At 27.7% G+C, this 115,343-nt stretch carries 110 protein-coding genes and 2 tRNA genes (1 of these 112 running past the window's edge); 99 read left to right on the forward strand and 13 right to left on the reverse strand.

Translation table 11 applies throughout. The annotated features are described in order from the left end of the window. Positions 1-2 precede the first annotated feature (2 nt). The 21 genes from VJI94_RS05585 to VJI94_RS05685 all read left to right on the forward strand — a co-directional run bounded on the left by VJI94_RS05585 (position 3) and on the right by VJI94_RS05685 (position 22,669). A tRNA-Gly gene (locus VJI94_RS05585) sits at positions 3-77 on the forward strand. Positions 78-86: 9 nt separating this feature from the next. Beyond that, a tRNA-Cys gene (locus VJI94_RS05590) sits at positions 87-160 on the forward strand. Between the two features lie 112 nt (positions 161-272). Then, positions 273-1,808: a UDP-N-acetylmuramyl-tripeptide synthetase gene (locus tag VJI94_RS05595; protein ID WP_324008655.1), complete on the forward strand. Its 1,536-nt coding sequence runs from the start codon at positions 273-275 to the stop codon at positions 1,806-1,808. Positions 1,809-1,895: 87 nt separating this feature from the next. Continuing rightward, positions 1,896-3,719, forward strand: a complete 1,824-nt coding sequence (gene asnB / locus VJI94_RS05600) for an asparagine synthase (glutamine-hydrolyzing) (protein WP_324008656.1) — start codon at positions 1,896-1,898, stop codon at positions 3,717-3,719. Positions 3,720-3,730: 11 nt separating this feature from the next. Then, on the forward strand, positions 3,731-4,921 hold the full coding sequence (locus VJI94_RS05605; RefSeq protein WP_324008657.1) for a D-alanine--D-alanine ligase: 1,191 nt from the start codon (positions 3,731-3,733) through the stop codon (positions 4,919-4,921). Beyond that, on the forward strand, positions 4,921-5,616 hold the full coding sequence (locus VJI94_RS05610; RefSeq protein ID WP_118058521.1) for an aspartate/glutamate racemase family protein: 696 nt from the start codon (positions 4,921-4,923) through the stop codon (positions 5,614-5,616). Before VJI94_RS05605 ends, VJI94_RS05610 begins: the two co-directional genes overlap by 1 nt. A gap of 216 nt (positions 5,617-5,832) precedes the next feature. Further along, the gene (locus VJI94_RS05615) at positions 5,833-6,276 is read left to right on the forward strand and encodes a DNA starvation/stationary phase protection protein (protein ID WP_324008658.1); all 444 of its coding nucleotides are present in this window, start codon (positions 5,833-5,835) and stop codon (positions 6,274-6,276) included. A 446-nt stretch (positions 6,277-6,722) separates the two neighbouring features. Next, entirely contained in the window at positions 6,723-8,426 is a 1,704-nt protein-coding gene (locus VJI94_RS05620) for a proline--tRNA ligase (protein ID WP_324008659.1), read from the forward strand. A 118-nt stretch (positions 8,427-8,544) separates the two neighbouring features. Beyond that, on the forward strand, positions 8,545-10,335 hold the full coding sequence (locus tag VJI94_RS05625) for an ABC transporter ATP-binding protein/permease (RefSeq protein ID WP_324008660.1): 1,791 nt from the start codon (positions 8,545-8,547) through the stop codon (positions 10,333-10,335). Further along, positions 10,325-11,980 carry an ABC transporter ATP-binding protein gene (locus VJI94_RS05630; protein ID WP_324008661.1) on the forward strand — a complete coding sequence of 552 codons (1,656 nt, stop codon included), beginning with the start codon at positions 10,325-10,327 and terminating at the stop codon, positions 11,978-11,980. The genes VJI94_RS05625 and VJI94_RS05630 overlap by 11 nt, the downstream gene beginning before the upstream one ends. A gap of 60 nt (positions 11,981-12,040) precedes the next feature. After that, the gene (locus VJI94_RS05635; protein WP_324008662.1) at positions 12,041-12,460 is read left to right on the forward strand and encodes a YbaN family protein; all 420 of its coding nucleotides are present in this window, start codon (positions 12,041-12,043) and stop codon (positions 12,458-12,460) included. A 297-nt stretch (positions 12,461-12,757) separates the two neighbouring features. Beyond that, positions 12,758-14,881, forward strand: coding sequence for an anaerobic ribonucleoside-triphosphate reductase (nrdD, locus tag VJI94_RS05640; protein ID WP_324008728.1), 2,124 nt, complete (start codon positions 12,758-12,760; stop codon positions 14,879-14,881). Between the two features lie 12 nt (positions 14,882-14,893). Further along, a complete protein-coding gene (gene nrdG, locus VJI94_RS05645; protein WP_009354965.1) occupies positions 14,894-15,388 on the forward strand; it encodes an anaerobic ribonucleoside-triphosphate reductase activating protein in 495 nt (164 codons plus the stop codon). 2 nt (positions 15,389-15,390) lie between these two features. Then, positions 15,391-16,563 carry a cation diffusion facilitator family transporter gene (locus tag VJI94_RS05650; RefSeq protein WP_324008663.1) on the forward strand — a complete coding sequence of 391 codons (1,173 nt, stop codon included), beginning with the start codon at positions 15,391-15,393 and terminating at the stop codon, positions 16,561-16,563. A 123-nt stretch (positions 16,564-16,686) separates the two neighbouring features. Next, complete coding sequence (locus tag VJI94_RS05655; RefSeq protein ID WP_324008664.1) at positions 16,687-17,337, forward strand: peroxide stress protein YaaA; 651 nt, start codon at positions 16,687-16,689, stop codon at positions 17,335-17,337. A gap of 786 nt (positions 17,338-18,123) precedes the next feature. Continuing rightward, on the forward strand, positions 18,124-18,831 hold the full coding sequence (locus tag VJI94_RS05660; RefSeq protein WP_324008665.1) for a CPBP family intramembrane glutamic endopeptidase: 708 nt from the start codon (positions 18,124-18,126) through the stop codon (positions 18,829-18,831). Between the two features lie 79 nt (positions 18,832-18,910). Continuing rightward, positions 18,911-19,624: a type II CAAX endopeptidase family protein gene (locus VJI94_RS05665; RefSeq protein ID WP_324008666.1), complete on the forward strand. Its 714-nt coding sequence runs from the start codon at positions 18,911-18,913 to the stop codon at positions 19,622-19,624. 30 nt (positions 19,625-19,654) lie between these two features. Next, a complete protein-coding gene (locus VJI94_RS05670) occupies positions 19,655-20,332 on the forward strand; it encodes a type II CAAX endopeptidase family protein (RefSeq protein WP_324008667.1) in 678 nt (225 codons plus the stop codon). A 72-nt stretch (positions 20,333-20,404) separates the two neighbouring features. After that, the gene (locus VJI94_RS05675; protein WP_324008729.1) at positions 20,405-21,127 is read left to right on the forward strand and encodes a CPBP family intramembrane glutamic endopeptidase; all 723 of its coding nucleotides are present in this window, start codon (positions 20,405-20,407) and stop codon (positions 21,125-21,127) included. Positions 21,128-21,194: 67 nt separating this feature from the next. Continuing rightward, entirely contained in the window at positions 21,195-21,911 is a 717-nt protein-coding gene (locus VJI94_RS05680; RefSeq protein WP_324008668.1) for a CPBP family intramembrane glutamic endopeptidase, read from the forward strand. A 50-nt stretch (positions 21,912-21,961) separates the two neighbouring features. Then, positions 21,962-22,669: a CPBP family intramembrane glutamic endopeptidase gene (locus tag VJI94_RS05685; RefSeq protein ID WP_324008669.1), complete on the forward strand. Its 708-nt coding sequence runs from the start codon at positions 21,962-21,964 to the stop codon at positions 22,667-22,669. 59 nt (positions 22,670-22,728) lie between these two features. On the opposite strand, the gene VJI94_RS05690 is transcribed toward VJI94_RS05685, so the two are convergent. The 4 genes from VJI94_RS05690 to VJI94_RS05705 all read right to left on the reverse strand — a co-directional run bounded on the left by VJI94_RS05690 (position 22,729) and on the right by VJI94_RS05705 (position 26,991). After that, positions 22,729-23,907: a M20 family metallopeptidase gene (locus tag VJI94_RS05690; RefSeq protein WP_324008670.1), complete on the reverse strand. Its 1,179-nt coding sequence runs from the start codon at positions 23,905-23,907 to the stop codon at positions 22,729-22,731. 33 nt (positions 23,908-23,940) lie between these two features. Next, on the reverse strand, positions 23,941-24,597 hold the full coding sequence (locus VJI94_RS05695; protein ID WP_269720971.1) for a hypothetical protein: 657 nt from the start codon (positions 24,595-24,597) through the stop codon (positions 23,941-23,943). 1 nt (position 24,598) lies between these two features. Next, positions 24,599-25,321, reverse strand: a complete 723-nt coding sequence (locus VJI94_RS05700; RefSeq protein ID WP_324008671.1) for a DUF5058 family protein — start codon at positions 25,319-25,321, stop codon at positions 24,599-24,601. Between the two features lie 125 nt (positions 25,322-25,446). Continuing rightward, on the reverse strand, positions 25,447-26,991 hold the full coding sequence (locus VJI94_RS05705; protein ID WP_041953615.1) for a PucR family transcriptional regulator: 1,545 nt from the start codon (positions 26,989-26,991) through the stop codon (positions 25,447-25,449). A 540-nt stretch (positions 26,992-27,531) separates the two neighbouring features. Here VJI94_RS05705 and lpdA point away from each other — a divergent pair. The 10 genes from lpdA to VJI94_RS05755 all read left to right on the forward strand — a co-directional run bounded on the left by lpdA (position 27,532) and on the right by VJI94_RS05755 (position 37,252). Further along, on the forward strand, positions 27,532-28,932 hold the full coding sequence (lpdA, locus tag VJI94_RS05710) for a dihydrolipoyl dehydrogenase (protein WP_041953617.1): 1,401 nt from the start codon (positions 27,532-27,534) through the stop codon (positions 28,930-28,932). 56 nt (positions 28,933-28,988) lie between these two features. After that, the gene (locus VJI94_RS05715) at positions 28,989-31,082 is read left to right on the forward strand and encodes a Tex family protein (RefSeq protein ID WP_324008672.1); all 2,094 of its coding nucleotides are present in this window, start codon (positions 28,989-28,991) and stop codon (positions 31,080-31,082) included. Positions 31,083-31,396: 314 nt separating this feature from the next. Further along, positions 31,397-32,197, forward strand: coding sequence for a DUF169 domain-containing protein (locus tag VJI94_RS05720; RefSeq protein WP_029949518.1), 801 nt, complete (start codon positions 31,397-31,399; stop codon positions 32,195-32,197). A gap of 66 nt (positions 32,198-32,263) precedes the next feature. After that, positions 32,264-33,181 (forward strand): TDT family transporter, encoded by a 918-nt coding sequence (locus VJI94_RS05725; RefSeq protein WP_324008673.1) that lies wholly within the window; start codon positions 32,264-32,266, stop codon positions 33,179-33,181. A 235-nt stretch (positions 33,182-33,416) separates the two neighbouring features. Next, positions 33,417-33,875, forward strand: a complete 459-nt coding sequence (gene infC, locus VJI94_RS05730; protein ID WP_407073062.1) for a translation initiation factor IF-3 — start codon at positions 33,417-33,419, stop codon at positions 33,873-33,875. A gap of 15 nt (positions 33,876-33,890) precedes the next feature. Further along, complete coding sequence (gene rpmI, locus VJI94_RS05735; protein ID WP_004832272.1) at positions 33,891-34,082, forward strand: 50S ribosomal protein L35; 192 nt, start codon at positions 33,891-33,893, stop codon at positions 34,080-34,082. 18 nt (positions 34,083-34,100) lie between these two features. Further along, positions 34,101-34,445 (forward strand): 50S ribosomal protein L20, encoded by a 345-nt coding sequence (rplT, locus tag VJI94_RS05740; RefSeq protein WP_004832268.1) that lies wholly within the window; start codon positions 34,101-34,103, stop codon positions 34,443-34,445. A 47-nt stretch (positions 34,446-34,492) separates the two neighbouring features. Continuing rightward, positions 34,493-35,842 (forward strand): TrkH family potassium uptake protein, encoded by a 1,350-nt coding sequence (locus VJI94_RS05745; protein WP_227718456.1) that lies wholly within the window; start codon positions 34,493-34,495, stop codon positions 35,840-35,842. An 8-nt stretch (positions 35,843-35,850) separates the two neighbouring features. Further along, complete coding sequence (locus VJI94_RS05750; protein ID WP_004832263.1) at positions 35,851-36,492, forward strand: potassium channel family protein; 642 nt, start codon at positions 35,851-35,853, stop codon at positions 36,490-36,492. Position 36,493: 1 nt separating this feature from the next. After that, complete coding sequence (locus VJI94_RS05755) at positions 36,494-37,252, forward strand: RNA methyltransferase (RefSeq protein WP_324008674.1); 759 nt, start codon at positions 36,494-36,496, stop codon at positions 37,250-37,252. 109 nt (positions 37,253-37,361) lie between these two features. Here the strand turns inward: VJI94_RS05755 and VJI94_RS05760 are convergent, their stop codons facing one another. Both VJI94_RS05760 and VJI94_RS05765 read right to left on the reverse strand, forming a co-directional pair. Further along, complete coding sequence (locus VJI94_RS05760) at positions 37,362-38,030, reverse strand: transposase (protein WP_324008730.1); 669 nt, start codon at positions 38,028-38,030, stop codon at positions 37,362-37,364. Between the two features lie 311 nt (positions 38,031-38,341). Then, positions 38,342-38,512 (reverse strand): hypothetical protein, encoded by a 171-nt coding sequence (locus VJI94_RS05765; RefSeq protein WP_324008675.1) that lies wholly within the window; start codon positions 38,510-38,512, stop codon positions 38,342-38,344. A gap of 179 nt (positions 38,513-38,691) precedes the next feature. Here VJI94_RS05765 and VJI94_RS05770 point away from each other — a divergent pair, with 179 nt between their 5' ends. The 6 genes from VJI94_RS05770 (at position 38,692) to VJI94_RS05795 (ending at position 44,358) form a co-directional block, all read left to right on the forward strand. Continuing rightward, positions 38,692-40,134 (forward strand): radical SAM/SPASM domain-containing protein, encoded by a 1,443-nt coding sequence (locus VJI94_RS05770; protein WP_029950728.1) that lies wholly within the window; start codon positions 38,692-38,694, stop codon positions 40,132-40,134. Between the two features lie 26 nt (positions 40,135-40,160). Next, a complete protein-coding gene (locus VJI94_RS05775; RefSeq protein WP_004832252.1) occupies positions 40,161-41,096 on the forward strand; it encodes an ABC transporter ATP-binding protein in 936 nt (311 codons plus the stop codon). A gap of 10 nt (positions 41,097-41,106) precedes the next feature. Continuing rightward, on the forward strand, positions 41,107-41,889 hold the full coding sequence (locus VJI94_RS05780; RefSeq protein ID WP_004832250.1) for an ABC transporter permease: 783 nt from the start codon (positions 41,107-41,109) through the stop codon (positions 41,887-41,889). Between the two features lie 5 nt (positions 41,890-41,894). Continuing rightward, positions 41,895-43,007 carry a metallopeptidase TldD-related protein gene (locus VJI94_RS05785; RefSeq protein ID WP_004832248.1) on the forward strand — a complete coding sequence of 371 codons (1,113 nt, stop codon included), beginning with the start codon at positions 41,895-41,897 and terminating at the stop codon, positions 43,005-43,007. A gap of 14 nt (positions 43,008-43,021) precedes the next feature. Then, positions 43,022-43,753, forward strand: coding sequence for a hypothetical protein (locus VJI94_RS05790; RefSeq protein ID WP_324008676.1), 732 nt, complete (start codon positions 43,022-43,024; stop codon positions 43,751-43,753). A gap of 221 nt (positions 43,754-43,974) precedes the next feature. Further along, a complete protein-coding gene (locus tag VJI94_RS05795) occupies positions 43,975-44,358 on the forward strand; it encodes an RNA methyltransferase (protein ID WP_324008731.1) in 384 nt (127 codons plus the stop codon). Positions 44,359-44,488: 130 nt separating this feature from the next. Here VJI94_RS05795 and VJI94_RS05800 read toward each other — a convergent pair whose 3' ends face one another. Further along, the gene (locus VJI94_RS05800; RefSeq protein ID WP_009448557.1) at positions 44,489-45,826 is read right to left on the reverse strand and encodes an aminopeptidase C; all 1,338 of its coding nucleotides are present in this window, start codon (positions 45,824-45,826) and stop codon (positions 44,489-44,491) included. A gap of 335 nt (positions 45,827-46,161) precedes the next feature. Further along, a complete protein-coding gene (locus VJI94_RS05805; RefSeq protein ID WP_004832241.1) occupies positions 46,162-46,695 on the reverse strand; it encodes a hypothetical protein in 534 nt (177 codons plus the stop codon). Between the two features lie 216 nt (positions 46,696-46,911). On the opposite strand from VJI94_RS05805, the gene VJI94_RS05810 reads away from it, so the two are divergent. The 5 genes from VJI94_RS05810 to VJI94_RS05830 all read left to right on the forward strand — a co-directional run bounded on the left by VJI94_RS05810 (position 46,912) and on the right by VJI94_RS05830 (position 54,232). Beyond that, positions 46,912-47,811: a YitT family protein gene (locus tag VJI94_RS05810; RefSeq protein ID WP_029949255.1), complete on the forward strand. Its 900-nt coding sequence runs from the start codon at positions 46,912-46,914 to the stop codon at positions 47,809-47,811. A 209-nt stretch (positions 47,812-48,020) separates the two neighbouring features. After that, positions 48,021-50,900, forward strand: coding sequence for a L,D-transpeptidase family protein (locus VJI94_RS05815; RefSeq protein ID WP_324008677.1), 2,880 nt, complete (start codon positions 48,021-48,023; stop codon positions 50,898-50,900). A 239-nt stretch (positions 50,901-51,139) separates the two neighbouring features. Then, positions 51,140-52,531: a glycine--tRNA ligase gene (locus VJI94_RS05820; protein ID WP_324008678.1), complete on the forward strand. Its 1,392-nt coding sequence runs from the start codon at positions 51,140-51,142 to the stop codon at positions 52,529-52,531. A gap of 9 nt (positions 52,532-52,540) precedes the next feature. Then, positions 52,541-52,807 (forward strand): glutaredoxin domain-containing protein, encoded by a 267-nt coding sequence (locus VJI94_RS05825; protein ID WP_041953623.1) that lies wholly within the window; start codon positions 52,541-52,543, stop codon positions 52,805-52,807. Between the two features lie 9 nt (positions 52,808-52,816). After that, on the forward strand, positions 52,817-54,232 hold the full coding sequence (locus VJI94_RS05830) for an aminoacyl-histidine dipeptidase (protein WP_324008679.1): 1,416 nt from the start codon (positions 52,817-52,819) through the stop codon (positions 54,230-54,232). A gap of 103 nt (positions 54,233-54,335) precedes the next feature. Here VJI94_RS05830 and VJI94_RS05835 read toward each other — a convergent pair whose 3' ends face one another. Further along, positions 54,336-54,536, reverse strand: coding sequence for a DUF1858 domain-containing protein (locus tag VJI94_RS05835; RefSeq protein ID WP_029949258.1), 201 nt, complete (start codon positions 54,534-54,536; stop codon positions 54,336-54,338). 182 nt (positions 54,537-54,718) lie between these two features. Here VJI94_RS05835 and VJI94_RS05840 point away from each other — a divergent pair, with 182 nt between their 5' ends. The 6 genes from VJI94_RS05840 (at position 54,719) to mnmA (ending at position 60,184) form a co-directional block, all read left to right on the forward strand. Next, positions 54,719-55,303: a methyltransferase domain-containing protein gene (locus VJI94_RS05840; protein WP_324008680.1), complete on the forward strand. Its 585-nt coding sequence runs from the start codon at positions 54,719-54,721 to the stop codon at positions 55,301-55,303. A gap of 39 nt (positions 55,304-55,342) precedes the next feature. After that, positions 55,343-55,483, forward strand: coding sequence for a hypothetical protein (locus VJI94_RS05845; protein WP_324008681.1), 141 nt, complete (start codon positions 55,343-55,345; stop codon positions 55,481-55,483). Positions 55,484-55,492: 9 nt separating this feature from the next. Then, positions 55,493-56,764 carry an MFS transporter gene (locus VJI94_RS05850; protein ID WP_324008682.1) on the forward strand — a complete coding sequence of 424 codons (1,272 nt, stop codon included), beginning with the start codon at positions 55,493-55,495 and terminating at the stop codon, positions 56,762-56,764. A gap of 166 nt (positions 56,765-56,930) precedes the next feature. Beyond that, complete coding sequence (gene glmM, locus VJI94_RS05855) at positions 56,931-58,265, forward strand: phosphoglucosamine mutase (protein WP_324008683.1); 1,335 nt, start codon at positions 56,931-56,933, stop codon at positions 58,263-58,265. Between the two features lies 1 nt (position 58,266). Then, positions 58,267-59,097 carry a DegV family protein gene (locus VJI94_RS05860; protein ID WP_004832224.1) on the forward strand — a complete coding sequence of 277 codons (831 nt, stop codon included), beginning with the start codon at positions 58,267-58,269 and terminating at the stop codon, positions 59,095-59,097. A gap of 10 nt (positions 59,098-59,107) precedes the next feature. Next, positions 59,108-60,184: a tRNA 2-thiouridine(34) synthase MnmA gene (mnmA, locus tag VJI94_RS05865; RefSeq protein WP_324008684.1), complete on the forward strand. Its 1,077-nt coding sequence runs from the start codon at positions 59,108-59,110 to the stop codon at positions 60,182-60,184. Positions 60,185-60,222: 38 nt separating this feature from the next. On the opposite strand, the gene VJI94_RS05870 is transcribed toward mnmA, so the two are convergent. After that, positions 60,223-63,117: a transglycosylase domain-containing protein gene (locus VJI94_RS05870; protein ID WP_324008685.1), complete on the reverse strand. Its 2,895-nt coding sequence runs from the start codon at positions 63,115-63,117 to the stop codon at positions 60,223-60,225. A gap of 230 nt (positions 63,118-63,347) precedes the next feature. On the opposite strand from VJI94_RS05870, the gene rplU reads away from it, so the two are divergent. The 14 genes from rplU (at position 63,348) to VJI94_RS05940 (ending at position 74,160) form a co-directional block, all read left to right on the forward strand. Then, positions 63,348-63,659: a 50S ribosomal protein L21 gene (gene rplU / locus VJI94_RS05875; protein WP_004832219.1), complete on the forward strand. Its 312-nt coding sequence runs from the start codon at positions 63,348-63,350 to the stop codon at positions 63,657-63,659. After that, entirely contained in the window at positions 63,659-63,997 is a 339-nt protein-coding gene (locus VJI94_RS05880) for a ribosomal-processing cysteine protease Prp (RefSeq protein WP_324008686.1), read from the forward strand. Before rplU ends, VJI94_RS05880 begins: the two co-directional genes overlap by 1 nt. Positions 63,998-64,000: 3 nt before the next feature. Beyond that, complete coding sequence (gene rpmA, locus VJI94_RS05885) at positions 64,001-64,279, forward strand: 50S ribosomal protein L27 (protein WP_004832215.1); 279 nt, start codon at positions 64,001-64,003, stop codon at positions 64,277-64,279. A gap of 81 nt (positions 64,280-64,360) precedes the next feature. Further along, the gene (gene der, locus VJI94_RS05890) at positions 64,361-65,686 is read left to right on the forward strand and encodes a ribosome biogenesis GTPase Der (protein ID WP_004832214.1); all 1,326 of its coding nucleotides are present in this window, start codon (positions 64,361-64,363) and stop codon (positions 65,684-65,686) included. Next, the gene (gene plsY, locus VJI94_RS05895) at positions 65,679-66,275 is read left to right on the forward strand and encodes a glycerol-3-phosphate 1-O-acyltransferase PlsY (RefSeq protein ID WP_324008687.1); all 597 of its coding nucleotides are present in this window, start codon (positions 65,679-65,681) and stop codon (positions 66,273-66,275) included. The genes der and plsY overlap by 8 nt, the downstream gene beginning before the upstream one ends. Before the next feature lie 182 nt (positions 66,276-66,457). Beyond that, positions 66,458-66,796 (forward strand): PadR family transcriptional regulator, encoded by a 339-nt coding sequence (locus tag VJI94_RS05900; protein WP_324008688.1) that lies wholly within the window; start codon positions 66,458-66,460, stop codon positions 66,794-66,796. Then, positions 66,780-67,331 (forward strand): DUF2812 domain-containing protein, encoded by a 552-nt coding sequence (locus tag VJI94_RS05905; protein ID WP_324008689.1) that lies wholly within the window; start codon positions 66,780-66,782, stop codon positions 67,329-67,331. Before VJI94_RS05900 ends, VJI94_RS05905 begins: the two co-directional genes overlap by 17 nt. 109 nt (positions 67,332-67,440) lie before the next feature. Continuing rightward, the gene (locus VJI94_RS05910; protein ID WP_324008690.1) at positions 67,441-68,628 is read left to right on the forward strand and encodes an acetate kinase; all 1,188 of its coding nucleotides are present in this window, start codon (positions 67,441-67,443) and stop codon (positions 68,626-68,628) included. A gap of 91 nt (positions 68,629-68,719) precedes the next feature. Continuing rightward, positions 68,720-68,899 (forward strand): 50S ribosomal protein L32, encoded by a 180-nt coding sequence (gene rpmF, locus VJI94_RS05915; protein WP_004832204.1) that lies wholly within the window; start codon positions 68,720-68,722, stop codon positions 68,897-68,899. A 75-nt stretch (positions 68,900-68,974) separates the two neighbouring features. After that, positions 68,975-69,865 (forward strand): M15 family metallopeptidase, encoded by an 891-nt coding sequence (locus VJI94_RS05920; RefSeq protein ID WP_324008691.1) that lies wholly within the window; start codon positions 68,975-68,977, stop codon positions 69,863-69,865. Positions 69,866-70,613: 748 nt separating this feature from the next. Next, positions 70,614-71,630: an iron ABC transporter permease gene (locus VJI94_RS05925; RefSeq protein WP_324008692.1), complete on the forward strand. Its 1,017-nt coding sequence runs from the start codon at positions 70,614-70,616 to the stop codon at positions 71,628-71,630. Then, positions 71,617-72,408, forward strand: a complete 792-nt coding sequence (locus tag VJI94_RS05930; protein WP_324008693.1) for an ABC transporter ATP-binding protein — start codon at positions 71,617-71,619, stop codon at positions 72,406-72,408. The genes VJI94_RS05925 and VJI94_RS05930 overlap by 14 nt, the downstream gene beginning before the upstream one ends. Next, entirely contained in the window at positions 72,395-73,096 is a 702-nt protein-coding gene (locus VJI94_RS05935) for a methyltransferase domain-containing protein (RefSeq protein ID WP_324008694.1), read from the forward strand. Before VJI94_RS05930 ends, VJI94_RS05935 begins: the two co-directional genes overlap by 14 nt. Beyond that, the gene (locus tag VJI94_RS05940) at positions 73,093-74,160 is read left to right on the forward strand and encodes an ABC transporter substrate-binding protein (protein WP_324008695.1); all 1,068 of its coding nucleotides are present in this window, start codon (positions 73,093-73,095) and stop codon (positions 74,158-74,160) included. Before VJI94_RS05935 ends, VJI94_RS05940 begins: the two co-directional genes overlap by 4 nt. Positions 74,161-74,276: 116 nt before the next feature. Here the strand turns inward: VJI94_RS05940 and ychF are convergent, their stop codons facing one another. Beyond that, on the reverse strand, positions 74,277-75,371 hold the full coding sequence (gene ychF, locus VJI94_RS05945) for a redox-regulated ATPase YchF (protein ID WP_324008696.1): 1,095 nt from the start codon (positions 75,369-75,371) through the stop codon (positions 74,277-74,279). Between the two features lie 198 nt (positions 75,372-75,569). Here ychF and VJI94_RS05950 point away from each other — a divergent pair, with 198 nt between their 5' ends. The 3 genes from VJI94_RS05950 (at position 75,570) to VJI94_RS05960 (ending at position 77,644) form a co-directional block, all read left to right on the forward strand. Next, positions 75,570-75,983: an NUDIX hydrolase gene (locus tag VJI94_RS05950; RefSeq protein WP_029949284.1), complete on the forward strand. Its 414-nt coding sequence runs from the start codon at positions 75,570-75,572 to the stop codon at positions 75,981-75,983. After that, on the forward strand, positions 75,983-76,906 hold the full coding sequence (whiA, locus tag VJI94_RS05955; protein WP_118058577.1) for a DNA-binding protein WhiA: 924 nt from the start codon (positions 75,983-75,985) through the stop codon (positions 76,904-76,906). The genes VJI94_RS05950 and whiA overlap by 1 nt, the downstream gene beginning before the upstream one ends. Positions 76,907-77,053: 147 nt before the next feature. Continuing rightward, positions 77,054-77,644 (forward strand): DUF4230 domain-containing protein, encoded by a 591-nt coding sequence (locus VJI94_RS05960; protein ID WP_118058579.1) that lies wholly within the window; start codon positions 77,054-77,056, stop codon positions 77,642-77,644. A gap of 32 nt (positions 77,645-77,676) precedes the next feature. Here VJI94_RS05960 and VJI94_RS05965 read toward each other — a convergent pair whose 3' ends face one another. Then, positions 77,677-78,564, reverse strand: coding sequence for a linear amide C-N hydrolase (locus VJI94_RS05965; RefSeq protein WP_324008697.1), 888 nt, complete (start codon positions 78,562-78,564; stop codon positions 77,677-77,679). A gap of 107 nt (positions 78,565-78,671) precedes the next feature. Here VJI94_RS05965 and VJI94_RS05970 point away from each other — a divergent pair, with 107 nt between their 5' ends. From VJI94_RS05970 to VJI94_RS06005, 8 genes are all read left to right on the forward strand, one after another. Then, positions 78,672-80,465, forward strand: coding sequence for an ABC transporter ATP-binding protein (locus VJI94_RS05970; protein WP_324008698.1), 1,794 nt, complete (start codon positions 78,672-78,674; stop codon positions 80,463-80,465). Next, positions 80,458-82,203 carry an ABC transporter ATP-binding protein gene (locus VJI94_RS05975; RefSeq protein WP_029949291.1) on the forward strand — a complete coding sequence of 582 codons (1,746 nt, stop codon included), beginning with the start codon at positions 80,458-80,460 and terminating at the stop codon, positions 82,201-82,203. Before VJI94_RS05970 ends, VJI94_RS05975 begins: the two co-directional genes overlap by 8 nt. Before the next feature lie 12 nt (positions 82,204-82,215). Continuing rightward, entirely contained in the window at positions 82,216-83,052 is an 837-nt protein-coding gene (locus VJI94_RS05980) for an Mrp/NBP35 family ATP-binding protein (RefSeq protein ID WP_324001480.1), read from the forward strand. Positions 83,053-83,198: 146 nt separating this feature from the next. Then, positions 83,199-84,125 carry a bifunctional riboflavin kinase/FAD synthetase gene (locus VJI94_RS05985; RefSeq protein ID WP_324008699.1) on the forward strand — a complete coding sequence of 309 codons (927 nt, stop codon included), beginning with the start codon at positions 83,199-83,201 and terminating at the stop codon, positions 84,123-84,125. A gap of 9 nt (positions 84,126-84,134) precedes the next feature. Beyond that, the gene (gene galE, locus VJI94_RS05990) at positions 84,135-85,151 is read left to right on the forward strand and encodes a UDP-glucose 4-epimerase GalE (RefSeq protein WP_324008700.1); all 1,017 of its coding nucleotides are present in this window, start codon (positions 84,135-84,137) and stop codon (positions 85,149-85,151) included. Positions 85,152-85,165: 14 nt separating this feature from the next. Next, positions 85,166-86,500: an MATE family efflux transporter gene (locus tag VJI94_RS05995; protein ID WP_324008701.1), complete on the forward strand. Its 1,335-nt coding sequence runs from the start codon at positions 85,166-85,168 to the stop codon at positions 86,498-86,500. Positions 86,501-86,509: 9 nt separating this feature from the next. After that, positions 86,510-87,052, forward strand: coding sequence for a TIGR01440 family protein (locus VJI94_RS06000; protein ID WP_324008702.1), 543 nt, complete (start codon positions 86,510-86,512; stop codon positions 87,050-87,052). Positions 87,053-87,067: 15 nt separating this feature from the next. After that, positions 87,068-87,994, forward strand: coding sequence for an aminoglycoside phosphotransferase family protein (locus VJI94_RS06005; protein WP_324008703.1), 927 nt, complete (start codon positions 87,068-87,070; stop codon positions 87,992-87,994). Positions 87,995-88,012: 18 nt separating this feature from the next. Here the strand turns inward: VJI94_RS06005 and guaB are convergent, their stop codons facing one another. Further along, entirely contained in the window at positions 88,013-89,476 is a 1,464-nt protein-coding gene (gene guaB, locus VJI94_RS06010) for an IMP dehydrogenase (RefSeq protein WP_041953646.1), read from the reverse strand. 542 nt (positions 89,477-90,018) lie between these two features. On the opposite strand from guaB, the gene gcvH reads away from it, so the two are divergent. From gcvH to lepA, 26 genes are all read left to right on the forward strand, one after another. After that, entirely contained in the window at positions 90,019-90,390 is a 372-nt protein-coding gene (gene gcvH, locus VJI94_RS06015; protein WP_004832163.1) for a glycine cleavage system protein GcvH, read from the forward strand. A 69-nt stretch (positions 90,391-90,459) separates the two neighbouring features. Next, positions 90,460-91,347 (forward strand): DMT family transporter, encoded by an 888-nt coding sequence (locus VJI94_RS06020; protein ID WP_118058595.1) that lies wholly within the window; start codon positions 90,460-90,462, stop codon positions 91,345-91,347. Between the two features lie 293 nt (positions 91,348-91,640). Then, positions 91,641-93,158, forward strand: a complete 1,518-nt coding sequence (locus tag VJI94_RS06025; protein ID WP_324008704.1) for a 3D domain-containing protein — start codon at positions 91,641-91,643, stop codon at positions 93,156-93,158. 293 nt (positions 93,159-93,451) lie between these two features. Then, entirely contained in the window at positions 93,452-94,672 is a 1,221-nt protein-coding gene (locus tag VJI94_RS06030) for an MFS transporter (RefSeq protein WP_004832122.1), read from the forward strand. After that, a complete protein-coding gene (locus VJI94_RS06035) occupies positions 94,672-95,562 on the forward strand; it encodes a LicD family protein (RefSeq protein WP_278554705.1) in 891 nt (296 codons plus the stop codon). The genes VJI94_RS06030 and VJI94_RS06035 overlap by 1 nt, the downstream gene beginning before the upstream one ends. Before the next feature lie 161 nt (positions 95,563-95,723). Next, complete coding sequence (gene nadE / locus VJI94_RS06040) at positions 95,724-96,431, forward strand: NAD(+) synthase (RefSeq protein WP_118058599.1); 708 nt, start codon at positions 95,724-95,726, stop codon at positions 96,429-96,431. A gap of 2 nt (positions 96,432-96,433) precedes the next feature. After that, positions 96,434-97,177, forward strand: a complete 744-nt coding sequence (locus VJI94_RS06045; protein WP_004832115.1) for a YebC/PmpR family DNA-binding transcriptional regulator — start codon at positions 96,434-96,436, stop codon at positions 97,175-97,177. A 1-nt stretch (position 97,178) separates the two neighbouring features. After that, positions 97,179-97,811 (forward strand): TIGR01906 family membrane protein, encoded by a 633-nt coding sequence (locus tag VJI94_RS06050; protein ID WP_324008705.1) that lies wholly within the window; start codon positions 97,179-97,181, stop codon positions 97,809-97,811. Positions 97,812-97,819: 8 nt separating this feature from the next. Next, on the forward strand, positions 97,820-98,575 hold the full coding sequence (lgt, locus tag VJI94_RS06055) for a prolipoprotein diacylglyceryl transferase (protein ID WP_324008706.1): 756 nt from the start codon (positions 97,820-97,822) through the stop codon (positions 98,573-98,575). Between the two features lie 305 nt (positions 98,576-98,880). Further along, positions 98,881-99,318, forward strand: a complete 438-nt coding sequence (gene mraZ / locus VJI94_RS06060; protein ID WP_416383675.1) for a division/cell wall cluster transcriptional repressor MraZ — start codon at positions 98,881-98,883, stop codon at positions 99,316-99,318. 11 nt (positions 99,319-99,329) lie between these two features. After that, positions 99,330-100,262, forward strand: a complete 933-nt coding sequence (gene rsmH, locus VJI94_RS06065) for a 16S rRNA (cytosine(1402)-N(4))-methyltransferase RsmH (RefSeq protein ID WP_150262637.1) — start codon at positions 99,330-99,332, stop codon at positions 100,260-100,262. A 13-nt stretch (positions 100,263-100,275) separates the two neighbouring features. Next, a complete protein-coding gene (locus tag VJI94_RS06070; protein ID WP_029949332.1) occupies positions 100,276-100,641 on the forward strand; it encodes a septum formation initiator family protein in 366 nt (121 codons plus the stop codon). Between the two features lie 29 nt (positions 100,642-100,670). Beyond that, entirely contained in the window at positions 100,671-103,094 is a 2,424-nt protein-coding gene (locus tag VJI94_RS06075; protein WP_278554484.1) for a penicillin-binding transpeptidase domain-containing protein, read from the forward strand. 17 nt (positions 103,095-103,111) lie between these two features. Continuing rightward, positions 103,112-104,083 carry a phospho-N-acetylmuramoyl-pentapeptide-transferase gene (gene mraY, locus VJI94_RS06080; protein ID WP_029949335.1) on the forward strand — a complete coding sequence of 324 codons (972 nt, stop codon included), beginning with the start codon at positions 103,112-103,114 and terminating at the stop codon, positions 104,081-104,083. A gap of 14 nt (positions 104,084-104,097) precedes the next feature. Next, entirely contained in the window at positions 104,098-105,423 is a 1,326-nt protein-coding gene (murD, locus tag VJI94_RS06085; protein WP_269755007.1) for a UDP-N-acetylmuramoyl-L-alanine--D-glutamate ligase, read from the forward strand. Next, positions 105,423-106,526 (forward strand): FtsW/RodA/SpoVE family cell cycle protein, encoded by a 1,104-nt coding sequence (locus VJI94_RS06090; protein WP_281703510.1) that lies wholly within the window; start codon positions 105,423-105,425, stop codon positions 106,524-106,526. The genes murD and VJI94_RS06090 overlap by 1 nt, the downstream gene beginning before the upstream one ends. A gap of 1 nt (position 106,527) precedes the next feature. Next, positions 106,528-107,637, forward strand: coding sequence for an undecaprenyldiphospho-muramoylpentapeptide beta-N-acetylglucosaminyltransferase (gene murG / locus VJI94_RS06095; protein WP_324008708.1), 1,110 nt, complete (start codon positions 106,528-106,530; stop codon positions 107,635-107,637). Between the two features lie 2 nt (positions 107,638-107,639). Beyond that, positions 107,640-109,148: a cell division protein FtsQ/DivIB gene (locus VJI94_RS06100; RefSeq protein WP_324008709.1), complete on the forward strand. Its 1,509-nt coding sequence runs from the start codon at positions 107,640-107,642 to the stop codon at positions 109,146-109,148. Positions 109,149-109,228: 80 nt separating this feature from the next. Then, on the forward strand, positions 109,229-110,284 hold the full coding sequence (gene ftsZ, locus VJI94_RS06105) for a cell division protein FtsZ (RefSeq protein ID WP_004832093.1): 1,056 nt from the start codon (positions 109,229-109,231) through the stop codon (positions 110,282-110,284). Next, positions 110,284-110,730, forward strand: a complete 447-nt coding sequence (nrdR, locus tag VJI94_RS06110) for a transcriptional regulator NrdR (protein ID WP_004832091.1) — start codon at positions 110,284-110,286, stop codon at positions 110,728-110,730. The genes ftsZ and nrdR overlap by 1 nt, the downstream gene beginning before the upstream one ends. 194 nt (positions 110,731-110,924) lie before the next feature. Beyond that, positions 110,925-111,416: a hypothetical protein gene (locus VJI94_RS06115; protein ID WP_118058612.1), complete on the forward strand. Its 492-nt coding sequence runs from the start codon at positions 110,925-110,927 to the stop codon at positions 111,414-111,416. Positions 111,417-111,430: 14 nt separating this feature from the next. After that, complete coding sequence (prmC, locus tag VJI94_RS06120) at positions 111,431-112,231, forward strand: peptide chain release factor N(5)-glutamine methyltransferase (RefSeq protein WP_324008710.1); 801 nt, start codon at positions 111,431-111,433, stop codon at positions 112,229-112,231. A gap of 1 nt (position 112,232) precedes the next feature. Then, the gene (locus tag VJI94_RS06125; protein WP_029949342.1) at positions 112,233-112,754 is read left to right on the forward strand and encodes a chromate transporter; all 522 of its coding nucleotides are present in this window, start codon (positions 112,233-112,235) and stop codon (positions 112,752-112,754) included. A 9-nt stretch (positions 112,755-112,763) separates the two neighbouring features. After that, the gene (locus VJI94_RS06130; protein WP_118058617.1) at positions 112,764-113,300 is read left to right on the forward strand and encodes a chromate transporter; all 537 of its coding nucleotides are present in this window, start codon (positions 112,764-112,766) and stop codon (positions 113,298-113,300) included. 39 nt (positions 113,301-113,339) lie between these two features. Continuing rightward, positions 113,340-113,915 (forward strand): signal peptidase I, encoded by a 576-nt coding sequence (gene lepB, locus VJI94_RS06135; protein ID WP_118058619.1) that lies wholly within the window; start codon positions 113,340-113,342, stop codon positions 113,913-113,915. A 3-nt stretch (positions 113,916-113,918) separates the two neighbouring features. Further along, a protein-coding gene (gene lepA, locus VJI94_RS06140) for a translation elongation factor 4 (RefSeq protein WP_324008711.1) crosses the window boundary here: on the forward strand, positions 113,919-115,343 show its 5' portion. The gene runs 384 nt beyond the window's last position; 1,425 of the gene's 1,809 nt are visible here — the first part of the coding sequence; its start codon is at positions 113,919-113,921; its stop codon lies beyond the right edge, outside the window.

Below are 115,343 nucleotides of genomic sequence, written 5' to 3' on the forward strand. Positions count from 1 at the left end.
TTGCGGGAGTGGCTCAGTGGTAGAGCATCGCCTTGCCAAGGCGAGGGTCGCGAGTTCGAATCTCGTCTTCCGCTCCATTTCGATTTGGCGACATAGCCAAGTGGTAAGGCAGAGGTCTGCAACACCTTCATCTCCAGTTCAAATCTGGATGTCGCCTCCAAGGTCTCTTAGGAGACCTTTTTTGTTATTTAATTTTTTATTGTAAAACAATAAGATTTTTACATACTTGTCTAAAGTAAAAGTGTGGAGTTCTTATTGTGAAAGGAGTAATTATGAAATTAAAAACGCTCTTAGAAGATTTAGAAATTTTGGAAATAAAAGGGAATTTAGATATTGAAAAAGAAATTCAAAAGATAGAATATAATTCAAAAAATGTTTCAGAAAATGACATTTTTGTTGCAATAAAAGGATATAAGACTGATGGACATATTTATATAGAGTCTGCTAAAAAGCAAGGTTGTTATGCTTGTATAGTTGAAGATTTTGTTGATGTAGATGTGGCTCAAATTAAAGTCAAAAATTCAAGAGCGGCACTTTCAAAAGTTTCTCATAATTATTATGGAAAACCAAGTGAAGATTTGGACATTATAGGAATTACTGCTACAAACGGCAAAACTACAACGAGTTTTATGTTAAAGAAGATTTATGAAGAAGCAGGGTTAAAAGTTGGAATTATAGGAACTGTTTATGTTAAAATTGATGATTTTATGATTCCGTCTTATTTAACAACTCCTGAAAGTTTGGATTTACAAAAATATTTAAGTATTTTTAGAGAAAGAAAAGCTGATAAAGTTATTATGGAAGTTTCTTCTGCTGCTTTGGAATTAGATAGAGCTAAAGATGTTGATTATAATATTGTTAGTTTTGGTAATTTAAGTAAAGAGCATATGGAGCAACATGGTAGTTATGAAGCATACAAGAGGGAAAAATCCAAGCTGATAACGGAAGCAAAAGAACATCAAATTGCCGTTTTAAATTTTGATAATCCGGAAATTAAAGAACTTGCCTCAAAAACTAAAGCTAAAGTTTTTTCTTTTTCATTGGATGATTCTTTAGAAAATTTTTCTATGAAAAATTTAGATTTATCAACAGGTCGTGGTAAGTTTGATTTTATTATCAATAGAGATGTTGAAACTAAAAGTGGAATTTTGAAAAAAGGAGAATTCCACGTTGAGTTAAATACGGCAGGATTTAGTTCAGTAATGAATTCAATGGTAGCCATATCTATTTCTCTTTTAGATGGAATAGATATAGTAACAATTCAGAGAGCTTTAAGGATTTTTAGAGGTGTAGAAAGAAGATTTGAAATTATCTTTGAGAAAGATTTTAAAATAATTGATGACCATTTTGCCAATGAGGTTAATATTGATGTTACTCTTGAAACACTTTGTAAAATGAAATATAATGATATAAAATTTTTATATGCAATTAGAGGGAATCGTGGAGTGGAACTAAATGAAGAAAATGCATTGAAAATCATTGAATGGAATAATAAATTAAAATTAAGTGAAATATATGCAACTTTGAGTAGGGATACTGTTACTTGGAAAGATGAAGTTTCTGATGAGGAAAGAGATATATTTTTAAAAATAATGAAAGAAAATAATATAAAAGTTCATTTGTTTGATACATTAAAAGAAGCGGTTGAAACTGTTATTGATATTGCACAAAAAGATGATGTGGTTATGTTTGCCGGTTGTCAAGGAATGGATAAGGCAGGAAGAATTGGACTTAATTATATTTTGGAAAAAAATAACTCTTATGATAGAGAAGAAATTTTATTTCCATTAAAAGACAGGATAGTTTAGCAGTTTGTAAAAAGATATGTAGTATGTTACAATAAATTTTACAATAGTATGATATATAATCGGTGATCGATTTAATAAGGAGAAATTATGTGCGGATTTGTAGGATTTTACAGTAAGGATATAAAAGATGAAAATGTAATAAAAGAGATGAACAGTCAAATAATTCATCGTGGTCCGGATAGTGACGGATATTATTTTGATAACGGAATCAATTTTGGTTTTAGAAGACTTAGTATAATTGATTTACATGAAGGTTCTCAACCGATTCTAAATAAAAATAATGATGTGGCTATAATTTTTAATGGAGAAATTTATAATTATCAAGAAATTAAGGATGATTTGTTGGAAAAAGGATATAAATTTAAAACAAATACTGATACTGAAGTTATTTTACACGGATATGAAGAATATGGTGAAGAAGGTATTTTGTCTAAATTAAGAGGAATGTTTGCCTTTACTATCTGGGATAGTAAAAAAGAAAAACTTTTTGGAGCAAGAGATCATTTTGGTATAAAACCATATTATTACACAATGATAGACGGAGATTTTGTTTTTGGTTCAGAAATAAAATCATTTTTGAAATATCCAAAATTTAAAAAGGAAGTTAATGAAAAAGCACTTAAGCATTATTTAGTTTTTCAATACAATCCATTAGAAGAAACTTTTTTTAAAGGTGTAAAGAAACTTAGACCCGGACATTATTATATATTTGAAAATGGTAAACTTGAAATAAAGAGCTATTATAATTTAACTCTTGATTACAAGGAAATGACTTTTGATGAAGCTGTAAGCAAGATAGAAAAAGAAGTTGAAGAATCAGTTAAGTATCACAAGATTAGTGATGTTGAAGTTGGCTCTTTCTTGTCAGGTGGTGTTGACTCAAGTTATGTTGTTGCGACAGCAATGCCTAATAAGACTTTTTCTGTAGGATTTGATAATAAAGGCTTTGATGAAACAGTTTATGCAAAAGAACTTTCAGATAGACTTGGAATAGAAAATTTTTCTAAAATAATTACTCCCGATGAATTTTTTGACGGAATAAATAAAGTGCAATATTATTCAGATGAGCCACATGCAAATTTATCTTCTGTTGCGCTATATTTCTTATCAAAACTTGCATCTGAACAAGTTAAGGTAGTTTTATCCGGAGAAGGTGCTGACGAATTATTTGCAGGATATAATGAATATGAAGAAGCACTTCCACAAAGAATATATAAAAAATTGCCATTCTGTTTAAGAAATAAGCTATATAAAAGGTTTAAAGATAAAAAACATTTTAGTGGAAAGACAATTATTATGAAATACGGTCAAAAAGTTGAAGACAGATACATCGGTCAAGCAAAAATAATGTCTGATGAACAGGCTAATTTGATTTTAACAGAAAAGTATAAAAACTCTGAAATGGCAAAAGATTTAACTAAAAAATATTATGATGAAGTTAAGAATATGGATGATGTTTCCAAAAGATTGTATCTTGATATGAAAATGTGGATAGTTGATGATATTTTGCTTAAGGCAGATAAAATGACTATGGCAAATTCTATTGAACTTAGAGTTCCGCTTTTGGATAAAAAAATGTGGGAACTTGCCAGAACCATTCCTGTAAGGCATAAAGTTCATAATGAAATAACAAAGTATGCTTTTAGAAAAGCTGCAGAAAATAAATTGCCACAAGATTGGGCAAAGAGAAGGAAAGCCGGATTTTTAGTTCCTTTTGTTAATTGGATTAAAGAAGAAAAATATTATAATATTGTTAAAGAAACTTTTAATAAAGATTTTGTAGGTGAATTTTTCGATGTTCAAAAAATAAATGCACTTTTGGATGATCACTTTAACAATAAAGAAAATAATGGACGTAAAGTTTATACTATCTACACATTTTTAAAATGGTATGAACAGTATTTTATTTAAGAGGTAATAAAATGAATAAAGCTGTCGTTTTAGGTTGTAACTATTATATAGGTCTTAGTGTAATAAGATGTTTAGGTGTTGAAGGGGTTCATGTTGTAGCTTGTGATTATGATTTTGAAAATTCGTATGGGGCGAGGTCAAAATATATATCTGAATTTTTAAAAGTTTATAATTTAAATAAAGATGATAGGAAAACTTTTATAGAGTTATTAGAATATGGAAAAAACCAAACAGAAAAACCCGTTTTACTTCCAACTCATGACAAATATGTTGAATTTATAGACAAATATTATGATGAATTGGAAAAATATTATTTGATTAGTCAATTCAAAGAGCTTAACTCAAAACTATTGGATAAATGGACTTTATATGATATTGCTAAAGAAAACGGAGTTAAAATTCCGGCTACAATAAGTGCAAATGACGAGAATTTACTTAAAAGAATTCAAGATGAAGTTGGATTTCCTTGCATTATTAAACCCGTTGATACAGTAAAATTTACTAAGATTTTTAGAAATAAAGTTTTTATTTGTAATAATATAGAAGAGATGGAAAACGGAATCAAAAAGGCAAAAGATAATGATATAGAAATTTTTGTTCAAGAAATTGTTCCGGGTTTTGACGACTGTATGCTAACTTATGATTACTATATTGATAGAAATGGGAGAACTACTCATTATATGACTGCTCAAAAGCAAAGACAATGGCCTATAAATTTTGGTGCATCTGTTTTTACAATTCAAAAATACAATCAAAAATTGGTTGATATATCAAAGCCGTTTTTAGAAAAAATTGGCTATAGAGGTTTTGGAGAAATAGAATTTAAAAAACATGAGAAAACTGGAGAAATTTATTTAATAGAAATAAATGCAAGGACTACTAACTTTAACAATTTGATTTACAAACTTGGAATAAATATGCCTTATATTGCATATCTTGATTTAACAGGTAATTTGAAAGAAAGTGATTGTAAGTACATCGATTATGATACAAACTATGCTTTCATTTACGGGTTTGAGGATATGATTGCTATTTGGCGTTATAAGAAAACTAAACAGGTTGGAATACTAAAATCTCTAAAGATTTCATTTTCAAGAAAGTGGGCTCCTGCGATTTTTGCGGTTGATGATTTAAAACCTTGGTTTTTCTTTAATAAAATTCTATTGGGAAAAGTTTTTAGAAAAATATTTAGGAGGAAATAGTGTACAAATTAGGAGTTATCGGAGGTATGGGACCTTTAGCAACTGTTAAGTTCTACGATAAAATTGTTTTAAATACTGAGGCACATAATGATAATGAACATATTGATTTAATAGTTTTAAATCATTCAACAATGCCTGATAGAACAAAATGTATTATAGAAAATAAAGATACAGAGTTTTTAAATGAAATTAAGAAAGATTTGGAAATTCTTGAGAGAATAGGTATTGATGTAGTTGCTATTCCTTGTAATACAAGTCATTATTTTTATGATGAATTTAAAAACTTTACAAATTTAAAAATTATAAATATGATTGAAGAAACAATTTTAGAAATAAAAAGAAGAGGAATAAAAAAAGTTGCAGTCTTTGGAACACTTGGAACACTAAATTCAAAAGTTTATAATAAATATGCAAAAGAAAATGGAATAGAAGTAAAAGAATTATCCCTAGAAGATAAAAAAACTGTTATGGATATTATTTACAAGATTAAGGAAACAAATAATTTAGAAAGCAAAGATTTTGTTGAAATTTTAAATAGATATTGTAATGATAAAACTATCGGAATAATAGCCTGCACAGAGCTTAGTCTTTTGGATATTCCTGAAAATCTAAATACAATTGACGCTTTGGATGTTCTTGTAAATAAGAGTATTGAATACAGTGGAGCAAAGATAAAAAATAAATATAAAAATTAAAAATATTTTAATTTCATTCATAAGTACAGACATTTTTTGCCTGTATTTTTTATTGTGAAATAACAATAATTTAGTTTTAAATTAATATAAATAATTACGAAAATTGAGCTAAATTCTTATTATCAAAATGATAAAAAATTTTTTTAAAAAACTTTATTTTTTTATTATTTGGGTATATAATGGTTGTGAATGATAAAATAATAGGAGGATAAAGAAATGAAAGATTTTAAAAGTTTAAATGTTTATTTATCAGACATGGCGGTTATGAACACTAAATTGCATAATTTGCATTGGAATGTAGAAGGAAGAAATTTCTATCAAACACATATTTTTACAGAAGGATTATATGATAAATTCTTCGAATGGTATGATGAAGTTGCTGAAGCAATTAAAATGAGAGGTGGATTCCCATTTGCATCATTAAAAGAATATGTTGCTAATGCTACTGTTAAAGAATTAGAATCTAAAAAGGTAACAGTTGATGAAGTTAACGAAATAGTTATGAATGATTTAGCAGATCTTAAAGAAGAAGCTACTAAAATTAGAGAAGAAGCTGATAATGATGGAGATTTCATAATTGTTTCAATGTTAGAAGATCAAATTGGAGAACTAGAAAAGAATATTTGGTTCTTAAGAGCTTCAAAACCTTGCTGTAAATAAGAAATGATATTTTAGAGTGATTTAGGTTGAGGAATTAGTCCTCAACCTTTTTTTGTGAAATAACAAGGTTATCAATAACTCACCCGATGTAAAATATTGTGGAAGGATAAGGCTCTTATTTAAAATTTAATTTTTTACAGTTGACTTTTTTTACTAAATTTAATATAATTTATTCACTAGATATTTAGTGATGATAAGAAATAGTAAATTATTTATGTATATTTAGAGAGAAGTTGTTTGGTGAAAAACTTTTATGCAGATAATTGAACCTATCTTGGAGCTTGTATTAAAAATACAGGGTTGTGCCTTATAGCTTTTGAGTATAAATTAGAGTGGTACCACGGCTTTCGTCTCTTGGAGATGATTGCCGTTTTTTTATTAATCATAGAAGCCATTTTATAAAAATCATCACAAAAATTACTTTATAATTACGGAGGAAATTTATTATGAAAATGAAGAGATACTATATGCCAACACTTAGGGAAGATCCACAAGAGGCAGAAATTATAAGTCATAAATTGCTTTTAAGAGCCGGAATGATTAGAAAGAGTGCTGCAGGAATTTACTCCTATCTTCCTCTTGGTTACAGAGCAATTAGAAAAGTTGAAAATATTGTAAGGGAAGAAATGGATAGAATGGGTGGATATGAAATTTTAATGTCTGCACTTCAGCCAAAAGAAATATGGGAAGAATCAGGAAGATGGCAAACTTTTGGACCAGAAATGTTTAAAGTTAAAGATAGAAATGAAAGAGAATTTTGTCTAGGACCTACTGCTGAAGAATATTTTACAACTTTGATAAGTGGAGAAATTAAAAGCTATAAACAATTACCTTTAAATATTTATCAAATTCAAACAAAATATCGAGATGAAAAAAGACCACGTTTTGGTATAAACAGAGCCAGAGAATTTTCAATGAAAGATGCTTATACTTTTGATGTAAGCCCTGAAATGATGATGGAATCTTATAAAGAAATGTGGAAGGCATATGAAAAAGTTTTTAATAGATTAGGCCTTAATTATAAGATTGTTGCCGGAGATGCCGGAGCAATGGGAGGAAACAGTTCACATGAATTTATTGCTCTTTCTGATGTTGGAGAAGGAGTTATCTGTTACTGTGACGAAAGTGGATATGCTGCTACAGATGAAAAAGCAGAAGTTATTTACAAAGTTGACGAAAGTGGAGATGAAAAGGAACTTGAATTAGTTTATACTCCAAACTGTAAAACGATAGAAGATGTCGCAAACTTTTTAAAACAAGACGCTTCAAAATGTATTAAGGCGATAGATTTGATTGTTGCAGGAGAACCAATTATAGTATTTGTTCCGGGAGATAGAGAGCTTAATATGACAAAACTTTGTGCTTATCTTGGTATTCCAGAACATGAAATTGAAATGATGGACGAAGAAACTATTATAAAAATTGGATCATCAGCTGGATACACAGGACCAGTAAACTTGAAAGTAAGAAAGATTTTAGATAAGAGAGTTACTCTTATGAAAAATACTGTAGTTGGTGGAAATAAGGAAAATCATCACTATATAAATTGTAATTTTGGAAGAGATTTTGATGGAGAAATTGCAGAAGATTTACTTATGGTTCAAGAGGGAGATGTTTGTCCTGTAAGTGGACATCCTTTGAAATTTGCAAGAGGGATAGAAGTTGGAAATATCTTCCAACTTGGAACAAAATATTCTAAGGCTTTAAATGCAACTTTCTTGGACGAAAATGGTGTTAGTCAATATTTCTGGATGGGAAGTCATGGTATTGGTATTACAAGAAGTATTACTGCGATTATTGAACAAAATAATGACGAAAAAGGAATTATTTGGCCAATTCAAGTCGCACCATATCACGCAATAGTTACAGTTGTAAATATTAATGACGAAGATCAAATGAAACTTGGAGAAAAAATTCATGATGAATTGGAAACTCAAGGTGTTGAAGTTATGCTTGATGATAGAAAAGAAAGAATAGGCGTTAAATTTAATGACAGAGATTTAATTGGTATTCCTTTAAGAATTACTGTTGGTAAAAAAGCTAACGAAAATATAATCGAATTTTCAACAAGAAGAGAAATGGAGAATGTTGAAACGACTTCTGAAGATGCAATTAATAAAGTTGTAGAAGAGGTTAGAAAGATAAAATAATATTTAAATACCACGTATTTTTATGTGGTATTTTTTCCAATTAATTATATCTTATTTTTTCTATTTAATTGGGTATCATATAAATGATTTATATTAATTTGGCGATTAGGAGTTTTTTATGGATAGTGATTTCAATACAAAAATTCAAAAACAAAAAATAAGTCGTGAAAGACGAAAAGAATTAAAAAATAGATTAAAAAAAGAGTTGCGAGATAGGATGAGATTCGTCTATATAGCTTCTTTTTTGTCTTGGATTCAGTTCTTGATGAGAATTATTTCTTTTGGCTTTATAGCAAAGGGATTTTCTAATTTATATAATAAAATAGATTTTAATCTTTTTGCTTATGTTGTAATTGCAATCGGATTAAATATTTTCGGTTTTTGGATTTCTATTTTTGCTAAGAGATACCAAGGAGTAGCTTCTCAATTTGCGAGAGATAATTTAAAAGTTAAATTTTTTGATGCCTTTTCTAAAAGTGATGAAGAAGTCTTTAAAGGCTATTCAACAGCAGATGTACTTACAGTTGCATCTCAAGGAATTGACAGTTTAGATACTTTTTACAGTAATTATTTGACAACAACTTTAAGAACATATTTTAATTGTGCAACAATTTTATTGATTGTAGCTTTTATCTATCCTTTGGGTGGTTTGGTCTTTTTAGTTAGTATTCCTTTTATTCCTGTTTCAATAGTGTTAATACAAAAGCGTTCAGCAAAGATTATGCAACATTATTGGTCAACTTATATGGATGTAAGTAATTTATTTATGGATGATTTAAAGGGATTAAATACTCTTTATTCTTATAGTGCTGATGCTATTTATGAGAAAAAATTTAATGAATCTGCTGAAAACTTTAGACTTTCCACTATGGAACTTTTAAAATTTCAACTTCAATCCGTTGGATATATGGATGGAGTTATGTATCTTGGAATTGCAATTTCAGGATTTTTAGCGGTTCTTTCAGTTTCAAAAGGCAATATGTCAATTTTTAATTTTATATTCTTTGTTTTGATTGCAACTGAATTTTTTACTCCAATTAGAGAATTGGGATATTGCATGCATTTACTTATGATGAATACTAAAATGGCAGATAGAATTTTTACTTTTTTAGATAGTGTTAAGTTAGAAAAGAAAAAAGATATCTCAAATATAGAATTGAAAAGCATAGATAATATTGAATTTAAAAATTTATCTTTTTCGTATGATGATAGAAATGTTTTAAATAATATTAATTTAAGTATCACTAAAGGCAGTTTATTTGCAATAGCAGGAGAAAGTGGACTTGGAAAGAGCACATTTGCTAAAGTTTTGTTTAAAAATCTTGATGATTATTCCGGAGAAATATTAATTGATGGGAAATCCTTAAGAGATTTCTCGAAGTCAGATATAAATGCATTAGGTTTTTATGTATCTCCTGATTCTTATGTCTTTAATGAAAGCATTATGGATAATTTGAAAAAAGCTACAAAATTATCTGAACACGAGATATTAGAATGGATTGAAGAAAAAAATATTTTAAAATTTGTAAAGACTTTGCCTGACGGTTTTAATACAATTATTGGAGAAAACGGAAAATTGATTTCTCCGGGACAAAGGCAACAGATAATTTGTGTTAGAAGTTTACTTGCAAATAGAAAAATTTACATTTTTGATGAAATGACATCAAGTGTTGATACCGAAAATGAAATAGCAATTTTGGATTTAATCAAAATGATTTCAAAAAATTCCATTGTTATGTTTATTTCTCATAAGATGAAACAAGTTAATAAAGCAGATTTTGTTTTATTTATGGGAAAAGAAAAAAGTTGGGATTTTGGGAAACCGGAAGATTTATACAATTCAAACTTTGAATATAGATTATTATTAGATAAACAAAATGAAATGGAGGAAATTTTAAATGAAAGATAGTTTAAGATTAGTAGCTAGACTTATAAATTTTATGAAAAAATTACTTCCGGTAATTTTGTTAGCTGTATTTTTTGCAGTTTTTGGATTTTTAATTACTGTATATATTCCTGCAAAAATTATTTCATTAGGATTTGATGCGGTTAATGGAGAAAAGTTAAAAATAATATCTTTAATAATTTTAGTTGTTCTTGCAATTTCAAGAGGACTTTTCAGATATGGAGAACATTATTTTGGACATTACGTTGCGTTTAAAGTTTTAGCAGATTTTAGAAGAGAAATTTTTTCAAAACTTAGACGACTTGCTCCGTCAAAACTTGATTCTCAAGATAGTGGAACTCTGTTGAAACTAATAGGCGAAGATGTAGAAGCTTTAGAAGTTTTCTTTGCTCATACCTTAGCACCTATTACAACAGGGACTATTGTTTCAATAATTTTAATTATTTATTATTTACAATATAATTTACTTTTAGCTTTAATTGCAATTATAGTGTATTTTACACTTGCTGTTATTATACCTAATATATTTTCAAATAAATTAAAACCACATCTTGAAGTTCAACAAAAATATAGAAAATCATATACTTCATACTTTTTAGAAAGTTTAAGAGGTATGAAAGATTTACTTCAACTTGGAGTTGAAAAAGAAAGATTTAAAAACTTATCAAAAGAAAGTCGAATTGTAAATAAAAAAGAAAGAAATGTTGCAAAATTAAATTTCTTACAATTTTTATACAGTTTTTTAACAATAGGTTTCGGTGTTTTGGCTTTTGCTTTTGTAGATTTTATACTTGTAAATAAAAATGTAATTAGTGTAAAAGATGCAGTAATTACATTGGTAGTTTTTAGTTCATCATTTGCTCCATTTTTAGAACTCAGCAGACTTCCTCTAGGACTTGGTCGTGCATTACAAGCTGCAAAACAAACTTTTAGTTTATTAGATGAAAATGAGCCTATTGGAAATGATGGAAATAAAGAAATTGAGAAATTAAATGAAATAAAATTTGAAAATGTTGATTTCTCTTATCCTAATAGAGATAAGAATATTTTTGAAAATTTGAATTTACATTTTGAAGATAAAAAAATTGTCGGACTTGTTGGAGAAAGTGGATCCGGAAAAAGTACATTGATGAAAATGGTAATGAAATGGTATATGGCTAAATCCGGAAAAATATTTTTAAATGATGAGGATATTTTAGATATAGACAGTAGAAAACTACAAGAAAAAATTGCTTATATTCCACAATTTCCACAAATTTTTTCTCAAACAATCAGAGAAAATTTAGTTTTAGGAAACGATAAGATTACTGATGAAGAAATTTTAGAAATTGCTGAAAAATGTAGATTAAAGGATGTAATTTTATCAACTGAAAATGGACTTGATACTAAAATAAATTCTGAAAAAATTATTTTTTCAAGTGGAGAAATGCAAAGACTTGAACTTATGAGAGCATTATTAAAGAGGGCTGATGTTTATATTTTTGATGAGCCTACAAGCAATTTAGATACTTTAAATGAATCAATAATTTTGAATTTGATTAAAGAAAATTGTAAGGGAATGGTATTTTTGATCTCTCACAGAATGAGTACTGTATCATTTTCAGATGTTGTGTATAGAGTGGGAAATGGTAAATGCTTTAAAATATAGCCTTGAAGATTAAGATGAAATATGTTATCATTACCATATTAAAGATATGAGGGGTAATATATGAAAATTAAATTTGTAAAATATACTTGGATTATAATAGGACTGATATTTTTTGCAATAGGAACTATTGGAGCTTTTTTACCGATACTACCTTCATTTCCATTCTATATGATAACATTGTATTGTTTTGCAAGAAGTTCTAAAAGATTACATGATTGGTTTGTTGGAACTAAATTATATAAAAATAATATAGAAAAAATTGCAAATAGAAAAGGACTTCCACTAAGACAGAAAGTAAAGATTATAATATTTTTCACCTTGACAATGGGAATTGGATTTTATTTTATGAAAAATACAAAAATTGGACGAATTATATTAGGAATAGTTTGGGTTTTCCATGTTATATATTTTGTCTTTGGGATTAAGACAATAAAAAGTAATGAAAATGAAATAGAATATATAGAAGCTGATATGAATTAAGAAATTCATATCAGTTTTTTATTGCGAAACAACAAGGTTCCCGGGAACTCACCCGATGCGAAGCATCGTGGAAGGGTGGGGTTCTTATTTTTTAAAAAATTTTTTTAAAAAATTTTTTTAAAAAATTTAAAATTTTTTTGTTCTACTTATTGATATAAAAATAATTACAATGGATTTCAGAAGAAAAAATGGGTAAATATACTATATATAGTAGCTACACGGTTTGTTGACAATATATATTGTTGATGATATAATCTTACTATCGAGCATTTACGAAGTATTTTTGGAGGTAGTATGATGATTAAAGTAATAAAAAGAAATGGTCAAGAAGTAGATTTTGATGCTAATAAAATTGCAATAGCGATAAATAAAGCTATGCATAGCAGTACAGGAGTATATGAAGAAGGATTGGCAGAAAAGATTGCATCAGAGATAGAAACTTTTGCAACAACAATCGGAAAGAAGATGAGTATATATGATATAGAAGATCATGTTTACTACAGCTTAATTAAATATGGAAATCCTGCAACCGCCAGAGCTTATGAAAACTATAAGGCTGTGCAAACTTTTAAAAGACTTAAAAATACTACTGACGAAAGTATTTTAGGTCTTCTGGATAAGACGAATTTGGATGTTATAAATGAAAATTCAAATAAAAATGCTATTCTTGCATCAACTCAAAGAGATTTGATTGCCGGAGAAGTTTCAAAGGATATAGCAAGAAGAATGTTAATTCCTGTGGATATTGTTCAGGCTCATGACGAAGGAGCCATACATCTTCACGATATGGACTATTTAATTCAACCTATGTTCAATTGCTGTCTAGTTAATATTGGAGATATGCTTGATAATGGAACAGTAATTAATGGTAAAATGGTTGAAACTCCAAAATCTTTCCAAGTTGCTTGTACAGTTATGACTCAAATAATTGCACAAGTAGCATCAGGTCAATTTGGTGGTCAAAGCTTAAATGTTGCTCATCTAGGAAAGTATCTAAGAAAGAGCTATGAAAAACATTTAAAACTTGCAAAAGAAATTTTAACTGATGAAAAAGACATTGAAAATATTGCAAGAGCAATGACTAAGAAAGAATTGGAAGCAGGTATTCAAACTATTCAATACCAAATAAATACTTTGATGACTACAAATGGACAAAGTCCTTTCGTTACTCTTTTTATGTATGTTGAAGATGGTTTTGAATATGAAGATGAAGTTGCACAAATTGTTGAGGAAATAATAAAACAAAGATTAGAAGGAATTAAAAATGAAAAAGGTGTTTATATCACACCTGCTTTCCCTAAATTGATTTATGTTTTAGATGAAAACAATGTAAGAGAAGATAGTAAGTACTATTATTTAACAAAACTTGCTGCAAAATGTACTGCAAAGAGAATGTATCCTGATTATATCTCTGCTAAAAAACTTAGAGAACATTATGAAGGAAATGTATTCGGACCTATGGGTTGTAGATCATTCTTAGCGCCTTATAAAGATGAAAATGGAAACTATAAATTTGAAGGTAGATTTAATCAAGGTGTAGTAAGTTTGAATTTACCACAAATAGGAATTTTAAATGCGGGAAATGAAGAAGGTTTCTTTGAAATGTTGGATAAAAGACTTGAAATTGTAAAAAAAGCACTTTTATTCAGAAATTCACTTCTTCAAAATGTAAAGAGCGATAATTCTCCTATTCATTGGCAATATGGAGCAATTGCTAGACTTAAAAAAGGTGAAAGTATTAAAAAATACCTTGAAAACGGATATTCAACTCTTTCTGTAGGATATATCGGATTATATGAAGCTACTATGTGTGTAAAAGGCGTTAGTCATACAACTGAAGAAGGAAAAGAATTTGCTCTTAAAGTTATGAGAAAAATAAAAGAAGCGGCTGACAGTTGGAGTGAAGAAACAGGAATGACATTTTCATTATATGGAACTCCTGCTGAAAGTTTAACTCACAGATTCTGTTCTATAGATAGAAAGAAATATGGAGAAATAAAGGATATAACAGATAAGGGATATTATACAAATAGTTATCATGTTGATGTTAGGGAAAATATTTCAGTTTTTGATAAATTCAGATTTGAAGAAGATTTCCAAAAATTGTCAACAGGAGGTTGTATTTCTTATGCGGAAATTCCTAATATGAACCATAATGTTGAAGCTGTTGAACAAATGATTAGATTTATCTATGATAATATTCAATATGCTGAATTTAATACAAAATCAGATTATTGCCATGTTTGCGGATTTGATGGAGAAATAATCATAAACGAATATAATGAATGGGAATGTCCTCAATGCCATAATAAAGATAAGCAAAAAATGAATGTAACTAGAAGAACTTGTGGCTATCTTGGAGAAAACTTCTGGAATGAAGGAAGAACAAAAGAAATAAAGTCAAGGGTTCTTCATATATAGTGAGGGATTAAAATGAGATATGGTCAGATAAGATCTTATGATGTTGCAAATGGTGTTGGTATCAGAACTAGTATTTTCGTAACTGGCTGTACACATAATTGTAAAGATTGTTTTAATAAAAAATATATGGATTTCAATTTTGGAGAGCTTTGGACTAAAGAAACTACTAATTTAGTCATAGACTATTTGCGTGATAAAAATGTTTCTGGTCTTACTTTGCTTGGTGGAGAACCAATGCAAAACGCAAAAGAACTCCTTGAGATTGTAAGAGATATTAAGAAAAGTGTAAATAAAAATATTTGGATTTATTCAGGATATACTTTTGAAGAAATTCTTGAAGATGATGATAGATTCGAGCTTTTAAAAGAATGTGATGTTTTGGTTGATGGAAGATTTGATTATAGATTAAAAGACTTAACTTTGAAATTTCGAGGTTCTTCAAACCAAAGAATTATAGACATAAAAAAGACAATTGAAACCGGAAATATTGTACTGTTTATGGAGTAAATATGTTAGAGAAAAAAATATTAAATATTTCGAAAATTGAAAATACAGATAAATATGATAGAAAAAAAGTCGGATATCTTTCAGGAATGATAGGAACATTTTTAAATGTTACTTTGGGAGTGTCAAAATTTGTTATTGGAATTTTAGCAAATTCAGTTTCAATAACGGCTGATGCAGTAAATAATTTCTCAGATGCAATTTATTCCTTTGCAACAGTTTTAGGCTTCAAATTTTCTTCTGCACCTCCGGATAAGGATCATCCTTATGGACATGGAAGAGTTGAATATATAACTACCTTAATAATCTCAATGATGGTTATGATTGTAGGAGTTCAATTTGCAAAGACATCTATCGAAAGAATTATAAATCCTGAAAAAATTATAATGGGTAAAATAGGAATTGCTTTTTTAGTAATTTCTATTTTTGTAAAACTTTGGATGAGTTTATTCAATAGAAAACTTTCTAAAGCAATAGATTCAAGTATTTTGAAGGCTACTTCAATTGACTGTTTGAGTGATGTTTTTACAACTTCAGTTGTTTTAATTGCAATGATTTTTGCTAACTATACTACTTTTCCGGTTGATGGAGTTGTAGGTCTAATTGTTTCTGCATTTATTCTATTCTCAGGTTTCTCTTTGGCAAAGGAAACAATTAGCCAACTTATTGGAGAGGCACCAAGTGTAGAATTGATAAAGTCAGTTTTGACAGACATTGAAAAGCACAAAGAAATTTTGGGAATACACAATTACACTTTTCATAGATATGGACATCTTAAAACAATAGCAACTGTTGATGTTGAAGTTGATTCGGAAATGAGTTTAATCAAAGCTCATAATCTTATGAGTTTGATTGAAAAAGAAATTTATGAAAAATATGAAATTGTATTGGTAATCCATGTTGAGCCTGTTGGTGGAAACTTTACGGAAAGAGAAATTGAATTAAAAGAAATTACTGAAAATTGGAAAAATCAGTTTAGTTATATAAAATCAATGCATGACTTTGCAATTTACAAACAGGGAGATAAGTACTTTGTAGGATTGCAATTAGCATTAGACGGAAACAAATTAGATAAAAATTTTGACGAAAATAGTTTAAAATCAGAGCTTGAAGAACTGATAAAAAATTATGATGAAGAACTAAAAACTTCAATAACAATTTTATATGAATATTTTTAAAATAGCACCTCGGTGCTATTTTTTGTATAAGTTGACGTCTATGTAATTTTTTTATATAATCAAGGTAATAATCTGTTGTTTAGATATAGGTATATTTTAGAATTAATATTTAAGGAGAGAAATATGAAAATAATTTTATCACCTGCAAAGACAATTTCTAAAACTTGTGAGAGATTTTCTTCAGGACTTGATTTTTCTGATAAAACAAATGAAATTTTAAAGAATATTCCAGAAGTTTTGGTTTCAAAAGATTATTGCAAGGCTTTTTATATGTATGATGGAATGTGTTATAAAAATATAAAAAGAGAAGAGTTTGACAATTGCGATTTGGAGTATATAAAGGAGCATTTAATTATAATTTCTGCACTTTATGGAGTGCTTAAACCTTTTGATTTAATTAATCCATATAGACTTGATTTTCTTATGAAAACAAAAATGGGAAATTTATATAATTTTTGGAAAGATGATATTGCCAGTGATATTTTAAAAGATACAGACTTTATTGTTAATCTTGCAAGTGATGAATTTTCAAAAACAGTTAAAAAGTACATTTCAGAGAAGCAAATTTTGGATTTTGAATTTTTTGAAAAAGTTGATGGAAAGTTAAAAAAACATTCTACGATTTCAAAAAAAGCTAGGGGAATGATGCTTAACTTTATGACTAAAAATAAAATTAAATATATTGAAGATATAAAGAAATTTGATAAAGATGGATATGCGTTTATTGAAGAAATGTCTTTAGAAAATAAATTTGTATTTGTAAAAAATAGTTAGAAATATTATTATATGAGATCTCTCCGCTTCGTTTCGCGTCGCTCAACTTCGGTCGAGATGACATATTAGGGATTTGAAAAGAACGACAATACGATATTATTTTTTTGTTAAGCTTATCGAGTATAAATATGAAATATTTTTTTACTTTTAACGTCAAGCTATTAAATGAGGTTTTCTCTTTACACGTTATTTCGACCAAAGCGAAGTGTAGTGAATCTAGCCCTAACTTTGTTTGCTTGCAAATAAAAGTAGGTCTGCCAGAGCAATTGTATCATTAGATACTATTGCTCTGGAAATCTCATAAATAGATTATAAGTAAACAAAATTAGGATTAGATTGTCTTCGATTCGTTTAACTCCTATTTGGATTGCATACTAGGGATTAGATTTACAGAGTAATATTAAGTGAATATTTTTATTTTATAATTAGAACTTCAAAAGTGTAAAAACTTTTGGAGTTTTTTTATGGGTTTTAAAAATAATTTTTATAAAAATGTTTACCTAAATTTTAAAAATTTAAGAATAGTAATATAATAATAAGAAAAAATAATAAATAATTATAATATTTTTATTGATAAATATAGTATTTTTAATAAAATAAAAAAATAATTATCAATATTTTCTTGTTTTTAAAAAATTTTGTGAAATTCATTTGACAAATACGTTTTCTTTATGGTATCATTACTTTGCGTAGCAATTATTGTACTGCATTTACGCTTTTTAAGGTAAAATATGGTAAATTTTATTTTTTATATTACTTATAAATTAAATGATTGGAGTTAGATTTATGGCAAAGATTAAAAGAAGTATTATAATAGGATTTATAATTTTATATTTAGTTTTGATGTCAGGTCAAATGGAAAATTTAGTTACATTTTTAAATAAGGGAAAAATGTATTCATGGGGGATTGATTTTGTAAATGTAGTTAGAAAGTACGAGATAGCCCTTTATGTAATTATAATTTTTTCCAGTTTGTTTTTGAGAAATGTAAATTCAATAGAAAAAAACAGTGAAAAATTTAAGATGAAAAACCTGAAGAAATATATATTATCAGTAATTATTTCCTTAACTTTAATTATAGTATTTGGAATTGTCTTAACTAAACTTTTGTATTATTTTAAAATATCAGGTGATAGTTATGGTAAGACAGATTATTTTGCTTTTCAATATACTTATTTGAATTATGTATTTATTACTTTATTTTCAGCATATGCAGAGGAAATTATTTTTAGAGGATACTTTTTTGGAACTTTATATGATGTTTTTAAAGGAACGGATAAATATGTTAGATTTCTTACTGCAAGTTTAATTTCTGGAATAATATTTGGCATATTGCATGAGGGATTATTTGACTATAGAATAATTCAATATGTTTTTATGTCAATTGTTTTATCATATCAATATAAATATTGTAAAAATATTTATGTCGTAGGATTTACACATCATTGTGTAAATATTGTAGGAATGGGGATAAATATGTTTCTTTTGAATTAGAAGTTTATAATTAATTGTTTCTATTGATAGAGTTTAGAAAAATACAGTATATTTAAAAAATATTGTATAGGAGTGAGTTATGGGAAAAACGGATTTATTAAATAGTAAAAACATTAAAAAATGGATATTACCAATTATTTTATTAATTTCTTATAAATTTATATTTGATAAGATGATTTCTTATATTGTAATAAATAGGGCAGGTAATTTTTCTAAATCGATATTAATTGGTAATTTTATTGTTGCAATTATATTGTTTTTGTTAATTAAATTTATATTTAAAGGAAAATTAAATTCGATTGATAGTTCTGAAAAAATGGACTTAAAAAAATCTATTATTATTTCAATAGTTGTGTTATTTTTAACTATAGGAATTATATATGGGGTTATGTGGGTACAATCTTTTCTTTTTAGTCATATTAGCTTAAATAGTTCCAATGCAGATGCTATTACAAAAGAATTTAAATCTAATCCCTTACCAGTAGTTGGGCTTTCTTTTGTAACATCAACACTTGAGGAACTAGTTTATAGACAACTGTTGTTTGGATATTTGTATGATTTATTTTTAGGATGTAATAAATATATTAGATATATAACTTCAGCACTAATATCTGCAATTATATTTGGATCAATACATGACGGTTTCTTTCATCCTGCAATGCTTCAATACATAACTCATGGATTTATTTTATCTGGACTTTATTTATATACAAAAAGAATATCATCTCCAATAATCGTCCACGTTTTATTTAACTTACTTTTAGACCTTAGGAGATTTATAATTTATTTTTAATATTATGAAAAAAAAATAAAGGAGAAAACAATGCTAAATGCTAATATATTAAATGTAAAAAACTTTAAAAAGTGGATATTGCCTATTTTGATGTTTTTAGTTTACGAGTGTTATAGTAAAATATCTAACAAACTTTTTATAAAATATGGGACAAAGGATTTTGCATTTATACATTTTTTTGCTCATATTGTATTAATAATTTTCTTTATATGTTTAATTCATTTTGTATATAAGGATAAATTTAATTCAATAGATGATTCTAAAAAAATGAATTTACTAAAATCAGTACTGATTTCAGTAGTAGTATTTGTAATTAGTCTTTATCTTGATAAGATTATCTCGGTTATTGTGTATAATGTATTCGGAAATGTTAATAGCATTAATGATAATGCTATAAAAGCAGCAAAAGAAGTTAGTATTTATAGAAATTTTGATAGCGTATTTGTAGCTCCTATATTTGAAGAGATTGTGTTTAGGCAAATATTATTTGGATACTTATATGATTTACATTCAGGATGTAATAAATATATTAGATTTATTACTGCATCAATTGTATCTTCAATAGTATTTGGCTCAATACATAATGGGGTTTTCCATCCTTATATGCTATATTATGTTACTACCGGTATAATTTTATCCTGTTTATATGTTCATACTAAAAGATTATCATCACCTATTATTGTTCATATTTTACATAATCTTTTCTAATTTTTTAAATTATTGTAGAGAAATATAAATTAGGGTTTTAAGAACAAGGAGATAATTATGGAAAAAACAAATATATTAAATAAGCAAAACTTTAAAAAGTGGATATTACCTGCTTTAATGTTTATATTTTTTGAATTCATCTTTAGGCAAAGAATATCAAAAAAAATATTTTATGATGACTTATTAGTTTTTAATTTTTTTGATAATACTGTAGTTAATAAATATTTTTCATTGGGATTAAGTTGTTTTGTTGTTACTTGTATTATTTTATTACTTTCTAAGTTTATATTCAATGGAAAAATGAATTCTATAGATAGTTCAGAAAAAATGAATTTAAAAAAGTCTATAATTATTTCAATTTTATTTTTTGTATTTACTATGATATTAGTTTATACTACTAAGTATGTTGAATATTATATTTTTAATATATCTAACATAAGTTTAAATACTAAAAATATTCTTGCTATCGAAAAACTTAATTTTTCTGTGAGTATGTTTTCAAGCGTTTGTATATCTATTTTTGAAGAAATGGTGTATAGACGAATACTGTTTGGATATTTGTATGATTTACATTCGGGTTGTAATAAGTATATTAGGATAATAACATCTGTAATAGTATCATCTATAATCTTCGGTTCAATACATGATGGTGTTTTTGCTTATGCTATGGTTAGATATATTATATATGGAATATCTTTTTCAGCAGTATATTTATATACTAAGAGAATCAGTGCTTCTATAACAGTTCATGTTTTAATTAATATATTTTTAATAGTTAAAGATACATTTTTGTAATTTAATCAAAATAACTTTTTTTAGAAAAAATAATTCATATTAAAAAAATATTGCAAAGGAGGATATTTTGATAAATGTAAAAAACTTTAAAAAGTGGATTTTCCCTGCTTTAATGTTTATATTTTTTGAATTTATTTTTAGGCAGAAAATTTTAAATTCTTTATTTTTTGGAAAAATATTTATTTTTAAATTTTTTGAAAATCCAATTGTAAATAATTTCTTTGTTGGTGGGATTTGTTGTCTATTTGGAAACTGTATAATATTTTTGATTATAAAGTATGTATTTAATGGAAAATTAAATTCTATAGATAATTCAGAAAAAATGTACTTAAAAAAATCTATAATTATTTCAATATTAGTTTTTGTTTTTACTATGTTGATTATATATTTAGCTTCATACATTGAAAGTATTTTCAAACTTGAGGTTTATAGTTTGAATGCAAAAAATACTAGGGGTACTGAAAGACTTAATTTGTTTGTAAGTTTATTTTCAATAGCATCGGTAAATATATTTGAAGAAATGGTGTATAGACGAATACTGTTTGGATATTTGTATGATTTACATTCGGGTTGTAATAAATATATTAGGATAATAACATCTATGATAATATCATCGATAATTTTCGGCTCAACACATGATGGTGTATTTCATTTGGCTATGATTCAGTATATAATTTATGGAATATCTTTTTCAGCAATATACTTATATACTAAGAGAATCAGTTCAGCTATAACTGTTCATATTTTAGTTAATATATTTATAACAATTATGAGATTTTTCTAAATTAACATATAAAAAATTTATTTATAAAATAAAAATTTTAGGAGGAAGTTATGAGTGTTAAGACAAAAAATTTTATTGTATCATTCTTGATATCTTTGGTGTATTTTTTAGGGATTTTAAGATTTTCTACTTTGGCAAATAAATATTTAAAATCAGAATTTGTACTTAAAAACCTATCAAATATAAATATTATTTTACTTTTGATTTTTGGAGTTTTAGTATATTTATTTTGTAAAAAATTTCCAACAAATTCAATATCCAAAGGTAGTAAAAAGGAACCTTTATTAAAATCTATTTTGATTGGGGCATGTTCAGGGATAGTTTTACTAGTTGTAATTCAAATTGTATTTAAAATATTAGTATTTTTGGGTTATCCTTATGATATGACCGGAGAATTTATTAGAATTAAAAATCTGGTATCTAATAATAAAATTGCCTTAATCAATATGGTGTTTATTATTCCTTTTGTAACTGAAATTGTATATAGAAATGTAGTATTTGGCTACTTATATGATTTATATGAAGGTGGATACAAATTTGTTAGATTATTCACACCGGCTTGTTTATCAGGAATTTTGTTTGCACTTATAAATGTAAAACATGCGCTTCCTGTAGTAGTAGAAGCTGTAATTATATCCTTGACTTTTGGATATGTTTATTTAAAGACAAAAAGAATAGAAAGCGCGATAATTGGACATATTATATTTAGTACAGTTATTGTAATACTTTCATTTATTATAAAGACAAGTGTTTTATAAAATTGGAAATTTCACGAAAAAAGGCACCTATGTTTTAATTGCATAGGTGCTTTTGAAATTTATTTTAAATAATCATTTACTGCTTGAACAAAAAATTTAACTCCATTTATAAAGTATTTTTCATTAAGTCCAAATTTTACATTGTGGTGAGGATAAGCTACTCCGTCAACATAAAGAGGATTTTTTAAAAATACATAAGCTCCTTTTGTTTCTTCAAGATAGTAAGCAAAATCTTCACCTGCTAAAATCGGTTTTTCTAATACTTGTACATTTTCTTCGCCTAATGCATTTATTGCACTTTGTTTTGCAAAATCAACTATCTCTTTGTTATTTACGACCGGTGGTGGTCCATAAGAATATTCATATTCGGCTTTTGCTCTCATAGCAATTGCCATATTTGTTGATATTTCTCCAATTCTTTTTGCTATATATGCTCTTACTTCTTTTGAAACTGCTCTAACTGTTCCAATAATTTCTACTTCTTCAGGAATGATATTAAAAGCAGTTCCAGAATTTACCATACAAACAGAAATTACTGCAGTATCCACAGCATTTATTTCTCTGGAAACTATATCTTGAATAGCAGAAATAATATGATTTGAAGTAGTTACAGGGTCAATACCCATATAAGGATAAGCTCCATGAGTTCCTTTACCGATTACTTTAATAGTAAACTTATCCATACAAGCCATCATTGAGCCGTATTTAACACCTATTTTTCCTTCATCAAGTTCATCAGTGGTATTTCCGTTGTGTAATGCTAATATGAAGTCAACCCCTTCCAAAGCACCACCTTTAATCATATCAATAGCGCCTGATCCGGTTTCTTCACCGGGTTGCAATAAAAATTTTACAGTACCGTGAAGTCTGTCTTTCATTTGATTTAAAGTATAGATTGTTCCAAGCATCATTGCAGCATGGGCATCATGACCACAAGCATGCATATTTTTATTTGTTGATTTAAAAGGTAAATCCAAAAATTCAGGCATAGGCAGTCCGTCTGTATCAGCTCTTAGAGCAATACATTTTTCGCCATCTAGCTCGCCTCTAATTGTTACTAAAATTGAAGAGTTATTAGGAAAGTCTGTTCTGTACTCTACGCCAAATTCATCTAAAACTTTTTTCAAGTAAGCAGTAGTTAACGGTAAATCATTTCCTATTTCAGGAATTTTGTGCAAATCACGTCTCCAATTAATTACCTTTTGTTCTAAATTTTTAATATCTTTAATTAATTCCATAAGCACTCCTTTCTTTTAAGTTTTAATTTAGTATTATTTTGATTGTTTTTTATTATAATCAAAAACTCCGAAGATTGCAGTGGAAAACACCGCTATTGGAATCATTATATATACCGGGATTGCTTTTGATAATAACATAGCCATTACAACTACAAGTGCAAATGCACCGTATTTTAAATTTTTAGATGCAAACATTGCAAACATTGCACCAAAAATTGCAGATGAAACATATTTAAAAGCAGTCAAGACAACAGGTGGGAAAATGCTCATTAGAGCTGCACCTCCGATTGCTGCGATTGTTACCATAATTGTATTTGTAAAAATTGAACCTGCAATACCAAGTGTTGCAATAAGTTCCGCTTTTTTTGTTCCGGGTTCAACTCCTAAACTTTCCTGAGCAACTACCGCACAAGGTACCCTCATATTTCCTATATTACCGGATAAAAAAGACATATATGTTCCCGGTAATCCCAGGATTGGGAAATAACAAATTGGTTCAACTACAGAATAAATTGCAAACATTGAGGCAACATACATCCATCCTGTTAATATATTATTCCAACCGGGGAAGGCACCTTTTACAAGCCATAAATAAATAGCAGGGATAAAGCATAGAGGTATGGCAAGTAAATTAGTAAGACTACCATATCTTATAATTGGTTTGGTAAAAGATTTTTCATAATTATTCATATTACATACCTCCTAATTTTATATAAATAACAGTGGATAACATTCCCGCAAGCATTGCTATACCCAAAGTGTATTCTTTAAATTTTGGATATTTTTCTGAAATTTTTGTTAAAATTATCATAACTACAGCTGCACTAATCGCAGATACCATAAAAGGTCTTGTTTCAGTATTAAATCCTTTCATTAATTCGCTTCCAAAAAGATAGGCAAATGAACCGCACATTGCTGCGATACTGATTACTCCAAGTTTTTTTACATCTCCACCTGAAACTTTTTTTGTAACTCTATCTAATTGATGAGAGAAAAGTCCGGTAGTTAATAGCCAAGCACTTCCGTTTAGTGCCATTACCCAGGCTGCATTTGCAAAATGTACTAAGTTATATCCCTTTCCACCAAGTTCGACTCCCATAGCTTTTGCTGCCATACTTGATGCTGCAAGTTCTGCAGGTGCTGAACCGATTATTGCAAGACGCATCCAAGAAAGAGGACCTCCTATTACAGACATAAGTCCAAGCATTACTACAAAAACTCCAAGAGCGGGTCCTATTGAAGAAACAGCTCCGATTTTAAATGCTTTTTTTGCGTCGCTTTTTGATAAATCTACTAATTCAGCAGACTTAATAGCTTTTTTTGAAAATATGTACGCTTGAATTAAAACCAACAAGCCAACAGGTAAACATAAAATCCAAAAAATTGGACTGTTGGCGATTTTTAAATATTCCATTACAATTCCTCCTTAAATTTTATTGTATCTATATAATACATTAAAATTATTTCACTTCCTATGGAATATTTTATAAAAAAAGTAGTAATAATTTATAAAAAAATACAATCGATTTTTCGATTGTACTATTCTAATATATTCTTATTTAATTTTAAATATCTATAACCTAATTCCAGTAAAAATCTGGTATTATTATCATTTAGATCTTTATTTATGATTTCAGAAATTTTTTCAAATCTGTATTTTATCGTATTGTAATGTAAAAATTGTTTTTTGGAAGTTTGTTTTAAGCTCCAATTATTTTCAATTAAGCGATTTAAAGTTTCAAAATATGTCGTATCTTTTTCTTTGTCATATTTTAATATTTTCAAAATGTCATTTATAAAACTTGGGGTCTTTGATGAGTTTATAGTTGTACTTAAAATTTTAAAAAATTCTATATCATCATATTTAAAAATTCCATCATTTTCTTCCAGAAGTCTTCCTATTTTTATACAATCCAATGCTTCTTCATAGCTCTTATTTATATCCATAATATCTTTTTGAATATTTCCCATTCCAACAGTGAATGTAAAGTTAAAATCGGATTTTATGATTTTTTTTAATTTGCTTACTAAAAATTCTAACTCGTTTAATAATGTGTTATCAGATGAATTATGTTTTGTAATTAAAACTAGGCTATCACTCTTTTTGTAATACAAAATTTTACTTTTTAAAAGTTCAAAATTTTGTATTATTTTTTCAAACATTTTTCTTTTAATTTCTTCAAGTTTTATATTTTCTAAAGGTTTTTGAACTATACTATACTTATAGTTATCTATATCAAAAATTATTACAGAGCTGTATCCATCAATGTCTATATCAAAAAGTTTTGCTCTTATCAAAAGTTCTTCTTTTGATTGGATATTTCCACTCAAAATATCGCTGATAAAATCATTTAGGTAATTTTCTTTTAGTTTAACTATGGTGATTTCTTTTTCTATTTGGATTAAAGCAATTTCTAAAGCATAATCTATTATAGTCTTATCAAATTCTGACAATTCGATTTTTGGGATATTTAAAATTAATTTTCCAATTTCTTTATTTTTACTAAATATACTTTTAGAAAAATTATTTTCATTTTTTAAAAAAACTTTGTTGTAGTACTTTTTATCTAAAAAATAATCATAGAAGATATAATCAATATTCAAGGTTGAGAATAAATAATTAAAAGTAGTTTTTAAAGATTTATTTTCTACTACTATTCTTATAAAATTATTTCTAATTTCTTCAGTTTTTGTAAGATTATCAACTTTACTGTCTAAAATTTTAGCTAAGATAGGGGTGATTACTGAAGAAAATGGATAATAAATAGGAATATTTATTACAGGAAATTTTAATTCATTTGCGACTTTTAGCATTTCTTCGGGAATTTTACTAAAATATCTTTCAACCTTTATTCCCAAAGCACAACAGCCTAAGTTTTTTAATCTTTTTATATATGTTGCAATTTCTTTTTCATTTTGTTTAAAAAGGTATCCGGAACTTATTACAAACTCATTTCCACAGGCATAAGTTGCACCATCAGGAGCGTCAAGAACTGTAGTATGTAAAATTTCAATATCATCTATGGAAAAATTTGTTAAAAGTTCAAAATCTTTAAACATATCTAAAATTTCAGTTAATTTCATTTTTTACTCCTTTCTTAAAATTGTTTTCTAGTTATATTTTACCATAAAATTTTCAGATTTATATATAAAATATTTAAACTATTTTGTGTGAAATCTTGAAAAAGGTTGTATTTTTAATATAATATATATAGTAATGTGTTTGTTTATTATTGTTCTTTTATGGAGATATGATATTATGTTTTGGATTTGGTTTCTTGCGTTATTAAATGCGATTCTTGTAATTTTTTATGTGAAGATATCGAAAGACTTATCAATTATTCAAACTATCATAATTGAATTTGTATTGATGTTATTTATTACCAATTTTATTGATAATTATACATTGAAAAAGTCAATTTTTGTTTCACTGGCTTTTATGCTGTTATTTATTTTAATATATATTTTTTACTGTATTTATAAAAAAAATAATTTTTAAAAAATCTGTAATAAAGTAATGAAATATGAGAACAATTTTACCCAAAAACTTGAAAAAAATTCATTTTTGATATATAATTTTAGGTGAGTGAAAACTTAAAATAAAATAATTAAGGAGTGTGTTTTATGACTAAAATAGCTGTTATTGGAGCAGGCCCAGGAGGATATGAGGCTGCTATTAGAGCTGCACAAATGGGAGCAGAAGTTGTACTTATTGAAGCTGATAGACCAGGTGGTACTTGTTTAAATAGAGGATGTATCCCTACAAAAACACTTTGGAAAAATGCTGAAATTATGGAAAATATTCATAGAAAAGCAGAATTCGGTTTACTTATGGACGAATGTAAAATTGATCCAATAAGACTTAATGAAAGAAAATGCGAAGTTGTTGAAAAAATCGTAGGTGGGGTAGAATTTTTAATTGGTTCTTATCCTAATATTGAATACTTAAAAGGTTTTGGTTCTTTTGTTGATCCTCATAAAATTCATGTTAAATTAAATGATGGTTCAGAAAAAGATGTAACAGCTGATTACATAATCATTGCTACAGGTTCTAAACCAAGTGTTCCGCCAATTGCAGGAACTGATTTGCCTAATGTAATTACAAGTGATGAATTCTTAGATTTAAAAGAAATTCCTGAAGAACTTATAGTTGTTGGTGGTGGAGTTATCGGAATGGAATTTGCAAGTATTTATGCTCAATTCGGTTCAAAAGTAACTGTAATGACTAATGGTGTTTTACCTGCAACTGATGGAGAAATTCAAAAGAGAATTCCAAGTATTTTCAAAAGAGCGGGAATTAAAATTGTAAATAAAGTTCGTGCAAGTGAAATTACACAAGAAAACGGAAAATTAAAAGTTACAGCTAAGAGAGTTGACAAAGATAAAGTTGAAGAAGCTGAAGGTACAATGGTTCTTTTAGCAACAGGAAGAAAAGCTAATATCGATGGATTAGAAATCGAAAAAGCCGGAGTTGTTACTGAAAGAGGAGCTGTAGTTACTGATAAAGAATTTAAGACAAATGTTGACCATATTTATGCTATTGGTGACGTTGTTTATGGAAATGTTCAACTTGCTCACGTTGCAAGTGCACAAGCAATTCATGTTGTTGAAAAATTAATGGGAGAGCATCCTGAAATTAATTTGAATGTTGTTCCCGCTTGTACATTTACTTTACCGGAAGTTGCTCAAGTTGGTTTAACTGAAGAAGAAGTTATTGCTCAAAATATTCCTTATGTTAAGAGTAAATTTATGTTCAGCGGAAATGGTAAAGCTGTTTCATTAGGAGAAGCTGATGGATTTGTAAAAGTTCTTGCAACTGAAGACTTAAAGAGAATTTTAGGTATCCATATTATTGGACCTCATGCAAATGACTTAATTCATGAAGGAACAGTTGCTATGGCAAATGATATGGGAGTTGAGTCAATAGGCAAGATGATTCACGCTCACCCAACTCTATCAGAAGCATTTATGGAAGCTATTCACCAATTAGAAGGAAAATCAATCCATAGTGCACCTGCAAAATAATTATTTTGTTAGAATTTTAGGGAGCGTTAGCTCCCTTTTTTATTAAAGAGGTAAGAATGAATATTTTTGAACAAATTGCAAAAGAATTAAATATAAAAGTAGGTCAAGTTGAAAATACTGTAAAACTTATAGATGAGGGAAATACTATTCCTTTTATCGCAAGATATAGAAAAGAAGTTACAGGAAATTTAGATGATGAAATACTTAGAAATCTAGAACAAAAATTACAATATTTAAGAAATTTAGAGCAAAGAAAAGAAGATGTTATAAGATTAATTGACGAGCTTGGAGAGTTGACAGATGAATTAAAAAATGAAATTTTAAATGCTGAAACTCTTTCAAAAGTTGAGGATATATATCTTCCATTTAGACCTAAAAAGAGAACCAGAGCAACTATTGCAAAGGAAAAAGGATTAAAACCGCTTGCTGATTTGATTTTAGATAGAAAGCTTAAGGAAAATAATTTTGAACAAAAGGTTTCTGAATTCATAAGTGAAGAAAAAGAAGTTTTAACTATTGAAGATGCAATGGCAGGAGCTTTAGATATTATCGCAGAAATGATTTCTGAAGATAAAGATTTTAGAGATATTTTAAGAAAAGATGCTGAGAAAAACGGAGTTTTAGTATCTGAAAAAGGAAAAGAAGAAAATAATGTTTATGATATGTATTATGAATTTTCTGAAAAGATTTCTAAACTTCCAGCACATAGAATACTTGCTATAAATAGAGGAGAAAAGGAAAAAGCTCTAAAGGTTTCTATAAGGTTAAGTGACGAAAAAAATATTGGTGAAATTTTATTTTCACTATGTATGGATGATGAAAATTTCTGTCATAAATTCTTAAAAGAAGCTGTTATCGATAGTTATAATAGACTTTTATTTCCACAAATAGAAACTGAAATAAGAGCAAATTTGAAGGAAAAAGCAGATACTCAATCAATTGAAGTTTTTGGTAAAAATTTAAAACCTTATATTATGCAATCTCCAATTCTTGATAGAGTTGTTCTAGGAATTGACCCTGGTTATAGAACGGGTTGTAAGGTAGCTGTTATTTCAAAGACTGGATCAGTTTTAGACCATGTAAATATCTATCCTACAAAACCACAAGAAAAGATAAAGGAAAGTAAAGAGATTTTAGCAAAACTTATTAAAAAATATGATGTAAGTTTAATTGCAATTGGAAATGGAACTGCAAGCCGTGAAACTGAAAAAGTTGTTGTTGAATTGATAAATGAATTGAAAAAAGAAGACTTATTCTATTCAATAGTAAATGAAGCAGGAGCTTCAATTTATTCTGCTTCAAAACTAGGACAAGAAGAATTTCCGGATTTGGATGTAACAGTTAGAGGTGCAATATCAATAGCTAGACGTATTCAAGATCCGATGGCAGAGCTTGTAAAGATTGAACCAAAACATATTGGTATAGGACAATATCAACATGATGTAAACCAAAAACAATTGACAGAAACACTATCTGATGTTATTGAGGACTGTGTAAATAAGGTTGGGATTGATGTTAATACTGCTTCTTTCTCTTTGTTATCTTATATTTCAGGAATTACAAAAACTATGGCTAAAAATTTAGTTTCATATCGTGATGAAAATGGGGCCTTTAAAAATAGAGATGAAATAAAAAAAGTAAAGGGAATAGGTCCTAAAGCATATACTCAATCCGCGGGATTTTTGAGAATTAGAAATGGAGAAAATCCTCTTGACAATACTGCTGTTCACCCTGAAAGCTATGAAATTGCAGAAAAACTTTATGGAAAAGATTTAGATAAGATTAATATTTCAAAAATTTCAAAAGAATTAGAAGTTGGAGAATTAACTTTAAAGGATATAATTGAAGAGCTTAAAAGACCTGGTCGTGATATAAGAGAAGATATGCCAAAACCAATTTTAAGGTCTGATGTTCTTTCCATTGAAGATTTAGAGGTTGGAATGGAATTAAAGGGAACTGTAAGAAATGTTGTAGATTTTGGAGCCTTTATAGATATTGGAATTAAAAACGATGGATTGGTTCATATTTCTCAAATTTCGAATAAATTTATAAAACATCCTTCAGAAGTTTTAAAAGTTTCTGATGTAGTTAAGGTCAAAATTTTAGAAATTGACCTTGAAAAACAAAAAGTAAAATTGACAATGAAGTAAGAAATGCGTTTTGACGCATTTCTTTTTTTGATTAAAAATAATAAGGATATCAATACCAATCCTATATTAATTTTTTAAATAATTAGTGATTTTTTTATCATAAGATTTTTTATATTTTTATCAAGTTGTTAAATGTTTGAAAATCAACTAAAAAATTTTATAATAGAAAAAAATTATTAATATTGTCTATCTATAAGAAAAAAGTATTAGACTTATTCTTAATCCTATGATAATATAATATTGATTATATTTGTTTGCTAATTCGCAAAGTATTTTATCAAATATAAATATAAAAATTAAATAGGAGGTTTTGAATGGATATTCAAGAAAGTGTAAAACTTATCGATTCGTATTTAGATTTAAATCGTAAAGTTGTAGGTGTGAAGTTTTTTCACGATGAAGAAAGTTATGAAAATTTTGAAGTACCTGAAAGAGAAAGTAAAGTTACATATTGTAATGCTGTTAATTTAGCATCTAAAGGTTCAAACATAAAGGTAAGAAAGGTACATCAAGGGTGTCCAAACGGTGCGGTTGCTTTTGGATTTAATCAAGCGCCACCAAAGATGGCATCTGGAGAAGCAAGATTTAGTAAAAATATTTATAATGATGTTAAGACATCAAAGAGTGTTTCTGATGATATGATATTTTTAAAAGACAAGGTTTATGGTATAGCAATAATGCCTTTAGAAAATTTTAAAGTTGAACCTGATGTTGTTGTTATGATTGAAAAGGCATATAACATAATGAGAGTTGTTCACGGATATTCTTATTTTAATGGATATTCTCCGGAAATGAAAACTGTTGGATTACAAGCGGTTTGTCATGATCTTACAACTCTTCCTTATGAACATGGAACAATAAATATCACATTCTTATGCCCAGGAACAAGACTTATGGCAAACTGGCATCCTGATGAACTAGGAATCGGAATGGCTTGGAAACATTGGTACAATGTTATTCAAGGAATTGTTGAAACTACAAATCCTTTTGAACGTAATGGGAACAAGAGAAAAATAATTAAGAAGATGAAAAAGAATCATATGGATGATTCTGTAATCGAATTAAATAAGAATTATGATACAGGAACATATTTAGGCGGACCAATAGACAAATAAATTTAAAAATAGTTAGGAATTTCTTTTAATAAATTCCTAACTTAAATATTAGTAAAGGAGAATTATATGAATCTTTTAAAAAAATTACCTATTCCAATTGCAGGTTTGATTTTATCAATGTTTGCGCTTGGAAATCTGTTACAATCTTATAGTAATGTTGTAAGATTATGTATAGGTGGAGTAGCACTTATCTTATATATTATTTTTGTTTTAAAAATTGTTGTGCTAAATTCTAAATTAAAAACCGTTTTGGATAATCCGGTTGCTGCTAGTGTTCTTTTAACAATTACAATGGCTACTATTTTGATTAGTAGCTATGCAAAGCCATATTCATCAGTTTTAGCTGTAGTAGTTTGGCTTGTTGGTGTTATATTACATACTTTGCTAATGATTTGGTTTAGCTTGAAATTTTTACCTAATTTTTCAATTAAGAAAGTATTTCCATCCTGGTATATTGTTTATGTAGGAATTGCAACAGCAAGTGTTACTGCAGGAGCTGCTGGGCAATTGAAGTTGGGACAGATTTGTTTTTGGTTTGCTTTAATTTCTTATTTCATTTTGATACCTGTTGTTTGTTATAGAGTATTTAAAGTAAAAGAAATACCGGAACCTGCAAAACCTACATTTGCGATTTTATCTGCACCGGGTTCTCTTGTATTAGCAGGATATTTAAACACATTTCCTCAAAAAAACATTACATTTGCAACAGTTTTATTTGTAATTTCAGTTTTATTTTATATTATAGTTTTATTGAATATGCCAAATCTATTGAAATTAAAATTTTCTCCCGGATTTTCGGGCTTTACATTCCCACTTGTAATAAGTGCAATTTCAAGTAAATTATTTAGTGGATATGTAACAAAATTATATGGAGCAAATTCGGTTTTAAAATTATTTGTAAATTTCCAAGAAATAGTAGCAACTTTAATTGTACTATATGTTTTTGTTGGATATATGAAATTTTTATTTGAAAAGGAGAACTAAAAATTTTTTAAAAATTACTTGACTATTTTATTTGTTTATGGTAGAATGTTCAAGTAATATGATGAATGAAGTAGAGTACTCGCTCTCACCTAGTTACTATTTTGTTTCAGGTTTATGTTAATAATTTAAGTTTTGTAATTATTATGGCGAGTTTTTACTCGCCGTTTTTTATGGAGGTGTTATTATAAAAGAGCTTTTAATTAATGAAGAGATTAGAGCAAAAGATGTTAGATTAATTGATGCAGAAGGTAATCAAATTGGAGTTGTTCCAATTTCTAGAGCATTGGAAATGGCAAATGAAAAGAAATTGGATCTTGTAAATATTTCTCCTAATGCTAATCCACCTGTTTGCAAAATTTTAGATTATGGGAAATATAGATATGATTCTTTAAAGAAAGAAAAAGAATCAAGAAAAAAACAAAAAGTCATAAATGTTAAAGAAATTAGACTTACTCCGAGTATTGATAAACACGATATAGAAGTTAAGGCAAAACATGCAAATAATTTTTTGAAAGCCGGAGATAAGGTAAAAGTTTCTGTAAGATTTAGAGGTAGAGAATTGGGACATACTGATATAGGTAAAGTTGTTTTAGATAAATTTAAAGAGCTTACCCAAGAGTTTGGAAATGTAGAAAAAGATTCCGTAATGGAAGGTAGAAATATGACAATGTTTTTATCACCAAAACAAGATTAATAGGAGGTTTTAGGTATGGCTAAAATGAAAACACATAGAGCATCAGCTAAGAGATTTAAAAGAACTGGTACTGGGAAAATTAAAAGATTTAAGGCGTATAAAAGCCATTTAACAAGTAAAAAATCACCAAAGAGAATTAGAAACTTAAGAAAATCAACAGTTATCAGCAGTGGAGATCAAAAAAGAATCAATCATATGATTCCTTAATTATGGAGGTAAAGAGTAATGGCAAGAATAAAACGTAGCTTAAATGCGAGAAAAAAACATAGAAAAGTACTAAAACAAGCTAAAGGATATTATGGTGCGAAGTCAAAATTATTTAAAGTTGCTAATCAAGCAATTATGAAATCTATGACTTATGCATTCATCGGAAGAAAGAGAAAGAAGAGAGATTTTAGAAGCTTATGGATTGCAAGAATTAATGCCGGAACAAGACAATATGGTTTAAGTTATAGCAAATTTATGTATGGGCTTAAGAAAAATAATATAAATATGAATAGAAAAATGCTTTCTGAAATGGCTATAAACGATCCTGAAGGATTTAAAAAATTAGTTGAATTAGTAAGATAGAGAAAATGTCCCTTCATAATTGAAGGGATTTTTTTTTGGAGGTTATTTTGAGACAATTTATAAGACAGTTAAAAGATAAGCTTGAAACTAATCCACCAGCAGTTTTAACATTAGGATTCTTTCTAATTATAACTATTGGATCTATTCTTTTGTTTTTACCCTTTTCATCTAAAAACTTAAATTTTACAAATTTTTTAGATTGTGTATTTATATCAACTTCATCTGTTTGTGTAACAGGTCTTTCAACTATAAATATAACTAATGAATTTAATTTTTTCGGAAAAACAGTCATAATGTTATTAATTCAAATGGGAGGATTGGGTTTTATGACTATGGCTACAATGGTAGCGATGATTTTAGGTGAAAAGATAACTTTAAAAGATAGGCTTGTAATTCGAGAACAAATGGGTTCTACAAAACTTAGTGGAATGGTTAAACTGATAAGATATGTAATTTTTTCAACTTTTTTAATAGAGGGGCTGGGAGCGATTTTACTTTCTTTTACATTTGTTCCAAAGTTTGGTCTAAAAGGAATTTTTTATTCTATTTTTCATTCTATATCAGCTTTTTGTAATGCAGGTTTTGATATTTTAGGTGAAAATAGTTTAGAAGGTTTTAATACAAATCCTTATTTACTTTTTGTTATTTCTTTTTTAATAATTTTAGGTGGGCTCGGATTTCACGTTTATATTGATATAAATAATTTTAAATTTAATTTTAGAAAATATTCTTTGCATACTAAGATTGTTTTAGTAATGACTTTAGGATTACTTATTTTTGGGACAATTGCATTTTTCATCTTGGAATATTCTAATGCAAAAACTTTAAAGAATTTTAACTTTTTTGATAAAATAACAAATTCATTTTTTCAGTCAGTAACTACCAGAACAGCGGGATTTTCTTCGATAAATCAAACGGGATTTACTGAATCTTCAACAATTTTAACTGTTTTTTTGATGTTTATAGGAGGATCACCTGCAAGTACTGCCGGAGGAATAAAGACTACTACGATATTTTTATTAATTGTAACAACTATTTCTTTTATCCAAAATAATAATGAAATTGAAGTATTCAAAAGAAGAATTTCTTTTTCATTAGTAAAAAGAGCAATAGGAATCTTTGTTATTTCTTTATTGTTAGTTAATACGGTGGTTTTTGTGTTAACGTTGATAGAAGATGTACAATTTATAGATTTACTTTTTGAAACAATTTCAGCTTTTGCCACTGTGGGACTTAGCAAAGATTTAACTCCGCATTTGAAAGATATAACAAAAGTGTTTATAATTATATTAATGTTTATTGGAAGAGTAGGGCCTCTTACGATTATTTTTTCTTTCTATAATAAAGTTAATAGGAAGAAATTTAAGTATTCAAACGGAAATGTTATTGTCGGATAGGAGATATTATGAAACAAATTGTTGTTATAGGTTGTGGAAGGTTCGGAATGAATTTAGCCATTACCTTAGAAAAACTTGGTAATAGAGTTATGGTCATAGATAGAGATGAAGATGTTATAAATTCTATTGCAAGTAAGGTTACTCACAGTATAATTTGTGATGTTAGAGTTGAGGGAAGTTTAGAAGAATTGGGTCTTGCAAATTTTGATATTTGTGTCGTAGCAATAGGCTCTGATTACAAAAGTTCTATTATTGCGACGGTTGAGGCTAAAGAACTTGGGATACCAAAAATTATTGCAAAGGCTACTGATAGTGTTCAAGCAATGGTGCTTAGAAAAATAGGAGCAGATAGAGTTATAATTCCTGAAAGAGATATGGGAATAAGAGTTGCAAATAATATTAGTAATTCAAATATTTTGGATTCTATTAATTTGTCCGATGAATATTCTCTTGTAGAAATTGCACCAATTTCGGATTGGATTGGGAAGTCTATAAAGGAATCTGAAGTTAGAAATAGATATCATGTAAATATTGTTGCAATAAAAAATAAAGAGGGATTGGAGATAAATGTTGATGCTGACTATGTTATAAAGGATAGTGATATTCTTTTAGTTGCCGGCAGAAATGACTGGATTGGTAAGTTGGTATAGTATGAAATTTAAAACAATAGATAGTAAAGATAACAAAAAGTATAAATTATTTAAGAGTCTTTATTTGAAGAAAAATAGAGATAAATATAAACTATTTTTATTGGAAGGTAAAAAACTTTTGTCAGAAGCTTTAAATGAAAATCTTGACATTGAAAACATAATTTGTACTGAAAAATTTGTTGAAAACTTTGAGTTTAAAGAAAATTTTTTAGATAAAGTTATAATTTTATCTGAAAAATTATTTAAAAATTTAACAGAACTAACAAATTCTGAAGGGGTTATAACCATTGTAAATTATATTGAAGAGAAAAAAATTTCTTCTAAAAATATAATTTGTCTTGAAAATGTAAGTGATCCCGGAAATTTTGGAACAATAATCAGAACGGCAAATGCTTTTGGGATTAAGGATATATTGACTATAAATTGTGTTGATAAATATAATTCAAAAGTTTTAAGAGCAACTATGGGCGCAATGTTTAGAACAAATATTGTAGACTCTGAAATTGAAAAAATAAAAGAATTACAAAAAGATGGATATAGATTAATTTCTACAACTTTAAATGAAAATTCAAAATTTTTAGAAGAATTTAATTTCGAAGGAAAAAATATTGTAGTTATGGGAAATGAAGCTAATGGAGTTTCTGAAGAGATGCTCAATATTTCTAATGAACATTTGAAAATAGATATGGATAATTCTATGGAGTCTTTAAATGTTTCAATAGCGGCAGCATTAATAATGTATAAAATATTTAAAAATTAGGAAGTGATGGGACTTCCTTTTTAATTATAAAAAAAGACCAAATAAATCTTGTCTCAGAACGCATACAAAGTATAAGTTTTGTCTGTGCTTTTTTTATATATTTTTGTTTTTAATTAAAAATCATCTGAAAATTTGTTAAAATCTTAAAATTTTTATAAAATTCCTTAAAAATTAAAAAATTAGGTCTCTTTCTACCTAATCTACTCATCATATTTGCTAATTTTTTCATATTTAGACACGCAAAAGTTAGGAGAGCTTTTATTTGCATTTTCGCTTTCCCTTTCTCATTTGTATATCTAAATCCATGATATTCTTTTACCGTTTTGAACGTTCTTTCTATCGTCTCTTTTCTTCTTTTATATTCTTCTTTTCCTCTTTTTGTATATCTGTATTCTTCACATTCTTCCAAGTATTTTTTCCATATATGTCTCGTTATTACTTTTTGTTTGTTTCTACTTTCTGTACACTTCTCTAAATTCTTACACTTTCTACATTTCTTTCTATCACTTTTATACTCTCTATATCCTTCTCTTGTTGTTGTACTATATTTTAATATCTCATTTTCAGGGCAGATGTAACAATCATAATATTTATCATATACATAATCTTTTGGATAAAATCTTTCTTTTCTCTTACCTTTTGGGCTTGTATATGGTAATACCAGTTGTATTTTATCATCTATTAACATCTTTACTATTGCTGGTGTTTTATATCCTGCATCCATTACTATTTTTTTAACTCGAATTTCTTTAAGTCCTTTTCGTAAAAATCCATAAATGTTTCACTATCATATAAATTCCTTGCATAACTTCTACAAGCTAATACCCAGCCGTTTTTATCACAACTTGTTTGTACACTATATGCAAAAAAATTTTTATGTTCTCCCCTTAAGGAATAATCTGATTTCTTTATCTGTAGTGTTTTTGCTTGATTTACTCTATTTTCAGTATTCTAATGTAGCATTTTCAACATATCCTTTTATATTATTATTCTACATTTTACTCTTTTATTCACTAAAAAGGTGCCAATGATTGCTCATAGACACCTTTGTCATCAGTCATATATTGTATAATAACAATACCTTTATTTTTAAATTGGGTCGATATGTATATGTCCATTAGAGCATGAGCCATCTGCTTCACATGAATACATTTCAGGATTAAATTCATCTATAGAAATGTTCTTTTGATCTTCAAGAGATAGACTATCAATTTTTTTGATAAGTTTGTTTTCTTTTGATTCGAATTTTGGTGTATTCATATTTTATTCCTCCTTGATAATATATTTAGATTAATGATTATATAAAAATTTAGTATATAATCCTCATCCAAGTTAATTTTATCATAGCTTTATAATAAAGTCAAATTTAGTTCCAATATATATATATTGACTTTGTATAAAAAAAATGATAAAATTTCGAATGAGGAGGTGTTGTGTGTATGATACATTTAGAAAATAATTCTGTAATAAATAAAAATAATATACAATATAGGAAATTTATTACAGATAAAGGAATTGAGTTAGCTGTAATAGAACCTGGATTTATATTAAATAAATCTGCTATGTTTGTTTGGGATCAAATTTATAATGGAATTACATATGAAAAATTACTTTTAAAAATTGAAAAATATTTTGATTCGTCTATTACAGATGATTTAGAGTCAAAAATATTAAAAATATTAACAGATTTTTTAGGAAATAATCTTATAACTATTAATCATTCTAATTTAAATAATTTGTTAGAAGATAAATTTGATATTAAAACAGAAGTTGATATTTCAAAAGATCTAAATACAACTGTAATTACACAAATAGATATGGTTTTAACTACTAAGTGTAATTTCAGATGTAGACATTGTTTTATAAAAAATAATAGTGATGGTTTTACTATGAATTTTTTGTTGTGGAAGCGTATTATAGATAAGCTTTGTAATCAAGGATTAACTTCTGTAGTTGTAACTGGTGGTGAACCTCTTTTATATAAAGAGTTAACTCCGATATTAAATTATATAAATGATAAAAAATTAAATATACATTTGTTGACTAACGGATATTTAATTGATGATAATTTTATTGAAGAAATTAGAAAATTTAATAATGTTATTGTACAAGTAAGTTTGGATGGAAGCAATAGTATTACTCAAAAATATCAGAGACTTATAGAAAATTCTTTCGATGTTGTTACTAAAAATATAAAAAAACTAACAGATAGTGGAATAGTTGTTAATGTAGCAATGGTTTTAAATAAACAAAATATATATGATTTGTATAATGGAAGTATGTTTGACTTGTGTGAAAAATTAAGAGTAAATATGTTAGCTATAACACCTACTGTAATTAATATTGAAAATGCAAAAACTAATAAGAAAATGTTTCTTGATATTGAGGAAGTTATAAAAATGATAGAATTTGTAAAAAGCACAGTAAATTCTAATAAATATGGATATAAAATTATAGTGAGTACAGCTCCTTCGTTGGTTGAGGATAATTCAATAAAAAAGATAAAGGGAAAAAGATTTAGATGTAGAAGGGGTACTAATTCGTTTAGTGTTAGACCTAATGGAGATGTTTTTGTTTGTTCTGATTTTGCAGAAGTTGGATTTTCAGATTATATTTTAGGGAATATACTTAATGATAATTTAGATGATATATTGAATAAACTTAATAAAATTTCAATTAATAAAATTGAGATGTTAGATAAAATAAAGGGAGTATGTTCTATATGTAAAGAACTTCCATATTGTGGAGGTGCTTGTAGAGCAGACGCTTATGCTATGTATAATGATATATATGGACCATATTCACCATGTCAACTAATGTATGATAAAGGGATATTTCCAGAGAATTTAATAGATAAATTTGCTACATATAGGAAAATATAGTATCAATAAATGGAGAATTATATATCATGGAAAATAATAAATTATTAATCGTGAAAGGAGTAACAAAATCTTATATAGATAGTAATAATATAGCAAATGACAATATATCTTTTTATATTAATAGAGGAGAAATTTTAGGCTTGTTTGGTCCAAATGGGTCTGGAAAAACAACTCTTGTTAGACAAATCACAGGTATATTAAAACCGGATAAGGGAAAAATAATTCTTGAAGGAGTAGATGTTACAAAAAACAACAAAAAAATACGTGATTGTATAGCTTCATTAAATCAAGTTATGTATGGTCATAGGGCTTTAAAAGCTGAAGAATTTGTGGCTTGTACCGGAATTTATAGAGGATTAAAAAAAAACGATGCTATGTTTCAAGCAGAATATTTTTTTGATTATTTTGGTATATCAAATATTAAAAATAATTTAATGGAAAGTTTGAGTGGAGGAGAACGTAGAATTATAGGTTTTATATCAACATTAATTGGATTTAAACCGCTTATGATATTAGATGAGCCAACAAATGACTTAGACCCTAAAAAAAGAATACTTCTTTGGAATATGATAAAAGAATTAAAAATAAAGTTAGGAATATCTTTTCTACTTGTTACTCATAATATACATGAAGCAGAAAATGTAGTTGATAGAGTTGTTATTTTAAGAGATGGTAAGTGTATTCTTGAAGATATTCCTCAAAAAATAATCAATGATTATAGTGATAACTACATAATAAAATTTTATTATCCTTATAATTACATTATAGAAGATAGCATAATTAAAAAATTTAATATAGTTAGAGTTTCTGAAGAAATTTATGAAATACATACAAATAGAGAAAATATTAATAATAAATTTATAGAATTAATTAATAGCGATTTAAAGGATCATATGGGAAATATAGATATTGTATCACCATCATTGGAAAGTGTATACATAGAAAACTTTATTTCAAAATAGGAGTATTGAAATGGATATTTTAGAAAAATTATATAAAAATAATAATAATATCAAAAATGGCAAATTAATGGAATTATATAAACAGTTCTATCTTATAAAATGTGAGTTAATGATTTTAAGAATTGACTGGTTGTGGACATTACTAATAGTTTTAATAACTCCATTAACTTTGTTATTATTATTATACTATATTACAGGAGACAGCTCTCAAAGTTCTAGATACTATTTATTAACAGGTAATATGGTGATGTCTTTAACTACAGGAACAATGCTTACATTAGGGCAAGAATTAGGTATATTAAAGCAAGTTAGAGGATTTGATTATTATATTACTCTTAAAGTGAGAAAAATACAGTTGATATTTGCATATATTGTAAGGACTACAATTTTAACACTTCCGTCAATGTTTGTAATTTTTATTGTAGGAAAATATTTTTTAGATATACCAATAAATATTCATTTATCATTGATTTTAGTTGTTTTGTTTTCTGGATTATCACTATCAGCAATAGGTGGTTTTATTGGATTATATGCTAGAGACGCATCGCAAGCCAGTATTATAACTCAGGTTATTCAACCTATATTTGTTTTTTGTGCACCTGTATTTATACCTGTGTCAAAGATGCCAAATTTTATGTTTTATATTTCTAGATTTATTCCCACCACATATGTTGCTTCTGCATTGAGAGATAGTTGTAAAGGTATATATGATATAAGGTCTATACTCATATTGTTTATGTTAAGTTTAATATCCATTATTTTAATTGAAACTAAGATGGATTGGAGAAGCTAATTTTTATGTACCATACATATTATAAAAAAAATGAGATATATAAAATATTTAAAGGTAAACTTAAATTAGAATCAAATAAAGTTTCTTTAGCGAATGTAATAAATCATGATAACTTTTTATATGAAAATTTAAAAAATAAAAATGTTGATAATTATACGAAAGAACAAATTGAGTATATTTTTATTGATTCAAATAAAAATAAAAAAAATTTAATAGATTCTTTAAAGAATTTCAACACAGAAGATTATGAACTTAATTTAGAATTTATTAGTAAATATAATGAATTTAAAAGTGAAAAAGAATTATTATTTTATAAGAATTCATTTTCTAAGTTAGAAATTAAAAAAAATGGAAATTCACTGTTATATATTCAAGATAATATTTCTAAAGAGAGAATTAAATCTTTTTTTGAGTTTTATAGAGAGATTAGCAATCTTCCCAATGAAAAAAGTGAAAAGTATTTAAAAAAATTTCCAATTTTATTTTCTAATCAATCAGCTTCTATTATATCACATGAGTGTTTTGGACATATTTTTGAAATAGATAATTTTATATTTAGAAGATATGATGTTTATCTAACTGAAATATGTAAATTACCTATTTCTATTTCAGACAATCCTTTGATTAAAAATTGTGTAGGATCATATATAGTTGATGACGCTGGGTTTTCTGCTAAAAAGATAATTATACTAAAAGATGGAGTGTTTACTGGTAAACTTATAGGGGGAGATTTAAATAATAATGGTGTCAACAGATCGCTTAGAAGAGAGTTTCATTATGAAAAATTAATTCCCAGAATGTCTAATTTGATTATTACAACAACTTCTTATAATAAGAATATCAGTGGATTTTATATAGAGATTAGTAAGCTAGATAAATGTTATCTTAATCACACTAAAAAACAATTATTAATAAATACTACTAGTGCATATTTAAAAAAAGATAAAGATTATATATGTAATTTAAGTCCTATTAAGTTGGAAATAAACTTGGACAAATTTTATAAAAATATAAGTCCAAATTTTAATAATAATGAAATTTATCCGATTGTATGTCAGAAAAATAGACAATTAATAGATGTTGGGGCATCTTCTTGTTCTTGGATTTATAATAACTAAATAAAGGTGGAAAAATGGAATTTTTTGATAATTTAATGACAGAGAAAATTTTAGATGATAGAATAAGTAGCTTAATAAAAAATATTGATAGAGATATTTTTTATTACAGATTTTTTGCAGAAAAAGGACATTTTGTATACAATTATTTAAATCTAATGAAAGAAAATAAATTTAAAATAAATAAAGAAATTATAGAAATTGCAACTATGAATGTTTCATCTTATTTTATACCTGAATTAATGCATTCTAACTTATTTGAATATTCCAGTCAATATAAATATATTTATAATACGTATAAAAACATCATATTTAATTGTAAATTTGATAGAGTACATGTAATTGAAATAGGAGCGGGGTTAATAGATTTAGCTTTATATCTTTGTGATTTTACTACTAATATAAATAGTTATGAGGTATATGAGATAGACAAAAATATTATATATATAAATAAATATTTTTCTACAGACAATAATATAATAAAATATTTTAATATTAATTTTGCTGATATTGATTTTTCTAAAAAAACAAATGTAACACATATAATAATAAATAATGTCTTAAAATTATATAGTGATGATATTGTAATAAATATAATAAAAGATATTTTATTTAAAATTCCAAATATAACTATTCTATTGCAAGATTGTAAAACTATTATAGATAAGATTATAAATTTTTTAGAAAAAAACAACATAGATTATTCAAAATATGATTATAATATAATTGCCATAGGAAATAAAAATTAAAGAAGTAAAAGTAAAAGTTTATCTTTCTATTTTTTAACAGAATTATATTCTATTAGTATTTACAGCTCTTTCTTTTTAAAAAATTATTTCAAGTACTAACAGAACTAACAAATTCTGAAGGGGTTATAACCATTGTAAATTATATTGAAGAGAAAAAAATTTCTTCTAAAAATATAATTTGTCTTGAAAATGTAAGTGATCCCGGAAATTTTGGAACAATAATCAGAACGGCAAATGCTTTTGGGATTAAGGATATATTGACTATAAATTGTGTTGATAAATATAATTCAAAAGTTTTAAGAGCAACTATGGGCGCAATGTTTAGAACAAATATTGTAGACTCTGAAATTGAAAAAATAAAAGAATTACAAAAAGATGGATATAGATTAATTTCTACAACTTTAAATGAAAATTCAAAATTTTTAGAAGAATTTAATTTCGAAGGAAAAAATATTGTAGTTATGGGAAATGAAGCTAATGGAGTTTCTGAAGAGATGCTCAATATTTCTAATGAACATTTGAAAATAGATATGGATAATTCTATGGAGTCTTTAAATGTTTCAATAGCGGCAGCATTAATAATGTATAAAATATTTAAAGGATAAGAACATCACCCTTTTACGATTCTTCGCATTGGGTGTGTACCTGAAAATCTTGTTGTTTCACAATAAAAGGAAGTGTTTTTGAGCACTTCCTTTTTTTGTACTATATATATTTTTTTGTACAATTTTTAAATTATTTTAATCTTGCCAATGCACCAAATGGATCCCATGGTTCAAGTTCTACAATTTCTTCGTCAAGAGCTTTTAACCATTTTTCATCAACGTATTTTTTGTCAACCATTACTTCATAGTTGTATTCGTCGAACCATTCATCAGACATTGAAAAAATACCTTTATCTCCAACTGTATCTCCCCAAGAGTTTTCAACTTGCCATTCTAATGGTTTTCCATTTTCATCAAGATTTACTCCTGTAAATACCATTGCATGAGTTAATACACTTTCATGATAATCAAGTCTTTCAGCTTTTGTAAAGTTTTCTAAAGTAGGGAATATGTCATCATATATGAACATATCTAAGTCCATAATTCCTTTTTGTTTTTCCAAAAACTTAATTACATCACAACCAAACCATACAGGTTCTCCGGCTTTAATTGATTTTATAGCACTTTCTTTCAATACTTCTATAGGAACATTTACGTATTTTATTTTGTCTGCTTCTTTAATTGTTCCTAAGAATTTTACAGTGTAAACTTTTCCGTAAGGTTTGTCATCGGTTGGAGCATTGATTAAGCTTACTTTATCTTTTAAATTCCAACCAACATACTTGTCGAAAAATTCTTTAGGAGTAATATTTGATATTCTGTGGAATTTTTCGTCTTTATCTCTGTATTCATAGGTAAAAGTTTCAGGAACTTCTCCTAAACATTTAGTTAAAATATTGTAAACTGCGTAAAGAGTTTCATTTTTTAAATCTTCAATTTCTTTTAAAGATTTGCCTGCTTTATGAAGTCTTCTCATATCACAAGCAGCTTTTCTAAGATATTTAGTTAGTATTGCTTCCATATCTCTTGTGTTTGAAGAGTGGAATGTTTCAGGCATGATTCCTTTAGGAACAACACCATATTTTTCTAAAAGACCTTTAAACATATCCCATTGACCGCCATCTTGCACAGGAGCAGTCAAAAGGTGAGAAACAACTCTTGAATCTGTTTTTTCGTCTAACGTTTCAATTATACTTTCTAAAAAGAAGTTTGCTTTTTCAAGTTTATCCCAAAATAGAGTATATGTTTGAGAATATTCCATAGTCTTTAAGTTTAATTTTTCCATAGTAGAAACTCTGGCAACATTTAATGCAGAGAACATCCAACATCTACCACTTGATTTTTGGTTTGTTATTTCACCTTTTTTTGTAATATCGGAAAATTGAAAATCGTGTCTCTTATAGACTTCATGATTTGTAGATGCTTCATTTATACCGACTTTTGAAACACTTGCAGCTACAACCTTATTTGTTTTACAAGAATTAAATCTTTCTTTAAATGACTTAAGAACTTCATTTGTCAATGCCATTTGTATCACTCTCCTCAAAAAATTTTTTGTGAGTAATCTCACAAATACATTGTAACATAAAATCACAAAAAATGAAAGATAATAAATATCAAAAACGATAAAAATCTTGAGAATTTATATATTGGATTTTTAAAATTTATCAATATACCTTACTTTTTGTAAATTAAATATTAAAATTAATGTTATTAAATATATCTTTTTAGGTTGCAACTGTTTTTGTATTTAGATATTTTTAAGTAAGTATAATTTTTTATTTTTACAAATTAAAAGGCTGAGGATTGTTATCCCCAACCTTAATTGCTGAATTTAAAAATTTGATTTTTAATATTTAAGTATTATTTTAGAACTTCTTTTAATTTATCATGGATATATTCGTCAATAGGTTGTCCGTCAATGAATGCATTTTCTCCATCCGGTAACATTATTCTAAAGAAGTTGATAATTAAATTTCCGTCAACTATATAGTAATCATCCATATGTAGAGGAGCGATATATACTTTTAAAATTTCTTTATCGTTATTTGGAAATTCTTTATTCAATTCATCAATAAGATGGTTTACATTCAAAACTTTTATAGGTTTTGCCATAAGTTTTGGAAGTTCAAGATCTTCCATCATCCACATATTGTTATTCCAAAATCTTTTTTCTTCCTTACTAGCTCCGGAAAGTAATTCTCTGTTTTGAATAGCGGATAAAACTTTTCTTACTGACTCTTCATTAAAATCTTTGTTCATTATAGCTTTTAGAGGATATTGTTTAGCCACATCAACAAAAAAGCTTTCGGCAACTTTTTCTTTTTCTGCCAAAGCAGTCCATAAATATAACATGGATTCAATTGTTTCTAAATTTAATTCAATTTGTTTAATCATATAAGCCTCCGATAATATTTTGATAATTTACAATAAAATTTGTAAAATTTTTTATTACCATATATTACATTAAAAATTTTAATTCACAATGTAAAAATATAGTATAAAGTAATTGTAAACTTTTTTTATAAAAAAATCAATACTTATGTAATTTAGTTGTTGTAAATTTTAAAAAGTTTTGTTATACTTGTACGGTAAGTTATAGGAGGGGAGAATATGAATTCTAATACGTTAAAAAAAGTTGTGATTACGACATTAGCATCTATTGTGGTTTCTGCGGGTGTTTATTTTTTTATGGTGCCATATAATTTGACAATCGGAGGAACAGCAGGACTTTCAATAGCACTTTCAAAATTTTTTCCGGAAATATCTGTAGGGGTATTCCAACTTGGAATAAATATTATTTTATTTATCTTGGCGTTCTTGCTAATAGGTGCAGAATTTGGTGGACTGAGTATATATGCTACTATTGTCGTGTCCGTTTCACTTATCGGGTTTGAAAAAATGTTTCCGAATATTAAACCTTTAGTTGATACACCTTTTATGAGTATGATTGTTGGAGTTGGAGTTACTGCAATTGGGATAGCTTTGACGTTGAATCAAAATGCATCAACAGGAGGAACTGATATTGTAGGAAAAATTTTAAATGAATATATACATGTAGATATAAGTGTAGGAGTTTTTATTGCGGATTTTTCGGTTGTAGTTATGGGTTATTTTGCTTATGGAATTAACGCCGCAATGTATGCAATAGTAGGTATTTTATTTAATGCAGTGGTTATAGATAAAGTTCTTACAGGATATAAGACTAGAATTAAAGTTTATATCAACTCAAGAAAATGGGAAGGAATTAATGACTATATACTTAATGTAATAGTTAGAGGAAGTACACTTTATGAAGTAAAAGGCGGTTTTAATAAAAGTGAAAGAGTTATGATAGAAACAATCCTAACAAGACCGGAGTATATAAAGCTTATGACTTTTATAAAAGAATTTGATAACAATGCATTTGTAAATGTTGCGACAGTGAGTGAAGTTTCAGGAGAAGGATTCAGTTATCTTACTGAAGAGAATAAAAAAGTATTAAAAGAAAAAAATAAAACTAGAAAAATGTAATTTTAAAACTGTTATGAAGAGTGAAATCATAACAGTTTTTTTGTGAAAATAATGAGGTTTAGACATCTGTATTTGATTGACTTTTTATGAAAAATGATATATACTTTAATTGTAGTAATTTGATTAAAATTTAATTGGATTTACAATGAATGTGTATATGAATTTTATAGTTTTAAATTATTTATTTTAAGTTTTGTGAAGGAGGGTTTATGAAAAAGAAATTTTTATCAACAACTTTTTTAATTTTATCTTTACTTATGATTAATGTATTAATTTTTAATAAGTATACAGACAAAAGTATTGTTGTTGCAGAAAGCTTTAACGGTTGGAAAGAAGAAGGAAATGAAAGATATTTTTTCCAAAATAGTAAAAAATTTACAGGAGAATATCAAAATAAGTATTTTGTAAATGGGAAATATGCTAATGGAGTTTATAATGGAACTCTATATAAAAATGGAGATATTTCAACAAATGCTTACGTAGGTGAAATTTTTTACGGTTCTGATGGCAAGCCGGCAAATGGCTGGTATGATGATGGGAGTAATTGGTATTTTTTCCAAAACGGTAAAAAACATAATGGTTATGGTGTAGATGGAAATGGAAAGAGATATTTTGTAAATGGAAAATATGCTAATGGCTATGTAGGTGGTATTTTTTATAGTAAAGGAAAACCGGTAAATGGTTGGTATGACGACGGGAAAGACTGGTATTTCTTTAGAGATGGTAAAAAATATACCGGAAAAGCCAAAGACGAAAACGGCGAAATGTACTTTGTAAAAGGAAAATATGCAAATACTTATATAGATGGAGTTTTTTATAAAGATGGTAAAATCGCTAACTGGTGGTGTGATGATGGAAAAGATTGGTATTTTTTCCAAAATGGTAAAAAACATAACGGATATGGTATAGATGCAAATGGAAAAAGATATTTTATAAGTGGAAAATATGCAAATGCTTATGTAGATGAAATTTTTTATAGCGAAGGAAAAATTGCCAATTGGTGGTTCAATGATGGTGAAGCGTGGTATTTTTTCCAAAATGGGAAGAAACACAATGGCTATGGCATAGATGCAAATGGAAAAAGATATTTTGTAGATGGAAAATATGCCAACGGAATATATGGCGGTAAGTTATATAAAGATGGAATAGAATCAAAAGGCAGAATATATGTAAATGGCATTTTTTACGACGAAAATATAAGTCCGGCAGATGGATGGTACGATGATGGAGATGCATGGTATTTCTTCAAAGACGGCAAAAAATATACCGGAAAAGCCGTAGATGGTAACGGCGAGATGTATTTTGTAAAAGGAAAATATGCAAATGCTTATATAGATGGAATCTTTTATAGTGAAGGTAAAATTGCCAACTGGTGGTGTGATGACGGAAGCGATTGGTATTTCTTCAAAGACGGCAAAAAATATACTGGAAAAGCTGTAGATGGTAACGGCGAAATGTATTTTATAAAAGGAAAATATGCAAATACTTATATAGATGGAATCTTCTATAGTAAAGGTAAAATTGCCAACTGGTGGTGTGACGACGGGAATGCGTGGTATTTTTTTCAAAATGGTAAAAAACATAATGGCTATGGTATAGATGCAAATGGAAAAAGATATTTTGTAGATGGGAAATATGCTAACGGAATATATGGTGGTAAGTTATACAAAAATGGAATAGAATCAAAAGGTAGAACATATGTAAATGGCATTTTTTACGATGGAAATATAAGACCTGCAAATGGCTGGTATGATGATGGAGATACATGGTATTTCTTTAAGGACGGTAAAAAATATACCGGAAAAGCTGTAGATGGCAATGGCGAAATGTATTTTGTAAAAGGAAAATATGCAAATACTTATATAGATGGAATCTTTTATAGCGAAGGTAAAATTGCCAACTGGTGGTGTGATGATGGAACTGACTGGTATTTCTTCAAAGATGGTAAAAAATTTACCGGATTTGGTGTAGATGCAAATGGAAAGAGATATTTTGTAAAAGGAAAATATGCCAACGGAATATATAACGGGAAATTATATAAAAATGGTTTAGAATCAAATGGAAATACTTATGTAAACGGAATTTTTTACGATGGAAATATAAGACCTGCAAATGGTTGGTATGATGATGGAGATGATTGGTATTTCTTCAAAGATGGCAAAAAATATACAGGGAAAGCCGTAGATGGCAACGGAGAAATGTATTTTATAGGTGGGAAATATGCACATACTTATATAAACGGCATTTTTTATGGAGCAGGTAAAATTGCAAATGGTTGGTATGATGATGGAGATGATTGGTATTTCTTTCAAGGAGGTAAAAAACATACAGGATATGCAACAGATGAAAATGGACAGAGATATTTTGTAAATGGTAAATATGCTAATGGAAGATATGGCGGAAAATTATATAAGGAAGGTTTAGAGTCAGATGGCAATACTTATATAAACGGAATTTTTTACAGTGGAGATAAATATCCGGCAAATGGTTGGTACGATGATGGAGATGATTGGTATTTTTTCCAAAATGGTAAAAAACATACAGGATATGCAACAGATGAAAATGGAGAAAAATATTTTGTTGATGGAAAGTATGCAAATGGATTTTACGGCGGAAAATCTTATTTAGATGGAGAAGAAGTAGATTTAGCAGATTCTGATTGGTATGTTACAGATGGTGTTTGGAGAGTTAAAAATTCCGGAAGAAGTTGTCATGTAAATGGCGATTTTATCGTTATAAGTTTAAGTGATCAAAAATTATGGCTTGTTAGAGATGGAAGAATAATTTCTAAAATCGGTATTGTAAGTGGGAAACCTTCAAGTCCTACTGTAACAGGAAATTTTAGAATACTTTCAAAAGAATATTCAAGAATATTAAGAGGTCCGGGATATGCTTCATGGGTTCAATATTGGATGCCATTCCATGGCGGATATGGAATTCACGACGCAAATTGGCAACCATATTCTGCTTTCTCTAATAGTAATTACTATAGATGGGGAGGATCACATGGTTGCGTAAATGTTCATCCTGGATTAATGGGATCTATTTATAATAATTCTTATGTTGGAATGAGAGTTATAGTTTATTAGTATTGATTTTAAAATCTAAATATGTTAAAATTAGATTGTTAATATTTACGTTGAACGATAAAAAATAGTACAAAATTTTTAGAGAGTGATTGTTTGGTGAAAAATTACATTTTTGTATTATGGGGAAATCGGGAGTAATTTTTTTAGAGTGATGTTTTTAACATAATTAGGGTGGAACCACGGTCATATCGTCCCTTACGATATGGCCTTTTTGTTTATTTATTTTTAGGAGGAATATTATGAAATCAGAAAAGAGTATGGAAAAAATTGTTTCTTTATGTAAAAGTAGGGGAATAATATATCCAGGGTCAGAAATTTACGGAGGACTTGCTAACACTTGGGATTATGGTCCTTTAGGTGTTGAATTTAAAAATAATGTAAAAAAAGCTTGGTGGCAAAAATTTGTTCAACAATCTAAATATAATGTTGGTCTTGACAGTGCAATTTTGATGAATCCGGAAGTTTGGGTTGCTTCAGGTCATGTTGGAAGTTTTAGTGATCCTTTAATTGACTGTAAAGAATGTAAATCTCGTTTTAGAGCTGATAAACTCATTGAAGATTTTTATTTTGAAAATAATCTTGGGGATATAAATGTTGACGGTTGGGAAAATGAAAAAGTTGAAGAACTAATGAAAGAAAAAAATATTTGTTGTCCAAATTGTAAAAAACAAAATTTTACTGGTATTAGAAGATTCAATCTTATGTTTAAAACTTTTCAAGGTGTAACTGAAGACAGTAAATCTGAAATTTACTTAAGGCCGGAAACTGCACAAGGTATTTTTGTTAATTTTAAAAACATTGCCAGAACTTCAAGAAAAAAAGTTCCTTTTGGAATTGCACAAGTTGGTAAATCTTTTAGAAATGAAATTACTCCTGGTAATTTTACTTTTAGAACTCGTGAATTTGAACAAATGGAATTGGAATTTTTCTGTAAACCTGGAGAAGATTTAGAATGGTATGACTATTGGAAAAACTATTCTTTTAATTGGTTATTATCTTTAGGAATGAATGAAGAAACTTTAAGACTTAGAGACCATGAAAAAGAAGAATTGAGTTTTTACAGTAAAGCTACTTGTGATATAGAATTTTTATTCCCATTTGGTTGGGGAGAACTTTGGGGAATTGCAGATAGAACAGATTATGACTTATCAAGACATATTGAAGTTTCCGGAGAAGATTTAAGATATATTGACCCTGTTACAAATGAAAAATATGTTCCATATTGTATTGAACCTTCACTTGGCGCTGATAGAGTTGCATTAGCTTTTCTATGTAATGCTTATGATGAGGAAGAAATAGGAGAAGGAGATGTTAGAACTGTTTTAAAACTTCATCCCGCTTTGGCTCCATTTAAGGCTGCAATTTTACCACTTACTAAAAAATTGTCAGAAAAATCTGATGAGATTTATGATGAACTTTCAAAATATTTTATGATAGATACAGATGTTTCAGGAAGTATTGGAAAAAGATACAGAAGACAAGATGAAATTGGAACTCCATTCTGTATAACTGTCGATTTTGATACTTTGGAAGATGAATGTGTAACTGTAAGATTTAGAGATACAATGGAACAAGAAAGAATTAAGATTTCGGAATTAAAAGATTTCATTGAAAAATCTTTAGAATTTTAGGAGGTAATTATGATTAAGAAAAAAGTTGTTTTTGGTTCAAGTATGTGCCCTGATTGTATAGTTATGAAAGAGGCACTTGATGAAAGAGGAGTTAAGTATTTGTATTTAGACATTACTGAAAATTTAGCAAATCTTAAAAAATTTTTAAAATTTAGAGAAAATTCTGCATTTGATTTTGCAAAAGAAAAAGGCTCAATAGGAATTCCTGCAATGGTAATAAATGATGGGGAAAAAATACTTTTCAGCATAGAAGAATTTGATGAATATAATAAATAGGAGGCAATTATGTTAGAAAATTTAAAACCTGAAAGAGTTTTTTATTATTTTGAAGAGCTTACAAAGATTCCAAGAGAATCAGGAAATGAAAAGGCAGTCAGCGATTATTTATACAGTGTTGGAAAATCATTGGGATTAGAAACAATTCAAGATGAAAGTAACAATATTGTTATTAGAAAACCTGCATATAAAGGTTATGAAAATCATGAACCTATTGTTATTCAGGGGCATATGGATATGGTTGCAGAAAAGGCTGACGGAGTTGAACATAATTTTCTAGTTGATCCAATTCCTGTTATTGTTGATGGTGATTGGGTTAAGACTAAAGGAACAACTCTAGGAGCAGATGATGGAATTGCAGTTGCAATGGGACTTGCTATTTTAGAAGATAAAGAAGCTAAACATCCTGCGCTTGAATTGTTAGTAACTACTGATGAAGAGAGAACAATGGCAGGAGCAAGAGCTGTAAAGAGAGAGCTTTTAAATGGAAGAAAACTTTTAAATATTGATGCCGAAGAAGAAGGAGTGCTTTTGTCAGGCTGTTCAGGTGGACACAATATTGTAGGAACTTTGAAGGTTAAATATGAAAAAAGTGATATGAAAAATACTTTTGTTTTATTTGTAAATAATATGCTTGGAGGTCACTCCGGAATGGAAATTCATCAACAAAGAGGAAATTCTTTGAAATTTGCTCTAAGAGCAATGGATATGATAAAAGAAATTGCTGATTATAGATTGGTTAGTATTGAAGGCGGAACTAAACATAATGCTATTCCTAGAGATGCAAAAGTTATTTTTACAAGTAATGCTGATGAATTTAATATTGATTTTTCTAGATTAATTAGCGAATATCCTCTTGATAAAGATATGAGAGTTTCCATAGAAAAAGTAGAAAATGTAAAAGAAGTTTTATGTAAGGGTTGCCAAGAAAAAATAGAAAATGTAGTTAGAAATATTCCTCATGGAGTATACTCAATGATGGAAGAATATCCTTCAATAGTTGAATGTTCAGACAATTTCGCAATAATAAAATTTGATGGAAATTTTGTTAAATTTACTGTTTCACTCAGAAGTTCAAACTCTAAAACTTTTGAAAAATATACAGATATGGTAAAAAAAGTTTATGAAGAAAATGGTGTTAGATATACTTTAGAAGATTATTATAAACCATGGGAATTTGCAAAAGTTTCAAAGTTGAGAGATACTGCATTGGAAGTTTATAAGAAGTTGACAGGGAAAGAAATGAAAGTGGAAGTTGTTCACGCAGCTTTAGAACCGGCTGTTTTCGTTGATACATTCCCTGATATGGAAATGATATCAATAGGACCTACAATGAAAGATGTTCATAGTCCTGCTGAAAGATTGAATATTCTCTCAACACAAAGAACTTTTGAATTTGTAAAAGAATTATTAAAAAGTCTTTAATTAAAATCTGTAGTAAACATAAAAAATCACGAGTTATTAATTAGCTCGTGATTTTTTTATGTACTGCTCACCGAACACTTCTGTGAAAGGTGAGGTATTCGTTCTAAACTGAAGTGTTATTTTCATTTAAGACATCAAGAAGTAAATCTAAATTAAGTCCATGAACCATAGTAGCTTCTTCGAGAGTCTCCATTTGACTTGCAGGACAACCAACACAAGAAAGTCCAAAATTAAATAGAATTTCAACTGCATCAGGATGGATTTGAATAATATCCCCAATTAACATATCTTTTGTTATTTCCATAACTGCACCTCCTAAATATCTTATACCCATATAATACAAGTAATTGAGAAAAAAATCAAGATGTATTTGTCGGTAAAAATTTGGATTGTTAAGTTGTAATTATATTGTGGTAAATATAAAATGCAAGATTAGACTATTATTATATTTTGTGATAAAATAATTAGGTTATATGGAGGATAATTATGAAATGTTGTGACAATAAAAAAGTGATAGATAATTTATATAAAAATATCGCTTTAAAAGATAGATTAAGTGAAAGTGAAGATAGTAGGGAAATTGAAAAGAAAATTGCTCTAAGTTTAGGATACACTTTAGAAGACTTGGATAATGAAGCAAATCTAGGTTTAGGTTGTGGAAATCCAATTGAAAATGCAAATTTAAAATCCGGAGAAATAGTCTTAGATTTAGGCTGTGGCAAAGGAATGGATGTTTTTAAAGCCTGTAAAATCGTTGGGAAGGAAGGACTTGTGATTGGTGTTGATAGACTTTCAGAGATGGTTGAAAGGGCAAATTATATAAGAGGGAAAAAGGGATTTTTAAATACAGATTTTAGAGTGTCTGATATAGACGATTTAAAAGTAGATAATGATACAGTTGACTGTGTGATTTCAAATTGTGTAATAAATTTATGTGAAGATAAAGAGAAAGTTTATTCTGAAATTTTTAGAGTTCTAAAACCTGGTGGAAGAATTTCAATTTCAGATATTGTTCAATTTAACGAATTGCCTGATTGGGTACAAGATGATCCTATTTTGCATGCTACTTGAGTTGCCGGTTCAATAACTTCGGAGAAGTTAAAGAACATTTTGAAAAAAGTCGGATTTGAACTTTATACAATAATCGAAGAGGATTTGACTGACGAATATCTTGCAAAATGGGGACATAAATTAGATTTAAAGAAGTATATAAGACGTGGTAAAATTTTAGGCTTCAAGCCGAAAAATTAGGAGAGAAAAATGTATAAACTTTATTCATCAATCTTTATGATTATTTTAACTTTTATAATTATATTTTTTATTTCAAAAAAATATGATTTAGATAAAAATCAAAAATTAATATTTTGGTTATTTGTACTTTTTTGGAGTGGAATAACTGTAGTTAGAGCATATAGAAAACTCTATGCTATAAGTCCTATGGAAGAAGGAGGGCTTGGCTTTTCAGTTATTTTAGCTGCGCAGATAACTTCAGCATACGGGCTTATAAGTTGTTTTATAAGATTGCCTATTTTTATATTGAGCGATATTTTTAATAGGAAAAAAATATTTATACAGATTGCACTTTTTGTTTTGACATTGGCATCACTGATGGTAGTTTTAAAGCCAAGTTATAATACTCTTTATTTTTCATCAATAGCTATGGGAATATGTGCTTCGATGCTTGCGGTGTTTAATGTTTTATTTTCAGAGACTTTTTCTAAAGAAAAAGCTGCAATTTCAGCATCTATTTTATCAATAGCACCGCTTCTTGCAGAATTTATAGCAGCTCCTATACAGTATTTATCAACTTATGGTACATATAAGAATTTTAAATTGCTTTGGGCACTTTCTGCGAGCATTTCAATTGTAGCATTTGTTTTGACTTTTTTTGTCAGAGATGTTTCTTATTCTGCAAAGAGATTTAGCTTTGAAAAAGTTAAAAAAGTTTTTGAATTTAAAGGATATTTATACATTTGTTTGATTGCAATTTTAGTTTCATTCATAAAGTTTTCAACATCGGGTGCAAATATGATTGCATACGCGAAAGTTAATTTAAATATGCCTCCGATTTTTTTGGCATATATTGATGTTTTGTTTGCTTTTCCGCAACTTATTGCAAGTGTACTCGCAGGAACTTATTTTGCAAATAAAATTGGAATTGAAAAAACTTTAGTTTTAGGACTGGGTTCAAATTTAGTTTTTTATATAATAATTTTATTAACTAACTCTTATCTTCCTGCATTTTTGGGATATGTATTTAACGGTTTTGGATATGGAATTGCTTATACTTGTTTGATTTCAATGGCTATGCAATATTTTGAAAAGGAAGATAGAAATGTGAGTATGGGAATATTTCAATTATTTTTCGCTATGGGAGTATATTTTGGAGACAGAGTTTATCTTTGGATTTCAAAGTTAATACCAAATGGACTTTTGGGCTTTGAACAAAATAAATCAATTTACCTAATTGTAGTTGGAATAACATTAGTAAGTATATTAATGGCACAATTTAAAATAAAAGAAGATATTTAAAAAATATAATGTATTTTTGTATTAACTAAATTTGAGGGTAAGAATGATTGACAATGATACATTGTTTTTTTGTTACAAATAATGATTTTTTTAAAATTTTATGATATAATTATTGTGATTATGTATGTAATTACGAATAAATTTATAAAATTAAACAGGAGAAAAGATGGGTAATTATTTTGGAACAGATGGAGTGAGAGGAGTCTATGGAGAAAATTTAACTGATAGGCTGGCTTATAAACTTGGGAAATCTGTTGGGTATATTCTAAAAGATAAAGAGGAAAAATTATTTATAATAGGTAGAGATACTAGAGAAAGTGGAAAAAATCTTGAGAATAGTTTAGCTAAAGGTTTATTAGAAATGGGTTTTAATGTAGTTAGTATAGGAATTGCTCCAACACCTACAGTTGCTCATTTAATCAAGTATTTTAAAGCGGTTGGAGGAGCTGTTATTTCTGCTTCTCATAATCCTTTTAAATATAATGGAATTAAGATTTTTAACGAAGATGGCTTCAAACTTTCAGATGAAATTGAATATAAAGTTGAAAATATTTTAGATGATGAAAATTTTGATTTTGGAGAAATTCAAGAGGGTATTTTTACAGAAGAAAAAGAAGCTGTTTCTATCTATGCGGATTATTTGAAATCAAGAGTGGATGCTGATTTTTCAAACTTAAAAATAGCTGTAGACTTTGGAAATGGAGCAAGCTATAAAATTGCAAGAAAGTTATTTGAAGAGCTAGGAATGGAAGTTATTTCTTTAAATACTGCTCCTGATGGAAAGAATATTAACTTAAATTGTGGTAGTACTAATATGGAAGTAATAAGAAAAGCTGTTTTGGAAAATGATGTTGATATGGGATTTTCTTTTGATGGAGATGCTGATAGATGTTTAGCTGTTGATGAAAAAGGAAATATTATGGATGGAGATCATATTCTAGCTGCTATGGCTAAGTCATATAAAGAAAAAGATGAACTTACAAATAATGCTGTTGTAGGAACTGTTATGAGTAATATTGGACTAAAAAAATATTTAGACTCAATAGATGTTGATTTTGTTGCTGCAAAAGTTGGTGACAGATTTGTCCTTGAACAAATGCTTGAGCATAATTATATTTTAGGAGCTGAACAATCCGGACATGTGATTTTCTTAAATGACAGTACAACCGGCGATGGAACTTTTACAGCTCTTAAGATTTGTGAATTAGTTGCAAGTAGTATAAATAAATTGTCTTATTTTAATGAGCTTATGGTTTCATATCCACAAGTTTTAGTAAATGCAAAAGTTAAGCTTGAAAATAGGAATGCTTATTCACAAGATAAAGAAATAGTAGCTGAAATAAATAAAATTGAAGAAAAATTTTCAGGAAATGGAAGAGTTTTGATAAGACCTTCCGGAACAGAGCCTTTAGTTAGAGTTATGATTGAAGGAGAAAATCAAGAAGAATTGGAAGTAGAAGCTAAAAAACTTGCCAAATTTATTGAAGAGAGGTTAGGATAGTATGAAAGATAGATTGATAGTTGCTGATAGTTGTTGTGATTTAACAGAGGAGATGAAAAGCAAACTAGATATCGAATTAGTTCCTTTGACATTACAACTAGATGATGTTGATTATTTAGATGATGAAAATTTAGATGTAGATAAATATATAGAAGCGATGAGAAATGCAAGTTCTATAAAAACAGCTGCACCATCTCCTAAACTTTTTATGGATAAGTTTGAAGAAGCGAAAGAAGTTTTTTGTGTAACTTTATCTGGGAAATTAAGTGCAACATATTCTAATGCATGTTTAGCAAAGACAATGGTACTTGAAAAGGGAGAAAGATTAATTCATGTTTTTGATACTAAGTCTGCTGCCTCTGGAGAAACTTTAGTTGCGTTGAAAATTCAAGAATGTATAGATAAAAAAATGACGTTTCAAGAAATTGTTGATAATGTAACAAAATACATTTCAGAAATGAATATATTTTTTGTTTTGGAAAGTCTTGATAATTTAATAAAAAATGGAAGAATTTCTAAATTAAAAGCTATGATTGCTTCTGCTTTTTCTATAAAGCCTGTTATGCAAGGTGTTAATGGTGAAATAGATATTTATAAGAAAGTTAGAGGTTTAAAAAAAGCATATAGTGAATTAATTGATGCAATAGCTGAAAATAGTTCAAATATTGAAGAAAAAATATTGGTAATAACTCATTGTAATTGTTTGGAAAGAGCAAAAGAAATAAAGAATAAAATAGTTGAAAGATACAATTTTAAGGATATTTTGATTGTTTCTGCAAGAGGATTATCTTCTACTTACGAAAATGAGGGTGGAATAATTATCAGTTATTAGTGAGGTAATTTTGAATAAAAGAGTTATTTTAGGAATGAGTGGCGGGGTCGACAGTTGTGTTGCCTGCCATTTGTTATTGGAAGAAGGTTATGAAGTAATTGGAGTTACTATGAATTTAGTACCTAAAGGACATCTTTATGATGAAGAAAAAGGCTGTTGTTCTTTATCCTCTGTTATGGATGCAAAAATTGTTGCTGAAGCTATGGGAGTAAAGCATTATACAATGAGCTTTAGGGAAGAATTTGATAGAAAAGTAATTGAAAATTTTGTAAGAGAGTACTCTCTTGGTTACACTCCGAATCCTTGTGTTGCTTGTAATAAATACATTAAATTTAATAGCTTTGTAGAAAAAATAAAGCCTCTAAAGGCTGATTTTATTTCTACTGGACATTATGCAAAAGTTGAATTTGATAAAAATTATAATAGATACTTATTAAAAAGAGCTAAAGACTCTAAAAAAGATCAAACTTATTTTTTGTACAATACAAGTCAAGAAGTTTTATCAAAGACTTTATTTCCACTTGCAGATTTAGAAAAGGAAGAAGTAAGACAAATTGCTAAAGATGAAAATATTTTGACTTATTCAAAAAAAGATAGTGAAGAAATTTGTTTTGTTCAAAATAGAGATCATGGTCTTTTTATTAGACAAAGAAATCCTGAATTGATTAAAGAAGGATACTTTATTGATGAAAGGGGAAATAAACTAGGAAAGCATAATGGCATAGTCTATTATACTGTTGGTCAAAGAAAAGGTCTTGGAATTGCATTGGGTAAAAGAGTATTTGTATCTAAGATAAATGCAATAAATAATACTGTAACATTATCGGATGAAGATGCACTATATAAAGATAAAATAAAAATAAGGGAAGAAAATTTTATACCTTTTGATACTTTAGAAAAGCCTTTGGAAGTTAGTGTAAAAGTAAGACATGGTCAAAATGAAACTAAAGGATTATTATTCTATAAAAATAATGAGTTATTTGTAGAATTTGAAAAACAAGTAAGAGCCCCGAACAAAGGACAATCAGCTGTATTTTATTTGGATGATATTGTAATAGGTGGCGGAATAATCGATGAAGTATACTAAAAAAGAGTTGCGATTGCAACTCTTTTTTGTGAATTATTTTATTCATTATTGTTGTCATTGGTATTTCCGTTATTATTGTTATTGTTATTGTTGTTATTTGTATTTGGATTATTATTTGAATTATTATCTTGCGTTGGATTTTGTGAATTGTCATTATCTATTATTTCAGATACTTCTGTAGGAGGTGGAGTGATAAAATCTCCAGGCGCATAATTGGTTTTTCCTTCTTTATAAGCACTTGGTTTTATATAAAATTTTTTATTTTCTATATATTGTTGTGCTGTTGAAGTATTTGCCAATTTTCCATTTCTTTTATCAATTTTGTAATATATAAAATATAATTGTTCATATTTTGTAGGCTCAGTACCTTTTACAAAGTATTCATATATTCCGCCTCCCGATCCTGACGGTAATAATAATCCGGATCTAATTGAAACATATTTTTGTATTATATTTTCAGATGGCGGATCGAATTTCTTAGCCGGTTTTCCTTCTAGAACTATTTTATTGACTTTTCCCCAAAGAGTAGCAGCCATAGAATCATTTTTATTAAGTTCTATATTTTGATTATCAAATCCAATCCAGGTTCCAATTGTATAATATGGTGTAAATCCAATAAACCAAGAGTCTCTAATATCACTTGTTGTACCTGTTTTACCTGCAACTTCTATTGTTGGGTGTTTTGCTCCGGGAGCCATAACATTTGGTACACCTTTTAAAATATCTCTCATAATAAAAGCATTCTCTTTAGAAGTAACTTCTCTTTGTTTTTGATCCGGTTCTAAAATAACTTTTCCTGTTGAATCTACTACTTTTGTAAATGAAATAGGTTCACGGTATTTTCCATCATTTGCTATCGCAGCATAAGCTGCTGTCATTTTTAAGTTGGTCATACCTCTTGTCATACCACCTAAAGCCATACTTGATAAGTTTTCATCATTATAATCTACATTTTCTGATCTTGAAACATAAGTATCATCTAACTCATTTTCTTCATTTATTAAACCAAATCTTTTTAAATATTCTTTTGATTTTTCAAGACCGATTTTTTCTAGTGTTTTAACTGCATTAACATTTATAGATTGAACGATACTTTCTCTTAGTGTTTGTAAACCTCGATATCCATTGTACCAGTTTTTTGGCCAAAGTTCGTGTTTGTCATTATAATGTGGAGCATCTTCTATACCGGTAGCTGCGGTATATCCATTATCCAGTGCAGGAGTATAAACACCTAAAGGTTTCATTGTAGAACCCGGTTGTCTTGGAATTCTATAAGCCCTATTTAAAGGATGACCTGTTGTTTCTCTACCTCCAATTATTGCAATTAATTCTCCGTTAGTATGGTCAATTACAACAGAAGATGATTGAGGTTGAACGACACCTTGCTCATCTATTTGGAAATATTTTGAATTTAAAGCTAAACTTCCATTTTCCTTTATACTGTAAAAATCTTTATAAGTTTCGAAGAAACTTGCAGAAATTTTAAAAGTTTTTTCATTTTCGACAGTTAGATTTTCTTCAGGAATTTGAAAGTTTCCAATTCCATGAGTAACTAGATTATTTTGATTATTAACTGTATAAAAACTTGCTATAGATAATACATTTTGAAATATTGAAACTCTGGAGCTTTTTATTTCTAATGATTTATCTTCATTTATAGAAAACTCTCCTTTTGGAATTATAATATTATTATCTTCGTCTAAAATATTAGATTTTTTGTATAGTATAGTCTTTCCTTTTGCATCCGTTATATTATTTGATCTATCTCTTTTAAAAGATGCAAATGCCGGATTGCCTCTCTTTGGAGCTTTCATAACATTAGCAAAATCACTATAGAGTTTTTCTATATTTTTCTGAATAGTTTGATTCATTGTTGAGTGAATAGTAAGTCCACCATTATAAATTTTATTCCAGGCTTCGTCTTTTGTATAATTATACTTCTTCATTAATTTTTCAGCTACTTGATATTTTACATATTCAGTAAAATAAGTTGAAACTTCTCTTTCAAATCCTTTATTAGGTTTTATAGCTGCAAATACATCTTCATTTAATGCATTTTCGTATTCTTCTTTAGTTATTTTTTTAAGTTGATACATTTTTTTCAAAACATATTTTTGTCTATCTAAAACTCTAGGATTATATACAGCTTTGTAAACTTGACCATTGATATTCAAATCTTTTATAACAGAAGATTCATCATTTACATTTTCTGGTTTTATAGTCTTATATAGAGAATAATTTGAAGGACTTTGGACAATAGCTGCAAGAAGTGCAGACTCTGCAATAGTCAAATCTTTTACATCTTTAGAAAAATATCCTTGACTTGCTGATTGAACTCCATAGGAATGTTGACCTAAAAAAACTCTATTTAAATATGCCTCAAGAACACCTTCTCTTTTTATACTGTCCGTAATTTTTATTGCAAGGTATGCCTCTTTTAGCTTTCTTTCTATTTTCTTTTCATTTGAAAGATATAGGTTCCTTGCCAATTGTTGAGCAATAGTTGAACCACCTCTAAGCCTACCTCTTGCTGTATCAAAAAGACTTTTTGCTATCCCAATAGGATCAACTCCCTTATGTGAATAAAATCTCTCATCCTCAATAGAAATAAAGGCATTTATTAAATGTTCAGGAACATCTTTTAATTTTATTATAGTTCTATTTTCTAAATTTTCTATTTTTTCAACCATATTTCCATCTCTATCTAATATTTTTGATGATTGAATCATAAGTTCATTTATATTTGATGTATCAACAACCGGAGCGTCTTTCATAACATCTACAAATGCGGTTGCAAAAATTCCGGTAATTCCGGCACCAAGCATAAGAATTGTCAATATAGTAATACTTAAAATTTTTAAAATCGGTCTTAGAAAACTTTTTTTATTATTTTTATTTTTAAGTTGTCTATTTTTTATTTTTTTCTCTGACATAAAAAACCTCCTCAAAGAATAATCATTTTGATTTTTATATAGTTACTTTTATCTTATTTTCAAAATAATATAAATTATTATACCATAAAATTAAAATAATATAAAATTTTTTAAAAAATCTTGATTTTTTGTTGGTTTTATGATATACTACCTGTTGTGTTACCGCACGGATTAGGTTTTTAAAGCATAGCACCTAATTTCGGCGAGACTTAAGAATGAGGAGGTGCACTATGTACGCAATAATTGAAACTGGTGGTAAACAATACCAAGTTGAAGAAGGACAAAGCATTTTTGTTGAAAAATTAAATGTTGAAGAAGGTTCTAAAGTATCTTTCGATAAAGTTCTTTTAGTTTCTAAAGATGGAGATATTAAAGTTGGTTCTCCGTTAGTTGAAGGAGCTAAGGTTGAAGGAACTGTTGAAAGACATGGAAGAGGAAAGAAAGTCATAATTTTTAAGTTCAAAGCTAAGAAAAATTATAGAAAGAAAAAAGGACATCGTCAACCATTTACAAAAGTTAAGATTGAAAGTATTGCATTTTAATGACTAATATTTATATTTTTAAGAAAAAAGATTTATATTATGGATTTGAAATGGATGGACATGCTGATTTTAGTAAAGAGAATGATATTCTCTGTGCATCATTATCTATTTTATCTATGAATACACCTAATTCTATTGAAAAGATTTGTTCTATAGATTCTAAAGATTTGAATTTGGAAGTAAGAGACGGATATTTAAAGATGATGATAGATATTGAAAAATTTGATGAAACTAAAATTAGAGATGTTCAGACGATAATAAAAACTTTTGAAGTTGGCATTATATCATTGAAAGAAGTATATAATAAATATATTGAGATTTATTATAAGGAGGTGTAGAGTATGTTAAAAATTAATTTACAACTTTTTTCTAGTAAAAAAGGTTTAGGTAGTACTAAGAACGGTCGTGATAGTAGAGCTAAAAGATTAGGTACTAAAAGAGGGGATGGACAATTCGTTCTTGCAGGAAATATTTTAGTTAGACAACGTGGAACAAAAATACACCCAGGAGTAAATGTTGGTAAGGGTGGAGATGATACACTTTTTGCTAAAGTTTCTGGTGTTGTAAGATTTGAAAGAAAAGGTAGAGATAAAAAACAAGTTTCTATTTATCCAGTATAATAATGAGCTCCCTTAGAGGAGCTTATTTTTTTAAATAACAAAATATGTTAAAATATGTATTAAGAAGATGGAGGTGAATTTATGGAAAGACCTTTAGTTTGTGTAGTTGGACGACCAAATGTTGGCAAGTCAACACTTTTTAATAAACTTATAAATAAAAGAATAGCTATTACTGAAGATACTCCGGGTGTTACAAGAGATAGATTATATCAAGATGCAGAATGGCAAAATAAACATTTTATACTTTGTGATACAGGAGGTTTAGAGCCTAATAGTGATGATATAATTTTACAAAAGATTAAAGCTCAAGCTGACGTCGCAATGGAAAATGCAGATGTAATTTTATTTGTAGTTGATGGAAAAAGTGGCTTAATGGATGAAGATAGAGAAATTTCAAACTATTTAAGAAGAACCAAAAAGCCGGTTGTTTTAGCTGTAAATAAAGTTGATACTCATAAAATGCCTGCAGAAGTTTATGAGTTTTACGAACTTGGTTTTGAAAATTTGAATATTATTTCAGCAACTCAAGGTTTCGGACTTGGAGATTTGCTTGATGAAATTATAAAAGAATTTCCTGAAAATAAATATACAGGGGAAGAAGATGAAGTAACAAAAATTGCATTAATTGGGAAACCTAATGTAGGTAAGAGCTCTTTAATGAATAGAATTCTTGGAGAAGAAAGAATGATTGTTTCCGATATTGCTGGAACTACTAGAGATTCTATTGATTCAAGAGTTGAAATAGACGGAAAAACTTATATTTTTACCGATACTGCAGGGCTTAGAAGAAAAAGGAATATAACTGAAAATTTGGAAAGATATAGTGTAGTAAGAACTTTAAATGCTGTTGAAAGATCGGATATTGCAATTCTTTTAATTGATGCTACAGAAGGTGTTACAGAACAGGATACAAAAGTAATAGGTTTTGCTAAAGAGCAAAATAAGGCTTTAATCATTGCGGTTAATAAATGGGATTTAATCGTTAAAGACAATAAAACTTATAAAGCTTTTGAAGATGATATAAGAACTAAATTAAGTTTCGTTCCTTATGCTCAACTTGTTTTTATTTCAGTTAAAACAGGACAAAGAATTGATAAATTGTTTGAGGCAATCAAAATTGCAGATGAAAATTATAGTACTAGAATTTCAACAGGAATTTTAAATGATATTATAAATGATGCAGTTGTTCATAATTCACCACCTACTGATAAAGGACAAAGACTTAAAATTTTCTATGCAAGTCAAGTTTCAGTAAGACCACCGAAATTTGTAATATTTGTTAATAAAGTGGAGTTGATGCATTTTTCTTATTTGAGATATTTAGAAAATCAAATAAGAAAGAATTTTTCTTTTACTTCTTCTCCTATAGTTTTTGAACTTAGAGCAAGAGGAGAAGAAAATGTTTAAATTTATCATTTGCATAGCTATTGCATATCTTTTAGGTAATATTTCAGGTGGTATGATTTTTGGAAAACTATTGTTTAATAAAGATATAAGAGATTATGGAAGTAAAAATGCGGGAACGACAAATGCATTAAGAGTCTTTGGAATTAAGGCAGGAGTTTTAACATTTATTATCGATGTTTTAAAATCAATTTTAGCTTGTTTTATTGGAATGAAGCTCTTGGGATTAAATGGCGTGTTATTAGCCGGTATATTTGTAGTTTTAGGACATAATTGGCCTGTATTTTTAAATTTTAAAGGTGGAAAGGGGATTGCATCATCTTTCGGCTTTATAATGTTTTTGGACTATAAAATTGCAATTGTAGCGATTTTAATATTTATAACGATAGTTATACTTAGTAAATACATTTCATTGGCATCAATGCTTACAACAACTTTAGTTTTACCAATATCATATATATTTTTTGTATATAGAAATTTTTACGTTTTATCAACATTTTTTCTTTTAGCAAGTTTAAGTATATATAGACATAAGACTAATATTGTAAGACTCATAAATAGCAATGAAAATAAAATTAAAATAAAAAAATAATTTAAAAAAAGCAGAAAGTCGAAAGATTTTCTGCTTTTAAATTGTAAAAACATTCTATAAGCATTGATTTTACTATTATTGTGCAAAATAAATTTTTTTTAATTAAAGTGTTGACAACTATTACGTTTTATGATATACTTTAATTACGATATATCATAAAACGTAATAGGAAGGAGGAAATAATGGGAAGACAAACAAATAGTGGAGCTTTGACAGAATCTGTTTTTTATATTTTACTTCGTCTTCATAATCCAGCTCATGGATATGCTTTGATGAAAGATATTGCGGAGATGACTAATAATAGAGTTAATCTTGGTGCAGGGACTCTCTATGGAGCATTAGATACTTTGCAAAAGAAAAAATGGATAAGGCAGTTGGATAATGAACCACAGGATAGAAAGATTGAGTACATCATTACTGAAACAGGGAAGCAATTTTTTGAGTTAGAACTTATTCGTTTAGAAGAATTAATGAACAATGCAAGAATAGTAAAGGAGAAAAACAATGAAAACAACAATTAAAAAGACTTTTTTGGATATTTGTAAAGAAGAAGAATGGTTAAATGAACAAGGTGAAAGTGGACTTATGTTAATAGGATATAGCAATAGAAATTATGAGTTTGAAGATGTTTCACCCGCTAAGTATCAATATAAAATTGATATTCCAAACTATCGTGGAAATAAGAAAAAAGAGTATCTTAATTTTTTAGAACAAAGTGGAATTACTATCGTTGCAGAATACGCTGGAAGAGTATATATGCGAAAAAATAAAGCTAATGGACCATTGGAATTATATACAGATAGTAACGAGATTAATAAGCAAGTTAGGAAAAAATTTTCAATGTTTATTTCTATTGGAGTTTCACAATTTGCTTTTGGAATTATGTTACTAATTTCGATGTTAAAATATATTAAAGAAAAAAATGCACCATTTTGGATAACTGCGATTTTTGGATCATGTTTTGTAATTTGTGGAATAGTGTTTTTTATCATGGGAATTCTTAAGCAAAGAAAAAACACTATTAAAAAGGAAAAAGTTGATATTTTCGAAGAATAATAGCTCTTGGTTGTAGAGAATAATAAAAAATTGTATTGACTTATTGAGAGCAAAATAGTAAAATATTTGTGTATGTAAAATATGAGTTTTAAAAATTAGGAGGAAATTAATGAAAATTTTAGTTATTAACTGTGGAAGTTCATCTTTAAAATATCAATTATTTGATATGACTGATGAAAGTGTATTATGTAAAGGATTGGTTGAAAGAATTGGAATTGAAGGTTCAAAATTAACTCACAAAGTTGGAAATGAAAAATTAGTTGTTGAAGAAACTATGAAAGACCATACAGCAGCTATCAAACATGTATTTGACGCTTTAGTTCATGAAAAATTCGGAGTTGTTAAGAGTTTGGATGAAGTTAATGCAATTGGACATAGAGTACTTCACGGTGGAGATAAATTAACAGCATCAACAATTATTGATGAAAATGTAAAAGCAAAAGTTAAAGAATTTATTAAATTTGGACCATTACATAACCCAGCAAACTTAATGGGTATTGAAGCTTGTGAAAGCTTAGTTCCTGGAAAACAAAATGTTGCAGTATTTGATACAGCATTCCATCAAACTATGCCAGCAAGAACATTTATGTATGCGATTCCTTATGAATACTATGAAGATTATAGACTTAGAAAATTTGGTTTCCATGGAACAAGCCATAGATATGTAACTTTAAGAACTGCTGAATTGTTAAATACAGATAAGAAAAACTTAAATATTATTACTGTTCACTTAGGAAATGGATCATCAATCGCTGCAATTAAAAACGGAGAATGTTATGATACAACAATGGGATTAACTCCGTTAGAAGGACTTGTAATGGGAACAAGAAGTGGAGATTTAGATCCTACAGTTATGACATTCTTAATGAATGAAAAAGGATATTCAGCTGATGAAATGAATCAAATTTTAAATAAAAAATCTGGAGTTCTTGGAGTTTCAGGATTAAGCTCAGACTTTAGAGACTTAGAAGAGGCAGCTGAAAAAGGAAATGAAAGAGCACAACTTGCTTTAGATATGTTTATCACAAGAGTAAGAAGATATGTTGGTGGATTTATGGCTGAATTAGGTCACGTAGATGCTATTTCATTTGCCGGTGGTATTGGAGAAAATTCAGCTTCAATGCGTAAATTAATATTAGAAAATATGGAAGAATATGGAATTATTATTGATGATGCTAAAAATGATACAAGAGAAGAAGCTGTTATTTCAGCTGATAATTCAAGAGTAAAAGTCCTAGTAGTTCCTACAAATGAAGAATTAATGATTGCAAGAGATACTATGAATTTAGTAAAATAATGTTGACAAATTAATTTTTTTGTAGTATAATACTTTCGTTATCCGTTTAAAACGGAGGTATATGTTATAAGAATTCAGAGGAGGTGTTATAATGGCAGTACCTAAGAGAAAAACTTCAAAAGCAAGAAGAGATAAGAGAAGAGCATCTTCATATAGACTACCTAAAGTGGCTCTAGTTAGAGATCCTGAAACTAATGAATTGGTTGTACCTCACAGAGTTAATCCTGACACAGGAATGTATAAAGGAAGAAAAGTATTAGATGTTGAATAAAAAGTAGTTTAAAGGGATTTAGGTTTCTAAATCCCTTTAATTATATATTAAGATATAATGAAATAGAGGGTAATTTTGAAAAAAACAAAAAGTAGAAAAGTTATTTTTACAATATCAATTTTTGTATTAATTCTTTCTTATTTTTTATTTTCTTTGTATACTAAAAATAGGAATAAAAAATTGGAAATAGAAAAGAGTCTGCCTTACAATTTTGAAAATTTTACTATACCTGAGGTTACAGATTTTTCAGATATTTTGACTAATTATGCAAAAACTTTAGAAAAAACTCCTATTTATGATAATTCTAATCTTTTAAAAGAAAATGGAAAAATTGATAAAGGAAAGTATCTGGAAGTTTTTGGATATAAGGATGGAGTGAGCAAAATAAAGCATAATGATAAATTTTATTTTGTTAAGAGTAAAAATATTGAAAATGTATCTAAAGAAAAAATTTTTAAAGTCATAAAAGGAATACTTTTAGTAAATACTGAATATGCACTGCCAAGTGATTTTAATCCACAAATGGATAAATTCGTCGAGAAGCAATTTGAATTAATGAAAGTTGATGCAAATCGTGAAAAAATAACTTTAAATTTATATAAAGGCTTTATAAGTTATGAAGAGCAAAGAGAACTTCATAAGAATGCTCCAAAATCTGATAGAGATGTTATTTATTCAATGTATGCAATGGCAGGGCATAATGAGTCACAGATTGGACAAAGTTTGGATATAATTGGGAAAGATGAAGAAAAGAATTTAACTGAAGAATTTAAGGAGACTGAAGAATACAAATGGCTTATGAAAAATGCTCACAAATACGGATTTATTCTTCGTTATCCTGAAAATCAGGAAGATAAAACTAATTTTAGATTTGAACCTTGGCATTTTCGTTATGTTGGAGTTGAAAATGCAAATAAAATGCTAAAAAGTAAGCTTACATTAGAAGAATTTTTAAGAATAAAATAGTTCGATTTTAGATACTTATTTGAAATCGAACTTTTGTCTTTAGAAAACAAAAAAACTTTTGAGTATTAGTTAATGTAATCATAGGAGAAAAAAATTATAATTTTAATACTGTTTTTCTACTAAAAAAACTGAACGATATAAATTTGAATCGTTCAGTTTTTTTTATAATATTTTGTTTGATTTTATCGAGCAAAAAACAAAATATATATCGCATAAATAATAACCAAATCAATAACTGCTAATCCAATTCTGGAATACCATTTATATTTTTCATAAATTCTATTATTTTTCATAGTCAGTATAACATACTTCTTATAAATATATATATATATATATATATTTTGTACTATAATTTTGTACTATGAGAATAATAAGTAATATCCTAAGATATAATTCTCTTGATGTTATGATAATACTTCCTAATTTTTATACGATATACTCCTCATAACAAGTATATTTGAAATATTTATAACTGTCAAGCTTTTCTGTGAAAAAGTTCGTTAAAAATTATAATATCATGTACAAATAAGAACCTCACCCTTCCACGATGCTTCACATCGGGGGTACCCGAGAACCTTGTTGATTCGCAATAAAAACAGTAAAATATAAAATTGTTTTACTGCTTTTTTATGTTTAAAAATTTGAATTTACTACATAGTTAACCATAAACAAAGTTTGATTTTCGTTGACTTTTTCATATTAATAATTTATAATTTATATAACGTTATATTTTTTGGAGAACATAGTTATGATTGATAAAAAAGTAAGAATAAAGTTCTTATTTTTAGTAGCTTTTTTAATTTTAGCTTTTATTTTTTCTTTTAGTATTGGAAGATATCCAATTAAGTTTTTTGATGTAATAAAAGTGATAACAAATAGAATTTTTTATGGAATAATTGACAATTCACCTGCAAGTACGGTGATTTGGAATATAAGAGCACCGCGTGTACTATGTGCTATATTGGTAGGAGCGGGAGTTTCTACAAGTGGAGCATTATATCAAGGACTTTTAAAAAATCCTATGGTAAGTCCGGATATTTTAGGGACAACACAGGCTGCAGCATTTGGAGGTGCTTTTGGAATACTTATGTATTTTAATTTTTTTGAAATAACACTTTTGTCTTTTAGTTTAGGTGTAATTTCAGTTTTTGTAACTTATAATTTAAGTAAAATTTTTAGAAGTGATAGAATTTTAGGACTTATTTTAACCGGAATGATGATAGGAAGTTTGTTTTCTTCTTTAATATCTTTTGTAAAACTTGTTGCAGATACAGAAAACCAATTGCCAAGCATAACATATTGGCTTATGGGTTCTTTGGCTTCTGTAAAAATGATTGATTTTAAATTTATATTTTTTCCAATAGTAATTGGTCTTATGGTTTCCAATTTATATAAAATAGAGATAAATATTTTTACAATGGGAGAAGAAGAGGCGAAAACACTTGGACTTAATACTGACAAAATAAGATTTATTATAATATTTTTTGCAACATTAATGACTGCTTCAAGTGTTGCAGTTACCGGTATAATAGGCTGGATTGGACTTGTAATACCACATTTTTCAAGACTTATTTTTGGAGATGATTATAGATTTGTAATTCCTGCATCCGGACTTTTAGGAGCTAGTTTTTTACTTGTTGTAGATATTTTATGCAGAAATATTACAACATCTGAAATTCCAATTGGAATAATTACTTCTTTTATTGGAGCACCGATATTCTTGTATTTGATTTATAAAAAAGGTAGAGATTATGATAGAGGTTAAGAATTTAAATGTTTTTTATGGGAAAAATGAAATATTAAAAGATATTAAATTTTCTTTGAACAAAGGAGAAATAATTTGTGTTTTAGGGGAGAATGGTGCCGGAAAATCAACTCTTTTAAAAGCGCTTTTAAAACTTATTCCTATAAAAAACGGAAATGTATTGATTGATGATAATAATTTAAAATTGTTGGACAGTAAAAAACTTTCAAGATTTATTTCATATATTCCACAAATTCATTTTCCGGCTTTTGATTATAGGGTTATTGATGTTATCTTAATGGGAAATTATTCTAAAAAAGATGGGTTTTTCTATAAAACAACTAAGGAAGATTATGAAAAATCTGTTGAAATTTTAAAAACTTTAGGAATTTCTTATCTAAAAGATAAAAATTACAGACAAATTAGTGGTGGGGAAAGACAGCTTGTGTTAATTGCCAGAGCATTGTTACAAGCTAATAACTATATTTTTATGGATGAGCCGGTAGCGAATTTGGATTATGGAAATCAGCTTAAGATAATGGAAATTTGTAATTCATTGAAGAAAAAAAATATTGGATTTTTAATAACTACTCATAATCCTAATCATACTTTAACTTATGCAGATAAAATTTTGATTGTTAAAAAAAATAAGGAAACTCATTTTGGAGATATTTCTATTTTAAATAAAGAAATTTTAGAAAAACTATATAATGTTCCTATAAATTTGATTGAAACTGAAAGTGGAAAATTCTGTATTCCTGATTATAAGGAGGTTAGACGAGATTATGTTCTGGAATGAAGATAGAATAAAATGGTATTTGCTCGCTTCTGAATATACTAGATACCACGATAATATGACTTTAGAAATCAAAAAAATCATTCCAAAAGGAGAAAGCCTTATTGACTTCGGTTGTGGATTAGGTATTTTACCTATGAAATTATCTGATTATTTCAGTGATATAATTGGGGTAGATTATGATGAGCAAGTTTTAGATCTTTTGGAAGATAATATTGCAAAAAACAAAATTAAAAATTTCAAGACAATTTGTTCTAATTGTTATAGTGGGGAGCTTCTTGAAAAAATTGGGGAAAAAGATAATATTTTATTAAGTCATTTTGGAGATATTGAAGATTATTTTTATAATTTTTTTAACTTATTTACTAAAAGGATGATAATAATACGAAATGATGTTGAAAAAAGTATTGTTCATAATCCGAATAAAAATACTATTCAAGATATTTGTAAATTTTTAGATGATAGAAAAATTCCCTATAAAATTTACAGACAAACTTTTGAATTTGGTCAACCGTTAAAAGATGATGAAGAAGTTATTAAGTACTTAAATAAATGGTATGGCGAAAAAGGAATTAATTTGATATCTAATGTAAAAGATATAGATTACAATTACAATGGGGAAATTTTTACAAAATATTATTGTAAACCTAAAAACACAGCCATTGTAGTGGTGGAGAAGGAGGAAATATGAAAAAATTTAAGAGAATTTTAGCTCTTTGTTTAACTTTTGGACTTCTTTTTACAGCTTGTTCGAAATCTGCTGAAAAGAAAAATGAACAAACAGAGACAAAGAACGAAACTAGAGTTTTTAAAGATGACTTGGGAAGAGAAGTTACTTTAAAACAAAACATTACAAGAGTTGCTCCATCAGGAAATCCTGCACAGGTTATGTTGCATATTTATGAGCCAAATAAATTAGTAGGCATTGCATCAAAATTTTCCAAAAGTACAGAAAAATACATTTCGGAAGATTTGAAAAAATTACCGGAATTTGGTGCGTTTTATGGCAAAAAAGCAAATCTAAATATGGAAGCGGTTATCAATGCGAAACCTGATGTAATAATTGATATGGGTGAAAAGAAAAAGGGAATTGAAGAAGATTTAAATAAGCTTCAAGAACAATTAAAGATTCCTGTAGTTTTCATAGAATTAACTCTTGATAAATTACCGGAAGCATTTGAAAGACTTGCTGAAGTTTTAGGAAATAAGGAAAGAGGAAAAGAGCTTTCTGAATATATTAAGAAGACATATAAGGAAATTGAAGAAAACAAAGCGAAGATAAAAGATGTTAAAAAAGTTTATTATGGTGGAGGAAAAACAGGATTATTTGCAAATGCAAAAGGTTCTATTCACGCTGATATTATAGAGTTTATCGGTGCTCAAAATCCAATTACTGTGGAAAAAGTTCAAGGTGGTTCAGGAAATGAAATTCCTTTTGAAAAATTATCAGAAGTAAATCCGGATTTCTTAATTTTTGAATCAAAAGAATTAGCTGAACAAATTAAAGGTGAAGCAACTTTTAAAACTCTAAAAGCTGTAAAGGAAAATAAAGTTTTCTATGCGCCTAGCGGACCATATAACTTTTTCGGAAGACCACCTGCAGCAAATAGAGTAATTGGAATGAAATGGCTTGGTAATTTAGTTTATCCTGAAGTATATAAATATGATATGGAGAAAGAGGTAAAAGAATTCTATAAATTATTTTACAATTATGAATTAAAAGATGAAGAAGTAAAAGAAATTTTAGGAAAATAAAATTTTTTATTACTAATTTAATGTATGTGGAACGATTAAAAATTTATTGTTTTATATCAAAAAAGACTGTGTTGTAATCGCACAGTCTTTTTCGTTCTAATTTTTTTAATTGTTTTCTATACATTAAATCTAAAATATACTACATCTCCATCTTGCATAATATATTCTTTTCCTTCAAGTCTTACAAGACCTTTTTCTCTTGCAGCAACCATACTGCCTAGAGAGATTAAATCATCATAATTTACTATTTCAGCTCTGATAAATCCTCTTTGAATATCTGAATGTATTTTTCCGGCAGCATTTACAGCATTTGTTCCAATTTTAATTGTCCAAGCTCTTGTTTCTTCCGGACCTGCTGTTAAAAAGCTCATAAGACCTAAAAGATTGTAACTTTCCTTTATTAACTTTGAAACACCGCTTTCAGATATGCCTAAATCATTTAAAAATTCAATTTGTTCATCATCTTCAAGTTCTGAAATTTCTTTTTCTATTTGAGCACTAATTACTACGATTCCAGAATTTTCTTGCTTTGCAAAATCATTTAATACTTTTACATATTCATTGCTTTTTCCTTCATCAAGCATATCGTCTTCATTTACATTTGCAACATAAATTATGGGCTTTACACTAAGGAGAGAAAAGTTTTTTAAAATTGTTTTTTCATTATCGTTAAAACTTAAAGATCTAATGGATTTTCCTTCTTCTAAAACAGGTAATATTTTTTCTAAAAGGTCAACTTCCTCTTTAAAACTTTTATTTCCTTTTAGTGATTTTCTAGCTTTTTCTAATCTCTTTTCAACAAGTTCAAGGTCAGATAATATAAGTTCTAAGTTGATAGTTTCAACATCTCTTAGGGGATTAACTTCTCCATCTACATGGACAATATTTTCATCTTCAAAACATCTTATAACTTCAACAATAGCGTCAACTTCTCTAATATGAGATAAGAATTTATTTCCTAGACCTTCACCTTTACTGGCTCCTTTTACAAGACCTGCAATATCATAAAATTCAATTACTGCAGGAATTGTCTTTTTTGAATTGTAAAGTTCTGTCAATTTATGTAATCTTTCATCAGGTACATTTACAAGACCCACATTAGGATCTATAGTACAGAAAGGATAATTTGCTGATTCTGCTCCGGCTTTAGTAATTGCATTAAATAATGTACTTTTACCAACATTTGGTAGTCCAACTATTCCTAATTTCATTTATAATCTCCTTTTTTAATTTAAAATACACAAGACATATTATATCATAATTCTTCTAGTATAATCAATCATAATCTAATAGGATGTTAATTATATATTTTCATAAGATAGAATTTTATTAAGTGCTCGTAATTTGAATGTACTTTTAATTCGTGTTATAATATTAAGAAGATATGAGATATGATAATAGGAGGATTTATGCTAGAAGTTAGTGCCGGTGGAGTTGTTATTCATAATGGTGAATTTCTACTGTTGAAGAAATTTAGCAATGAATGGGTTTTGCCAAAAGGTAGACTTGAAAATAATGAAACTAAAGAGCTTGCCGCTATTAGAGAAGTTCAGGAAGAGTCAGGAATACATGCTGAAATTGTAAAGTATTTAGGATTTGTAAAATATGATTATCAACATAATGATGGCGAAAAAGTGAAAAAAACAGTTCATTATTTTTATATGGAGCCCGAAGATTTGAATTTAATTCCACAAAGAGAAGAAGGTTTTGTAGAAGCAATATTTTTACCATATGATAAGGCTGTGAAATTAGTAAAGCATGATGCTGAAAGGAATATGTTAAAGAGTGCAAACTATTTTTATGAAAAGAGAAAAAGAAAATAATGGCATTTTCAACAGAGTTAAAAAATGAACTTTCAAGAAGAGAAATAGTAGAAAAAGATTCTGCTATTTCTGAGCTTTCTGCATTTATAAGAACTAATGGAACTATAGTTTTCAGTAATTTCGCTTTTATAATCAGATTTGAAACTACAAATAATTCGATTATAAGAAGAATTTTTAAACTTTTTAAATTTCTATACTCTTATGACGGGAAAATAATAGTTTCAAAGATTTCAAATTTAAGAAAAAATAATGTATATAAAATTGTAATAGAAGATGAAGAAATTTCAAAAAAATTTTTAGAGGATACCTTCTTTTCGGATTTGGACAGTCTTTTTCCGAAAGATAATCTTTATGAAGATTCAGCTAAAAGTAGAAATTTCATTAAAAATTTTTTATGTGGAATTTTTTTAGGTGCCGGGTCAATAGCAAATCCTGACAGGAGTTATCACTTAGAATTTACATTGAATTCCAATGAATTGGCTAAGCTTGTTATAAAATATTTAAAGCTGTTTGGAATAAAGGCAAAAAGTCTTGAAAAAAAAGGACAATATATTGTTTATGTAAAGGACAGCACAATGATTTCTGACTTTCTTTCATTAATTGGAACTGTAAATAGTTTATTCAAGTTTGAGGAAACGAAGATGATAAAGGAAATAAAGAATAATACCAATAGACTTACAAATTGTGAAACGGCAAATCTGGATAAAACTTTAAATACCGCTTTTGCTCAAATTGATGCGATAAATAAAGTTTATAAAAGATATGGTAAAAATAATATTGATAAAAATTTACTTGAACTATGCGAGTTAAGATTGAAAAATCCTACTTTTTCATTAAAGGAATTGGCGGATATTTTAAAAATTAGCAAATCGGGAGTAAATCATAGATTCAAAAAAATAATGGAAATGGCGAATAAAATTTAATTTTGTTCGCTTTTTTTATTATAAGCAAAAATGACTTCACATTTTGTAAAGTCATTTTTTAGTAAAATAAAGGAAAAATACTTGACATCCTATATATATATATATATAATGGTTACATTATTATTTGTTTAGGAGGATTATTTCATAATGAAATTATTAAAAAAATTATCCGCAGTAGCAGTAGTTGTAATTTTAGTTATAGGGGGTTCTTATTTTTTGTTTAGAACAGATAATGGGAAACCTAAAATAACTAATGAAACTATTGGAGTGCAAGTTAAAGAATTAAAAGAATTGGCTACTATACAGTATAAGTACAAAGAAATTGCCAGTAGAGAAGATTGGAATACTTTATTCAATATCAAGTTACCATTTACAAAGTCAAGTTTTATAGTAAGTTATACAGGAATTTTAAAATTAGGAATTGACTTATCCGAAACAAAGGTTGATGTTGATGAAAATAGTAAAACTATAAAGGTCACATTACCTGAATCAAAAGTATTATCAAATGAGTTGGATTTAAAATCTTTAAAAGTTTATGATGAGAAAAATTCTATTTTTAATCCAGTTAAAGTTAAAGAATATTCTGAATTTACTCAAAGCGGTAAGGAAAATGCGGAAAAAGATGCAAGAGAAAGCGGAGTTTTTGAACAGTCAAAAGAAGTTGCAAAGAAAATCATTATAGATCTTCTAAATACAACAAAAGAAATAAAAGAAAATTATAAGATAGTATTTGAATAAAATGTAAGACTTTACATCTCGTAAAGTCTTTTTTAAGTAAATTGAACTGTAACTTTGCTATTTTCATTTTTAAAATCGTCAAATGAAAAAGAATTAATATTTTCTAAATTTGTATATTTTAGATAATATTTTAAAGTTTTTGCATTTGATATTGAATAGTAAAGAGTGATGTTTTGAGAGTTTTCTGAAAGATTTTCTACATCCTTTTTACTAATTGTAAATTTTTTTAAAGAATTAAATAAAATATTTTCGTTATCTTCTGAAAATTTATTTGTTTTTAAATTTTCCAATTCTATGTATGCTCTTATAAATCTTTTTGTAGGGGTGTAAATATTTCCTTTTAATTCTCTTTTTTCTAAATATTTTTCTAAATTTCTTATATGTTTTGTAAAGCTAGGACTGTTAGTCATTATATTATATTTATTTTCATAAACTTTTAAATATCCATCTTCAATTTCTACAATTAAACTTTTATTGTTTTTGTCTGTAAACATATAATGATAATGTCTTGAATAGTTGTTTTCATCAACAAGGGATTTTTCTATTACATATATTTTTGGAGCAAGTTTTTTTATGTCTTCAAGCGTTTCACAATTTGTCAAGAATACATTTAAAATCTTTGTAGATGTTAAATTAATTTTTGATTCCACAGGTGCTTTTTTGAAATATATAGCATTTCTAAAGGAGTTGGTACAACCTAATAGACCTTTTTCATTTATTCCATCTATTAAATGGTCATAATCTTTAAAAGTTGCTCCCATTATCTTATATTTAGTATATAATTTATTTCCAAAGACATCTTCTTCGTAGTTAAAATCTTTTGGAAAATACTTAAATTCATATCTATGATAATCTCTTAAATCCATAGTTCTTCCAAGTAATGTTTCTCCATTTCTAAGAATAGAAAAAGTTGTACACATAAAATCACCTCTTAGAGTATTATAACAAAAAAACTTTATAAATCCAAATAAATTTGCCTTTTTTCTTAAATTAGATTAAAATATAAGTAGATATTTTATGAGGTGATATGTTGAAAGAAATTAGACTTTTTTGGAAGGTTTTAAAAAATAATAGATTGACTTATTTTCTTTCTATGATTTCTACAATTTTTATACAAATTTTTTCAGGACTTACACCTATCGTAATTATGATTACTGTAGATTCAATAATTGGAAATAAGGAGTATAAATATGATATTTTAAAGAAGGCCGTTAATCTTATTGGCGGTAGAGATTATCTTAGAGAGAATATATACATATTAGCTTTTGTGATTGTTATTTTAACTGGTATTAGTTGTATTTTTATTTTTTTGAGAAATTATTATTCTAATGTTGCTTGTGAAAACTTAATTTTTAATTTAAAAGAAAAAATGTATAATAAGTTTTTAAATTTAGATATGAGATGTTTGAATGATTATTCTACAGGGGATTTAATTCAAAGAAGTTCTTCTGATATTGAAACTGTAAGAAAACTTTTTGCGGCTCAACTTGTTAATGTTTTTGGTTCTATTGCAACAATTGTTTTGGTAATAGTTGTTATGTCTTTAATAAATTTAAAACTTGCTACAATAAGTATAACTCTTTGTATTGTAATTGCCATTTTGTCATCTGTTTTTTATAAAAAAATTGGCGAAATTTTTAAAAAGACGGATGAAGCTGAAAGTGATTTAATGGTTTTTATAAAAGAGGCTCTATTTAATATAAGAGTTATAAAGGCTTTTAATAGAGAAGATTACATTTTAAATCTATTCAGAGAAAAAAATGAAGAATTTAATATAACTCAAAACAATTTTATGAAGACTTTTGCAAGATTTAGGGCTGTAAATGACTTTTTAACTTTCTTACAACTTGCAATTATTTTAGTAGTTGGAGGATATGAAACCATTACAGGACAAATGAATTTTGGAGATTTAATTGCTTTTGTTATCTATATTAATATGATTATTTGGCCTATCAGACAAATGGGACAATTACTTAGTGATATGGCAAGGGCAAGTGTTTCAATCTCAAGAATTTACGAAGTTTTGGATTTACCGGAAGAAGATTATGATTATGGAATAAAAAATGTTTCTTTTTCTGAAAAGATTGAATTTAAAAATGTCAGCTTAAAAATAAATAATAATAATAATGTTTTGGATAATATAAGTTTTGTTTTAAATTCAGGAGAAAGTTTAGGGATTATCGGATCTACCGGTAGCGGAAAAAGCATGGTAGTTTATTTGTTGCTTGGATTTTTTGAAGCAACAAGTGGAGAAATTTTAATTGACGGTATAAACATAAAAGAAATAAATAAAAGATATATTAGAGAAAAAATTTCTGCGATTATGCAAGATAGTGAACTTTTTAATATGTCAATTTTGGACAATATAAAAATTGTAAATGATGATATTGATGAAAGTTCCGTTTATAATGCAACTGAGATTTCATCAATACATAGTGAAATTATGAATTTTTCTTCTAAATATAAAACAATAGTAGTAGATAATGGTGTAAATCTTTCCGGCGGACAAAAGCAAAGAATTTCTATTGCCAGAGGTTTGTTAAAACCTTTTGAAGTATTGATTTTAGATGATAGCCTAAGTGCTGTTGATATGAATACAGATTTAAAGATAAATAATGCACTGAAATCTATGGATAGAAAATTTACTTCTATTATTATTTCTCATAGAATTTCAACTATAGCTAATTGTGATAATATAATTGTTATGGATGATGGGAAAATAGTTGAAAGTGGAAAACACAATGAGTTGATTAAGAAAAATGGAATGTATAGCAAAATAAATGAAATTCAAAGTAAGGAATATGATGTAAACAATGAATAAAAAGAAAATTGTAGATATAAATGTTTTTAAAGATTTAATAAAATTTTATAAAATAGAATACAAAAAACTTTATATGCTGATGTTTGTAGTTGTAATTTCAGGAATTTTGCAAGCTGTTGTCCCTCTATCTATAAAATTATTAACGGATGATTTTATAACAAAGCAAAATTTAAAGGGATTTATTATTGCGGGAATTGGATTTTTCTCGCTCGTAATAATATCAACTCTTGCAATTTACAGTTTTTATGTTTTTGGAGGGAAGCTTGAATATCAAGTTTCAAAGGAAATAAGAAAGTCGGTTTTTGAGAGAATTGAGAAATTTTCTCTGACAAATATAAAGAAGTATGAAACAGGAGAACTAATTTCCAGATTAACTTCAGATGTTCAAAAACTTAGTGAAGTTTTCAGCTGGGGAGTTATAGATGCCTGTCATAGCATAATTGTTTTGTTAATTTCTATTTCTATTATGTTATATCTAAGTTATACATTGACTCTGATGTTGTTTTTGATATTACCTGCAATTTATATTGTAACTGTAATCTTTCAAAAAAATATTTTGAAATTTCAAAGAAAAGTAAGAGATTATAATTCAAAAATTATAAGAAGTTATACAGAATCATTAAGTTATATAAAGACTATCAAAGCACTTGGAATTGAAGATAAAAAGAAAAAAGAGTTTAAGGCTTACAATGAAAAATATAGAAAATATAATTTGCTGTCAATACTTATTTCAGCTATTTTTGTACCTACAGTTATGTTTGTCGCAAGTATTGGGGTCGGTTTTGCATTTAATTTTTCATCAATTTCAGTTATGAGAAATGTTATGACTTATGGAGCTTTTTTGAGCTTTTTAACTTACAGTTTTCAAATTTTTGAACCTTTTAAAATGTTGGCACAAATTTTTACTGATTTAAAATCTGCACAAGCATCTGCTGAAAGAGTTTTTCAAATTTTATATGAAGAAGACGAAATTCTTGAAGAAGAGGAAAGTGATTTGGATTTTGAAGGGAATATAAAATTTGAAAATGTAAGTTTTCATTATTTTGATGATGATAAATTAATTTTAAAAGATTTTAATTTTGAAATAAAAAACGGAGAAAGTGTTGCGTTTATAGGTAGTACAGGTAGTGGAAAATCTACAATAGTTAATCTCATTTGTAAATTTTACAATCCTACTTCAGGAGGCATTTATCTTGATGGGATAAATTATAGAAATATTGATAAAACTTGTTTGTACAATAATCTGGGATATGTATTACAACAGCCACAACTTTTCTCTATTTCTATAAAGGAAAATATAAAATTTGGAAATGAAAATGCAACGGATGAAGAAATTTTAAAAGTTTGTAATTTACTTGGCATTGATGAATTTATTTCTAAGTTGCCAAATGGGATAGATACTGTTATTGGAGAAACGGGGTATAATATATCAGGCGGACAAAAACAATTAATATCTTTTGCAAGAGCATTGATAAAGAATCCAAAATTATTGGTATTGGATGAGGCAACTTCTTCAATAGATACTGAAACTGAAAAAATAATTCAAAATAAAATGAAAGATATTTTAAAGGGAAAGACATCTATTATTGTTGCACATAGATTATCAACGATTAAGCATTGTGATAAAATTGTTTTAATTGAAAATGGAAATATTCTTGAACAAGGAACACATTTAGAATTATTAGATAAAAAAGGAATTTACTATAAAATGTATATTTCTGAAGAACTGAAAATATAGGAGGATGTTATTATGAGTGATAGTTGTAGTTCAGGAGGATGCTCAGGATGCCCTAGTGCATCAAGCTGTGGAGTATCAGAAGAGTTTGAAAGTTTATTAGTTGATCAAAATCAATTTAGTGATATAAAAAAAGTTATTGGTGTTATAAGTGGTAAAGGTGGAGTTGGTAAATCTTTAATAACTTCGATGCTTGCAACAGGAATGATGAAGAGAAAAAAGGAAGTAGCAATTTTAGATGCCGATGTTACAGGTCCATCAATACCTAAATCATTTGGAATAGATAGCAAGGCAAAGATAGATGAAAGAGGAATTATTCCGTGTACAACTGAAAACGGAATAAAAATAATGAGTATAAATTTATTGCTTGAAAAAGAAACGGATCCGGTTATTTGGAGAGGACCTGTTATAGGTGGAGTTATAAAACAATTTTGGACAGATGTAGTTTGGGAAAATGTGGATTATATGTTTGTAGATATGCCACCGGGAACAGGTGACGTTCCACTAACAGTTTTTCAATCATTACCTGTAGATGGAATTATAATTGTAACATCACCGCAAGATTTGGTTTCTATGATTGTTGAAAAAGCAGTTAAGATGGCAAGAATGATGAATATTCCAATTATCGGAATAGTTGAAAATATGAGTTATTTTAAATGTCCTTGCTGTAATGAAGAAGTAAATATATTTGGTGAAAGTGACTTACCTTACATATCAAGAAAATTTGGACTTACAAATGTTGCAAAAATTCCTCTCGATAAAAAAATACCTGAAATGGTTGATGAAGGTGAAGCAGAAAAACTAGATACTGATTGTTTAACAGATATACTAGATGCGATAGAAAAATTATAGAGAGAACGCGTTCAAAACGAACGTGTTTTTTTATGTGGTAAAATAAGATTTTTTATAGACTTAAAGGGCTTACGATTTCTAAAATTGAAATTAAGTACTTTTTGTTGTATAATTATTGTAAAATATGGATTAAATAAGAGGTTTTTATGGAGCATTTTAAATTAAATTTGGAAAGTGATTTTAAATTTGATGACATTGTTGTAGCTCTGGGAAATTTTGATGGCTTTCATAGAGGACATCAAAAATTGATTTCTGAATTAAATAATGTAAAATTAGAAAAAGGTTATAAGAGTGCAGTTTTTCTTTTTGAAAATCATACAAAAGATTTAATTTTTCATCAAAATGCAAGTAGGATAATGTCTTTTGAGGATAAATTAAATAAACTTGAAAGTTTTAAAATAGATTATGTTTTTAGCATTGAATTTTCTGAGAGAATTAAAAATCTTTCACCGAAAGAATTTTTAGATTTTTTAACTATCAATCTAAATATAAAACATATTGTGGTTGGAGAAGATTATAAATTTTCAAAAAATCGTGAAGGAAATACTGATTTTATAAGGTCTTATATGAAAGAAAAGTGTCTATCTTGTACCATTATTGATAAATTACGCTATAATAATATTGAGATTAGTAGTACAAAAATAATTGAATACATAAAATCAGGAAAAATTGAATTGGCAAATGATTTGTTGGGATATAATTTTTCAATTAAGGGAAAAGTAACTCAGGGCTTTCAAAGAGGAAGAAATCTTGGTTATCCTACAGCAAATTTGGAGATTTCTTTTAATTATGTAATGGTAAAAGAGGGAGTATATTTTACCAAAACTATAGTAGATAAAAATGAATATTTTAGTTTTTCAAGCGTTGGGCATAATCCAACTTTTGATAATAAAAAATCCACGATAGAATCGCATATATTTGATTTTGATAAGGATATTTACGGGAAAGATATTGAACTTTGCTTTTTAGAAAGATTAAGAGATAATATAAAGTTTAATTCTGTTGAGGAACTGATAGAGCAATTAAAAAAAGACGAAATTAGATGTAGAGAATTAATTAAGAATATAAAATAGGAGATAAATATGAAACAAATTTTAGTTACCGGAGGGGCAGGATATATTGGCTCTCATACTTGTATAGAACTTTTAAATGAAGGATATGAAGTTGTAATAATTGATAATTTTTACAACTCCAGCGAAAAAGTTTTAAGGATAATTGAAGAGCTTAGTGGCAAAAAATTCAAATTCTACAAAGGTGATATTAGAGATAAAGAAATACTTAGAAAAGTATTTACTGAAAATGACATTTATGGGGTAATCCATTTTGCAGGACTTAAAGCTGTTGGCGAATCAGTTGAAAAACCTATAGAATATTATGATAATAATATTAACGGAAGCATAAAACTTATAGAAGTTATGAGAGAATTTAATGTAAAAAATTTAATTTTCAGCTCTTCTGCTACTGTTTATGGAAAGCCGAAGTCAGTTCCTATAAAAGAAGATTTTTCACTTTCTGTAACTAATCCTTATGGAAGAACAAAATTATTTTTAGAAGAAATTTTTACAGATTTATATATTTCTGATAATGAATGGAATGTTATTCTTCTTAGATATTTTAATCCGATTGGAGCTCATAAGAGTGGTAGAATAGGGGAAAATCCGAATGGAATTCCAAATAATTTAGTTCCATATATAACTCAAGTAGCAGTTGGTAAATTGGATTATGTTAGAGTCTTTGGAGATGACTATGAAACAAAAGATGGAACAGGTGTAAGGGATTATATTCATGTTTTAGATTTAGCATTAGGTCATATAAAGGCAATTAAAAAGTTTGAAGATAGTAAGGCTGTTAGAATTTATAATCTTGGCACAGGCGAAGGTTATAGTGTTCTTGATATGATTAAAAATTTTGAAGAAGTTACAGGTAAAAAGATAAAATATTTAGTTACTCCAAGAAGAAGCGGAGATATTGCAGAATGTTATGCTGATTCTACTAAGGCAAAAAAAGAGCTTGGCTGGGAAGCTAAATATGGAATAAGAGAAATGTGTGAAGACAGTTGGAGATGGCAAGTAAATAATCCAAATGGATATGAGGATTAAAGAGGTTTATAAAAATGGATACGAAAAGTATTTACTACGAAAATAATATAATTAAGGCAATATTACATTTTGCAATACCGGGAATTTTGAGTATTCTTATTGCGGAATTATATAATATGGTTGATACATTTTTCGTTGGTAGATATGTCGGAGCTGATTCAATCGGGGCTTTAAGTGTAGTTTTTCCTCTACAAAGACTTGTTATTGCAATTTCTGTTTGTCTTGGTATAGGAGTTTCAAATTTAATTTCCAGAAGACTTGGAGAAAAAAGAAATAAAGATATAACAAAATATACCACAGCTGTAAATGGACTAACTTTACTTATTATATTTGCAGTTACAATAATATCAATTCTTTTTGTTGAGAATATTTGCGTGTTTTTAGGAGCTAGAAATAATATTCTGATGTATTCCATCAAATATCTAAGAATTGTTATGTGTGGCAGTATTTTTTTAGCATTTACAACGGTTTTCGGTTATATGAACATAGCTTACGGAAATATGAAAGTTATGCTAATTGCTTCAAGTATTGGAGCTTTAATAAATATAGTTGTAGATTATATTTTAATTAAAAATTTGAATATGGCTGTAGAAGGAGCTGCGATTGCCACTATTTCGAGCCAATTTATATCTTTTTTATTTTCATTTGTTTTTGTAAAAAAATTACAGAAAGAAAATAATTTCAGCTTAATTCCAAGACTTGACTCGAAAATTTCATTTAATATTTTAGCAATAGGTTTTTCTTCGTTCATAATAGAATTTTCAGATGCTATTTTAATTAGTGTCCTTAATCATTTACTTTTACCCGTTGGTGGTAATGATGCAATTATTTTGGTAGGAGTAATTACAAAGGTTTCTATGTTTATGTTTGTTGCAATGATAGGGGTAAGCAGTTCAATTCAACCACTCATCTCTTATAATTATGGAGCAAAAAATTTTGTTAAAATCAAGAAAATTTTAAAAACAGGATTTGTTTTTGTGTTTTCACTATCTACGATTATATGGATATTTATGAATTATAAGGTTAAATTTATTATAGGTCTGTTTCTAAAAGATGAAAGACTTTTACAAATGGCGACAGATAGTTTTAAATATGTGATTTTAGTTTTTCCAATTTTAAGTTTTTATTACATTTGTATATACTTTTTTCAATCAGTCGGCAAGGAAAAATACAATTTTTTCTTATCAATTTATAGAGAAACACTTCTATATATTCCGATAGTTATAATTATGGTAGGAAGATTTGGTGTTTTAGGAGCATGGATTAGTTATCCGATAGTTGACTTTATTTCTGCTGTAACAGGATTTATCCTGCTTTTAAAAACTGTTAAAAAGATTAGTACTTTTTAGGAGGTTATTATGAATTTAGGTAAAATTAGAAAAGATTTAGAAATTTGTATGGATGAACTTATCGAAAAAGCTAAATTTGAAGAAGGAGACATTTTTGTTTTAGGTTGCAGTACAAGTGAGGTAAAAGGAAAACACATAGGAAAAGATACTGATATTGAAGTAGGAGAGCTAATTGTTGAAACTATAAAAGAAAAGTTAGATAAAATTAAAGTGAATTTTGCTGTTCAATGTTGTGAACATTTAAACAGAGCTTTGGTTATAGAAAAGGAAGTTGCAGTAAAAAAGAATTTTGAGATAGTAAGTGTAGTACCACAAAAAAATGCGGGTGGTGGAGTTGCCACTTCTGCATATAAATTATTTAAAAATCCTGTGGTTGTTGAAAAAATAGTTGCAAAAGCAGGGCTTGACATTGGGGATACATCTATCGGAATGCATGTTAAATTTGTTCAGATACCGGTAAGATTATCAATAAAAGAAATAGGGAATGCGCATTTAACTGCATTAACTTCAAGACCAAAATTGATTGGAGGAAGTAGGGCGGTATATCAATAGTTACTTGGAGGATATATGTTTGAATTTTTAAAAGATATAAAAGAATTGGAAGACGTAGAGAGTGTTGAAAAGATAAATAAAGGATATTCTAAAGATAAAAAGTTTAAGATAAAATTGAAAAATAAAGATGAGTATTTGCTTTTAAGATTATCCGATATTTCCCTTTATGAACAAAAAAAGGAAGAATATGAAGTTATTTCAAAATTTTCTAAACTAGGCTTTGAAATGTCAAAGCCTATTAGTTTTGGAATATGTAATGATGAAAAGAATGTGTATATACTCTTATCTTGGATTGACGGAGTTGATTTAAGTGATGCACTTCCAAAACTTTCAAAAGAAGAACAATATTTACTTGGAAGAAAAGCAGGGAAAATTCTAAAAGCTATTCACAGTCTAAAAGTTGAGGACAAAAATTTTGAAGACAAGCTTAAAATAAAATTGTTGGATAAAATAGAAAAATATGAATCATCTGATGTGAGAGTTGAAAATGACGATAAATTTATTGAATATGTTAAAAGAAATGTAGATAAAGTTTGTAGAAATTATTCTTATTTACATGGAGACTTTCATCCTTCAAATTTAATTCTAATGGAAAATAATGAGATAGGGGTTATAGATTTTAATCGTTGGGAAATATCCAACTCTTATGAGGAATTTTATAAATTGGAAAGTTTCGGGATAGAGTTTAGTATTCCATACTGTGTCGGACAGATTGACTCATATTTTGAAGATGATGTTCCGAATGAATTTTGGGAAATTCAAGCAATTTTCGTCGCTTGTTATACCTTGTATTCAATTAAATGGGCTGAAAAATTTGGAGAAAAAGAAATTCTTGGAATGAAGAGAAGATTTTATAAGACTTTTGAAAATTATGAGAATTTTAAAACAATTATACCTAAATGGTATTCTGATTATAAAAATAATAAAGGCTATTCGCTTTAAAACGAATAGCCTTTTTCTCTATTTAGAATAGTTTGGAGCTTCTTTAATTATTTGAACATCATGTGGGTGAGATTCAATAAGTCCAGCACCTGTCATTTTAACAAATTGTGCAGTATCTCTTAAAGTTTGTAAGTCTTTAGCGCCTGTATATCCCATACCTGCTCTAATTCCACCTACTATTTGATAAATCGCATCTGCTAAAGTTCCCTTATAAGGAATTCTTCCTTCAATACCTTCTGGAACAAGTTTTTTGCCTTCTTCTTGGAAGTATCTATCTTTTGATCCTTTTTCCATTGCTGCAAGAGAACCCATACCTCTGTATGTTTTAAACCTTCTTCCTTGGTAAATTTCAAATTCTCCTGGAGATTCATCAGTACCTGCAAGCATTGAACCTAACATTACAACATTTCCACCTGCAGCAAGGGCTTTAACAACATCTCCTGAATATTTTAATCCACCGTCTGCAATAATTGTTTTTCCTATTTCTCTTGCAACAGTAGCACAATCATAAACTGCAGTAATTTGTGGAACCCCTACACCTGCAACAACTCTTGTTGTACAGATTGATCCAGGGCCTACACCAACTTTAACTACATCAGCACCTGCTTCGAAAAGTGTTCTAGTTGCTTCTGCTGTTACAACATTTCCTGCAATAATATCAAGGTCTGGATATTTTTCTCTAATTTCTTTAACTTTTTTAACAACTCCCATAGAATGACCGTGAGCAGTATCTATAACTAAAGCATCCACTCCTGCATTTACAAGAGCTTCAACTCTTTCAAAAGTGTCTGCACCGGTTCCAACTGAAGCTGCAACAAGAAGTCTTCCTTGAGCATCTTTTGCGGAATTTGGATATTTAACAACTTTTTCTATATCTTTAATAGTTATTAAACCAGTTAAAATACCTTTTTCATTTACAAGAGGTAATTTTTCTATTTTATGATTTCTTAAAATTTTTGTAGCATCATCTAAGGTAGTATTAGAAGGAGCTGTTACTAAATTTTCTTTTGTCATTACAGAATCAATTTTAACTGAATAGTCTTCTAAAAATCTTAAATCTCTATTAGTCAAAATTCCAACTAATTTTTTTTCTTCCATTGAATTTACAATAGGAACACCGGAAATTCTATATTTTCTCATCAAATCTTCAGCTTCTTGAACTTTATGTTCCGGAGTTAAGAAAAATGGATCATTAATAACTCCGCTTTCTGAACGTTTAACTTTTCTAACTTCTTCAGCTTGAAGTTCTATGGGCATATTTTTATGTATTACGCCAAGTCCGCCTTCTCTTGCCATTGCAATGGCCATCTTATGTTCTGTTACAGTATCCATCGCAGCAGAAATAATAGGGATATTTAGTTTGATTTTCTTTGTAAGTTGTGATGATAAATTTACATCCTTTGGTAAAACTTCACTCTTTGCTGGAATTAAAAGTACATCATCAAATGTTAAGCCTTCTTTTTGGAATTTTGTTTCCCACATAATATTTTCTCCTCCTAAATTAAATTATTTGTTTTAAACATATTTTTAAGACTTTTTAATTACAATTAAAATTTATCAAAAAATATATTAACATATATTATACAACAATTTATAAAAAAATCAATTAAAAAAATTAAAAATTATGTAGAAACAAAAGTTTTCCTACAAAAATCGACTAAATATTTTATATTTTATTGTTTTTTATGTAAAATATAAAATATTTTTATAAGTATAATAGATTTTAAAAATTTAAAAATGTGCAGTGCGAATTTATGTTAATAATTCATACTATTTTTTTCTCTGCTATATTTTATTTGATGTGAAATATAGTGAAAAAATACTTTTAAATATATATATTTAACAATTTTTAAAAAATTTTTGAATAAATTTCAAAAAAACATAAAAAAATTAATGAAAGGTATTGAAATTTTTTTAAAACTACACTATAATTTAAGTATACTATAATATTATAGTGGAGTCCAATATATCAGTACATAGTTGGATGTGTTTGTTATAGTAAAAATTTTAGGAGGTATATTAGAATGAGAGTAGAAAAAGGATTACTTTATACTAAAGATCATGATTGGGTAAAAGTTGAAGGAAATGTAGTAACAGTTGGACTAGCTGATTATGCACAAGATCACTTAGGAGATATTGTTTATGTTGAACTTCCAGAAGTTGATGATGAAGTTGAAGCAGGTGATTCTTTAGCATCTGTAGAATCTGTAAAAGCTGCAAGTGATATTAATGCTCCTGTTTCAGGAAAAGTTATTGAAGTTAATGAACTATTAGATGATGAACCTGGTGAAATTAATAAAGATTGTTATGCTGCATGGGTTTGCAAAATTGAAATGTCTAATCCGGCTGAATTAGAAGAATTAACTAATGACGCTGATTATGAAGCATCATTATAATAATTTCTTAAAGTTATTTTTTAATAAATGCCACTTGCGTGGCATTTATTTTTTTGATAAGGAGGTTGTATGGTAGATAATTCCAGAAATAAAAATTTTAAATTAGGTATTATTTTTATGATTATTTCCACACTTGGTTTTAGTTTTATGCAAATTTTTGTAAAATTGACATCAGGTAAATTTACACTTATGCAACAGGTTTTTATGAGAAATTTTGTAATGTTAATTATTTGTGCTGTGTATATCTTGATAAGAGGAAGTAGTTTTTTAGGAGAAAAAAGAAATAGAAAATTGCTTCTTATGAGATCTGTTTTCGGATATATGGGAGTGATTTTTAATTTTTATGCTATAAATCATATGATTGTTGCAGATGCAGGAATATTGCAAAGAACTAGTCCTATTTTTGTAGTCTTAATTGCTTGTTTTTTATTTAAAGAAAAATTTACACTGGAAAGATTTTTAACTTTAACATTTTCTTTTATAGGTGCAATTTTTGTAGTAAGGCCACAATTTAATTCCAGATTATTTCCTGCAATGGTTGCGATGAGTTCTGCACTTAGTGCATCTATAGCCTATATGTGTGTATCAAAAATAGGAAAAGCAGAAAAAACTGAAACTATAATTTTTATATTCTCTTTGTTTTCAACTATTTGTAGCTTTCCATTTATATTTAAGAATTTAAATATTCCCGATTTGAAAATTTTTATATACTTAATTTTAATAGGTGTTGCGTCCGCTGTTGGACAATTTGGGTTGACGATTAGTTATCAATATGCAAATGCCTCTGAGGTAAGTATATTTAATTATTTAGGAATAGTATTTGTTGTCATTTTAGGAAAAGTAATACTTGACGAGTCAGTAAGTATATACAGTTTAATAGGAATTGTACTTATTTTTTCTATGTCATTGATGTCATATATAATAAATTCTCGAAAGAATAAAGAGAAAAAACTGTAAAAAATAATAAATATTACATTTTTTTAATATTTTTAAGTTTTTTTTTCGAAAAATACCATATTTTTTGTAACTATTCTGTAACCTTTGAAAAATAGAGAATTATAAAATAATAAAAATTACAAAAAAGTTATAAACACTAACTTTAAGTTAAGAATATTGTTAAATTTACCAATAATTTTAAGAAATTTTTTGAAAAATATTGAAATTTATTGACGATTTTATATAAAATCATTATAATTCTATTATCTGGTTAAAGTTTCTTAACCTGATTAATTTAATTAAGGAGTGATTATTTGAAAAGAGCAATATTTAGAAGTGTTTTAGCATGTTTGTGTGTTTATGCTACATTTTCTGGATTTTCATCTAAGTCACTTGCAAATGAAAAGGTAAAGGGATTTGTAATCTCATCAGAGTCCGAAACCAAAACTATTGAAAAGGTAAATAGCAGAATTTTAGATAACACTAATGGTAGTGCATCTAAGATTTCTTATGTAGTTAATATAGAGGATAAAATTAGCTTCAGTTTGGCAGGTTTACTTTCATTAGATAAAGGTGGAGTTGTTATTCCGGTTAAGGGTAGCAATATTGATGAAGTTTCGAAATCTGTTTTAAAAAATAGTGAGCAAGTGTATGTTGTTGGAGATAAAAGTTCAATTTCAGATGATATTTTGAATGATTTAGGTGTTAAATTTCAAAGAATAGGTTCCGATAAATCTGAAGACACAAATTATCATGTAAATAAGTTTTTGGATAATCGTGATTTATTGGTTGTTGATTTAAAAAATGATTCTGATATTTTAGGTGCTGTTCATTATGCACGAATTTATAATATGAATTTGTATATTTTTGATTCAACTAAGGAAATTAATGAAAAAATAATTTCAGAAGTAAAAAATGAAAAAAATATATACTTCTATGATGGTGTAAATTCTTTATCAGATAAAACAAAGGCTAAAATATATGATTTATCTGGAAAGGATAAAAAAGATATAAAGAGTTATTCTTTAGATGGAAAAGACTTATTCAAGATATTCAAGGATAGATTTTCATTAAGAAAAAGTGATAATGTTGTTTTATCAGAAAATAAAAATTTAACAGATATGTTGAGTTCTTATATTTTTGCTGATAAGAGTGAATATAATTATTTGTTAATGGATTCAAAGTCTATGAATTTAGACGTCGAAAAACTTGTTAATGAGTCCGGTGCAAAAAATTTACATTATGTATCAACTGATGAGTTGGGGAAATATATAAATTTTAGATCTTTATTATCATCAATAAATAAAGAAGAAGCTACAGGATTTGAAGTTAATGAAGACAAGGGTGAGATAACTCTATCAAATTCAAATACTGATAAAAAAGATGAAAATACAGTTTCAGAACAAGTTACAGTAAAATCTAATGAAAAATTAGTTGACGGTAAGGTTGTTCCGAAAGAAGAAAAAAAAGCATCTGAAAAAACTGATACTGAAAAATCAAGTAATGATTCATCTAACGACAAGAGTAGTGATAAAAGCTTTGATTATAGTAAAGTTTTGGTTATGAATGCTACATCATATACTAATGATCCATCAGAAAATGGCGGCTATGGTACAACTAGATTGGGAACTCCTCTTAGATATGGAGTAGTTGCAGTTGATCCTAAAGTAATTCCTTTGGGAACGAAGTTATATATTGAAGGGTATGGTTATGCTGTTGCAGAAGACACAGGTGGTGCTATAAAGGGAAATAGAATTGATCTTTGTTTTACAAGCAGAGCTCAAGCCGATAATTTTGGAAGAAGAAATGTAAAAGTTTATATTTTAAAATAATGAACTTGATTTAGAGAAGAAATTTTGTGATTTCTTCTCTTTTTTGTTTTATATATTTGTATTTTAAAAGTTTTGAAATTACTTTATTTAAAAGTTTAGTAATTAGTATGAACAATGGACAATCGTTTTTAAATATGATATAATAGCTTTGCTAAAAAATTAATAGTATATGATTTTTATTATGAATATGGTAATAGGTCGGTCATAATGCTACATTTTATGGTTTTGGTAAATTTTGAAGTAAAATATAGCTTAAATTAATTTTTTGTTATTATATTATTTGGAGGGAATATATGTTCGGTTATTCAAAAAAAGAATTGAGTTGGATTTTGTATGATTGTGCGAATTCTGCTTATTCTATGGCAATTACTACGGCGTTGTTTCCAATTTATTTTGGAATGGTTGGCGGAAATGAAATGAATTTAGGCTATTACAATTCATTTGCCAGTATTATTATCGCTGTAATTAGTCCAATACTTGGAACTATAGCTGATTTTAAAGGCATGAAGAAAAAATTATTTACATTATTTTCACTTATTGCAATTTTTTCAACATTATTTTTATCATTTGCAGGAGAATTTGGCTTACCTTTATTAATGGCTTTTTTTGTTTTGGGCAGCGTAACTTTTGCAGGATCCAATATTTTTTATGATGCATTTTTAGTTGATGTAACTAATGATGAGAGGATGGATAAAATTAGTACAGCAGGATTTGCGTACGGATACATAGCCAGTGTTATACCATTTATGTTTTGTTTGGGAGCTGTTTTGATTTTCGGGATGAAAAATCCGTTAGGTTATCAAATAGGTTTTGTTATAACATCCGTTTGGTGGTTGACACTTACAATTCCAATGTATAAAAATATTGATCAAATATATGGAGTAGAACCTGTTCCTAATCCTGTTAGAGAAAGTTTTAGTACTGTTTTTCATACTTTAAAAAATATTGAGAAAAATAAGGTTGTAGTTATATTTTTGTGTTCTTATTTTCTATACATTGACGGAGTAGATACTATCATAAAGATGGTTATACCTTATGCTACATCTGTTTTAGATGCAGATAAGTTTAATACACTTGTACTTTTAGGAATTTTGATTTATGTTCAAATAGTGGCATTTCCTTTTGCTATTATTTATGGAAGATTGGCTAGTAAGTTTGGAACTAGGACTATGATTAAAGTAGGAATTATAACTTATATGGTTTCAGTAATATTTGCATATTTTATGAGCAACTTAGTTCATGTTTTCGTATTATCAACATTTATAGCCTCTGCTCAAGGTGGAATTCAAGCGTTGAGTAGAAGTTATTATGCAAAAATTATTCCAAAAGAAAATGCAAATGAATTCTTCGGTTTCTATAATATTTTTGGTAAGTTTGCTGCTATAATCGGACCTTTTATTATGAGTTTGATAACTACAATAACACATAATCCAAGATATTCAATTCTTGGCATAATTCCACTATTTGTTGTAGGTTATTTAATAATGTTGCAATTACCAAAGGAAGAAAGATAATGGTTTTTAAATATGATTCAAAAAACACTTGGAAAATGAAAAGTGAATTTAAAAAAAGTAAGTTTGATATAGATTTTGAGGCTTTAAAGAAAAAAGAATTAGAAATTTTAAAAAATTTTATTTCTTGTTGTGAAAAAATGAACTTAACTTATTATATTGCTTTTGGAACTTTGCTTGGAGCGATTAGACATAAAGGATTTATTCCATGGGATGACGATGTAGATGTTTGTATGCCAAGAGAAGATTATGATAGATTTATAAGAGAGGGTGGTAAATATTTGCCTGAAAATTATTTTATTCAGACAATGGAGTCGGATCCGAAATACGCTTTGAATTTTGCAAAACTTCGTGATAGTAATACAACTCTTTTTGAAAAACATGTAATTGACGTGGATATTAATCATGGGGTATTTATTGATATTTTTCCCTTAGATGGATACATTAAAGGTCAAAATAGAGTTTTAGATTTAAGAGTTAAGGAAAAACCTGTTTTTGAAGAGGCGGATACTAATGCTTTTTCAAATGCATTAAGTGGATTTGGCAAGAAATTTGTTTATAAATTAGGAGAAACTATTCCTAATAAATTAAAGACTGATATTTCAAAATTGTCTGTTCCAAAAGATAATCCAAAGTTTGAAGACTGTGAGTATGTTGTTTGTTTAGTTGATAATTTTTATATAATGCCTTTTAAAAGAGAATTATTAGGAAAAGGAGTAAAGGTTGATTTTGAAAATATAAAAGTTAATGCTCCGGAAAATTATGATGAATATTTAAGAGTTTTATATGGAGATTATATGAAATTACCCCCTGAAGATCAAAGAGAAAACCATCATAATTTTCATCTTGCAGATGTTAATAAAAGTTTCAGAGAATATCAGGAAAAAATTTAAGCTATGAGTAAAAACATAGCTTTTTTTTCTTGTTTTGTAGAATTTTTTAAAATTTTTTGATATAATAATTACAGTTTTGCACTATTTACTAATTATTTTAAATAAAAAATAGTATTATAAGTTTGTATTTTAAAATAAAGATTATTTTAAGGAGGTGTATTATGAAAGAAGTTGTTGATAAACTGGTTGAATGGCTTAGGAGTTCTGTTAAGGAAGCTAATTGTAAAGGGATAGTCTACGGTCTTAGCGGTGGAGTTGATTCAGCTGTTATTGCTGCACTTTCAAAACTAGCCTTTGATGATGAATCTTTAGCTATTATGATGCCTATAAACAGTTGTGAAGAAGATGAAAAAGACGCTAAGTTGGTTATAGATAAATTTAAACTTAATGCAATTAAGATTGATTTATCTAAGACTTATTCTGTTTTTACAGATTCTGTTGAAAAAGGGGATAATTCAATGGCTTATGCTAATATTAAGCCAAGACTTAGAATGACTACTTTATATTATTATGCGCAATTAAAAAGATATTTAGTAGTTGGAACAAGTAACAAATCAGAATTTACTGTTGGATATTTTACAAAATATGGAGATAGTGGCTCTGATCTTATGCCTCTTGTAGATTTTACAAAGAGAGAAATTTTTGAACTTGCAAAATTTTTGAAAGTTCCGGATAAAATAATTCAAAAGCCCCCAAGTGCAGGACTTTTTGAAAATCAAACAGATGAAGACGAGATGGGATTTTCCTACGATGATTTAGAAAAGTTTATAAATGGTGAAAAATTAGATAAAAATATAGAGGAAAAAATAAAAAAAATGGTGAAAATTTCGGAGCACAAGAGAAATTTTGCAAAAGGATTTAGGAGGTAATTATGTCAGGACATAATAAATGGAGTACGATTAAACATAAAAAAGGAAAAGAAGATGCAAGAAGGGGAAAAATATTTACAAAACTTGCGCGTTATATAATTGTTGCAGTTAAAGAAGGAGGAGCGGATCCTGAATACAATCCTTCTTTAAAAACTGCAATAGAAAAAGCTAAGGCAGAAAATATGCCAAATGATAATATCGAAAGAGCATTGAAAAAAGGCGCCGGAGATGGAGATTCCAGTAATTATGAAACTATAATATATGAAGGTTATGGACCTGAAGGTATAGCAGTTGTGGTTGAATGTCTAACAGATAATAGAAATAGAACAGCTGCAGATGTAAGACATGCATTTGATAAACATGGTGGAAATTTGGGGCAAAACGGATCTGTTTTGTTTATGTTTGAAAAAAAAGGTGTAATAGTAATTTCAAGAGATCAAGCAGAGGAAGATGATTTGATGGACTTTGCTTTAGAAAATGGAGCCAGTGATTTTGAATCAGATGAAGAAGTTTATACAATTTATTCTGAAGTTTCTGACTTCATTACTTTAAGAGATGCACTACAAGAAAAAGGATATACTTTTAGTGCCTGTGAGTTGGAATATGTTCCAAATAATAATTCACAGATTTCTAATCCAGATAATATAAAGAAAATGGTTAAGATGATAGACCAACTTGAAGATAATGACGACGTTCAAAATGTTTATCATAATTGGGAAATACCTGAAGATTTAGATATAGAATAATATGAAAAAAATATTTGCTTTTTTGATTTCTATTAGTATAATTTTATTTGTTTTATTATATTCAATAGATTTTATGGCTAAGGATATTTCTTATTATAATAATTTTCATAGAGATTATAAGATTGAAAAAGAGTCAGGACTTTCTAAAGAATGGATAGAAGGTGCAAGTAATTCACTGGTTGAATTTATTAAAAGTGGAGATAAAGAAGTTTTAAAAAATCATTTTAATAAAAAAGAAATTTCTCATATGGAAGACGTATATAAACTATTTAAACTTGATAGAATAGTTTATACATCTTTGTTTATAATTACCTTATTGGTAGTTATATATAAATTATTTAAAAATGATTTTTTGTTCTTCATGTATATAAGAAAGTATATTTTAATAGCATATATATCTGTAATTTCTTTTTTAGGCATCTGTTCTTTATTTTTTTCTGAAAGTTTTGTGTATTTTCATAAACTATTTTTTAATAATGATTTATGGCTTTTAGATTATGAGACAGACTTAATGATAAGAATTTTACCGGAAGAATTTTTCTTTGTTTTATTTTTAAATGTAATTGTATTATCTACAGTGTTCGTTTTTTCAATTTATATTTTTCTTAAACTTAAAGATTATGAATACAATTAGGAGGAAATATGGAAGTAAAAATTGATAGAGTTGCTTTTTCTTTATTTGGAATTGATATAATGTGGTATGCAATTATCATCTGTTTTGGTATTATGGCAGGACTTTTTGTAGCAACAAAAAACTCCAAACTTAGAAATATTGAAGAGGATGAAATTTCAAACCTTTTGCTTTTTGCTTTACCTATCAGTGTAATTGGGGCAAGAATATATTATGTAATATTTGAATGGGAAAGCTATAAAGGCGATTTTTTATCTATAATTAATATAAGAGAAGGTGGGCTTGCAATATATGGAGCTGTAATCGCAGCAGTTGTTGTAGTTTATTTTTTCAGTAAATATAAAAAAATTGATTTTAGAGATTTAGCTGATGTTTGTGCACCCGGACTTATACTTGGTCAAGCAATAGGAAGATGGGGAAATTTTATAAATCAAGAAGCTCATGGAACTGAAACTACATTGCCTTGGGCAGTTATTATAGATGGGAAAAAATACCATCCGACATTTTTATATGAATCAATTGGAAATTTTCTAATTTTTATATTTTTAATGATATATATGAGAAAATGCCAAAAGAAAAAAGGTGAAATTATTCTCCTTTATGCAATTTTATATGGAATTGTAAGATTTTTTGTTGAAGGTTTGAGAACTGACAGTCTGATGTTTTTAGGATTTAGAGTTTCACAAGTTTTATCACTTATTGGAGTTATTGTTGGAACTATACTTTTCTTTTTAAATAGAAAATATGGAAAAGACATTAATAATTAATAATTAATAATTTAATACTTTTAAAAAATTTTTTAACTACATGGATTTATTCTATGTAGTTTTTTTATAAAATTTTTGTAAAAAAACAGTAAAAAGTTTTTAATTTTTTAAGATTTTTTAGTGAAATTCCTCCACTTTTTTAATATTTTTTTATAATTGTTGAAATTTTAATGTTTTTTTCTAAAAAAATTTATAAAAATTTTTACAAAAAGGGTTGCAAAATATGAAAAAATAGTATAAAATATAAGTGTAATAAAAAATGTGGTTCAATATGGAGTGAAATGGAGTTAGTTTTTTAGGAGGTGATGGCATTGTTTATTGGAGATTTTCCACATACTTTAGATGATAAAGGCAGACTGATTATGCCATCAAAATTCAGAAATGAATTAGGAACTAATTTTGTAGTAACTCGTGGACTTGAAGGCTGTTTATTTGTATTTACAGAAAGAAAATGGGCTGAATTTACTGAGCAACTTAATTCAAAAGGTTTCAGTAAAAAAGATGTTCGTTCAATTACCAGATTCTTTTGTAGCTGTGCAATGAATGCAGACCTGGATAAGCAAGGAAGATTTTTAGTAAATAAAAATTTACGTGAATTTGCAGAAATTGAAAGAGATGTAATGATTATCGGAGTTTCAGATAGAATTGAAATTTGGTCTAAAGAAAAATGGGATGAATATAGCAAAGCAGAATATAGTGATGATAATATTATGTCTGAAAGATTTGATGGTCTTGATTTTTAAAGGATTTATTTATGGAATTTAATCATATACCGATAATGTTAAATGAAGTAATAGATAATTTGAATATTAAACCTAATGGAATTTATGTTGATTTGACTGTTGGTGGTGCAGGTCATTCAACAGAAATATTAAGAAGAATAAAAAATGGAAAACTTATTTGCGTTGATCAAGATGAAGAAGCATTGTCAGTTGCTAGAGATAGACTTTTAAAAATTTCAGATAATGTTTTGTTTTATAAAAGCAATTTTGAAAATTTTAAAGAAATATTAGATTACTTTGGAATTGATAAAGTTGATGGTGTTTTATTAGACATCGGTGTTTCTTCATATCAAATAGACAATGGTCAAAGAGGTTTTTCTTATATGATAGATGCTCCATTGGATATGAGAATGGATAGAGATCTAAAAAAGAGTGCATTTGATGTTGTAAATTATTACAATTCTGAAGATTTGGAATATATTTTTTATAATTATGGTGAAGAAAAATGGACAAAAAGAATTGTAGAATTTATTGTTAATTATAGAAAAGAAAAGTTAATAGAAACTACCTTTGAATTGGTCGATATTATTGAAAGAGCAATTCCAAAAGCAGTTAGAGCTAAAGGAGGACATCCTGCAAAGAGAGTGTTCCAAGCTATAAGGATTGAGGTTAACAGAGAACTTGAAGTTATTAAGAAAGTTATTCCTGATATTGTAGAAAGACTAAATAAAAACGGTAGATTATGTATTATAACTTTTCATTCTTTGGAAGATAGGATTGTTAAGGATTCGTTTAAAGAATTGGCAAGAGGTTGTATTTGCCCTAAAGAATTATATGTATGTGTTTGTAATAATAAACCAAAAATAAAAATCTTAACAAAAAAGCCTTTAGTACCTTCCGAAGAAGAAATGAACAGAAATCCCAGATCAAAAAGTTCAAAATTGAGGATTTGTTCAAAAATTTAGGAGGATGATTTATATGAGCACGGCTCAAGTAAAATATATCAATGTTTCAGGCGAGAGAATTTCAGAGAAAAACAAAAAAGCCTACGGAATTACCAGAGAATCCAGTTTATATAAAAATATTACACTTTTTATATTCACTTTTATTACATTAATTTTTAGTGTAGTAATTTTATATGGATATCTAAATATTGCTCAACAAAATAGAATAATAAATACACTAAACTCTGAAATTCGCTCGTTGGAAACTGAAAGAGATGATAATAATATGAAACTTGAGCCTTATAAATCTGTAGATAGGATTGCAAAACTTGCAAGGCTTAACTATAATATGGATTTTCCTAAGAAGGAACAAGTTAAATATTTGGATAAGATTGATTAATTTATTAAACTTAGACAAGAGGAGTTTAAATGAAAAACAAGAAATATATTATTAAAAATAAAACAGTCTCTTCTCGTTCGGCTGTTTTATTTTTTATTTTTATAATAATTTTTAGCACTATAATTGCTAAATTAGCATATTTACAGTTGTATTCAAAAAATAAATACAGTGTTGAACAATTTAAAGATTCAGTTAGCTATACACCGCTTGAAGCAAAAAGAGGTTCCATTTTTGATAGAAATGGGAATACATTGGCTAAGAGTATAAGTGTATATAATGGTTATTTTTCGACTCTTGATTATAACCGCTATAAAAAATCCAACGGAAAGATTAAAGATACAGAAACAAAAAAATTGGATAAAATTTTTGATATATTGCAGTTGAATAAAGAAGAAATTTTTGAAAAAGCTGATCAATATAATAATTTGTTAATAAAAAAAGGTATTACAGAAGAACAAAACGCTACTATAAAATCAAAAAATTCGCTTATAGTGAGTGTTAATAGTAATAAGGAAGTTTATTTTTCTGTATTGGAATATGACAAATTTAAACTTTATTCTCAAAAAGCTAAAGAGACAGAAGAAAAAAAATTAGATGAAATTTTTTCTGTCCTTGAGCTTGATAAGAAAAAAGTATTCGACAGAGCAGATAGAGGAACTAATTTTAAAATAAAAAAGAGTATAAGTCCTGAATTAGCAAAAGAAATTAAGGATATAAATTCTTCTATAATCAGTGTTGAGATTGAACAAAGCAGAAACTATTTAGATGGAACTTTGGCACCTTTTGTAGTTGGACATGCTAACGAAAACGGAGGACAAAGCGGCATTGAAAATTTTTTGAATGATACTCTTTCAGGAACAAACGGATCTAAAAGAGTTATAAGAGAAAATCTTAACAAATCTGTTGAGGACGTCATTGAAGCAAAAGATGGAAAAGATTTATATTTAACTATAGATAGTACAATACAAAAGTATGTCGCGGAATATGGGCAAAAATATTTTGAAGAAGAAAAACCCATCAAGATGAGTGTTATAGTTTCAGATGTAACAAACGGTGATATAATTGCGATGGATAGTTTTCCAAAATATGATAACAATAATCCTACAGTTCCACTTGATAACAATGCGATTAAAGAATTTGAAAATTTAGATGAAAAAGAAAAATTGAAAAAAATATTTTCAATGTGGAGAAATCCTGCTGTCAGTGATGTTTATGAACCAGGTTCTGTATTTAAACTTATAACAGCATCTTCATCTTTAGAGGAAAAGACAGATACTTTAGATTCAACTTTTTTTTGTAATGGATTTATAAGAGATATTCCGGGAGTTACACTCAGATGTTTTAATTGGCAAAATCCACACGGGAAAGAAACTTTTACCGAGGCGTTAGATAACAGTTGTAACCCCGCCTTTGTGCAAATGGTTAGACATTTGGGAAAAGAAAAATTTTATAGATATATTAATGGCTTCGGATTTGGCAATAAAACAGGGATAAATTTGCCGGGAGAATCTAACGGGAAAATTCCGAAGTCTTTATCAGATATAGGAGCAGCAGAACTTGCTACAATGAGTTATGGACATGGAATTTCTGTAACTCCTATTCAAATGATTATGGCTGCAAATGCTGTTGTTAATGGTGGGTATTTATTAGAACCGCAAATTAATGTTAAAAACGTCGAAAAAGATTCAGATAATAAAATTAAAATAAAAGAAAATGAAGCTATTGTTAAAAATCAAATTATTTCAAAAGAAACAAGTGATAAAATGAGAGTGTTAATGGAGCATGGTGTAACTGACGGAATAGTAAACAAGGTTTATTCTAATAATGTCAGAATTGGAGGAAAGTCCGGCACAACAATAAAAGCTGTAAATGGTAAATATGATGATAAAAAGACTGTTGCCTCATTGTATATTGCTTTTCCTATTGAAAATCCAAAATACAGTATTTTAATTGTGTTTGATGAACCTAAAGCAAATTCAGGTGGTACCAGTGTTTGTGCTCCTTTAGCTAAAAAACTAGCCGAAGAAATAGCTGAGTATAAACAATTGACTAAAAAAAATGATAATAACAGCATAGTTAGAAAAACAAAAGTTCCGGATGTTAGAGGACTTACATTAGAATATGCTACAGAACTTTTAAAAGGACAGTATTTAAATTACAGTATAGATAGTTCTGCTTCGCCAAAGTCTATAGTTACCAGACAAAGTGAGGATCCTGAAAAGAGTTTGGTTGAAGGAAGTACAGTTAAGCTAACCGTTTCAGATGATGAAGATACAAAGTTACGTGTTGTCGATTTTTCAAAAATGAACTATCAACAGGCTATAGACGTCGCAAATAAGATGGGATATAAATATAAAACTTCAGGTGGTAAAGGAAAATTTGTGTCTTCGAATAAAGAAATAGGAAGTTATATTTCAAAAGATGAAGAAATAGTATTGACCTTTGAAGATTAATTTAGGAGATGGAATAAATGAGAATATCAAATTTTACAATATGGAGTATTTTATTTAGCTTTTTTTTAACAATTATTATAGCAAAATATTCTATTCCATATTTAAGAAAATTTAAATTAGGTCAAAATATAAGAGATGACGGTCCTCAGAGTCATTTATCCAAAGCGGGAACACCAACAATGGGAGGAATATTTTTTGTAATTGCAATAATTCTTACGACATTTTGTTTAGGCAATTTTTCTAAAGAAGTATTTGCTGTATTAATCGGTATGTTAGGTTTTACGCTTATTGGATTTTTAGATGATTTTTTTAAACTTGTTATGAAAAGATCTTTGGGTCTTACAGAAATTCAAAAATTGATAATCCAATTTATAATAAGCATAGTTGTAATTTTATTTATAGAAAAAGTAGTAGGAACAGATTTAAGATATCAGTTAATTCCTTTTGTAAAAGGAGCAGTTAATTTTGGCTGGATTATTTATCCTATACTGATTTTTGTAATGATAGGAACTGCAAATGCTACTAATTTAACTGATGGATTGGATGGACTTTCATCTTCTGTATCAATTCCCGTATTTTTAGGACTTGGATTGATAAGTTTTTCAAGATTTCCGGGTGTTGGAGTATTCTCTTTAGCTTTTATGGCAAGTTTAATGGGCTTTGTTATGTTTAATTCATATCCTGCCAGAGTTTTTATGGGCGATACCGGATCAATGGCTTTGGGGGGAGCTATAGCAACAATATGTATATTAAATGGAATAATTTTTTACTTGCCTATTATTGGCGGGATATATGTTATGGAAGCATTATCTGTTATTATTCAAGTTGTTAGCTATAAAACAAGAAATAAGAAAAGAGTTTTTTTGATGAGTCCGATACATCATCATTATGAATTGAAAGGATATAAAGAACCGCAAATAGTTACAGCTTTTGCTGTAATTAGCGGAATGTTGTCAATTATATCTGTATATTTATTTTTTAGTATTTAATTAGGAGTTAGTTTATGGAAATTGTAAATAAAAGAGTTTTGGTTATTGGATTAGGTTTATCAGGAATTTCAACCATAAAAACTCTTAGTTCTTTGAAAGCTGATGTTTATTGTTATGATGATAAAGACGAATCAGAATTACAAAATGTTTTTGAAAAACTTGAAAAATTTAATTATAAATTTATAAAAAATTACAAAGATTATTATTTTGATTTTATAGTTAAAAGTCCCGGAATTAAACCTACTAATGAAATAATCGAATATTTTTATAATAAAAAAGTTCCAATATATACGGATTTGGAATTAGCATATACTCTATTTCCAGAAAGAAAAATTATTGCAATTACAGGAACTAATGGTAAAACTACCACAACAAGTTTAGTTGGAGAAATTTTTAAAACTGCAAATATCAAATCAAAAGTGGTAGGAAATATTGGCGTAGGAATGCTATGGGAAATTTTTAATTCAGATAAAGAAACTGTAAATATTATAGAAGTTAGCAGTTTTCAATTGCATAACATTGAAAAGTTTAAACCATTTATAGCATCTATTGGCAATATAACTCCGGATCACATTGATTGGCATGGAAGTTTTGAAAATTATATAGAAGATAAATTAAAAATATTTAAAAACATGGATAAAAATGGGAATCTAATTTTAAATATTGATGATGAAATTTTGAATAAAATAAATGTAGAAAATACAAATGTAACAACAATTTCATTAAAAAATAAAAAGGCAGATTTTTATTTGAGTGAAAATAATTTTTATCATAATGATAAAAGACTTTTTTCTATGAAAGATTTGAAAATTTTAGGAAGACATAATGCTCAAAATGTTTTAATTTCTTTGGCAATCTGTTATAATTATGGTATAATCATAGATACCATAATTTTTGCATGTAAAAATTTTGGTGGCGTTGAACATAGAATTGAGTTTGTTAGAGAATTAAATGGGATAAAGTTTTATAATGACTCTAAAGGAACAAATGTAGATTCAACTATAAAAGCTATTGAAGCTTTAGAAAAGCCTATTATATTAATCGTAGGTGGATATGATAAAAATGTGGATTTTAATCCGTTGTTTGAAAGTTTTAATGGTAAGGTAAAGACACTAATTTTAGTTGGAGATACAAAATATAAATTTTATGATAGTGCAAAGAAAAATGGATTTGAAAATAATATAATTGTTAATGATTATAGAGAAGTTGTAGAAAAATGCTTTGAAATTGCGGAAAATGGAGATAATGTTTTACTTTCTCCGGCATCTGCAAGCTGGGATATGTTCAAAAGTTACGAAGAAAGAGGAAATTTATTTAAAAAATTGGTAAATGAATTATAATGATTAAGTTTGATAAATACACAAAAAAAATGGTTATGGTTGTACTGTTTTTACTTCTTTTTGGAAGTATAATGGTTTTTAGTACAAGTTGGCCTTATAGCTATAGACTAAAAGGAAATGAGATAGATATAATAAAAAAACATGTAATATTTGTGTTTCTATCTATTTTATTTATGTTTTTGGTTTCGTATGTAAATATTGTAAGATTTAAAAAATATAGCAAAAGAATTTTTATATTTTCGTTTTTTGTGGGATTTTTAGTATATTCCCCGCTTGGAATTAATATTTATAATGCAAGAAGATGGATAGGAGTAGGTGGTTTTACTTTTATGCCTTCTGATTTTATGAAGATTGCTTCTATAATGCTAATGGCATATATTATTGATAAGTATAAAAATAAATTTACTTTTAAAAATGTGTTTTTTAAATATTTAGCGATAGTCGGGTTAGCTTCGTTTTCTGTTATGATTCAGCCGGATCTTTCAAACACATTGATAATAATCGGAACTTTAACTGCTATGTATATAATTGCAGGTATGGACAAAAAAGCAATATTGTTCTCAGGAATGGGAATATCAATTGCAAGTTTTGCAGCTGTATATTTTTTAAATTCTGGATATAGCAGAACGAGTAGAATTCAAGCGTTTATCAATCCATTAAAATATAGAGATTCAAAATCTTGGCAACTTATAAAATCACTTTTTGCAATAACAAATGGCTCTCTTTGGGGTGTTGGTCTTGGAAATGGAAGACAAAAATATACTTTATCTGAGGCACATAATGATTTTATTTTTGCAACTATTGCAGAAGAATTTGGATTTATAGGTTCTGTGTTTTTAATTGGAGTGTATATTTATTTGGCATATTTAGGAATAATGATTTCAAGATATATAAAGAATTTATATGGAAAAATGATAGTACTGGGAATAACATTCTCAATCGGATTACAAACATTAGTAAATATAGGAACAGCTACCGGAACAATTCCTCCTACCGGAGTAACTTTACCTTTTGTCAGTTATGGTGGCTCATCTTTAGTTATGACTTCAATAATGATTGGGATTATTTTAGGAATTGTCAGATATGATATTAAAGGGAGATAATATGAGAGTTGTAATATCAGGGGGAGGTACAGGAGGACATATATATCCTGCTGTTGCAATAATTGAAGAATTAAAAAGAAGAGACGAAAATATAGAAATTTTATATATAGGTTCTAAAAACAGTATGGAAAGTGAATTAATTCCAAGTTTAAATATAAATTTTAAATCTATTGAGGTTATGGGACTTCCAAGAAAAATTAATAAGAAATTTTTTAAATCAGTTTTTATTTTATTTAAAGGATTATCTCAAGCAAAAAAAATATTAAAAGAATTTAAACCTGATATTGTTATAGGAACAGGAGGTTTTGTAACGGGACCCGTTTTGTATAAAGCTCATAAACTTGGTATTTATACAATATTTCACGAACAAAATAGTTATCCGGGAATTACGAACAGAATCTTATCAAGATATGTGGATTCAATGGCTGTTACTTTTAGAGAGTCAATTAAGTTTTTTAAAAATAATGAAAAATGTGTTGTTACAGGAAATCCTATTAGAAATAGATTTCAAAATTTAGATAGAAAAGAATCTCTAAAGTTTTTTGAACTTGATGAAGATTCTAAAAATATTTTTTCCTTTGGAGGAAGTAATGGAAGTGAAGAGCTTAATAAAGCAATTTTAGGAATTTTGGATAAATTTTATGATAATAATAAAATTTCTTTAATTCACGTAACAGGAAAAAGCAACTATGATAAATTTTTAGAAGAAATAAAAAATAAAGATATAAAAGTAGGTAGAAATGTAAAAATTTTACCATATATGATTGAAATGGATAAAGCTTATGGAGTTTCAGATTTGGTTATAACAAGTTCCGGAGCAATAACATTAGCTGAGATATCAAAAATAGGTTTGGCAAGTATACTAATACCAAAAGCATACACTACAGAAAATCATCAAGAATTTAATGCGAGAGCATATAAAGATATTGGTGCATCTGAGCTTATACTCGAAAAAGAGTTAAATTCTGATTTATTATGGGAAAATATAGAAAAAATAATTTTTGATAATAATAGACTTGAACAAATGAAGGAAAATACTAAAAAGTTTGCAATGCCTAATGCAGTAAATGATTTTGTTTCAATATTTTATGATAAATTTAAAGGGAGATAGATATGTCTGGCAATAACAAAGGAAAAAAACCTAAAATATTTGTAAAAAAGAGACCTGATAAGATTGATGCAGTACATGATGAATTTTATGAATATGACAACTTAAAATCTAAAAATAACACTTTAGATGAATCATTTTTTGAGGATTTTAAGAGTGTAGATTTTGACCAAATGAATTACGATAAAGAACATGTTCCTTCTGAAGATATAGGAGATGAAGATGTTCCATCAGCAGACATCATAGAAGATGAGGTTATTCAAGAAATTCCTGAAAAAACTGTAGATGCAGGAGAAAATACAGATAAAATTGTGGAAGACAAAACAGATAAGATTGTGGAAGATGTTAGCACATCGGAACAATTTGATTCTGACGATGACGATTTTGGAAGTTTAGAATCAGAAAATGAAGATTTTATTTTAAAAGAAGAACCGAAAGCTGTATTATCCGACGAAAAAAGTAAAGATGAAGCTATTGCTTTTGAAGATAAAGATGAAAAAGATTCAATATTTGATCAATATGGGATATCTAATGATGAAGAGTTAGCAAAAGAGGAAAATTATGATTCTTTATTTGAAAAAGATGAAAGTACTCACAACGAATTAGAAGATGATGAAGATGACGATGACGATTTTGGAAGTTTAGATGACGAGATTAAAACCGGTCAAATAAATTACGTAAATGTTAGTCAAAAGCCAAATTATTATAACGAATTAAAAGATACTACAGATGAATTAGAAGATGATGAAGATGACGATGAATATTATATAGACAGAAAAGGCAGAAAGAAGAAAAGAAGAAAAGGAATTAGAATATTTTTTAAATTCTTATTGGCATTTTTGTTAGCTTGTATGGCAATAATGGTCTATTTTGGATTAACCCATGATTTGTTTAAGATTGATTACATAAATGTAGTTGGTAATGTTGCAAATGAAAGAGAAATTTTAATTTCTAAAAGTGGTGTTAGCGTTGGAGACAATATATTTCTAGCATCTTCAAGTAAAATTAAGAAAAATTTAAAAGAGCTTTCAAATATTGAGGATGTAAAGGTAAGAAAGAATTATCCAAATATAATTGAAATAGAAGTAAAAGAAAATTATGTTAGTGCCTATATAAATACAGCAAGCGGGCTAACAACTATTGATAATTACGGTAAAGTTAAGGAAGTTGCTACGGATAACTCTAAAGCATCAGGAGCACAATTAAAAGGAATCAGCGAAACAGGATTAAAGGTAGGAGAAGATTTTTCTAAGGATGAAACGAAAGTTAAGTTTTTATTGAATATTTTGACTAAAGAATATTATTCTGACATTGTTAGTATTGATTTTACAAATGATAAAGAAATAATAATAGAATTAAAAAACTCTTTAAAAGTAACTTTTGGAGATTTAAATGACTATACTAAAAAGACGCAAATAATTGGAATTTTAATTAAAAAAATTCAACTTGAAGGAATAAATGCAAAGGAAATTATACTAAATGTAGGAGATAATCCAATAATTGTAAAAAAATAGTAGAATTTTATTTAAAAATTTAGTATAATAACATTGGTTACCTAAAAAATAAATATAAAATAATATAGGAGGAAATAAAAATGGCATTTGAGATGGAAGTATATGGAAATGACTTAGCTAAAATTAAAGTTTTTGGTATTGGTGGTGGTGGAAACAACGCCATCTCAAGAATGAAACAATCTGGACTAAGAGGAGTTGACTTTGTAGCAGTAAATACAGATAGACAAATTTTAAATTCTATTGATATAGAAACCAAAATTCAAATAGGGGAAAAATTAACAAGAGGACTTGGCGCTGGTGCAAATCCATCTGTTGGTGAAAAAGCTGCAGAAGAAAGTAAAGAAGAAATAATGAGAGCTCTTGAAGGAACCGATATGGTTTTTGTAACTGCCGGTATGGGTGGTGGAACAGGAACGGGTGCTGCTCCGATAGTTGCTAGTATTGCTAAAGAAATGGGAATTCTAACTGTAGGTGTAGTTACTAAACCATTTACTTTTGAAGGAAGAAAAAGAGCAATTCAAGCAGAACAAGGAATAGAAGCACTTAAAGAAAAAGTTGATACATTAATAACTATTCCAAATGATAAACTAATCCAAATTTCTGAAAAGAGAACTACTATGTTAGAAGCATTTGCTAAGGCAGATGAAGTTTTGATGAATGGTATTCAAGGTATTTCTGATTTAATTGCTGTTCCTAGCGTAATAAACTTGGATTTTGCAGATGTAAAATCAGTAATGCAAGATCAAGGCGTTGCTCATATGGGAATTGGTATAGCAAGCGGAGAAAATAGAGCTATTGAAGCTGCAAAAATGGCAATTAACAGTCCATTGCTTGAAACTTCTATTGATGGTGCCAAAGCTGTTCTTCTTAATGTTACAGCTGCGAATGTCGGACTTTTTGAAGCACATGAAGCTGCAGAGTTAATTAGAGAAGCCATTGATGGAGATGCTAATGTTATTTTTGGTACAGGAGTTGATGAATCACTTGGAGACAATATCAAAATTACTGTTATTGCAACAGGATTCGATCCGCTTGTAGCCGGAGGGATTAGAAAATCATCAGGTGTTGAAAAAAAATCCTCTTTAGATAAAAAAGATGATGGATTAGATTTAGATATTCCAAGTTTCTTAAGATAATGAAGTGTCCTAATTGCGGAGCGGAAACTACGAGGGTTTTAGATTCAAGAAATTCGAATGATAAAACTTATGTCAAGAGAAGAAGAGTTTGTGAAATTTGTAATTATAAGTTTACTACTTATGAAAAAATGCCGGAGTTTGTAATTTTTGTATTAAAAAAAGATGGTTCCAGACAAATTTTTTCGAGGAATAAAGTTTTTGCAGGTATAAAAAAATGCTGTGAAAAAAGAAATATTCAAGATAAAGAAATAGAGTCCGTTATAGATAGTATTGAGATGGATATAAGGCAGAATTATAAAAATGAGATTAAATCTACTCAGATTGGGGAGTTGGTTTTAAAATATTTAAAATCACTTGATGAGGTTTCTTATATTCGTTTTGCCGCGGTATATAAAGAATTTAAAGATATAAAGGCATTTTTGGAATATTTACAAAAAGAATTTTAAGGGGTGAGTGAGAAATTCATCTCTTTTTTTATGAAATAATATAATTTTATAGAATATATTTATCAATAAAGTAACAAGAGATAGCTAGTTATTGTCAATTTTAATTTATTTTTTTTTCAAATTATGATAAAATAATAGTGGATTATGGTTAAGATTCTAATTTATTTTTGACTTAAATATCGGAGGGGTATTTTATGAAAAAAAATATTAAAAATATAATTATTCTAGTTTTAATTATAGAAATTGTGGGATTAGGATTGATTTTTTATCAATCAAGTCTTGAAAGAGCAAAAGTGAGGAAAGAAAGAGAAAAATATTATATAGTTACAGATATAAATAATAATGATGTCTTAAAAATTGAAAAAAAATATTTATCTCCTCAAGAATTGAATAAGATAGTAATTACTAAAGCCGGAAATGATAAAAAATATATTATAGAAGATAAAAAATTAATGGGGGATATTATTTCAAAGTTTGAATTTAGTAAATTTGTTTCTAATTCCGAACTTACTATGGGAACAGAGGATATAACTATAACTTTTGAAAATAATAATAATGTATTCAGTATTTCTTTATCTGCAGAAGACAGGACGGCTACTTTAAAGTATAATGAATATTCTTTTCTAGTAACCGTTACTGATGATTTTTATAATTTTGTTTATGAGTTGTATTCTAAAATTTCTTAGAATTGGAGTTTATTATGAACATAAAAGAATTAATTGAAAAGCATGGGGGCACAAATGAAAATTGGTTAATTTTAGAGTACTTAACGGGAAAAAAGTCTGTTGAATTAAAAATGGATTTAAGATTTTGTGTTGATTCTATATATAATGATTTTTTAGAAATAATTGAAAAAAGGAAACAAAATTATCCTTTACAATACATTTTCGGAAAATGGGAATTTTATGGTTTGGAGTTGTTTGTTGATGAATCTGCTTTAATTCCAAGATTTGAGACTGAAATTTTGGTTGATGAAATTTTAAAATTGGATTGTAAAAAGGATAAAATTTTAGATATAGGCTGTGGAAGTGGAGCTATAAGTCTTGCACTGGCTGATAATTTGAAAAAATCGTATGTTTATGGTATTGATATAAACAAAGAAGCTATAAAATTATCAAATAAAAATAAAGAGAAGTTGAATCTAAAAAATGTGGATTTTTTTGAAAGTGATATTTTTTCAAATATAAAGGAGAAAAATTTTGATATTATAGTTTCAAATCCTCCTTATATTGATGAGATCGATATGAAAACACTGGAAAAAGAATTATCTTTTGAGCCTCAAAATGCCTTATATGGTGGAAAAGATGGATTATTCTTTTATAAAAAAATAATTTCGGGTTCTTTGGATTATTTATCTGCAAATGGAGTTTTAGCTTTTGAAATAGGATATAATCAAATGAAAATTATTTCTAATTTACTAATTGAAAATGGATTTGAAATTTTACTTCAAAAAAAAGATTTTGCAGGTTTTGATAGAATAATAATAGGTAAGAGGAGATAAAATGAGTTTAATTAGCTTGTTTTTAGTGTTTTTATTCATTGGAGCATATAATTTTGGTGGAGGATATGCAATGATTCCACTGATTATATCTATGGTTGTAGATAAATATGGTTGGATTGGAATGAATGACTTTATAAATTTTGTTACAATTTCACAAATAACACCAGGTCCAATTGCGATAAATCTTGCAACATTTGTAGGATATACTGTAGGTAACGGAGTTATTGGATCTATTATAACTACTATGGCAGTTGTTTTACCAAGTTTTATTTTAATTACTTTAATTGTTTTTTTTATGCAAAAATTTAAAGATAATGTACATATAAAGAACTTTTTTGTTGGGATCAGACCTGTCGTACTTGGATTGATTGCATCTAGTTGTGTGTCTGTTATTGATTCTGACTTTTATACTATATATTCGATAATTACTTTTGGAATAATATTTTACTTAACTACTTATAAAAATTTACATCCGATAATTGCAATTTTTTTAACTGGTATAATCGGAATGTGGATTATTTAGGAGGTAATTATGTTATTTCAATTATTTAAGACGTTTTTGTGGATAAGCACTCTGACGGTTGGTGGTGGAGCTGCGATGATTCCGGTTATAAATAAAGAAATTGTGGAAAAAAGGAAATATATGACTCAAGAAGAATTTTTAGATGCACTTGGAATAGCACAAAGTGTTCCGGGCGTTTTAGGTTGTAATATAAGCATTATAGTAGGATATAAGTTAAAAGGCTTGGCAGGAGCATTGGTTTGCTTGTTCTGTTCAATTTTTCCCGCTTTTTTGTCAATTCTTATAATTGCTATATTTTTCAAAGATATGAGTGCGAATTACTATGTAAGTAAATTTTTTGTCGCTGTTAAACCCGCTTTAATTGCAGTTTTAGCATCAGCTGTTATAATACTTGGGAAAAAGACGAAATCTCAAGCTATTCATTATTTAATTAGCTTTATAGTTTTAATTTTAGTAAGTTATTTTAAAATAAGTCCTTTTCTTGTAATATTTTTGGGCGGTTTTGGATATGTTTTATATTGCAAGTATTTAGTGGATAGACATTAACAAATATGATAAAATATTTGTATAAATTTGGAGGAAATTATGATTGATGATAGATATGATGAAGAAAAAGATAATATAATGCAGGAAAAGAATGAAAAGAATTTTGGAAAAATATTCTGGGATTATGCAAAAGTTATAATTCTTGCACTTTTAATAAGTTTTGGAATAAAAACATTTGTCGTTACAAGCACTATTGTAGATGGAAGAAGTATGAATCCGACAGTAAATCATGGAGATAGACTTATGGTTAATAAATTGTTTTTTATGAAAAAGAATATAACTCGTGGAGATATAATCGACTTTTATGTTCCTGATGCAAAGAAATACTACTTAAAGAGAGTTATTGCAGTTGAAGGAGATACTGTTGAAATAATTAATGATAGAGTTTATTTGAATGGAAAAATGTTGGAAGAGAACTATGTAAGTACAAATGTTACAACTCCACATAATAATACTACAAAATGGGAAGTTCCTAAAGGATATGTTTTCGTTTTGGGGGATAATAGGTCAAATAGTAGAGATGGTAGAGATTTAGGAGTTATTCCAAGATCGGATATTGTTGGAAAAATTATATTTAGATATTATCCTTTTAATAATTTTGGAGGGTTAAAATAATTTATGAAAATAGAACAGAAGAATATTAGAAATTTTTCTATAATTGCACATATAGATCATGGAAAATCAACTCTTGCTGATAGATTAATAGAAAAAACAGGAATGATGACTAAAAGAGAAATGGAAGAGCAGGTTTTAGATAGTATGGATCTTGAGAGAGAAAGAGGAATTACTATTAAGCTAAAAGCTGTAAAACTTTTCTACAAAGCAAAAAACGGAGAAACTTATGTTTTAAATCTTATTGACACTCCGGGACATGTTGATTTTACTTATGAAGTATCAAGAAGCCTTGCCGCTTGTGAAGGAGCTATTTTGGTTGTTGATGCAACTCAAGGTGTTGAAGCTCAGACTCTTGGAAATGTATATTTAGCATTAGAACAAGATTTAGAAATTTTACCGGTTATAAATAAAATAGATTTACCGTCAGCTAGAATTGATGAAGTAAAAGATGAAATTGAAGAAATAACAGGCTTTGATACAGAGGGAATTCCTTTAGTTTCTGCAAAAGAGGGACTTAATATTGAAGATGTACTGGAAGATATTGTAAATAATGTCCCTGCTCCAACTGGAGATGAAAATGCACCACTTAAAGCACTTATCTTTGATTCGTATTATGATTCATATAAAGGTGTTGTTTCCTATGTTCGTGTAGTTGAAGGAACTTTAAGAGAGGGAATGACTATTTATATGATGGCAACTAAAGGAAAATTTGAAGTAACTGAAGTTGGTTATACTGCTTCAGGAAATGTTCAAACTGGAGAGCTAAAAGCCGGAGATGTAGGTTATGTAGTTGCAAGCATAAAGAATGTAAAAGATGCAAGAGTTGGGGATACTATTACAGATTTTGAAAATATGACTGACTCAGCTTTACCTGGATATAAAAAAGTTATTCCAATGGTTTATTGTGGAATTTATCCCGCAGAAGGGGAGGATTTTAATAGTGTAAGGGAAGCTTTAGAGAAACTTCAAGTAAATGATGCTTCTCTGTCCTTTGAGCCTGAAAGCTCTGTTGCACTAGGCTTTGGATTTAGATGTGGATTTTTAGGACTATTGCATATGGAGATTATTCAAGAAAGACTAGATAGAGAGTTTGATTTGAATATAATTACAACAGCTCCATCTGTAATCTATAAAGTTGCCAAAAAAACAGGAGAAATACTTGAAATCCAAAACCCAAGCAATTTGCCTAAAGAAACTGAAATAGAATATATGGAAGAGCCTATTGTTGAGGCAAATATTATGACTCCAAAAGACTATGTCGGAACTATTATGGACTTATGTCAAAACAAAAGAGGAGTTTTTGAAAATATGGAATATCTCGATCAACATAGAGTAAGTCTAAGATATATATTGCCGTTGAATGAAGTTATTTACGACTTTTTTGATGCATTAAAATCAAAAACAAAGGGTTATGCTTCACTTGATTAC

The sequence above is a fragment of the Parvimonas sp. D9 genome (assembly GCF_035282565.1).
Taxonomy (GTDB): Bacteria; Bacillota; Clostridia; order Tissierellales; family Peptoniphilaceae; genus Parvimonas; species Parvimonas micra.

Coding starts and splice junctions, on each gene's coding strand:
- VJI94_RS05595 (WP_324008655.1), top strand. CDS start 273: ATGAAATTAAAAACGCTCTTAGAAGATTTAGAAATTTTGGAAATAAAA.
- asnB (WP_324008656.1), top strand. CDS start 1,896: ATGTGCGGATTTGTAGGATTTTACAGTAAGGATATAAAAGATGAAAAT.
- VJI94_RS05605 (WP_324008657.1), top strand. CDS start 3,731: ATGAATAAAGCTGTCGTTTTAGGTTGTAACTATTATATAGGTCTTAGT.
- VJI94_RS05615 (WP_324008658.1), top strand. CDS start 5,833: ATGAAAGATTTTAAAAGTTTAAATGTTTATTTATCAGACATGGCGGTT.
- VJI94_RS05620 (WP_324008659.1), top strand. CDS start 6,723: ATGAAAATGAAGAGATACTATATGCCAACACTTAGGGAAGATCCACAA.
- VJI94_RS05625 (WP_324008660.1), top strand. CDS start 8,545: ATGGATAGTGATTTCAATACAAAAATTCAAAAACAAAAAATAAGTCGT.
- VJI94_RS05630 (WP_324008661.1), top strand. CDS start 10,325: ATGAAAGATAGTTTAAGATTAGTAGCTAGACTTATAAATTTTATGAAA.
- VJI94_RS05635 (WP_324008662.1), top strand. CDS start 12,041: ATGAAAATTAAATTTGTAAAATATACTTGGATTATAATAGGACTGATA.
- nrdD (WP_324008728.1), top strand. CDS start 12,758: ATGATTAAAGTAATAAAAAGAAATGGTCAAGAAGTAGATTTTGATGCT.
- nrdG (WP_009354965.1), top strand. CDS start 14,894: ATGAGATATGGTCAGATAAGATCTTATGATGTTGCAAATGGTGTTGGT.
- VJI94_RS05650 (WP_324008663.1), top strand. CDS start 15,391: ATGTTAGAGAAAAAAATATTAAATATTTCGAAAATTGAAAATACAGAT.
- VJI94_RS05655 (WP_324008664.1), top strand. CDS start 16,687: ATGAAAATAATTTTATCACCTGCAAAGACAATTTCTAAAACTTGTGAG.
- VJI94_RS05660 (WP_324008665.1), top strand. CDS start 18,124: ATGGCAAAGATTAAAAGAAGTATTATAATAGGATTTATAATTTTATAT.
- VJI94_RS05665 (WP_324008666.1), top strand. CDS start 18,911: ATGGGAAAAACGGATTTATTAAATAGTAAAAACATTAAAAAATGGATA.
- VJI94_RS05670 (WP_324008667.1), top strand. CDS start 19,655: ATGCTAAATGCTAATATATTAAATGTAAAAAACTTTAAAAAGTGGATA.
- VJI94_RS05685 (WP_324008669.1), top strand. CDS start 21,962: ATGAGTGTTAAGACAAAAAATTTTATTGTATCATTCTTGATATCTTTG.
- VJI94_RS05690 (WP_324008670.1), bottom strand. CDS start 23,907: ATGGAATTAATTAAAGATATTAAAAATTTAGAACAAAAGGTAATTAAT.
- VJI94_RS05695 (WP_269720971.1), bottom strand. CDS start 24,597: ATGAATAATTATGAAAAATCTTTTACCAAACCAATTATAAGATATGGT.
- VJI94_RS05700 (WP_324008671.1), bottom strand. CDS start 25,321: ATGGAATATTTAAAAATCGCCAACAGTCCAATTTTTTGGATTTTATGT.
- VJI94_RS05705 (WP_041953615.1), bottom strand. CDS start 26,991: ATGAAATTAACTGAAATTTTAGATATGTTTAAAGATTTTGAACTTTTA.
- lpdA (WP_041953617.1), top strand. CDS start 27,532: ATGACTAAAATAGCTGTTATTGGAGCAGGCCCAGGAGGATATGAGGCT.
- VJI94_RS05715 (WP_324008672.1), top strand. CDS start 28,989: ATGAATATTTTTGAACAAATTGCAAAAGAATTAAATATAAAAGTAGGT.
- VJI94_RS05720 (WP_029949518.1), top strand. CDS start 31,397: ATGGATATTCAAGAAAGTGTAAAACTTATCGATTCGTATTTAGATTTA.
- VJI94_RS05725 (WP_324008673.1), top strand. CDS start 32,264: ATGAATCTTTTAAAAAAATTACCTATTCCAATTGCAGGTTTGATTTTA.
- rpmI (WP_004832272.1), top strand. CDS start 33,891: ATGGCTAAAATGAAAACACATAGAGCATCAGCTAAGAGATTTAAAAGA.
- rplT (WP_004832268.1), top strand. CDS start 34,101: ATGGCAAGAATAAAACGTAGCTTAAATGCGAGAAAAAAACATAGAAAA.
- VJI94_RS05750 (WP_004832263.1), top strand. CDS start 35,851: ATGAAACAAATTGTTGTTATAGGTTGTGGAAGGTTCGGAATGAATTTA.
- VJI94_RS05755 (WP_324008674.1), top strand. CDS start 36,494: ATGAAATTTAAAACAATAGATAGTAAAGATAACAAAAAGTATAAATTA.
- VJI94_RS05765 (WP_324008675.1), bottom strand. CDS start 38,512: ATGAATACACCAAAATTCGAATCAAAAGAAAACAAACTTATCAAAAAA.
- VJI94_RS05770 (WP_029950728.1), top strand. CDS start 38,692: ATGATACATTTAGAAAATAATTCTGTAATAAATAAAAATAATATACAA.
- VJI94_RS05775 (WP_004832252.1), top strand. CDS start 40,161: ATGGAAAATAATAAATTATTAATCGTGAAAGGAGTAACAAAATCTTAT.
- VJI94_RS05780 (WP_004832250.1), top strand. CDS start 41,107: ATGGATATTTTAGAAAAATTATATAAAAATAATAATAATATCAAAAAT.
- VJI94_RS05785 (WP_004832248.1), top strand. CDS start 41,895: ATGTACCATACATATTATAAAAAAAATGAGATATATAAAATATTTAAA.
- VJI94_RS05790 (WP_324008676.1), top strand. CDS start 43,022: ATGGAATTTTTTGATAATTTAATGACAGAGAAAATTTTAGATGATAGA.
- VJI94_RS05800 (WP_009448557.1), bottom strand. CDS start 45,826: ATGGCATTGACAAATGAAGTTCTTAAGTCATTTAAAGAAAGATTTAAT.
- VJI94_RS05805 (WP_004832241.1), bottom strand. CDS start 46,695: ATGATTAAACAAATTGAATTAAATTTAGAAACAATTGAATCCATGTTA.
- VJI94_RS05810 (WP_029949255.1), top strand. CDS start 46,912: ATGAATTCTAATACGTTAAAAAAAGTTGTGATTACGACATTAGCATCT.
- VJI94_RS05815 (WP_324008677.1), top strand. CDS start 48,021: ATGAAAAAGAAATTTTTATCAACAACTTTTTTAATTTTATCTTTACTT.
- VJI94_RS05820 (WP_324008678.1), top strand. CDS start 51,140: ATGAAATCAGAAAAGAGTATGGAAAAAATTGTTTCTTTATGTAAAAGT.
- VJI94_RS05825 (WP_041953623.1), top strand. CDS start 52,541: ATGATTAAGAAAAAAGTTGTTTTTGGTTCAAGTATGTGCCCTGATTGT.
- VJI94_RS05830 (WP_324008679.1), top strand. CDS start 52,817: ATGTTAGAAAATTTAAAACCTGAAAGAGTTTTTTATTATTTTGAAGAG.
- VJI94_RS05835 (WP_029949258.1), bottom strand. CDS start 54,536: ATGGAAATAACAAAAGATATGTTAATTGGGGATATTATTCAAATCCAT.
- VJI94_RS05840 (WP_324008680.1), top strand. CDS start 54,719: ATGAAATGTTGTGACAATAAAAAAGTGATAGATAATTTATATAAAAAT.
- VJI94_RS05850 (WP_324008682.1), top strand. CDS start 55,493: ATGTATAAACTTTATTCATCAATCTTTATGATTATTTTAACTTTTATA.
- glmM (WP_324008683.1), top strand. CDS start 56,931: ATGGGTAATTATTTTGGAACAGATGGAGTGAGAGGAGTCTATGGAGAA.
- VJI94_RS05860 (WP_004832224.1), top strand. CDS start 58,267: ATGAAAGATAGATTGATAGTTGCTGATAGTTGTTGTGATTTAACAGAG.
- VJI94_RS05870 (WP_324008685.1), bottom strand. CDS start 63,117: ATGTCAGAGAAAAAAATAAAAAATAGACAACTTAAAAATAAAAATAAT.
- rplU (WP_004832219.1), top strand. CDS start 63,348: ATGTACGCAATAATTGAAACTGGTGGTAAACAATACCAAGTTGAAGAA.
- VJI94_RS05880 (WP_324008686.1), top strand. CDS start 63,659: ATGACTAATATTTATATTTTTAAGAAAAAAGATTTATATTATGGATTT.
- rpmA (WP_004832215.1), top strand. CDS start 64,001: ATGTTAAAAATTAATTTACAACTTTTTTCTAGTAAAAAAGGTTTAGGT.
- der (WP_004832214.1), top strand. CDS start 64,361: ATGGAAAGACCTTTAGTTTGTGTAGTTGGACGACCAAATGTTGGCAAG.
- plsY (WP_324008687.1), top strand. CDS start 65,679: ATGTTTAAATTTATCATTTGCATAGCTATTGCATATCTTTTAGGTAAT.
- VJI94_RS05900 (WP_324008688.1), top strand. CDS start 66,458: ATGGGAAGACAAACAAATAGTGGAGCTTTGACAGAATCTGTTTTTTAT.
- VJI94_RS05905 (WP_324008689.1), top strand. CDS start 66,780: ATGAAAACAACAATTAAAAAGACTTTTTTGGATATTTGTAAAGAAGAA.
- VJI94_RS05910 (WP_324008690.1), top strand. CDS start 67,441: ATGAAAATTTTAGTTATTAACTGTGGAAGTTCATCTTTAAAATATCAA.
- rpmF (WP_004832204.1), top strand. CDS start 68,720: ATGGCAGTACCTAAGAGAAAAACTTCAAAAGCAAGAAGAGATAAGAGA.
- VJI94_RS05925 (WP_324008692.1), top strand. CDS start 70,614: ATGATTGATAAAAAAGTAAGAATAAAGTTCTTATTTTTAGTAGCTTTT.
- VJI94_RS05930 (WP_324008693.1), top strand. CDS start 71,617: ATGATAGAGGTTAAGAATTTAAATGTTTTTTATGGGAAAAATGAAATA.
- VJI94_RS05935 (WP_324008694.1), top strand. CDS start 72,395: ATGTTCTGGAATGAAGATAGAATAAAATGGTATTTGCTCGCTTCTGAA.
- VJI94_RS05940 (WP_324008695.1), top strand. CDS start 73,093: ATGAAAAAATTTAAGAGAATTTTAGCTCTTTGTTTAACTTTTGGACTT.
- ychF (WP_324008696.1), bottom strand. CDS start 75,371: ATGAAATTAGGAATAGTTGGACTACCAAATGTTGGTAAAAGTACATTA.
- VJI94_RS05950 (WP_029949284.1), top strand. CDS start 75,570: ATGCTAGAAGTTAGTGCCGGTGGAGTTGTTATTCATAATGGTGAATTT.
- whiA (WP_118058577.1), top strand. CDS start 75,983: ATGGCATTTTCAACAGAGTTAAAAAATGAACTTTCAAGAAGAGAAATA.
- VJI94_RS05960 (WP_118058579.1), top strand. CDS start 77,054: ATGAAATTATTAAAAAAATTATCCGCAGTAGCAGTAGTTGTAATTTTA.
- VJI94_RS05965 (WP_324008697.1), bottom strand. CDS start 78,564: ATGTGTACAACTTTTTCTATTCTTAGAAATGGAGAAACATTACTTGGA.
- VJI94_RS05970 (WP_324008698.1), top strand. CDS start 78,672: ATGTTGAAAGAAATTAGACTTTTTTGGAAGGTTTTAAAAAATAATAGA.
- VJI94_RS05975 (WP_029949291.1), top strand. CDS start 80,458: ATGAATAAAAAGAAAATTGTAGATATAAATGTTTTTAAAGATTTAATA.
- VJI94_RS05980 (WP_324001480.1), top strand. CDS start 82,216: ATGAGTGATAGTTGTAGTTCAGGAGGATGCTCAGGATGCCCTAGTGCA.
- VJI94_RS05985 (WP_324008699.1), top strand. CDS start 83,199: ATGGAGCATTTTAAATTAAATTTGGAAAGTGATTTTAAATTTGATGAC.
- galE (WP_324008700.1), top strand. CDS start 84,135: ATGAAACAAATTTTAGTTACCGGAGGGGCAGGATATATTGGCTCTCAT.
- VJI94_RS05995 (WP_324008701.1), top strand. CDS start 85,166: ATGGATACGAAAAGTATTTACTACGAAAATAATATAATTAAGGCAATA.
- VJI94_RS06000 (WP_324008702.1), top strand. CDS start 86,510: ATGAATTTAGGTAAAATTAGAAAAGATTTAGAAATTTGTATGGATGAA.
- VJI94_RS06005 (WP_324008703.1), top strand. CDS start 87,068: ATGTTTGAATTTTTAAAAGATATAAAAGAATTGGAAGACGTAGAGAGT.
- guaB (WP_041953646.1), bottom strand. CDS start 89,476: ATGTGGGAAACAAAATTCCAAAAAGAAGGCTTAACATTTGATGATGTA.
- gcvH (WP_004832163.1), top strand. CDS start 90,019: ATGAGAGTAGAAAAAGGATTACTTTATACTAAAGATCATGATTGGGTA.
- VJI94_RS06020 (WP_118058595.1), top strand. CDS start 90,460: ATGGTAGATAATTCCAGAAATAAAAATTTTAAATTAGGTATTATTTTT.
- VJI94_RS06030 (WP_004832122.1), top strand. CDS start 93,452: ATGTTCGGTTATTCAAAAAAAGAATTGAGTTGGATTTTGTATGATTGT.
- VJI94_RS06035 (WP_278554705.1), top strand. CDS start 94,672: ATGGTTTTTAAATATGATTCAAAAAACACTTGGAAAATGAAAAGTGAA.
- nadE (WP_118058599.1), top strand. CDS start 95,724: ATGAAAGAAGTTGTTGATAAACTGGTTGAATGGCTTAGGAGTTCTGTT.
- VJI94_RS06045 (WP_004832115.1), top strand. CDS start 96,434: ATGTCAGGACATAATAAATGGAGTACGATTAAACATAAAAAAGGAAAA.
- VJI94_RS06050 (WP_324008705.1), top strand. CDS start 97,179: ATGAAAAAAATATTTGCTTTTTTGATTTCTATTAGTATAATTTTATTT.
- lgt (WP_324008706.1), top strand. CDS start 97,820: ATGGAAGTAAAAATTGATAGAGTTGCTTTTTCTTTATTTGGAATTGAT.
- mraZ (WP_416383675.1), top strand. CDS start 98,881: ATGGCATTGTTTATTGGAGATTTTCCACATACTTTAGATGATAAAGGC.
- rsmH (WP_150262637.1), top strand. CDS start 99,330: ATGGAATTTAATCATATACCGATAATGTTAAATGAAGTAATAGATAAT.
- VJI94_RS06070 (WP_029949332.1), top strand. CDS start 100,276: ATGAGCACGGCTCAAGTAAAATATATCAATGTTTCAGGCGAGAGAATT.
- VJI94_RS06075 (WP_278554484.1), top strand. CDS start 100,671: ATGAAAAACAAGAAATATATTATTAAAAATAAAACAGTCTCTTCTCGT.
- mraY (WP_029949335.1), top strand. CDS start 103,112: ATGAGAATATCAAATTTTACAATATGGAGTATTTTATTTAGCTTTTTT.
- murD (WP_269755007.1), top strand. CDS start 104,098: ATGGAAATTGTAAATAAAAGAGTTTTGGTTATTGGATTAGGTTTATCA.
- VJI94_RS06090 (WP_281703510.1), top strand. CDS start 105,423: ATGATTAAGTTTGATAAATACACAAAAAAAATGGTTATGGTTGTACTG.
- murG (WP_324008708.1), top strand. CDS start 106,528: ATGAGAGTTGTAATATCAGGGGGAGGTACAGGAGGACATATATATCCT.
- VJI94_RS06100 (WP_324008709.1), top strand. CDS start 107,640: ATGTCTGGCAATAACAAAGGAAAAAAACCTAAAATATTTGTAAAAAAG.
- ftsZ (WP_004832093.1), top strand. CDS start 109,229: ATGGCATTTGAGATGGAAGTATATGGAAATGACTTAGCTAAAATTAAA.
- nrdR (WP_004832091.1), top strand. CDS start 110,284: ATGAAGTGTCCTAATTGCGGAGCGGAAACTACGAGGGTTTTAGATTCA.
- VJI94_RS06115 (WP_118058612.1), top strand. CDS start 110,925: ATGAAAAAAAATATTAAAAATATAATTATTCTAGTTTTAATTATAGAA.
- prmC (WP_324008710.1), top strand. CDS start 111,431: ATGAACATAAAAGAATTAATTGAAAAGCATGGGGGCACAAATGAAAAT.
- VJI94_RS06125 (WP_029949342.1), top strand. CDS start 112,233: ATGAGTTTAATTAGCTTGTTTTTAGTGTTTTTATTCATTGGAGCATAT.
- VJI94_RS06130 (WP_118058617.1), top strand. CDS start 112,764: ATGTTATTTCAATTATTTAAGACGTTTTTGTGGATAAGCACTCTGACG.
- lepB (WP_118058619.1), top strand. CDS start 113,340: ATGATTGATGATAGATATGATGAAGAAAAAGATAATATAATGCAGGAA.